This is a genomic window from Streptomyces sp. NPDC102437 (assembly GCF_044765565.1).
Taxonomy (GTDB): Bacteria; Actinomycetota; Actinomycetes; order Streptomycetales; family Streptomycetaceae; genus Streptomyces.
Genome location: NZ_JBIWKI010000028.1, coordinates 1 through 111657, shown reverse-complemented (window position 1 = coordinate 111657; position 111657 = coordinate 1). Strand labels below are relative to the sequence as shown.

Sequence of the window (111657 nt, the reverse complement as noted above, 5' to 3'; positions counted from 1 at the left end):
ACTGGAAGGTGCCGCACATGCGGCGCCAGCTGGGCACCGTGTTCCAGGACTTCAGGCTCCTGCCCAACAAGACCGTCGCGGAGAACGTGGCGTTCGCGCAGGAGGTCATCGGCAAGCCGCGCGGAGAGATCCGCAAGGCGGTGCCCCAGGTTCTCGACCTGGTTGGCCTCGGCGGCAAGGAGGACCGGATGCCCGGTGAGCTCTCCGGTGGTGAGCAGCAGCGCGTGGCGATCGCGCGGGCGTTCGTGAACCGCCCCATGCTGCTGATCGCGGACGAGCCGACCGGCAACCTCGACCCGCAGACCTCCGTCGGCATCATGAAGCTGCTGGACCGGATCAACCGGACCGGCACCACCGTGATCATGGCGACCCACGACCAGAACATCGTCGACCAGATGCGCAAGCGCGTCATCGAGCTGGAGAAGGGCCGTCTCGTACGCGACCAGGCCCGTGGCGTCTACGGCTACCAGCACTGAGCACCGAGCACTGAAAGGACGCCATGCGCGCCCAGTTCGTCCTGTCGGAGATCGGCGTCGGCCTCCGTCGCAACCTCACGATGACCTTCGCCGTCGTCGTCTCCGTCGCCCTCTCGCTCGCCCTGTTCGGCGGCGCGCTGCTCATGCGCGAGCAGGTCAGCACGATGAAGGACTACTGGTACGACAAGGTCAACGTCTCGATCTTCCTCTGCAGCAAGAGCGATGTGACCTCGACTCCCAAGTGCGCCAAGGGCGCTGTCACCGCGGAGCAGAAGAAGCAGATCCAGACCGACCTCGAGAAGATGGACGTCGTCGACACGGTCACGTACGAGTCCGCCGACCAGGCGTACAAGCACTACCAGGACCAGTTCGGCGACTCGCCCATGGCGAGCAACATCACGCCGGACCAGATGCAGGAGTCCTACCGGGTCAAGCTCCACGACCCGAAGAAGTACAAGGTCGTCGCCACCGCCTTCGCCGGCCGTGACGGGGTGCAGTCCGTCCAGGACCAGAGAAGCATCCTGGACAACCTCTTCCAGCTGATGAACGGCATGAACGTGGCCGCCCTCTTCGTCATGGCGCTGATGCTGGTCATCGCGTTGATGCTGATCGTGAACACCGTCCGGGTGTCCGCGTTCAGCCGACGGCGCGAGACAGGCATCATGCGGCTCGTCGGGGCCTCCGGCTTCTACATCCAGATGCCGTTCATCATGGAGGCCGCGTTCGCCGGTCTCATCGGCGGTGTCCTGGCCTGTGTGATGCTGCTGGCGGGCCGTTACTTCCTGATCGACGGCGGTCTGGCGCTCCAGAGCAAGCTGAATCTGATCGACTTCATCGGCTGGGACGCGGTCTTCACCAAGCTGCCCCTGGTTCTGGCAATCGGCCTGCTGATGCCCGCCGTTGCCGCGCTCTTCGCGCTCCGCAAGTACCTCAAGGTGTGACAAGCGCCCCCTCGGCGCACGGCCAACCGGCCGTGCGCCGAGGGGGCGTTGTCCTAGACTCGGCGGCATGTCGGGCCCCACGCAGTGTTTCGGGCCCCGCGGCGTGCGCCGCGGGGCTGCTCTGACATTGGTCTTCGCGGGCGTGCTGGCCACCGGGGCGGTCACCGGCTCGCTTCCCCGCTGCGCGAAGTCCGAGGCCCTGGCGAGCCGTTCCGTCGCCTCCACCGTCGACCAGGAGGAGGTGGCCGACGCCGCCGCGCGGGCCGTGGCCGACGGCAAGTCCGGCAAGGAGGCGGCCGAGGAGGTCGTCAGCCGCAGCGGCGACCGCTGGGGCGCGGTGTACGACGAGCGACAGTACGAGGAGTTCGAGCAGGCCCTGGACGGCTCGTACACCGGTGTCGGGATCGCCGCGAAGCGCTCCGCCGACGGGCAGGTCGAGGTGGCCCGGGTGCAGCCCGGCGGCCCCGCCGACCGGGCCGGCATCGAGCCCGGGGACCTGCTCCGTACGATCGACGGCCACCGGGTCGACAGGCGCCCCGTCGCCGAGGTCGTCGCCCTGCTGCGCGGAGACCGTACGGAGGCCCCCGCGGGCTCCACCGTCGTCCTGGGCATCGGGCGCGGCGCCCGCCTGCGGACCGAGACGCTGCGCCGGGCCAGGCTCACCACCGACCCCGTGACCGTGCGCCGCATCGGACCGCCCCGTTCCGCCGCCTCCGCCGCCTCCGCCTCCGCCTCTTCCCCCTCCTCCGGGGCCGTGATGATCGAGGTCGACTCGTTCACCAGGGGCTCGGGCGCCAAGGTCCGTGACGCGGTCCGGGACGCGCCGTCGGATGCCGGGGTGCTCCTGGACCTGCGCGGAAACTCCGGCGGCCTGGTCACCGAGGCCGTCACCGCGGCCTCCGCCTTCCTGGACGGCGGCCTGGTCGCCACGTACGACGTGCACGGCGAGCAGCGCGCCCTGTACGCGCAGCCGGGCGGCGACACCGACCGCCCCCTCGTCGTCCTGGTCGACGGCGGCACGATGAGCGCCGCCGAACTCCTCACCGGCGCGCTCCAGGACCGGGGCCGCGCCGTCACCGTCGGCTCACGGACCTTCGGCAAGGGCTCGGTCCAGATGCCGAGCAAGCTCCCGGGCGGCTCGGTGGCCGAGCTGACCGTGGGCCACTACCGCACTCCGGCCGGGCGCAGCGTCGACGAACACGGCATCACCCCGGACCTCGCGGTCGGCTCGAAGGCCGAGCAGCGGGCCGAGACGGTATTGAGTGGCCTCGGGGGTGGGTCGTAGTGCGAAAATGGCCGCACTATGGCTAAGGAAAAGGACACAGGGCGCAAGCTCATCGCGCAGAACAAGAAGGCGCGGCACGACTACCACATCCTCGACACCTACGAGTGCGGCCTCGTGCTCATGGGCACCGAGGTCAAGTCACTGCGGCTGGGCCGGGCCTCCCTGGTGGACGGCTTCGTCCAGATCGACGGCGGCGAGGCATGGCTGCACAACATCCACGTGCCCGAGTACGTGCAGGGGACCTGGACCAATCACTCGGCCAAGCGGAAGCGCAAGCTGCTGATGCACCGGGCCGAGATCGACAAGCTGGAGTCGAAGTCGGGCGAGACGGGCCACACGATCGTGCCGCTCGCGCTGTACTTCAAGGACGGCCGGGTCAAGGTCGAGATCGCGCTCGCCAAGGGCAAGAAGGAGTTCGACAAGCGCCAGACCCTCCGCGAGAAGCAGGACACGAGGGAGACCAACCGCGCGATCGCGGCGGCGCGCAGGCGCCAGCGGAGCGCCTAGCACCGGCTCGGGCGGCCCGTGGCAGGAATAGGCTGGCATCGTCGCGCGTTGGTCACGTACGATGGCACTGCACCTCACAGCAGGTGCACGCATTGAAAACAAAACATGGGGATGATCGGTTTCGACAGCGGATGTCGAAGCAGGGGAAGCGTGTCGAGGAAGCGGCAATGATCTCGTAAACCATATGTCGCAACCAATAATCGCCAACACCAAGCGCGATTCCTTCGCCCTCGCTGCCTAAGTAGCGACTTGCGAAGTGTCAGCCCGGGGGTGATCCCGACCCGGATCCTGGCATCATCAAGGGATCTAAACTTCTAGACCTGGTCACGGGGCCTAGAAGGAAATCAAACAGTGACTGAGCCCGTCGGAGACTTGTTCGCGTGATTTCCGGGGCTGAGAAAAGCGCAGCGAACTGCACACGGAGAAGCCCTGATTCTGCACCGTTGGACGCGGGTTCGATTCCCGCCATCTCCACAATTCCCATGTGAACGAGGACCCCGCTGCCCACAGGCAGCGGGGTCCTCGTTCTTGTGCCGGTCACCGTCCCCGGGGCGCCCGGACCCCGGCTGCCGTGACGGCCAGTGCCAGGCCCGCTGCGCAGACCGGTACGACGTAGCCCGTCACGCGGCCCGTGTGCTCGACCATCCAGCCGCCGGTCGCCGATCCCGCGGCGATTCCGCCCAGCAGTGCGGTCACGGCCAGCGTCATGCCCTCGTTCAACTGGCTTGCCGGGGTGAGGCGTTGCACCAGGGTCATCCCGGTGACCATGGTCGGTGCCGTTGCCGCGCCGGCCAGCAGCAGCGCGCCGGCGAGGGCGAGCAGCGAGCCGGTCGAGGCGGCGGCGAGCAGCGGCAGGGACATCAGGGCCGTCATTGCGGCCAGGCAGATCAGCAGCCGGCGCCGGATGTCGGCGGCCGGGCGCAGCGAGCCGTACAGCAGGCCCGCCACGCACGAGCCGGCCGCTTGGAGCGCCAGGATCGCGCCTCCGGCGTGGGCGATCGTGACGACCTCCATCGCGCCGAAGACCGCGCCGGTGGCGAGGAAGGCGGCGAGCAGCGCGGGCATGCCCCGGGTGCGGAGCGGGGAGCCGGCATGGGTGCGGGGCGCCACCGGTGGTTCGGTGGCGCGCTGGGCGGCGAATATCAGTACGCCGGTCATCAGCAGGATCGCCCCGACGAGCGTTCCGGCCTCCGGGAAGAGCGCCGCGCACAGCAGTGCGGCGAGGGCCGGGCCGAGCATGAAGCAGAGTTCGTCGGCGGCCTGTTCGAAGGAGTTCGCGGTGTGCAGGGCGGCCGGGTCGCCCCGGTGCAGATGGGCCCAGCGAGCCCGGGACATCCCGCCGGTGTTGGGGGTGGTGGCGGTCGCGGCGTAGGAGGCGAAGAGAGTCCAGGCCGGGGCGCCGTAGTGGACGCAGAGCAGCAGGGCGAGCGAGCCGAGCGCGGCGATCGCGGTGGCGGGCACCGCGACCCTGGCCTGCCCGTACCGGTCGACGAGCCGGGCCGTCCAGGGGGCGACCACCGCCGTGGCGGCGAGGCCGGTCGCGGTGACGGCTCCGGCCAGGGCGTACGAGCCGCGCGACCCGGCGATCATGATGACCGCGCTGACGCTGAACATCCCCATGGGCAGCCTGGCGATCAGATTGCCCACGGTGAAGGCGCGGGCGCCCGGGGTGGCGAGCAGCCTGCGGTACGGGTTGGTGGAGGCCCGCCGGACGGGGGCGGTGCGCTGGGCGATGACCAGCAGGTCACCGGAGACGGTGAGCAGGGGCTCGGTGGCGGGGTTTCTCTCGTACGGCATGGAGCAAGCCTCCGGGCGGGCGGTCCCCGGGGTCCAACACCTTCTCCGCGCCGATTGACGCATCTGTGTTGTAAATTCTGGTGTGGCCTCCTCCGCCGACGATACGAGCACCCGGACGCGTACCGCCCATGCCCCTACCGACCCCCGGCTGCTCCGGGCCTTCGTCGTGGTGGCCGAGGAGTTGCACTTCACTCGCGCCGCCACCCGGCTCTACATCGCCCAGCAGGCACTGAGCCGCGACATCCGCCGGCTGGAGCGCGAACTGGGCGCGGAACTGTTCGTACGGACCACCCGGCAGGTCGCCCTCACCCCCGACGGCGAGCGGCTGCTCCCGTACGCGCGACGGGTGCTGGACGCGCACGCCGATCTCGCCGCCGCCTTCGCCGACCCGGCGGCCCGGCCGCTCTTCGTCGACCTCAACACCGACGGCATGGCGGCCGCCAGGGTACTCGCCCGCGCCCGCGAACTGGCTCCGGAGTGCGAGCTCATGGCCCGGTTCGAGAGCGGTCTGACCTGGGCCGCGGACGAGATCCTCGCCGGGCGGCTCGATGTCTCCTTCGGCCGCGCCGCCGGTCTCGACCCCGCGGTACGAGCCCGGCTGGCCACACAGCCGGTGCGGTACGAGCCGATGGCCGTGCTGCTCCCCGGCGACCACCCGCTCGCCGCGCGCGAGACCGTCGCGCTCGACGACCTGGCCGGTGAGACCGTCTACGCGGGCGCCGGGAACCCGCGTACGAAGGAGTGGACGGACTTCGCCCGGCTGCTCTTCGCCGAGCGGGGCATCGAACTGGCGCCGCCCGCCCCGCTCGCCATAGGCGTGGCCGAGTTCCAGCGGGTCATGGCCAAGTCCCGGCAACCGGTGCTCGCCGTGGTCGACTTCCCCCCGGTGCCGGGCACCGTGGTGCGTCCGCTGGTCCGGCCGGTGCCGCTCTCGCCGCTTCTGCTGGTCTGGCGCAAGGGGCTGCGCCACCCCGGCCTCGACGCCCTGCGCGAGGCCGCGGCCCGGCTGGGTTCCGAGGAGGGCTGGCTGGTGCGCCCCGCCGACACCTGGCTTCCCGGGCCGGACGAGGCACTGATGCTGTCCGGCTGAGCCTGCTCGTACGCGCTGTGCGCGGCTGACCTGCTCGTACGTGCCGTGTGCGCTGCGTGCGGTATACCTTCGGCGTGCCGGGTACGGGTACGGCCGTTCGGTGCCGGGTGACGTAACCGGCGGGAAATACGGGTGAACCAGCCCTGTCACGCGTCATTGGCAGGCTCGCCCCTCGGCATCATCGGGCAGCAGCGGGACGAGAGCCGGGAAGACCACATGCGCGAGGACGAACAGCACGGCCCCCTCACGGGCTTCACCGTCGGGGTCACCGCCGCACGGCGCGCGGAGGAGTTCGGCGCGCTGCTGGAACGCCGGGGCGCCGTGGTCCTGCACGCGCCCGCCCTGCGGATCGTGCCCCTCGCCGACGACGGAGAACTCCTCGCCGCCACCCGCGCAATCGTCGACGCCGCCCCCGACGTGGTCGTCGTCACCACCGCGGTCGGCTTCCGCGGCTGGGTCGAGGCCGCCGGGGGCTGGGGCCTGGGCGAACGGCTGTCGGCGGCCCTGGGCCGCGCCGAACTGCTGGCCCGGGGCCCCAAGGTCAAGGGCGCCGTCCGGTCCGCCGGGCTGACCGAGACGTGGTCACCCGCCTCCGAGTCCATGGCCGAGGTACTGGACCGGCTCCTGGCCGAGGGCGTGGCGGGCCGCCGCATCGCCCTCCAGTTGCACGGCGAACCCCTTCCCGGCTTCATCGAGTCGCTGCGCGCCGCGGGCGCCGAGGTCCTCGCCGTACCCGTCTACCGCTGGACGGACCCCGAGGACATCGCCCCGCTCGACCGGCTGCTCGACACCACCCTCGCCCGCGGCCTGGACGCCCTCACCTTCACCAGCGCCCCGGCCGCCGCCTCCCTGCTCGGCCGGGCCGAGAAGCGCGGGCTGCTCCCGGAGCTCCTGAGCGCACTGCGCGAAGACGTCCTCGTTGCCTGCGTCGGACCGGTCACCGCCCAGCCCCTGCAGGCCCGGGGCATCGGCACCGTCCAGCCGGAACGCTTCCGGATCGCCCCGCTCGTCCAGCTGCTCTGCCAGGAACTTCCCGCCAGGGCCCCGGCGTTGCCGGTGGCCGGGCACCGGGTCGAGATCCGGGGCCATGCCGTGACGGTCGACGGGGAGCCGTGCCCGGTTCAGCCCGCCGGCATGGCCCTGCTGCACGCCCTGGCCCGCCGGCCGGGCTGGGTGGTGTCCCGCGCCGATCTGCTGCGCGCGCTGCCCGGAGGCGGCACCGACGAGCACGCGGTGGAGACGGCCATGACGCGGCTGCGCACGGCACTGGGTGCTCCCCGGATCGTCCAGACGGTCGTAAAGCGCGGCTACCGGCTGGCGCTGGACCCGGCGGTTGGCGGCGAGGACCGCCGCTGAGGCTGCCCCTGAGCCCGCCCCTCAGACCGCTGCCGCCGGTGCTCCGTTGTCAGTGGCGCTTGGTAGAACGGGGGCAGGCAGGAAAGACCGGCGGAAGGGGGCCCCGTGGGTACCTGGGGCAGCGGGAATTTCGACAGTGACGCGGCGGCGGACCATCTGTCGGGCATCACAGGACGGCTCGTCTCGGAGATCGAGGAGGCGATGGCCGGTGACCCGGTCGGCCTGGAGCCCGACGAGTACGACGGCGTCGCCGTGCCGTGCAACGTCGAGCTGCTGTGCCTGATGGCGGAGCAGAACCACGTCGGCGCGAGCGTGCCGGAGCAGACGGTGGCCGAGGGCTGGAAGAAGACGTTCATGGACGTGTGGGAGCGGACCATCGACGACCTGGAGCCCGAGCCGGAGTACAAGGAGGACAGGCGCGCGGAGCTGATCCGCACCTTCGACCGGCTGATAGCCCTGGCCGAGCAGGCGCACCCGGCGCAGTGAGGGGGCGCGGGGCGGGATCGCACCGGGATAGCGTGCCGGGATGACCCAAGACATCCACCGGCTCGACGCGGAGGTACGACTCCGCCCCGCCGCCCTGGCCGACGCCGCCTCCCTCGCCGTCTCGCTGATCCGCAGCCGTGCGTACATGGCGCGCTGGGAGCCCGTGCGGCCCGACTTCTTCTACACCGAGCAGGGGCAGTCGGAGCGGCTGGCCGCGCTGTTCGCGGACCGCGACGCGGGGCGGGTGATGCCCTGGGTGCTCGCCGACGAGGAGGACCGCGCGATCGGCGCGTTCAACCTGAACGGCATCGTGCTCGGGCCCCTGTGCAGCGGGACGCTCGGGTACTGGGTCGACGTCGAATACGCGGGCCGCGGTCTCGCCACGGCCGCCGTGGAGCGGATCTGCGAGCTGGCCAGGGACGAGCTGCACCTGCACCGGGTGGAGGCGGGGACGGTACTGGACAACTTCGCCTCGCAGCGGGTGCTCGCCAAGTGCGGCTTCGAGCAGTTCGGGATGGCCTCGCGCTACCTCCACATCAACGGCGAATGGCGTGACCACTGCCTGTTCCAGCGGATCCTGCACGACGGTCCGCCCACGGGCTGAGCGACGGGCCGGCCGGTCGGCCGGGGACGGACGGCTACGGGCGGACGTCCCGGGTATGCCGCGCTTCGCCGGCAGGCAGCCGCACATCCCCGCCGGTACGCGGCCGCGGTTCCCCGGTACCCAGCTGCACGTTTCCGGTACGCAGCCGCGAGTGCCGGTGCCCGTCCACCGGCCAGGGCGGCCGCGCCGGAAGTACCTCCACGAAGCCGTACCCGCTCTTCTCCGCGACCTGGCAGGACGCCTCGTTGTCCAGTCGGTGCATCAGGTCCAGGCGCGTCAGTTCCTCCCCTGCGAACGCCTCGAACGCCCAGTCGCCGAGCGCCCCGAGCGCCAGCGGAGCGACCCCCCGGCCACGTGCGGGCGCCGCCGTCCAGTAGCCGACCTCCGCGCTGCCGGTGTCCGGTGCCGGGTACTTGAGCGCCACATTGCCGACCAGTTCGCCGTCGCGATCGCGGTCCACCACCGCGAAGCTGAAGTATCTGCCGGACTCCCAGCCCTCCTGCCGCACCCGCAGCCACTGCTCCGCCTCCGCCGCGTTCGTGACCTGGGACCGCAGCATGGCGCGCATCGCGGGATCGCGGTACGCCTCGATCAGGGCCGGGAGGTCCGCGGCCAGCCAGGGCCTGAGCAGGAGCGGGCCGGCCGAGAGGGCGTCGATGGCGGTGTGATCGTCGTTCATTCGGCAACCGTACGGCCCATGTCCCCGGACACCGCGCGACGGCAGGGGTTCCGGGCTCGCCCCGCGAGGAGCACTCTGGGGGAGACCCCACCGGTGACCCCGAGGCGGTGACATGCGCATGGCGGCCAAGAGCTCGTGCGACTGGCGGTTCGACTCCGGTCGGCCCTGCCTCGACCTGGTGGCGACCGGGGTCGGAACCACCGGCGCGTGCGAACTGCTCGACTGCGCCGAGCGGTTGGCCGACTGGCTGCTCGCCGCAGGACTCGTACCGGACGGCACGTGCCTCGATGCCGTGGACGAGAGCTGGGTGGTGCGTTTCCGGCAGCTGCGGACCGGCGTCGAACGGCTGTTGACCGCAGAGTTGGGCGGCCGTGGCGGCGGGAGCGCCCTGGACCGGGTCAACGCGCTCGCCGCCGAGGCGCCACCGGGCCTGCGGGCCGTGCGCGGCAGGAGCGGAAAGCTGGTACGGACACTGAGCGCCGACCCCGAGTGCGGGGAGCTGCTGGCCGCCGTGGCCCGTGACGCCGTCGAACTCCTCACCGACCCCGTGGCCCGAGCCGGGCTGCGCCGCTGCGAGGCGGACAACTGCCGCCGCCTCTACCTGGACACCTCGCGCGGCCGGCGGCGCCGCTGGTGCTCCGGCGAGGTCTGCGGGAACCGTGAGCGGGTGGCCCGGCACCGGCGTCGGGCGGCGGCCGTGGCGGTGCCGGACGCGGCGGTCCCGTAAGGAAACCCGAGCCAGGTTTGAACGGATCGCGGTCCGCCTTCGTATTCGATGACCTAGGAGCTCCACAAGGTCTCGACCGGGAGGTTCGGGTGCGCAAGGATGCGGCCGTGGCCGGTGATCGTCCGCACAGGGCTCGGCACCGTGGCGGACAGGCGCAGCCGCCACCGCCCCAGCCTTCCGCGCCCGCGCCTCCGCCTCCGGCCTCGTCACCTTCCGCCGTCCCGGACGAGGAGCTGATGCGGGCGCTCTACCGGGAGCACGCCGGGCCCCTGTTCGCGTACGTGCTCCGGCTGGTCGCCGGTGACCGGCAGCGCGCCGAGGACGTGGTGCAGGAGACGCTCATCCGCGCCTGGAAGAACGCCGGACGGCTGGGCAGCGCCACCGGATCGGTCCGGCCCTGGCTGGTGACGGTCGCCCGGCGCATCGTCATCGACGGCCACCGCAGCCGGCAGGCCCGGCCGCCCGAGGTCGATCCGTCGCCGCTGGAGGCCGTTCCGGCGGAGGACGAGATGGAGAAGGCGCTGTGGCTGATGACACTGTCCGAGGCGCTCGACGATCTGACCGCCGCGCACCGGGAAGCCCTGATCGAGACCTACTTCAAGGGCCGCACGGTCGGTGAGGCGGCCGAGGTGCTGGGCGTTCCGAGCGGGACGGTACGGTCGCGGGTCTTCTACGCACTGCGCTCGATGAAGCTCGCGCTGGAGGAGAGGGGGGTCACGGCATGAACGACGACCACGAGTGGGAGCCCTTCGGACCCGGTCCGGCCGGGCCCTGCGGCCACCCCGGTCCCGTTGGTCACGCGGCCGACGCCGCGCACGACGCCGCCGGCGCGTACCTCCTCGGTGTTCTCGACGACGCCGAGGCGTCCGCCTTCGAGGCGCACCTCGCCGACTGCGAGCTGTGCGCCGCCCGGCTCGACGAGCTCGTCGGCCTGGGGCCCGTGCTCGCGAGGGTCTCCGTGTCCCCGGGCGCCCCCGCCGCCCGCTACGTACCGGGGCAGCCCGGCCCCCGCGTGCTGGAGCGGCTGCTCGACGAGGTGAGCGCCGGGCGGGCCCGGCGCAGGCGCCGCTCCGTCTGGCTGGTGGCGGCGGCGGTGGCGCTGATCATCGGCGGCCCGGTGGCCGTGGTCCTGGCGAGCGGCGACGACGGCCCGACGACACGGGCGGCCGAACCGTACCCCACCAGCCCCACCAGCCCCACGAGCCCCGTCGACCCCACCGGGGACGCCTCCGTCGACCGCATGCCTGAGAAGGTGCGGGCCGCCGACCCCGTCACCCGGGTCGACGCCACGATCGGCATGGCGAGGAAGCCCTGGGGCACCAGCACCGTGCTGGAGCTCAGGAACGTCAAGGGCCCGCAGAAATGCCGGCTGATCGCGGTGTCGAAGACCGGTGAGGAGGAGGTCGTCTCCTCCTGGTCCGTGCCGGAGTGGGGATATGGCATCGAGGACTCCTCGTACCCGGGAGCGCGATATCCGCTCCAGGTGTCCGGCGGTGCCGCCATGGGCCGGGGTGACATCGACCATTTCGAGGTGCGTACGTTCGACGGCAGGCGGCTGGTCGAGGTCGATGCGTGACCGAGATCCCGGGCAGACCATTTCGAGACGCGCGGCAGGTGCGCGGCGGGTCCCCCTTCGCATAAGGTTGACGGCTGCCCAATGCACGTCAGAAGGGGGCCTCGGTGGCCGCGCAGGATGCCGCTGTCGATTCGTTGCGGGACCGGGAAATCGGTGTCGAGCAGGAACATCTCGACCGTGTGTACCACCGCCTTGAGGAGAAGATCCACGAGGCGGAATTTCTCATGAATGACGCCGTCAAGCGCGGCCAGGTCGGTACGCCGGGGGCGCTCGCCGAGCGCGACGCCCAGGTGTTCCGGGCCGGAATCCACCTGAACCGGCTGAACAGCGAGTTCGAGGACTTCCTCTTCGGCAGGATCGACCTGCTGCTCGGCAAGGACGGCGTACGCGGTCCGGACGGCGCGTACACCTCCGTCGAACCGGCCGAGGACGCGGTACGCGAGGACCTGTCGGCCGATATCGCGGAGACGCTGCACATCGGCCGGATCGGGGTCCTCGACTCCGACTACGCGCCGCTGGTCATCGACTGGCGCGCGCCGGCCGCCGCACCGTTCTACCGGTCGACGCCGAAGGAACCCGGCAGGGTCGTGCGCCGCCGGGTCATCCGCTCCAAGGGCCGCAAGGTCCTCGGGGTCGAGGACGACCTGATGCGCCCCGAGCTGACCGCGTCCCTGGACGGCGACAAGCTGCCCGTCATCGGCGACGGCGCCCTGATGGCGGCGCTCGGCCAGGCCCGCAGCCACACCATGCGCGACATCGTCTCCTCCATCCAGGCCGAACAGGACCTGGTGATCCGGGCCCCCGCCGCCTCGGTCACCGAGGTCTCCGGCGGCCCCGGCACCGGCAAGACGGCCGTCGCCCTGCACCGCGCCGCGTACCTCCTCTACCAGGACCGGCGGCGTTACGCGGGCGGCATCCTCGTCGTCTCGCCGACCCCGCTCCTGGTCGCGTACACCGAGGGTGTGCTGCCCTCGCTGGGTGAGGAGGGGCAGGTCGCGATCCGTGCCGTCGGCTCGCTCTCCGACGAGGCGGCCGGCGTCGAGGGCGCCACCACCTACGACGAACCCGCCGTCGCCCGGATCAAGGGCTCCTCCCGGATGCTCCAGGTACTGCGCCGGGCGTCCCGGGGCGCGCTGGAACAGCCCGGCACCTCCCGCAAGGCGGCGGACCGGGACGGCCAGCTGTCCTTCGGCGACGACGAGACGGATGGGGCCGACGCGACCCCCGCCACCCCCACCCGGCTGCGGGTCGTCGCGTTCGGCGCCCGCGTCGAGCTGAACGCCGACGAGCTCCACCGCGTCCGGCAGTCCGTCCTCGGCGGCACCGCACCGGTCAACCTGCTGCGCCCGCGCGCCCGCAGGCTGCTGCTGGACGCCCTGTGGAACAAGTCCTCGGGCCGGGGCCGCTACACCGACCCCGAGCTCGCCGCCGAACTGCGTTCCTCCTTCGACGAGGACGTCTCCACCGAGACGGACTTCCTCGACTTCCTGAACGCCTGGTGGCCCGAACTCACCCCGCGCGGGGTGCTCGCGGCGATGGCCGACGAGAAGCGGCTCGGCCGCTGGGCCCGCCGGGTGCTCAACCAGGGCGAGGTGCGCCGTTTCGCTCGCTCCCTGAAGCGGCTCGACAGCGCGGGGAACGGGCCGCTGTCGGTGCACGACGTGGCCATCCTCGACGAGCTCCAGACGCTGCTGGGCACCCCGCACCGGCCGAAGAAGAAGCGCGAACCCGACCCGCTGGACCAGCTCTCCGGTCTGGAGGAGCTGATGCCGCAGCGCGAGGAGACGCAGCGCGAGCGCGCCGAGCGGCTGGCGGCGGAGCGTACGGAGTACGCGCACGTCATCGTCGACGAGGCGCAGGACCTGACGCCCATGCAGTGGCGGATGGTCGGCCGTCGCGGCAGGCACGCCACCTGGACGATCGTCGGGGACCCGGCGCAGTCCTCCTGGTCCGACCCGGACGAGGCCGCCCACGCGCGCGACGAGGCGCTCGGCAACCGGCCGCGCCGCCGCTTCACCCTCACGGTCAACTACCGCAACCCGGCGGAGATCGCCGAGCTGGCCTCGAAGGTCCTGGCGCTGGCGATGCCCGGGATGGAGTCCCCGTCCGCGGTCCGCTCCACCGGTGTGAAGCCCCGCTTCGAGGCGGTACGCGACGGCGACCTGGCCGCCTCGGTGCGCGAGGAGGCGCGGCGGCTGCTCGGCGAGGTCGACGGCACGGTGGGTGTGGTCGTCGCGATGAACCGCCGGGCCCAGGCCCGCTCCTGGCTCGCCGAGCTCGGCGAGCGGGTGGTGGCGCTGGGCAGCCTGGAGGCGAAGGGCCTGGAGTACGACGCCACGGTGGTCGTCTCGCCCGCGGAGATCGCGGACGAGTCCCCCGCGGGCCTGCGGGTGCTGTACGTGGCGCTGACGCGTGCGACGCAGCAGCTCACGGTGGTCTCGGGGGAGCGGGACCTGCCCGACGAGGACGGCGTCCCGGACCTGCTGAGGGACTGATCGCCTGTTTTCCGGGTCAACCTGTGCCGCGGGGAATCACTTCTTCGGGGTCTTTGTTAGCCTGGTGTCGGCACCGGCTCGATCCAAGCCCCCGGGCCCAACCTTCGTCGCTACGAGCGACCACTTGCCGCGAGGCGAGCATGGCGGGTCGGTGCCGCTCGATCCGTACGACAGACCCCCGTCACCTCTTGGTGGCGCGGGTCTGTTCTTGTTTTCCGGTGCTTCCACCGGAGTTCTGGGAGTTCCGCCGGAGATTCGGGGCTTCCACAGGGGCCCCCATATCTCGTATGGTGGAAATTACTTTCCGAAGAGTGGCAGTCATTACCGGCTACCGGCTAGTAGGTGCGACGATCGGGAAGCGTGTCCGAGGCGAGCGCCCCGGCCGCGCGGCAAAGAAGCTAGGGAAAGCGAAGGACTCGGCCATGGCAACGGCGCCCAGCGTCTCGTACTCGATGACGGTCAGGCTGGAGGTGCCCGCGAGCGGCACAGCGGTCTCCCAGCTCACCACGGCCGTGGAGTCCTCCGGCGGTTCGGTCACCGGCCTCGACGTGACCGCTTCCGGTCACGAGAAGCTCCGGATCGACGTCACCATCGCGGCCACCTCCACCTCGCACGCCGACGAGATCGTCGAGGGCCTGCGCGGCATCGAGGGTGTCGTCCTCGGCAAGGTCTCCGACCGTACGTTCCTGATGCACCTCGGCGGCAAGATCGAGATGGCGTCCAAGCACCCCATCCGCAACCGTGACGACCTCTCGATGATCTACACCCCGGGCGTGGCCCGGGTCTGCATGGCGATCGCCGAGAACCCCGAGGACGCCCGCCGCCTCACCATCAAGCGCAACACCGTTGCGGTCGTGACGGACGGCTCCGCCGTGCTCGGCCTCGGCAACATCGGCCCGATGGCCGCCATGCCGGTCATGGAGGGCAAGGCGGCCCTCTTCAAGCGGTTCGCCGACATCGACGCCTGGCCGATCTGCCTGGACACCCAGGACACCGACGCCATCGTCGAGATCGTCAAGGCGATCGCCCCCGGTTTCGCGGGCATCAACCTGGAGGACATCTCCGCACCCCGCTGCTTCGAGATCGAGGCACGGCTGCGCGAGGCCCTGGACATCCCGGTCTTCCACGACGACCAGCACGGCACCGCGATCGTCGTGCTGGCCGCGCTGACCAACGCGCTTCGCGTGGTGGGCAAGGGAATCGGGGACGTACGGGTCGTCATGTCCGGCGCCGGAGCGGCCGGTACGGCCATCCTGAAGCTCCTCATCGCCGCGGGCGTCAAGCACGCCGTCGTCGCCGACATCCACGGCGTGGTGCACGCCGGCCGCGAGGACCTCGTCTCCGCCGATGCCGATTCGCCGCTGCGCTGGATCGCCGACAACACCAACCCGGAGTCCGTCACCGGCACCCTCAAGCAGGCCGTCGTGGGCGCCGACGTCTTCATCGGCGTCTCCGCCCCGAACGTGCTGGACGGCGACGACGTCGCGGCCATGGCCGAGGGCGCGATCGTGTTCGCTCTCGCGAACCCGGACCCCGAGGTGGAACCGGCAATCGCTCGCCAGACGGCAGCAGTTGTCGCCACCGGCCGCTCCGACTTCCCGAACCAGATCAACAACGTGCTGGTCTTCCCGGGTGTCTTCCGCGGTCTGCTGGACGCCCAGTCCCGCACCGTCAACACGGAGATGATGCTCGCCGCGGCGGGTGCCCTCGCCGACGTGGTCGCCGAGGACGAGCTGAACGCGAACTACATCATCCCGTCGGTCTTCAACGACCGGGTCGCGGGCGCGGTCGCCGGCGCCGTCCGGGAGGCCGCGAAGGCCGCCGCCGGGGTGGCCCCGGGCAACCTCGTCTGACCCGGATCCACCCGCACGCCCCGGCGCGACCCCTGTCGTCGCCGTGCGTGCCCGCGGCGCCCCACGCCGGTCCGGCCCACGTCGGCCCGGCCTACGGCGCGTCGCGGGTCGCGACGCCCCAAACGCCCCTTTAGGGTGGGCGGGCGGCGCGTCCCGCCCGCCAGGGATTACGGGGCAGTCCTGAGCCCCGCATCCACTGCGGAACGCTTTCGGGGAGTCGACGGAACGTCACCACGAGGAGGCCGTGGCGCTTTTCGTGTGACTCCGGAGGGTGCCGGATTGGCGTTACCGCCGCAGGTGGGGGCAGGATGCGTAATCGGGCGCGAGGGTCTGACGACAGACCCGGGTCCGGGGACTGTCCGAGGGCCCTGGCAGCATCGGCTTCGATCTCACGCCTCACAGGCAAGAAGAACACGGGAGTAACAACATGAACCGCAGTGAGCTGGTGGCCGCCCTGGCCGACCGCGCCGAGGTGACTCGCAAGGACGCCGACGCCGTTCTGGCCGCCCTCGCCGAGACCGTCGGTGAGATCGTCGCCAAGGGCGACGAGAAGGTCACCATCCCCGGCTTCCTGACCTTCGAGCGCACCCACCGTGCCGCTCGCACCGCTCGTAACCCGCAGACCGGCGACCCGATCAACATCCCGGCCGGCTACAGCGTGAAGGTCTCCGCGGGCTCCAAGCTCAAGGAAGCCGCCAAGGGCAAGTAAGCCCCACAGGCGCGACGAAGGGCGGTCACCCCACCAGGGTGACCGCCCTTCGGCGTACCGGCCCGAGAGGCCCCGTTCTGTGCCTCTGAGGCCCGGTATCGAGGCCCCGGGGGCCCGGCCGACGGGGAACAGGGGCCCGGAAACGGGCAACGGGGGTCCGGGGCAGTGCCCCGAACCCCCGTCAGCAGCCGTCCGGCGCCCGGTCTCAGACCAGCGCCCCGCCCGGCAGCTCGACCTTCGCGCCCAGCTTCTCCAGCTTGTCCATGAAGTTCTCGTAGCCGCGGTTGATCAGGTCGATCCCGTGCACCCGCGACGTGCCCTGCGCCGCCAGCGCGGCGATCAGATACGAGAAACCGCCGCGCAGGTCCGGGATGACCAGGTCCGCGCCCTGCAGCCGGGTCGGCCCGGACACGACCGCCGAGTGCAGGAAGTTGCGCTGGCCGAAGCGGCAGTCGGAGCCGCCCAGGCACTCGCGGTAGAGCTGGATGTGCGCGCCCATCTGGTTGAGCGCGGAGGTGAAGCCGAGCCGCGACTCGTACACCGTCTCGTGGACGATGGACAGGCCCGTGGCCTGCGTCAGGGCCACCACCAGCGGCTGCTGCCAGTCGGTCTGGAAGCCGGGGTGCACGTCCGTCTCCAGGGCGATGGCGTTCAGCGCGCCGCCCGGGTGCCAGAAGCGGATGCCCTCGTCGTCGATCTCGAAGGCGCCGCCGACCCGGCGGAAGGTGTTGAGGAACGTCATCATCGAGCGCTGCTGTGCGCCCCGTACGTAGATGTTGCCCTCGGTGGCCAGCGCCGCGGACGCCCAGGAGGCCGCCTCCAGGCGGTCCGGGATGGCCCGGTGGGTATAGCCGTCCAGCCGGTCGACACCGGTGATCCGGATCGTCCGGTCGGTGTCCATCGAGATGATCGCGCCCATCTTCTGCAGTACGCAGATGAGGTCCTCGATCTCCGGCTCCACGGCCGCGTTGGACAGTTCGGTGACGCCCTCGGCGAGGACCGCCGTCAGCAGCACCTGCTCGGTGGAGCCCACCGACGGGTACGGCAGCCGGATCTTCGTGCCGCGCAGCCGCTGCGGGGCCTCCAGGTACTGCCCGTCCGCCCGCTTCTCGATGGTCGCGCCGAACTGCCGCAGCACGTCGAAGTGGAAGTCGATCGGCCGGCCGCCGATGTCGCAGCCGCCGAGCCCGGGGATGAACGCGTGGCCGAGCCGGTGCAGCAGCGGGCCGCAGAACAGGATCGGGATGCGCGAGGAGCCCGCGTGGGCGTCGATGTCGGCGACGTTGGCGCTCTCCACATGGGTCGGGTCCAGGATCAGCTCACCCGGTTCGTCACCGGGCCGGACCGTCACCCCGTGCAACTGGAGCAGCCCCCGGACCACCCGCACGTCGCGGATGTCGGGCACGTTGCGCAGCCGGCTGGGCCCGCTGCCGAGCAGCGCGGCGACCATCGCCTTCGGCACCAGGTTCTTGGCGCCTCTGACGCGGATCTCGCCCTCCAGCGGGGTTCCGCCGTGGACAAGCAGGACATCGTCTGTGCCGGTCATGAATCTCGCGTTCCGGAGTGGTCGGGCAGGGGGCCAAACGAAAGAGTAATGGCCGACCACCCCCATTCCGTAAGAGCACCGGGGGCGTACGAACGTCATGAATCCGCCACAACACGCTCTGCTCCCCGGGTCTTGCGGAGGGTTACCGTCCGCTAGGCTCTCCGGATCGCGCGCTCCCCCTGCATCCGTGCGCCCTGAGCTGCGCTCCGGCCCGGCCGGTGACCGGGCCGTCCGCTTGGCCCCCGCGGCGGGCGAAGATGCGGGATCATTTCTGCCATGACGGAGGTGTCCTCGCTCACAGGGCGACTGCTCGTGGCCACACCCGCGCTCGCGGACCCGAATTTCGACCGTGCGGTGGTGCTCCTCCTCGACCACGACGAGGAGGGCTCACTCGGCGTGGTCCTGAACCGCCCGACCCCGGTCGGCGTCGTCGACATCCTCACGCCCTGGGCCGGCCTGACCGGCGAGCCGGACGTCGTCTTCCAGGGCGGCCCGGTCTCGCTCGACTCGGCGCTCGGCGTGGCCGTGATCCCCGGCGACGAGGGCCCGCTCGGCTGGCGCCGGGTGTACGGGGCGATCGGGCTGGTGGACCTGGAGGCGCCGCCGGAGCTGTTGGCCGCGGCGCTCGGCTCGCTGCGGATCTTCGCCGGGTACGCGGGCTGGGGCCCCGGACAGCTGGAGACCGAACTGACCGAGGGTGCCTGGTACGTGGTCGAGTCCGAACCCGGGGACGTCTCCTCCCCACGCCCGGAGCACCTCTGGCGCGCGGTCCTGCGCCGTCAGCGCAGCGAACTGGCGATGATCGCCACGTACCCGGACGACCCTTCGCTGAACTGAAGCTCCGGGTGGTCGGTACCCTTGGCGGTTATGAGCACTCTCGAGCCCGAGCGCGGGGCAGGTACCGGAACCCTCGTGGAACCGACGCCGCAGGTGTCGAACGGCGACGGCGACCACGAGCGCTACGCCCATTACGTCCAGAAGGACAAGATCATGGCGAGTGCCCTGGAGGGCACCCCCGTGGTCGCACTGTGCGGGAAGGTCTGGGTGCCGGGGCGTGACCCCAAGAAGTACCCGGTCTGTCCGATGTGCAAGGAGATCTACGAGTCCATGGGCGCCGGTGGCGACAAGGACAAGGGCAAGGGCGGCAAGGACAAGAAGTAGCGAGAAGCGGGCCGGAGCCGTCCGGCGACCTCCGCTTCGGGCCCCCGGGGCACGCGTACGACGCGTGCCCCGGGGGCCCTTTGCGTTGCCCGGACGTGTGCCCCGGGGTGCCCTTGGCGTTGCACGGGCTGCTTCGCCGGGTCACAGAGTGGTAGAGACCACTTGTCGGCGCCTGCGTGCGCACCTACTCTCCTGCCAGTTGTGCATAACGAAACGCCCGTCGCGTATGTTGCAACGCCGATCGGTAGGGGTTCCCGGATGAAGCTGTCTGCCCGAATTGCCGCCCCGGCCGCAGCCCTTGTGCTGGCGGGTCTCACCGCCACCGCATGCGCGCCGCAGACCTCCGGCACCGGAGCCAAGCGGGACGAGAAGACCGGCACACTGCGTGTCTGGCTCTTCCAGGAAGTCGGCAACAAGCCCAAGGAACAGGTCGTCGACGCGGCGGTCGCCGACTTCAGGAAGGCCCACAAGGACGCGGAGGTCGAGATCGAGTACATACCGGTCGACACCCGCGCCCAGCGCGTCAAGGCGGCGTTCAACGACCCCAAAAGCGCCCCGGACCTCATCGAGTACGGCAACACCGACACCGCCGGATACGTCAAGGACGGCGGACTCGCCGATGTGAGCGCCGAGTTCGCCGCCTGGGACGAGGCCAAGGACACCGACCCGACCGCCAAGCAGTCCGTGACGGTGGACGGCAAGATCTACGGCGCCCCGCTCGTTCATCTCCACCTGGAACGACTTCCTGTTCGCGAAGTCGTTCATCATCAGCGACACCTCCCAGTCGACGCTCCCCATGGCGCTGCTGGTCTTCTTCAAACCCGATGAGAACGACTGGGGAGGGATCATGGCCGCCTCGACGGTGATGACCGTTCCCGTACTGGTCTTCTTCGTACTCGTACAGCGCCGCCTGGTCTCGGGACTCGGCGGAGCGGTAAAGGACTGACGCCATGGACACCGACAACGACACGAACCCGGCACCGGCGCCCGCGGATATCGTCCCGGCGCCCGCGCACATCGTCCCGGCACCCGTGCGCGCCGGCGGTGAAGGGCGCTGCGGCTTCCTGTTCGATCCGTCCACCACCATCACGGCGGCCCCAGGCACGGAGAGCACCGAACGCTGGCTGCGCTCCACGCTCGGCGCCGCCTTCGGCCTGCCGCTCGCCCCGCGGCCGGCCGCCGAGGGCGACGAGCACGCCACGAACACCGTCCGGCTGGGCATCGACCCGGCGCTCGAACCGGAGGGCTACCGGCTGAGCACCGGGACCGGCACATGCGTCGAGATCACCGGCGGCAGCCCCGCCGGGGTCTTCTGGGGCGCGCAGACCCTCCGTCAGCTCCTGGGCCCCGAGGCCTTCCGCCGCGCGCCCATTGCCCACGGCACCCGGCGCGCCATCCCCTTCGCGGACATCGAGGACAGCCCCCGGTTCCCCTGGCGCGGAATGATGCTCGACGTGGCACGGCACTTCCTGCCCAAGGACGACGTGCTGCGCTACCTCGACCTCCTCGCCGCACACAAGCTGAACGTCTTCCACTTCCACCTCACCGACGACCAGGGCTGGCGCATCGAGATCAGGCGCTTCCCCCGGCTCACCGAGGTCGGCTCCTGGCGCTCCCGCACGAAGCACGGACACCGGGCGTCCGAGCTGTGGGACGAGACCCCGCACGGCGGTTACTACACACAGGACGACATCCGCGAGATCGTCGCGTACGCCGCCGAGCGGCACATCCGGGTCGTCCCCGAGATCGACATCCCCGGCCACTCGCAGGCCGCCATCGCCGCCTACCCCGAACTGGGCAACACCGACGTCGTCGACACCACCGCCCTCTCCGTCTGGGACACCTGGGGCATCAACTCGAACGTACTCGCCCCCACCGACGACACCCTGCGCTTCTTCGAAGGCGTCCTCGAAGAGGTCCTCGACCTCTTCCCCGCCGCCACCTCGCCGTTCATCCACATCGGCGGCGACGAATGCCGCAAGGAGCAGTGGAAGAACTCGCCGGTCGCCCAGGCCCGGATCGAGGAATTCGGCCTGGCCGACGAGGACGAGCTGCAGTCCTGGATCATCCGGCACTTCGACACCTGGCTCACCGCGCGCGGACGCCGGCTGATCGGCTGGGACGAGATCCTGGAGGGCGGCCTCCCGGCGGGCGCCGCCGTGTCGTCCTGGCGGGGTTACGGCGGAGGCATCGCCGCCGCCGAGGCCGGCCACGACGTCGTCATGTGCCCCGAGCAGCACGTGTACCTGGACCACCGTCAGGACGGCGGCCCCGACGAGCCGATGCCCATCGGCTTCGTCCGCACCCTGGAGGACGTGTACCGCTTCGAGCCCGTACCGGCGGGCCTCTCCGAGGAGGCGGCCCGTCACATCCTGGGCACCCAGGCCAATGTCTGGACCGAGGTGATGCAGAACCGGGACCGCGTCGACTACCAGGTCTTCCCGCGCCTCGCGGCGTTCGCGGAGGTCGCCTGGTCGCCGCTGCCCGCCCCCGCCGAGCGGGACTTCGCCGGCTTCGAGAGCCGAATGACCACGCATTACGCCCGACTCGACGCCCTCGGCGTCGACTACCGGCCGCCGGGCGGCCCGTTGCCCCGGCAGCAGCGCCCAGGCGTGCTGGGCCGGCCCATCGACGGGGTGCCCCCGAACGTGTGATCCCGGCCGTACCCGGTCGCCGGCCGGCCCGCTCCGAAAGGGCGGGCCGGCCGCGCTTTTTTGTCCGGAACTCGCTCTGTCGGAACGGGACGCGGCAACGAAGCGCCAGAACGGAACAATCAGTCATGAGCCATGCCGAAGAGCTGCAATTCACACTCTGCGCCGAAGCGGGGTGAAACGGGAACATTCCCCTGATCAAGGATGGATACGCCCTTCGCGGACCCTCGCGTCGGACCGATCCGAAGATGTGCCAGAGTTGCCACGTCCAGGCCTTGAGCACGTACCGTACGGCAAAACAGCCGGACAGCCGGGACACCGGGAAGGGGCAGCTGGGTTGACCACGCACGCACCGCAGGCGACGCAGTCCGTGACGCTGCCGGCCTCGCTCGACGAGGCCGTGGCGGCGCTCGGCGCCATGCCCGCCGCCGTTCCCGTGGCGGGCGGCACAGACCTGATGGCGGCCGTCAACAAGGGGCTGCTGCGCCCCTCGGGCCTGGTCGGCCTCGGCCGGATCAGCGAGCTGCGCGGCTGGCACTACCAGGACGGCCACGCCCTGCTCGGCGCCGGCCTCACCCACGCACGCATGGGACGGCCCGACTTCGCGGCCCTGATCCCCGCACTGGCCGCGTCGGCGCGCGCCGCCGGCCCGCCCCAGATCCGTAACGCCGGAACGCTCGGCGGCAACATCGCCACCGCGGCCCCGACCGGCGACGCCCTGCCGGTGCTCGCCGCACTGGAGGCCGAGCTGGTCATCGCGGGTCCGGGCGGCGCCCGGCGCGAGATCCCCGTCTCGCACCTGCTGGCCGGCCGCGACATGCTCGAACCCGCCGAGCTCATCGGCTTCGTCCGGGTGCCGCTGCTGCACGCCCCCCAGGTCTTCCTGAAGGCCACCGGCCGTACCGGCCCCGGCCGCGCCACCGCGTCCGTCGCGATCGTTCTCGACCCGGCGCGGCGCGGGGTGCGCTGCGCGGTCGGCGCCATCGCCCCGATGCCGCTGCGGCCGCTGGAGGCCGAACGCTGGATCGCCTCGCTGATCGACTGGGACGGCGAACGGGGCCTGGCCCCCGACGCGCTGGCCGCGTTCGGCGAGTACGTCGCCGCGGCCTGCATCCCGGACCAGGAATCACCCGCCGACGGGGGAGAGGCGCAGCCGCTGCCCCCCGCCGTACTGCACCTGCGGCGGACCGTCGCCGCGCTGGCCCGACGCGCGCTGGGGAGGGCACTGTCGTGACCAACGAGGACCGCAACGAACAGCACGGGCAGCAGGAGCACCTGCAGCACGGGGGCTGGCAGCCGACGCCGCAGGGCGGCGAGTACGACGCGGAGGCGACCGCCTTCGTCCACCTGCCGCCGGAGGACCTGGCGAACATCCCGCTGGCCGCACCCGGCCACGGCTACGTACCGCCGATGATCGTTCCACTGACCCCCGCGGCCGGGCTCGACCCGTCGGCCACGGGCAGCTGGGTCGTGCAGACGCAGAGCCAGCAGGAGCGTGGTACGGGGGCGGAGCAGCAGGCATCCGAGACGGTGCACTGGCCGGACCCCAACCAGCAGCAGGGCCCGTACGACTACGAGTACCCGCAGCAGGCTCCCCACGCCCCACAGGTCTCCCACACCCCGCAGCTCCCGCACGATCCGTATGCGCAGGAGCAGTACCAGCAGAGCCCGGCGGCCACGGGCCAGTGGAACTTCACCGAGTCCACGGAGTTCGGCGTCCACACGGGCCAGGCCGGCCAGGCAGGGCTCGCCGAGCACGTCGACCACACCGGTCAGCACGGCGACAGCACCGGCCACACGGGCCACACCGGCCACACGGGTCAGTGGACGATTCCGGTCGCCGACGGTGATCTCCCGGAGGAATCCGGCGAGTTCGCGGCCTCGGCCCTGGCCGCCCAGTGGTACGGGGACCGGACCCCGCCGGCCACGCTGCCGGGCGGTGCGCCCGCTCCGTGGGCGACGCAGGAGCCGGCCCCGGAGCCCGTCCACGAGGAGCCCGAGGCCGAGTTCGCGGCGGAGCCCGCACTTCTGGCGGACATGGAGCCGGAGCACGCGCCGGAAGCCGGGTTCGAGCAGCAGCAGCCGTCGGCCGAGGCGTCGTCCGTGACGTACGAGGACGTCCTGCGCGTCCCCGAGGCCGCTGCCCCCGTGGAGACGGAGGCTGCCCCCGTACCCGACGGAGGCGCCCCGCACCCCGTCGACGCGGCCCCCGAGTCGGCGAAGCCCGCGGGAGCCCCCCTCGAAACCGCTTCGGAAACCGCTCCGGAAGCTGCCCCCGAAACAGCCCCTGACACCACTCCCGAACCCGACGCGAACAACGTCGCCTCCGAGCAGCAGGCGGAGGCCGCGTCCGAGGACCCGGAGCAGGCAGCGGCTTCGCCGACCGCACAGGCCGGGGCGACCGATCCCGAATCCCCTCCCGAGGAATCCCGGCCCCTCGATCCCCAGCCGGTCGACTCCCAGCCGGTCGACCCCGCCCCGCTCGGCGTTCCCGACGACCGCCCGGCCGCCTCCTACGTCCTGCACGTGAACGGCGCCGACCGCCCCGTCACCGACGCCTGGATCGGCGAGTCGCTCCTCTACGTGCTGCGCGAGCGCCTCGGCCTCGCGGGCGCCAAGGACGGCTGCTCGCAGGGCGAGTGCGGCGCGTGCAACGTCCAGGTGGACGGCAGGCTGGTCGCCTCCTGCCTGGTCCCCGCGGCCACCGCGGCCGGCAGCGAGGTCCGTACGGTCGAGGGCCTCGCCGCGGACGGCGAACCGTCCGACGTCCAGCGCGCCCTCGCCAAGTGCGGTGCCGTCCAGTGCGGCTTCTGCATCCCCGGTATGGCCATGACCGTCCACGACCTGTTGGAGGGCAACCACGCCCCCAGCGAGCTGGAGACGCGTCAGGCGCTCTGCGGAAACCTCTGCCGCTGTTCCGGCTACCGCGGTGTCCTCGACGCCGTCAACGAGGTCATCGCGGGCCGCGAGGCCGACACCGGCACCGACCCCGCCTCGTCGGACTCCACGTCCCCGGAGCCCGACGAGGCCCGTATCCCGCACCAGGCGGCCCCCGGCGCCGGTAGCGTCCAGTCGCACCCGCAGGACGGAGGCATGGCGTGAGCAACGACGCAGCCACCGCTGCCAACGCGACCAGCACACGGATCACCACCCCGGCGGGCACCGTCCCGACGGCCGAGGGCCCCGGCACCGAGCCGCCCGCACTCGGCCTCGGCGTCTCGCTGCCGCCCGCCGACGCGCGCGCCAAGACCGAGGGCACCTTCCCGTACGCCGCCGACCTCTGGGCCGAGGGCCTGCTCTGGGCAGCCGTCCTGCGCTCCCCGCACCCGCACGCCCGTATCCTGTCCATCGACACCTCGGCCGCCGTCGAGATGACGGGGGTGCAGGCCGTCATCACGCACGAGGACATCCCGGGCGAGAGCGCGTACGGGCGCCGGGTCGTCGACCGCCCGGTCTTCGCCTCCGACCTGGTCCGCCACCACGGCGAGCCGATCGCCGCGGTCGCCGCCGACCACCCCGACACGGCCAGGCTCGCCGCCGCGGCCATCGCCGTCCAGTACGAGGTCCTCGACCCGGTCACCGACCCGGAGAAGGCCTTCACCGCCGAACCGCTGCACCCCGACGGCAACCTGATCCGCCACATCCCGCTGCGCTACGGAGACCCCGACGCCACCGGCGAGGTCGTCGTCGAGGGCCTGTACCGCATCGGCCGCCAGGACCCGGCACCCATCGGCGCCGAGGCCGGGCTCGCCGTGCCCCGCCCCGACGGCGGTGTGGAGATCTACACCGCCTCCACCGACCCGCACACCGACCGCGACCTCGCCGCCGCCTGCTTCGGCCTGGAACCGGAGCGGGTGAAGGTCGTCGTCACGGGCGTCCCCGGCGCGACCGGCGACCGCGAGGAACCCGGCTTCCAGCTCCCGCTCGGCCTGCTCGCACTGCGCACCGGCTGCCCGGTGAAGCTGGCCGCCACCCGCGAGGAGTCCTTCCTCGGCCACTCCCACCGGCACCCGACGCTGCTGCGCTACCGCCACCACGCGGACGCCGACGGCCGGCTGGTGAAGGTCGAGGCGCAGATCCTGCTCGACGCGGGTGCCTACGCCGACTCCTCGTCCGAGTCGCTGGCCGCCGCGGTCGCGTTCGCCTGCGGCCCGTACGTCGTCCCGCACGCGTTCATCGAGGGCTGGGCGGTCCGTACGAACAACCCGCCGTCGGGCCACGTCCGGGGCGAGGGCGCGATGCAGGTCTGCGCCGCGTACGAGGGCCAGATGGACAAGCTGGCCGCCAAGCTCGGCATCGACCCGGTCGAACTGCGCCTGCGCAACGCACTGTCCACCGGCGACATCCTGCCCACCGGCCAGACGGTGACCTGCCCCGCGCCCGTCGCCGAACTCCTCGCCTCCGTACAGGACTTCCCCCTTCCCGCGCTCCCCAAGGACGCCCCGGAGGACGACTGGCTGCTCCCCGGCGGCCCCGAGGGCGCGGGCGAACCCGGTGCGGTGCGCCGGGGGGTCGGCTACGCGCTGGGCATGGTCCACATGCTCGGCGCGGAGGGCGCCGACGAGGTCTCCACGGCCACGGTCAGGGTCCACGACGGCATCGCCACGGTCATCTGCGCGGCGGTCGAGACGGGGCAGGGCTTCTCGACCCTCGCCCGCCAGGTCGTCCAGGAGACCCTGGGCATCGAAGAGGTCCACGTGGCCTCCGTCGACACCGACCAGCCCCCGGCCGGCCCGGCGACGCACGGCCGCCACACCTGGGTCTCGGCCGGGGCGGTGGAACGCGCCGCCAAGATGGTCCGCACCCAGCTCCTCCAGCCCCTGGCCCACAAGTTCGGCATGTCCACGGAGCTGCTGCAGATCGCCGACGGCAAGATCACCTCGTACGACGGTGTGCTGTCCACGACGGTCACCGAAGCCATGGACGGCAAGGAACTCTGGGCCACCGCCCAGTGCCGACCCCACCCGACCGAACCCCTCGACGAATCCGGCCAGGGCGACGCCTTCGTCGGCCTCGCCTTCTGCGCGATCCGCGCGGTGGTGGACGTCGACATCGAGCTCGGCGCCGTCCGGGTCGTGGAGATGGCGGTCGCCCAGGACGTCGGCCGGGTCCTCAACCCGTCCCAGCTCGCGACCCGCATCGAGGCCGGCATCACCCAGGGCATCGGCGCCGCCCTCACCGAGAACCTCCGCAGCGCCCGGGGCCTGATCCGCCACCCCGACCTCACCGGCTACTGCCTCCCGACCGCCCTGGACGCCCCCGAGATCCGCATCGTCAAACTCATCGAGGAACGAGACGTGGTGGCCCCCTTCGGCGCCAAGCCCGCCTCGGCGGTCCCCGTGGTGACGTCCCCGGCAGCAGTGGCCGCAGCCGTACGCGCCGCCACCGGCCGTCCGATAAACCGCCTCCCCATCAGGCCTCAGGCAGCGGTGGCGGCCCCCAACTCCTGAGCTCCGCACGGATGTCGCACTCCGGGTTGCAGGCGCGGCCCGGAGATACGCGGTGTCAGCACGGTTCGTCGTTCGAGTTACAGGTGCAACCCGGCGTCGGCGTCGGCCCCGGTGGGTGGCGGGTGCAGGCGCTCACCCCCTGGAAGCCTGCGGAGATCATCGAAACGAAGGCGAGGCAACTGTGACCAACGGGCCCGAGCTCTCCTGGTTCAAGTCCAGCTACAGCAACAACGAGGGCGAAGCCTGCGTAGAGGTGGCTACCTGCGCCCACACCGTCCACGTCCGCGACTCCAAGGTCGTCGACGGCCCCACCTTCGCCGTCGCCCCCGCCGCCTGGACCGCTTTCCTGGCCGGCGCCGTCGAGGGCTGACCGTGAGCGTGTCGCGAGCTGCTGATCCCGGCCCTGCCGTCGTCCTCATCACCGGTGTGATGGCCTCCGGGAAATCCACCGTTGCCCAGGCCCTCGCCGAGCGGCTGCCGAAGGCCGTTCACGTGCGCGGGGACGTGTTCCGGCGGATGGTGGTGTCCGGGCGGGCCGAGATGGTGCCGGGGGCGTACGAGGATGCTGTCGCCCAACTCCGGCTCCGGTACCGGTTGTCCGCGATGACGGCCGACGCGTACGCGGGTGAGGGCTGGAGTGCTGTGGTGCAGGACGTGGTGCTGGGGGAGGAGTTGTCCGCGTACGTCGGTCTCGTACGGACACGGCCGCTGTACGTCGTCGTGCTCGCCCCCGAGCCGCGGGCCGTTGCCGAGCGGGAGGCCGGGCGGGGCAAGAGCGGTTACGGGGCCGGCTGGACGGTCGAATCGCTGGACCGGGTGCTGCGCGAGGAGACGCCGCGGATCGGGCTCTGGCTGGACACGACCGGGCAGACCGTGGAGCAGACGGTCGACGCGGTCCTTGCGGGGCTTGAGCGGGCGCGGGTAGCGGGAGGGCCGGAGGGCTGAGGCGGCAGGAGGTTCGACCACCCGCTTCGCCTCCGCCGACGCGCGCATCGACCCCACCGGCCACGATCGCGGCGGCACCCCGGTTACCGGGATTCATTCGCAGTGCTCCGGCCTCCAGGCCGGGGGTGAAGCGAATCAGGCCCGCGCCGCGCGCAGGGTGGTCGCCTTTCGTACGCGGGGACCCGGTGCAGATCGGGGTTCCTCGCGGAAGTACGCCGTCCTTCGAACGCGGCGAATTGAAGCCGGCACCCGAGGACGTCGACGATCGCCGCAAAGCGCTGAAGGAATTCATCAACGGTTTCGCACGTCCGCGCTCAGGACCCAGGGGGGTTCCCGAAAATGCTGAGGCCCGCCCGGCGTGGCGTATGACGCGTGCTGGGCGGGCGTACTGCGTGGAGGCCGTGACCGGATTCGAACCGGTGTAACTCGAGTTGCAGTCGAGCCCCTGAACCACTCGGGCACACGGCCGTGTGTTCCTCGTCGTGATCCGACCGTAGGGCCGGGCGTCCCGGCCGCTCAAGAGTGCGGGGCGGGGCGCAATGCGACTGCCATGGCGCGTTCACATTCGGTGCCGTGGTCCTACGACCAACGGAGGACCGGAGGACCGTCCCGCGACAGGGCTCAAATGAGATCTTGGCCCTTACTCTTGGGCTCATGAGTGCCCTGGAACCACGAGACGCCGGTGTCGAGACCGGCACCGCCGGCGACGCGGAGGTGCGCGGCGGGACCGAGTCGCCCGTCGAATCCGGAGGGGTGCTGGGGCGGACCTACCGGGCGCTCAGCGTCGGCATCGTCTCCGTCGTCTTCCTGATCGCCTTCGAGGCGACCGCCGTGGGGACCGCGATGCCGGTCGCCGCGCGTGAGCTGCACGGTATTGCGCTGTACGCGTTCGCGTTCTCCGCGTACTTCACGACCAGCCTCTTCGCCATGGTGCTCTCCGGGCAGTGGGCGGACCGGCGCGGGCCGCTGGGGCCGCTCGCCACCGGGATCAGCGCGTTCGCGGCGGGGCTGCTGCTCTGCGGGACCGCCGGGAGCATGTGGATCTTCGTCGCGGGGCGGGCCGTCCAGGGGCTCGGCGGCGGGCTGGTGATCGTCGCCTTGTACGTGGTGATCAGCCGGGCCTACCCGAAGCGGCTGCAGCCGTCGATCCTGGCCGCGTTCGCCGCGAGCTGGGTGATCCCGTCGGTCGTCGGGCCGCTCGCCTCCGGGAGCGTGACCGAGCACCTGGGGTGGCGCTGGGTCTTCACGGGCATCCCGGTCCTCGTGGTGTTCCCGCTGGCGCTCGCGCTGCCCGCGATCCGGCGGCGGGCTTCGGGACCGGCCGATCCCACGGCGCCCGTCGAGCCGTACGACCGGCGGCGCATCCTGCTCGCGCTCGGGATCTCGCTGGGCGCGGCGCTGCTCCAGTACGCCGGGCAGGAACTGAACTGGTTCGCGCTGCTCCCGGCCGCCGTGGGCGTCGCGCTGCTCGTGCCCGCCGTGCGGGGGCTGCTGCCCCCGGGGACCGGCCGGGCCGCGCGCGGGCTGCCCTCGGTGGTGCTGCTGCGCGGGGTGGCGGCCGGGTCGTTCATCGCCGCCGAGTCCTTCGTACCGCTGATGCTGGTGACCCAGCGCGGCCTCAGCCCCACGATGGCCGGGTTCTCGCTCGCGGCCGGCGGCGGGACCTGGGCGCTCGGTTCGTACGTACAGTCCCGGCCGCGCCTGGAGCCGTACCGGGAGCGCCTGATGGTGGGCGGCATGGTGCTGGTCGCCGCGGCGATCGCGGCCGCGCCGTCCGTGCTGATCGAGGCGGTGCCGGTCTGGACCGTGGCCGTGGCCTGGGCCTTCGGGTGCTTCGGGATGGGCGTGGTGATCGCGTCGACGAGCGTGCTGCTGCTGAAGCTGTCGGCGCCGGAGGAGGCGGGGGCGAACTCGGCCGCCCTCCAGATCTCCGACGGGCTCTCGAACGTGCTGCTGCTCGCCGCGGGCGGAGCGGCCTTCGCGGCGCTCGGCGGCGGGGCCGTGGGGGCCGTGCACGACGCGGCGGGGGCGGGGGCCGCGGGGTCCCGTCCGGGGGCGTTCGCGGCGGTCTTCCTGCCGATGGCGGGGGTGGCGCTGGTGGGGGCGTGGGTGGCGGCGCGGGTGCGGACCAGGGCTTAGGGCCTGTCCGGCGGATCATGGCCGGGGTCGCCGGACAGGCCCTGGTGCCACGTGGTACCGCGCGGTACCATCCACGCATGGCTGGTCTGAATCTGCGGTTCACCGAAGAAGAGCTGGACGCACTGCGTGCGCGCGCCGAGTCGGAGGGGCGGAGTATGCAGTCGTTCGCCCACGACGCGGTGATCACCGCCATAAACGAGCACTCGCGCCTCTTCAACGAGGCTGCGGACCACGTGCTGAAGGTGAGTGAGGAGCTCAACCGGAGGCTCGCCTGATGCAGTACCTGACACTTCCCGAGCTGCTCAACCTCGCCGAGCGCCTCGGGGCTGCCGAGGTGCGGGACTACGGGCTGCTCGATTCGGCACTCGCCCGCCCGCAGGCGAGCGTGTTTGGCCAGGACGCCTATCCGGACGTGTGGCAGAAGGCCGCAGCACTCATGGAGTCCCTGGCGCGCAATCATGCGCTCGTCGACGGGAACAAGCGCATCGCCTGGTATGCCACCTGGGTCTTCCTGCACATCAACGGGCATCGCCTGAGTGCGGACTTCGATGTCGACGCGGCCGAGAAGTTCGTGCTGGACGTGTGCCAGGGCGTCCTCGACATGCCCAGGATCGCTGAACGGCTTCCCGGATTCGCTGCGTGAAGTCGATCTGTGAAGAGGGTCTCAGCGGCGCCGAACCGCCGTTCGTCCGTACGAGGTTCCGCGCCGCCCCCCGGTAAGGTGGCCCGGTTGTCGTATCGCGTGCGGGTCCGTCCCGGCCGTGCGGACAGCACCCCACGTACCCGAGAGACCCGAACCGGAGACCGTGACTACTACCGCCTCCCACCACCTCTCACCCGCCTTCCCCGGCCGCGCCCCCTGGGGCACGGCCGGCAAGCTGCGAGCCTGGCAGCAGGGCGCCATGGAGAAGTACATCCAGGAGCAGCCGCGCGACTTCCTCGCGGTCGCCACCCCCGGCGCGGGGAAGACCACCTTCGCGCTGACCCTCGCGTCATGGCTGCTGCACCACCACGTGGTACAGCAGGTCACCGTCGTCGCGCCGACCGAGCACCTGAAGAAGCAGTGGGCCGAGGCAGCGGCCCGGATAGGGATCAAGCTCGACCCCGACTACAGCGCGGGCCCGCTCAGCAAGGAGTACGACGGCGTCGCGGTCACCTACGCGGGCGTCGGCGTGCGGCCGATGCTGCACCGCAACCGCTGCGAGCAGCGCAAGACCCTCGTCATCCTCGACGAGATCCACCACGCCGGTGACTCGAAGTCCTGGGGCGAGGCGTGCCAGGAGGCGTTCGACCCGGCCACCCGGCGGCTCGCGCTCACCGGTACGCCGTTCCGGTCGGACACCAACCCGATCCCCTTCGTCGTGTACGAGGAGGGCAACGACGGCATCCGGCGCTCCTCGGCCGACTACACCTACGGCTACGGCAACGCGCTCGCCGACGGCGTCGTCCGGCCCGTGATCTTCCTCAGCTACAGCGGCAACATGCGCTGGCGCACCAAGGCCGGTGACGAGATCGCCGCCCGGCTCGGCGAGCCGATGACCAAGGACGCCATCGGGCAGGCCTGGCGCACCGCCCTGTCGCCCACCGGCGAGTGGATCCCCAATGTGCTGAGCGCCGCCGACAAGCGGCTGACCGAGGTCCGCAAGGGCATTCCGGACGCGGGCGGGCTGGTCATCGCCACCGACCAGGAGTCGGCGCGCGAGTACGCCAAGATCCTCAAGCGGGTCACCGGTGAGAAGGCCACCGTGGTCCTCTCCGACGAGAAGGCCGCCTCGAAGAGGATCGACCAGTTCAGCGGGGACGGCTCGCGCTGGATGGTCGCGGTGCGCATGGTGTCGGAGGGCGTCGACGTGCCGCGCCTGGCCGTCGGCGTGTACGCCACCACCATCTCCACGCCGCTGTTCTTCGCGCAGGCTGTCGGCCGTTTCGTGCGTTCGCGCAGGCGCGGCGAGACCGCCTCGGTCTTCGTGCCGACCATCCCGATGCTGCTCGACTTCGCCAACGAGATGGAGGTCGAGCGGGACCACGTCCTCGACAAGCCCAAGAAGGGCAGCGACGAGGAGAACCCGTTCGCGGAGGAGGACAAGCTCCTCGCCGACGCCGAGAAGCTGGAGGACGAGGAGACCGAGGAGCAGCTGCCCTTCGAGGCCCTCGAATCGGACGCGGTCTTCGACCGGGTGCTGTACGACGGTGCCGAGTTCGGCATGCAGGCGCACCCCGGCAGCGAGGAGGAGCAGGACTACCTGGGGATTCCGGGGCTGCTGGAGCCGGACCAGGTGCAGTTGCTGCTCCAGAAGCGGCAGTCCCGGCAGATCGCGCACAGCCGCCAGCGGCCGGCCGAGGAGGCCGACCTGCTGGAGAAGCCGGCCGACGCGCGGCCGGTGGTCACGCACAAGCAGCTGCTCGGGCTGCGCAAGCAGCTCAACACGATGGTTTCGGCCTACACCCACCAGAGCGGCAAGCCGCACGGGGTGATCCACACCGAGCTGCGGCGGGTGTGCGGCGGACCGCCGAGCGCGGAGGCCACGGCCGGGCAGATCCAGCAGCGGATCAAGAAGGTCCAGGAGTGGGCCACTCGTATGACGTGAGACCACGCAGGCGTGCTGGTGCCGGCCCGGGGCGGGGACAGCGGTCCTCGCCCCGGGCCGGCGTCGTGCGTGCGGATGACGGTGCGGACGCGGGTGCGCCAAGCGGGTGCGGATGGGGTGGCGCGACTACCGGACGGACAGCCCGGCTACCGGACGCACGGCCCGGCTACCAGACGAACGGCGCCGACTGGTTCGACGTCGCCACACACGGAACCGTGGCCGACGTCGGGGACGAGGCCACGATCTGCAGCGACCAGTTGGTGGCGCTCGGGGGAGGGGGCAGCACCACGGAGTTCGTGCTGTCACCCGCCGCCAGGGTGCCGGAGGTGAGCTTCAGCGGGCCCAGGGTGATCGGGCTGCCGCCGCTCATGCCGGGGTTGGTCTTTCCGGAGAACTGCACCTGACTGGTGACGCCGCCCGAGGTCTTGGTGAGCTTGAGCGTCGTCGTGATGCTGTTCGGGTCGGCACTGGTACCGGCTGGCATCGTGATCGCGGTGGACGTGATCTTGATGGTCTTGGACGTGCCCGAGTCGGCGGCTGTCAGGGTGGCGAGACCGCTGCCCCAGGCGCCGCAGTTGTACGTGGCCGTCGCGGTGAGCGGAGCCACGGCCTGGGCCGTCGGAGCCAGCGCGAGCGCGCCGGCCACCGAACAGGCCGCGGCCAGTACCAGCGGGATGTGTCTTCGATTCGACGACATGACGGGGGGAACTCCTTCCGGTTCTGAATTCCGCAGATTCACCGAAGAGCTGAGAAGTGGATCTGCGTGCCGGGCCCGGCATGTCGGCAGCAGTGAAACTGTGATCTTCAGAGAAGTCAATAGATGTCCACAGAGGCACTTGAAATTCCCATGGAAATGCTTTTCGGGCATTTCAGATAAGGATCAATCAATTCTCTCTTGACTTCTTGGCACCCGACCTCCTCAATGTGCGCAATCAATGGGCCATGGAGGGGTGTCTGGTGATACGACGACGAAGACCCGGCGTGACCGGTCTGCTCGCTGCCTGCTTCGTGCTGTCCCTGAGCTGCGCCGGGGCCACCGCCCAGGCCGTGCCGCAGGACGCGCCGGCAGCCGGATCGCGGGCCGCCGGTACGGTCACCCCGACCGTGCACTGCACCCTGCCCGCAGGGCAGGGCGAGGCGACGGGGCCGCAGCAGATGACCGTCGAGCTGTCGCCCGCGGTCGTCGCCCCGGGCGGGAAGGTGCACGCCAAGGTCACGCTGGGACCGTCCCCCGCCACCAGCGCGCTGCCGCTGGAGGACGTGCCGACCATCCCCAGCCTCGACCTCGCCATGTCCGGCGGGGCCAGTGGCACCGTCACGGTGCGGGGTGCCGAGTTCACGATGGACATCCCGTCCGGGACGCCCATCGAACTCCCGCCCTACGAAGGTGACTTCCTGGTCCCGGCGAACGCCTCCGGGGACGTCTCGTTCGCCCCGATCCGTACGCTGACGCAGACCAAGGTGCTCGGCTCGGTCTTCGAGACGCCCTGCGATGTCGTCGACGGCGGCGGAAGCGTCGGCAGCGTCACGGTGGAGGGCACCGGCTCCGAGCCCGCCACGCTGACCGCCCCCGCCGATCCCGTACGCCCCAACACCGAGGTGGCACTGGGTGGTTCGGGGTGGACTCCGGGCGGTGCGCCCGTGCCCTCGCTCTGTGCGGTGGGCGGTGGCGGCTGCGACCCGCTGAAGTTCAGGAGCAACACGCTCGCCATCGGCGGTGACGGGACGCTGACCGGCACGGCCACCCTCGCAGAGGCCGGTGCGGTGCCGGACGGAACGTACGAGGTGAAGGTCAACGACGGTACGAAGGAGGCCACGGCCCCCCTCACCGTCAAGGCCGTCGCGGCCGGTGACCGCGAGATCTCGCTGTCGCGGAGCAGCGGACCGGTCGGCAGCGTGATCACGGTCAGCGGCAAGAACTACAACCCGGACCGCTGGATCAACATCATCGGGCTCGACGCCTCGGGCACCGGGCTCGACGACAGCGCGGTGTACGTCAAGAGCGGCTCGGACGGCACGTTCGCCGTCGAGTTCACCGTGACCTCCGACGCCGTCGTCGCGGTCCAGGCCGACGAGGGCAACGATCCGGCGACCGTACGGACCGCGCCGTTCACCGTCTTTGACGGCGGGGGAGGGGGCGGCGGCAGCGCCGACCAGCGGCTGAGCACCTCGGTCAGGGCCGGGACGCTCTCCATGGTCCAGGACGGTGACACCGTCGACTTCGGTACGACGGTCCTGGGCACCGGCAGCGGTGTGCAGCGCTCCCGGCTCAACCGGGTCGAGGTGGAGGACGGCCGTGGTGTCGACAGCGGCTGGTCGCTGACCGCCACCCTCTCCGGCTTCACCAGCAGCGGCGGCGGCACCATCCCGGCCGGCGCCGTCCGGTGGACGCCCAAGTGCACGGCGCAGAACGGCAGCGTGGGGGTGCCGGTGGCCGGTTCGCCCGCCGCGCTCGGGAGCGAGGCGGCGAGCCTCTGCCGGATGGATCCGGACGGTTCCCGTCCGTTCACCGGCGGCCGGTTCGACGCGGACGCCGGTCTCGTCCTCACCGTTCCCGGATTCACCCGGCCGGGAGATTACAGCGCCACTCTCACCCTCACCCTTCTCTGAATTCTCCGGGAACCGTAAGAGGAAGTTCCGGAGGCGCCCGTCCGCTCCGTATCGCATCGGAGCGGGCGGGCGCCGCCATTCCGAATCCGATCCAAATCCGTTCCGGATCCGGGGAATTCCCGCAGCCGGTACCTCAGCCAGCACCTCAGCCATGGAGGAGACGCATGTCCGTGTCCGTCAGACCGAGTAGAACAGACCGGCCGAGAAGGGCCCACGGTCCGGGTTCGGGGTTACGCCGTGCCGTGGCCCTCACCGCCGGGGCCGTGCTCGTCTGGACCGGTGGCACCGTCGCGCTCGCGCCCGTCGCCGAGGCCGGCACCGTCACCCCGACCGTGCACTGTTCCCTGCCCGCGGGGCAGGGCGAGGCGACGGGCCCGCAGCAGATGAGCGTCGACCTGTCGCCGTCGATCGTCGACCCGGGCGGCAAGGTCCACGCCAAGGTCACCCTCGGCCCGTCCCCCGCCACCAGCGGCCTCAGCCTGAGCGACGTACCCACCACCCCCAGCATCGACTTCGCGATGTCCGGCGGTGCCACCGGCACGGTCACCGTCACCGGCCCCCAGATCAACCTCGACATCCCGTCCGGCAAGCCCATCGAAATTCCGCCGTACGAAGGGGACTTCCTCATCCCCGCCAGTGCGAGCGGCCCGATCACCTTCATCCCCATACGCAATCTGACGCGTACGAAGGTGCTCGGCTCCACCTACGAGACCCCGTGCGACGTGGTGAGCGGCGGCGGCTCCATCGGCACGGTGACCGCGGAGGGCACCGCGGGCCACCCGGCCACCCTGACCGCGCCCGGCACGGCCGTCCGGCCGTCCACCGCCGTCGCCCTGTCCGGCAGCCTCTGGACCGCGGGCGCCACTCCCGTACCGTCGCTCTGCTCGGCGGACGGCGGCGGCTGCGACACCGGCAAGTTCGCCTCCAGCACCCTCGCGATCAGTGCTTCGGGGGAGCTGAGCGGAAGCGCGGTGCTCGCCGCCGCGGGCGCCGTGCCCGACGGCTCGTACCTGGTGAAGGTCGGCGACGGTACGAAGGAGGCGACCGCGCCCCTGACGGTCAGGGCCTTCGCCCCCGCCGGGCCACGGGCCATCGCGCTCTCCCGCTCCGGCGCACCGCTCGGCAGCGTCGTCTCCGTCACCGGCAGCAACTACTTCCAGGACCGGTGGATCAACACCGTGGGCCTGGACGCGAGCGGGGCGACGCTCGACGACACCGCCGTCTATGTGAAGAGCACCCCCGACGGCACGTTCAGGGCCGAGTTCACCGTCTCCGACCCGGCCATCGCCGCCATCCAGGTCGACGAGGGCAACGATCCGGCCACTGTGCTCACCACACCGTTCACCGTGACCGACGCCTCCGCGACGCTCTCCGCAGGCGCGGCGAAGGTCAAGCCGGGCGGAACGATCGCCCTCTTTGGCGGCGACTGGCCGTCCGGCACCACGCCCACCGCCGCGCTCTGCAACGCCGACGGCAGCTCCTGCGACAGCGCCCGGATCAGCGGCTCCACTCTCCGGATCGGCGCCGACGGCACCCTCGCCGGCACGGTCACCGTGGCCGGGTCCACCCCGCGTGCCGTGTACGCGATCCAGGTCACCGCCGGGGGAGTGCAGGCCCTCACCCCGCTGACCGTCGCCCCGTCCTTCGTGGTCCTCACCCCCTCGGCCGGTCCCAAGGGCACCACCGTCACCGTCATCGGGCAGGGCTTCGCGAAGGTCGCGACCGTGTCCATCGTCGGGCTGCGCGCCGACGGCTCGCAGACGTCCGACCCGGCGAAGACCAAGGTGGTGGGGCTGGACGGGGCGTTCTCGCAGACCTTCGAGGTCAACGCCGCCGACACCGTCGCCATCCGGGTGCGGGAGGTTCTCGTCAACCCGCGCACCGAGACGGCGGCGTTCACCGTCCAGGACGCAACCGTGCCCGCCGGACCGTCCTTCGCGCTCTCGCCGCCCGAGGGGCCCGTCGGCACGGCGGTCCAGGTGACCGGACGGGGCTTCGCCCCCGTCGCCACGGTCTCGGTGACCGGCCGCACCGCGGACGGGAAGCAGACCGCCGACCCGTACGTCACCCGGGTCATCGGCCTCGACGGCACTTTTGCCCTCGACTTCACCGTCCGTGACCCGGCGACGAAGTCGATCCGGGCCTGCGAAGTACTCGTGAACGGAAAAATTGTGCAGCAGTCATTCACCGTGAGTTAACGGCAGTTCACTTCTGGTGCGTGAAGTGCCGTGAAGGCGTCGGCCGACCTGGACGCGCGTAGACCTCCAGAACCCGGCCGACGCCGCGCTGACCGGCGCTTATGCTGCTTCAAGCCAACTCCCGCTCCGACGACGCCCGGATTCTGGACGAGGTCTTCCGCTGAGCGGACTCGCTCGCTACTGTCCCAAAAAATGAACGCCCCGTGGCAGAGCCGCAGCGGGGCGCAGCCGGTGCCTGGCCAGGCCGGCGGCCTCTCCGTGCGTCGCCGCTGGGACCGGCGGCGCACATTCCGTGGGAATCAGCCGCTGCCGCTCATCAAAGAGGAGAGGGCGTCGTGACAGCGGAAACCTCCCAGACGCTCGACAGGGGACTCAGGGTCCTCAAACTGCTTGCCGACACCGACCACGGTCTGACCGTCACCGAGTTGTCCAACAAACTCGGGGTCAACCGGACCGTGGTCTACCGTCTGCTCGCCACCCTGGAACAACACGCCCTGGTCCGCCGCGACTTGGGCGGGCGGGCCAGAGTGGGCCTGGGCGTGCTGCGCCTGGGCCGCCAGGTGCATCCGCTCGTGCGCGAGGCCGCGCTGCCCGCGCTGCGATCGCTCGCCGAGGACATCGGGGCCACCGCCCATCTCACGCTGGTCGACGGCAGCGACGCGCTGGCCGTCGCGGTCGTCGAGCCGACCTGGACCGATTACCACGTGGCCTACCGGGCCGGCTTCCGCCACCCGCTGGACCGGGGTGCCGCGGGCCGGGCGATTCTCGCCGCCCGTCAGAAACCGGTCGGCGAAACCGCCTTCACCCTCACCCACGGCGAGTTGGAGGCCGGGGCGAGCGGGGCGGCGGCGGCGTTGGTGGGGGTGACCGGGGTCGAGGGCAGCGTGGGCGTGGTGATGCTCGCGGACTCCGTACCCGAGCGCGTGGGGCCCCGCGTGGTGGACGCGGCCCGGGAAGTGGCGGACGCGCTCCGGTAGGGGGACGCGTTCCGGTGGGACACGTAGGACATGTAGGGCGTGTGCAGGGCGTGCAGGACAGGACGGGGCCCGGGGCGATTTCTGGCCGGTTCCGGTCTTCGCAGGCACCCGGTCGAACCGTATGGTTTCGGAGCTCACGCCTTGACCGAAGCGCGTGGCCGTTCCGGGGGTTCTGATGGATGGTTCCGTATTCCTGCTTCTCGCCATCGTGGGTATCGCGGTGTACTTCCTGCCCTTCTTCATCGCCGCGGGGCGCGGGGTGAACACCGGCTCGGTGTTCGTGATCAATCTGTTCCTCGGCTGGACGTTCATCGGCTGGGTGGTCGCCCTGGCCATGTCGATGGGAACCCGGCGGACACCGTAAGGAACGACCCCGGGGGCCGCTCCCCCGGCCGCGTACGGGGCTCCCGGGCCGTGTCCCCGGGGCCCGGCGGTTAGATTGGGCGGGTGCTCCCTCGTCTCTCGCGGCCCCGTGCCCTCGCCCTGTGCGCCCTGCCCGTCCTCGCCCTGTTCGGTGTGGCCGCCTTCGCGCCGCTGCCGTTCACCCTGGCGCAGCCCGGCTCGACCGCGAACGTGCTCGGGGACGATCACGGCACGCCGGTGATCAGCATCAAGGGCGCGCCGACCCGGACCACCGACGGCCAGCTGCGGATGACGACGATCGTCGCGACCGGGCCCACCGCCGAGGTCGGCATCGGTGATGTGATCGACAGCTGGTTCCGTACGGACCGGGCGGTGCTGCCCCGCAACTCCGTCTACCCGAGCGGTGGCTCCGAGAAGGAGATCGAGAAGCACAACCTCCAAGACATGCGGAAGTCGCAGGACTCCGCGGTCGACGCCGCCCTGAACTACCTCGGGAAGAAGCCCGGATCGGTCGACGTGACCCTGCATCTCGCCGACGTGGGGGGCCCCAGCGCCGGCCTGTTCTTCGCCCTCGGCATCGTCGACAAGCTCGACGGGGACGGGGCCGGCGGCGATCTCACCGGTGGCCGCAACGTCGCGGGCACCGGCACGATCGAGGCGAACGGTGAGGTCGGGGCGGTCGGCGGGGTGTCGTTGAAGACTCAGGCCGCCCGCCGCGACGGGGCGACCGTCTTCCTCGTGCCGAAGGCGGAGTGCCGGGAGGCGGGAGCCGAGCTGCCCAAAGGGTTGCGGCTGATTCCGGTCACGACTCTGAAGGGCGCGGTGTCCTCGCTCCGGGCACTGGAGCAGGGGCACAAGGTCCCGAGCTGCTGACCTCGCCGGCCGGTGCCGGTGCCGGTGCGGGGGAGTCGCCCGACTCCGCTCCCGCGCCGTCCCCGCCCGTGCCGTCCACCTCCGTGTCGTCCATCGTGCGCCACACCGGGAAGACCAGCGGGCTCAGCGTCGCCAGCAGGTAGACCCCGCCCATCGCCAGCAGCGCCCCCTTCACGCCCGCGCTCTCCACCAGCAGCCCGGCCGCGAGACCGCCCACCGGCATGGCCAGCTCGCAGCCCGCCGTGATGACACCGGAGACCCGGCTGCGCAGCTCGTCGGGGATCGTTCCGTAGATCACCGTCGTCAGGATCGGGTTCAGCACCCCGCCCGCGAGACCGCTCAGCGCCATGGTCACGGCGAGCGGCAGCGTCGTCCCCGTCAGCGCCGCGACCACGTACCTGGGCGCGCCGCACAGCAGCACGCACACCGTGAACACGGCCCACCGCGAGAAGCGGTGCCCGACCGCCCCGGACAGCAGCGCCCCGGCGAGCCCGCCCGCGCCGAACAGCGCGGTGAGCAGCCCGATGTCCCCGGCCCCGCCCAGCTCGGTGGAGGCGTGCACCGGGAGCAGGACGGCGTACCAGCCCTGGTCGGTGCCGTTCATGAACAGGACCATCACCACGACCGCCAGCAGCAGCGGGGTGCCCAGCAAGTAGGCGAAACCCTCGCGCATCTCGGTGCGGTACGCCCGCAGCGAGACCGGCGCCTCGGCCTTGCGGGGCTCGGCCGCGCGCACCCCCCGTACGCCTGCCGCGATCAGCAGCGCGGACGTCAGGAACGTCGCCGCGTCCAGCAGCAGTACGGTCTCCGCGCCGACGAGCGCGATCAGCAGGCCGGCCAGCGCCGCCCCGACCATCCGGGCGCCGCGCGAGACGGCGTCGAAGAGGCTGGCGGCGCGGGCGAGGGTGGTGCCGGCGTGCTCGGCGAGGTCCGGCACCAGGACGTAGCGGGCGGTGTCGCCCGGGGTGTGCATGAGCCCGCCGACCGCCATCAGCGCGCACAGCATCCAGAAGTCCAGGGCGTCCGCGAAGTGCAGCAGTGGGATGGCGGCGACGGAGAGGCCGCACACCAGGTCGGAGACGACGGAGACCCGGCGTCGTCCGATCCGGTCGATGACGGGTCCGCCGATCAGGGCGGAGACGACGATCGGCAGGGTCGCGCAGAAGGCCACGACACCGGCCCGGCCGGCGCTTCCCGTGGTCTCCAGCACGAACCACGGAACGCCGATCAGGGTGAGTGAACTGCCGGCCCTGGATATGGAGTTGGCGGACAGTACGGCGGCGAGCGGTATGCGGCCGCGGTCCCCCCGGCCGGTCATGCCGGACCGGCTGCGACGGGGGAGGGGCGGCCGGGGTGGCGGGGCAGGACGCGCAGTCCCAGGTCGACGAGGGCCCAGCCCAGCCGGGTGCGCAGACCGGTGCCCGGCGAGGCCGGTGCGGGGCCGGACCGCACGGCCCGCCGCCGCAGGTCGGCGGAGCGCAGGTCGTGCAGCAGCAGATGGGTGTCGGAGTGCATGACGATGTCCTTCCGGTGAGGAGGGGCCGGCTACTCCGCGGGGCGCGGGAAGAGGTGTACATGGCTGCGGACGTTGGCCGATCCCTCGGTGCCCTCCGGGACCTGGCCCCGGTAGCTCTCGATGAGTTCGTGGATCTTCCCGATCAGCTCCTCGGCGAGATCGGGGGTGAGGCGCACCTGGAAGTCGCTGATGTCCCAGCCCTCGCGCCATTCCTCGGGCCATTCGCGCATGGTGCCGATCCAGGTGTTCAGCTCCTGGGCGTGCGTGGTGGCGATCTCGTGGAGCACGACGTCGACCGCGCCGCGCACCTCCGGGTCCGGGTGGCTCAGGAACCGGCCACTGTCGAAGACGGTGCCCCGGTGCGCGGCACGCCACCAGCGCTCGCGGCCCTTGCCGCGCTCCGGGTCGTCCTCGACGAAGCCGTACGCCGCCAGTTGCCGCAGGTGGTAGCTGGTGGCGCCACTGGACTCGCCGAGCCGGTCGGCGAGGCCGGAGGCGGTGGCGGGGCCGTACTCCCGCAGCGCGGCCAGCAGGCGCAGCCGCAGGGGGTGGGCCAGCCCGCGCAGGGTGCGGGCATCGACCTTGTGGATGTTCTCGGCTTCGGCGGGGGTCTCGGCGCCGTCCTCTGGTTCGGGCATGGGTAAACCGTAGAGTTGCAAAGTCATCTTTGCAACAGGTTCTTTGCATCGATTTCTTTGCAAGAAAATCTTTGCGACGGTCTCCGGGCTCAGCCCTGCTTGATGAACCCCTCCTGGATCAGCCAGTCCTTCGCCACCTCGTGCGGGTCCTGCCCGTCCACGTCCACCTTGGCGTTGAGTACCTGGGCGACCTCGGTGGTCAGCTTCTTGCTGACCGGGTCGAGCAGCCCGGCGATCTGCGGGTACTTCTCGAAGGTCTTGGTGTGGATCACCGGCGCCGCGTTGTAGTTGGGGAAGAAGTGCTTGTTGTCGACGAGCACTTCGAGGTTCATCGCCTTGATCCGGCCGTCCGTGGTGAACACCTCGCCCAGCAGGCAGGAGTCGGACTTGGAGACCTGGGTGTAGATGATCCCGGCGTCCATCTTCTTGATGTTGGCGGCCGGAAGCGACATCCCGTACGCCTTCTCCATGCCCGGCAGCCCGTCGTCGCGCGAGGCGAACTCGTTCTCCACGCAGATCGTCACCGCCGACGGGTCCATCTTCGCCAGCGCCGCGACATCGGAGAGCGTCTTCAGGTGGTACTTCGCGTTGTTCTGCCGGCTGATGGCGAGCGCGTAGGTGTTGTTGAGCGTGGACGGCGTCAGCCAGGTCACCCCCGTGCGGCGGTCCTCGTAGCGGACCGCCTCCCACTGCTTCACCGGGTCGGGGATCGGCTTCGCATGGCCGAGGTACGTGATCCAGCCGGTGCCTGTGTACTCGTACATCGCGTCCGCGCCGCCCTTGACGATCGCCTCGCGCGCACTGATCGAGCCGGGCAGGTTCGTCCGGTCCAGGACCTCCGCTCCGGCGGCCTTGAAGACCAGGCCGATCATCTGGCCCAGGATGATGTTCTCGCTGAAGTTCTTCGAGGTGACGGTCAGCGAGGCACCGTCCACCGGCCGCCCCTGGCCGACCGAGCCCGGCTCCACCTCGTCCACCATCGGCGAACCGCTCTTCAGCCCGCACCCGGAGAGCAGCAGCGCCAGCGCCGCCACCCCCGCCAGGCCCACGCGCACCTTCCGCGGACCCATCACCCCACCTCCAGTCCGCGCGGTGTCAGTGCCACCTCGACCAGTGAGGCCAGCCAGTCCACCAGTAGCGCCAGCACCACCGTCAGCACGGAACCGAGCACCAGCACCGGCATCCGCTGGGTCTGGATGCCCGAGGTGATCAGGTCCCCGAGGCCGCCGCCGCCGACGAAGGTGGCCAGCGTCGCCGTACCCACGTTGAGCACCAGCGCCGTACGCACACCCGCCAGGATCAGCGGGACGGCGAGCGGCAGTTCGACCTTGGTGAGCGTCCCCGTCGCCGACATGCCGATGCCGCGCGAGGCCTCGATCAGGTTCGGCTCGATCGCCCTGAGGCCGGCCACCGTGTTGGAGAAGACCGGCAGCACCGCGTAGATCACCATGCCGATGATCGCCGTCGAAGGACCGATGCCCAGCCAGATCACCAGCAGCGCCAGCAGACCGATCGCCGGTGTCGCCTGCCCGATGTTGGCGACCGCCGTGACCACCGGGGCACCCTTGCGCAGCCGGCGACGGGTCAGCGCGATCCCCAGCGGAATGGCGATGATCAGCACCCAGAACGTCGAGATCGCGGTCAGCCGCACATGCTGCCACCAGCGCAACTGCACATTGCCGCCGGTCAGCGAGTTCCGCGCGATCGAGTCGAGATGCACATTGGTGATCCACAGGTACGTGATGGCCAGCACGACCACCAGCGCGAGCGGCATCAGCACCAGCTTGCGCCAGGTGAACCGGCGCGGCGGGCCGGCCGGCGGCGCAGCCGGCTCCTCCTCCTCGTCCCGGAAGGCATGGCCCTTGACGTCGTGCTCGCCGGGCGGGCGGTCTTTGCCGGAGGAGGGCACGGGCGGCTCGGGGCGCGGCCGGCGGGGTTCGTGGTTCAGCGGTGGATTGCGAGTCATGCGCCCGGACCGCCCTCCAGCTCCGTCTCGGTCTGGTGGCTGCGCAACTCCTCCAGGTCGTGCTGGTGCTCGATGGCGGCGAGCCGGTCGGCCTCCAGCAGCTCATGGACGGAGTTCATCAGGGTCTGCATGTCGACGACCCCGATGAACTCCCCGCGCCGCCCGGTCACCGCGGCCCGCCCACCGCTGTCGGTCAGCACCGCCTCCAGCGCGTCGTGCAGTGTCGCGTCACGCGTCACCGTGTCGTGGACGAGCTGCCCGGCCCGTGCCAGCGAACCCCGGGCCCGCATCAGGTCACCGCGCCGCAGCCACTTGTACGGGCGGTTCCTGCGGTCCAGCATCAACAGCTCGTTGTGCGGGCCGCTGCGCAGCTTGTTGAAGATCGACTGGAGCGGGTCGTCGACCGTCACCGTCGGGAACGCGGCCATCTCCACATCCCGTACGCGGGTGAGGTTGAGCCGCTTCAGCGCCGCACCGGCCCCGACGAAGCCCGAGACGAAGTCGTCCGTCGGATTGGTGAGGATGGCCTCAGGGGTGTCGAACTGAGCGATGTGCGAATGCTCCCGCAGCACCGCGATCCGGTCGCCCAGCTTGATCGCCTCGTCGAAGTCGTGGGTGACGAAGACGATCGTCTTGTGCAGTTCGTGCTGGAGCCGGATCAGCTCGTCCTGGAGGTGGTCGCGGGTGATCGGGTCGACCGCGCCGAACGGCTCGTCCATCAGCAGCACCGGCGGATCGGCCGCCAACGCCCGTGCCACGCCGACCCGTTGCTGCTGACCACCGGAGAGCGCGCGGGGATAGCGCCCGTGGAACTCCCGCGGATCCAGCCCCACCAGATCGAGCATCTCCTCGACCCGGTCCTTCACCTTCGACTTCGACCAGCCGACCATCTTCGGTACCAGGGCGATGTTCTCGGCGACCGTCATGTGCGGGAAGAGCCCGGACGACTGGATCGCGTAGCCGATCTTGCGGCGCAGCTTCACCGGGTCGATGTCGGTGACGTCCTCGTCGTTGATCCTGATCCGCCCGGACGACGGCTCGATCAGCCGGTTGATCATCTTCAGGGTGGTGGACTTCCCGCAGCCGGACGGGCCGACGAAGATCACCGTCTCGCCGGCCCTGATCTCCATCGAGACGCTGTCCACCGCCGGGTTCGGATTGCCCGGATAGCGCTTGGTCAGGTCCTCCAGCTGGATGGTGGCGCCGGACGTGGTCCTCTGCGGCCCGGCGCTGTCGTCGGCGGTGCTCCCGGTGGCGGTCTCAGGCACGGATCCCCCTCGGGATGGTGAGCCGCCCGAGCAGTACGTACGCGGCGTCGAAGAGCAGGGCGAGGATGACGATGCCGAGCGTGCCCGCGAGCACCTGATTGAGCGCGTTGGCGCTGCCCAGCGAGGCGATGCCGCGGAAGATCTCGTTGCCCAGGCCGGGGCCCGAGGCGTATGCGGCGATGGCGGCGATACCCATCAGCATCTGGGTGGAGACCCGGATGCCGGTGAGGATCGGCGGCCAGGCGAGCGGCAGTTCCACCCGGCACAGCCGGGCCAGCCGCGACATCCCGATGCCCTTCGCCGCGTCGACCAGTGCCGGGTCCACGCCGCGCAGCCCCACGATGGAGTTGCGGACGACGGGCAGCAGCCCGTACAGCGTCAGAGTGATCACGGTGGGCGCGACCCCGAGGCCGACGAGCGGGATGAGCAGACCGATCGCGGCGAGGGAGGGGATGGTGAGGATCGTCGCCGTCGAGGTGATGGCCAGTGACCCCGCCCAGCCGCTGCGGTAGGTGACGACCCCGATCAGGATGCCCAGCGCGGTGGCGATGACCATGCACTGGAACACGGCGCTGACGTGCTGGTACGCGTCGGTGAGCAGCTGTTGGTGCCGGTTGCCCAGGTACTCCCAGAAGCTCACACGTCACTCCTCGGCTCAGTCGGTGTCCTTCGCGGCCTGCTCGACGAGCGGGATGATCCGCAACGGGACCGGGTTCTCCATGACGATGGCTGTGGAGGCCCGGACAATGCCATCAAAACCGACAACCCGGTCGATCACCCGCTGGAGATCGGCGTTGGAACGCGCGACGAGACGGCAGAGCATGTCGCCGTGGCCGGTGGTGGTGTGCAGCTCCAGCACCTCCGGTACGCCGGTCAAGTGGGCCCGTACGTCGGCTCCTTGGCCCTGCTTGATCTCCAGGGTGGCGAACGCGGTGACGGGGTAGCCGAGCGCCGCCGGATCGACCGCCGGACCGAATCCGCGGATGACGCCATTGGACTGAAGCCGGTCGAGTCGCGCCTGCACCGTCCCGCGCGCCACGCCGAGCCTGCGCGATGCCTCCAGTACGCCGATGCGGGGCTCGCGGGCCAGCAGCACGATCAGCCGCCCGTCCAGATGATCGATCGCCATGATCAGCTCCGCAAGGTCGACGTGATGGTCATCATGTACAGATAGCCTGCCCGCCATCCCTGTCCGCTGTACAGATTGCCCAGTGAATTCGCAAACTATTGCGCACCTTGCGAAGCGGCGAGAGCCTTCGGACATGACTGAGACTCTGCACACCACCCCCGAAACAGCCCGGCAGGCCGACCCCTTCCCGGTCAAGGGAATGGACGCGGTCGTCTTCGCCGTCGGCAACGCCAAGCAGGCCGCGCACTACTACTCGACGGCGTTCGGCATGAAGCTGGTCGCCTACTCCGGACCGGAGAACGGCAGCCGCGAGACGGCGAGTTACGTACTGACCAACGGATCGGCCCGTTTCGTCTTCACCTCCGTCATCAAAGCCGCCACGGACCACGGCCGCTTCCTCGCCGCCCATGTGGCCGAGCACGGCGACGGTGTCGTCGACCTGGCCATCGAGGTCCCGGACGCCCGCGCCGCCTACGCGTACGCGGTCGAGCACGGCGCCCTCGGCCTCACCGAGCCGCACGAGGTCAAGGACGAGAACGGCACCGTCGTCCTCGCCGCGATCGCCACGTACGGCAAGACCCGCCACACCCTTGTCGAGCGCACCGGCTACGAGGGCCCGTACCTGCCCGGCTACGTCGCCGCCGCGCCGATCGTCGAGCCGCCCGCCAAGCGCACCTTCCAGGCCGTCGACCACTGCGTCGGCAACGTGGAGCTCGGCCGGATGAACGAGTGGGTCGGCTTCTACAACAAGGTCATGGGCTTCACCAACATGAAGGAGTTCGTGGGCGACGACATCGCCACCGAGTACTCCGCGCTCATGTCGAAGGTCGTCGCCGACGGCACCCTCAAGGTCAAGTTCCCGATCAACGAACCGGCGATCGCCAAGAAGAAGTCGCAGATCGACGAGTACCTGGAGTTCTACGGCGGCGCCGGCGTCCAGCACATCGCGCTCGCCACGAACGACATCGTCGCCTCGGTACGAACGATGCGGGCGGCGGGCGTCCAGTTCCTGGACACTCCCGACTCCTACTACGACACCCTCGGCGAGTGGGCGGGCGAGACCCGCGTGCCGGTGGAGACCCTGCGCGAGCTGAAGATCCTCGTCGACCGCGACGAGGACGGCTACCTGCTGCAGATCTTCACCAAGCCGGTCCAGGACCGCCCCACCGTCTTCTTCGAGATGATCGAACGCCACGGCTCGATGGGCTTCGGCAAGGGCAACTTCAAGGCCCTGTTCGAGGCGATCGAGCGCGAGCAGGAGAAGCGCGGCAACCTCTGACCGCCCGGCCCGGCGGCCGGCCGCCCGCCGGCCGGACTGGTGCGTCGGCCTGTCCGACGGGGCATCCGCATGCCGGCGGCCGGGGAGGAACCCCATCGTGCGAACGTGACACTTCACGCCCCAGGTGTCACGTTCGCTCTTCCTGCCAGGCCATGGTCCCGGCGAGCGTGATCCTCAGCAGCCGGCCGTGGGCTGCCGCAGTGGTCCGGAACCGCGTTGTTACGCGGCCGGATTCTGCCGGGGAACGACCGGGGCCGGGGCCGGGGCGGGCTGCGGGTGCTGCGGGCCGCCCGGCGAAGAAGGGGCCAGGTCGTCCAGGGCCTCCTGGGCGGCGGGTCCGGCCAGGGGCGAGAACCGCGAGTTGGTGCGCAGGGCCTTCTCCAGATTCCGGCGCGCCGGACCGTGATCCCGCAGCGCCTTCTGGATCGCGCCCAGGTGGAACGCGTACGAGGCGTTCCGCCCACCCGCGTCGACCGCGCGGGCCGCGTACTCCAGGGCGGTGGCCGAGTGGCCGGAGCGGTGCAGGGCCCAGCCCAGCGCGTCCGCCACCGCGGCACTGCGGTGCGAGCGTGCCCACTCGGCGTCCAGCAGCTCGACCGCCGTGTCCGGGTCCCCGTGATCGGCCTCGAAACGGCCGCGCAGCAGCGCCTCGTCCACGCCCTGGGCCTCGTCCCGGGCGAGCGCCTCACGCAGCCGCGCGTACTGGCCGTCGGCCTCCTCGTCCAGTCCCAGCGACTCGTACAACTCACCCAGCTCCAGCATGTATTCGGGCCGGGGCAGATGCTCCAGCGCTGCCCGGTAGTCGCGCCGGGCCTCGTCCGTGCGGCCGAGCGACACCAGTGCTCTGGCCCGGCCGGCGAGCGACGGGTGGTGGGCGCGGTCGGCCCGCAGCGCCGCGCCGTACCGCTCGACCGCCTCCGCCGGCTCGCCCCGCTCCCAGGCCAGTTCGCCCAGCAGAGCCAGGCACTCCGCCTTCTGCTCGGGCGTGGCCGCCTGGTCCGCCGCGTCCTGCGCGTTGGCCAGCGCGTCCTCGGGCCGGCCGCGGTCCAGGTGCATCCGTGCCGTCCGCACGAGCGCCGGAACCCCCGCGCGCAGTGCCGTGAACCGCTCCACCGCCGTGCTCACGCCCTTGCGGTCCCCGAGACCGCTGTACGCGTCGATCAGCGCCGGATAAGCGGCCCACTGCTTCGGCTGCCGCGCCCGTACCGTCTCGCCCCACTTCTTCGCCGTGACGAAGTCATGCCGGGCATCGGCGAGCTCCGCGAGCCCCACCCAGGCCGCCGTGTTCCCGTTCTCACCCGGCTGGATGTCCAGCGAGCGCTTCAGCGCCTGCTCGGCCCGGCCGTAGTACGCCGCGTCCGCGGAACGCCGCCCCCACTCCACGTAGGCCGTCCCCAGCACCGCCCAGGACCCCGCGTCCGACGGATGCGTGTCCACCCACTGCTGCCGGTCCCCGATCAGCGCCGTCAGATCGGAGAGCGAGGCCGGCGAACCGGCCGCCGTCGCCGCCAGCGCACGCGAGACCGGGCCGGGTACGGGCGGCCGCGACGCCTTCTTCCCGTCCTCCGGAACCGCCACCACCGCACCCGTCACCAGCACCGCACCCGCCACCACACCCAGGGCCGCCCTGCGCAGCGTCGCACGCAGCGAGAGCGGCGGGGGCTCGGCCAGCGACGCCGGATCGGCGAGCGCGGAGAGCGCGGAGGCGCCGGAGAAACGGGAGACGTCAAGGGGAGGTCGGCTGCTCGGATCGGGGGCCTGCGGAGGCTGCTGCGGCATGACATCCATGCCGATCACTCTGCGTCAGTAATAAGAGCACACCGCGCCTTGCGGAGGCCGTCGCAGACGGGTTCACACCAATGGGCCCGGGTGTCACTCTTGGATCATGGACGGTCTTCTCGAACAACTGCGTGCCGGTCTGCCCGCCGAGGCGCTGATCACGGATCCCGACGTCACCGCCTCGTACGCCCACGACATGGCGAGCTTCTGCGAGGCGGGCACACCCGCGGTCGTCGTGCTCCCGCGCACGGTCGAGCAGGTCCAGCACGTCATGCGCACCGCCACCGCGCTGCGCGTCCCGGTCGTCCCGCAGGGGGCCCGCACCGGGCTGTCGGGCGCGGCCAACGCCTCCGACGGCTGCATCGTGCTGTCCCTGGTGAAGATGGACCGGATCCTGGAGATCAGCCCCGTCGACCGGATCGCCGTCGTCGAGCCCGGCGTCATCAACGCGGTGCTGTCCCGTGCGGTCGACGAACACGGCCTGTACTACCCGCCGGACCCCTCCAGCTGGGAGATGTGCACCATCGGCGGCAACATCGGCACCGCGTCCGGCGGCCTGTGCTGCGTGAAGTACGGGGTCACGGCCGAATACGTACTCGGCCTGGAGGTCGTCCTCGCCGACGGGCGGCTGCTCACCACCGGCCGCCGCACCGCGAAGGGCGTCGCCGGGTACGACCTCACCCGGCTCTTCGTCGGCTCGGAGGGCAGTCTCGGCATCGTCGTCAAGGCCGTGCTCGCGCTGAAGCCCCGGCCGCCGCAGCAGCTGGTCCTGGCCGCGGAGTTCCCGAGCGCGGCGAGCGCCTGCGACGCGATCTGCCGGATCATGGAGTGTGGTCACACTCCGTCACTCCTCGAACTGATGGACCGTACTACGGTCCGGGCCGTCAACCAGATGGCCAACATGGGACTCCCCGACACCACCGAGGCGCTCCTGCTCGCCGCCTTCGACACCGCGGACCCGTCGGCCGATCTGGCGGCCGTCGCCGAGCTGTGCACCGCCGCGGGCGCCACCGAGGTGGTCCCCGCCGAGGACGCCGCCGAGTCCGAGATGCTGCTCCAGGCCCGGCGGATGTCGCTCACCGCGCTGGAGACCGTCAAGTCGGCCACGATGATCGACGACGTCTGCGTACCCCGCTCGAAGCTCGCCGCCATGCTGGACGGCACCGCGGCTGTCGCCGACAAGTACGGCCTCACCATCGGCGTATGCGTGCACGCGGGCGACGGCAACACCCACCCCGTCGTCTGCTTCGACCACACCGACGCCGACGAGTCCCGGCGGGCCCGCGAATCGTTCGACGAGATCATGACGCTCGGCCTGGAGCTGGGCGGCACGATCACCGGCGAGCACGGCGTCGGCCTCCTGAAGAAGGAGTGGCTCGCGCGCGAGCTCGGCGAGGTGAGCGTCGAACTGCACCAGGGCATCAAGCAGGCGTTCGACCCGCTGGGGCTCCTCAACCCCGGCAAGGTGTTCTGACGGCGGGCGCGGGAGGGGCCGGTGCTGCGACGGGGGCCGGTGTTTCGACGACGGCCGGTGCTCCGGCGGTCGGTGCTTCGACGGTCGGGCGGAGCCGTGCCCGCTCATGCCTCGCCGTCCTGCGACTCGTCCGACGGCCACGGGTCGCGCAGCCACAGGTCGTCGGCCGGCAGCGGTGCGAGCAGCTCGGCGAGGCCCTCGTCGATCCCGAGCCGCTCTGCCTCCGTACCGGGCGGGACCACCCGCAACGTCCGCTCCACCCAGGCGGCCACCGCGGCGGACGGCACCTCCAGGAGCGCGTTCCCGTCGGGCGAGGTCAGCGCGACGAAGATGACGTTGCGCTGGTCGACCTTGGTCGGCCAGATCCGGACGTCCCCGTGACCGCACGGCCGGAACACGCCCTCGACCAGCAGATCGCGGGCGAACGTCCAGTGCACCGGGAAGTCGGAGCCGATGTGGAAGGCCATGTGCACGGCGTACGGGTCCTGAGTGTGGTACGTCAGACGGGCGGGGACGGGGATGCTGCGCTCGGGCGACAGGACCAGCTTGAGTTCCAGCTCGCGTTCCACGGTGGTGTGCATGAGTGTGTCCTTCCGGTGCCTGTGGACCGGCCTGATGACCGGTCCGCACAAGGAGAGAGCGACCTCCACGCCATCTATTACGCGACTTCCGAGAAAAATTTCCGAGCGACGGGAAAGTGGCCCAAACCCCTGGAGTGGCCCAGGGGTACGCGGGCGTCTGGTAGATGTGGACCCGTTGTATTCAGGCCTCGAAGAGATGCGGGACCACGGTGATGAGCGCCCCAACCCCGGCACCCGGTGACGAAAGCCCCCGCGAGGGGTACTACCCCGACCCGTCCATTCCCGGATATGTCCGGTACTGGAACGGCGCTTCGTGGGTGCCAGGCACGAGCCGCCCCGCCCCTGAGCAGGGTGAGTCGACGCCTGTGACCCCCTCCGGAACAGCGCCCTCCGCAGCGGCGCCCGAGCCGCAACCGCAGTCCGGGCAGCAGCCGTCGGCCCCCGCGCCGGTGGACGAGACCGGCCCGGTCTTCCTGGACGACGAGCCGAACGCGGGCAACCGCCCCGAACCGGCCACCGCCTGGCAGGCCGACGCCTCCCGGCAGACCGGCTTCGGCGGGGAACTCGACCGGCGGGTCTCCTGGGGAGGCGGCCCCGGGCAGCCCGGGGAGCAGGGCGGACAACCCGGCGGACAGGGCGATCCGCGTACGCCTGCGGACCGCGCCCCGGTCGGCCGGGTGCCGGACGATCGCGCCCCGGCGGTCCGTACCTCCGCCGACCGTGCCCCCGCCCCCGCACCGGACCCGCGGCAGCCCGCCGCTTCTTCTCCCTCTCCTTCTCCCACTGCGCCTACGCCTGCGCCTGCGCCGGAGAACACCGTCGCGATCCGGATCGGCCGACAGGGCCGCCCCGGTGGCGGCACGGATGCCGGTGCGGGCGACGCGGGGCGCCCGCCCACCGATGGAACGGTCACGATCCGGGCCGTGGGCCAGGGCGGCAGCCCGCCGGCCCGTCGGACGACCGAACCGGCGGCATCGGAAGGGACGATGGCGATCCGCGCGATTGCCCCCGGCACGGGCGCACAGCCCTCCGCCCCGAGGCAGAACCCCGCCCAGGCGCCGGACCCCGCCCCCTGGGCGCAGCAGACCAATCAGCCCGCTCAGGCGGCCCAGCCGGCCCAGCAGCCCCAACTCCTGCCCCAGCCCCGGCAGCTCCAGCCCCAGCAGCCCCAGCAGCCCCAACTCCAGCCCCAGCCCCAGCAGCCACCGCCCCAGCCCCAGCAGCCCCGCCCGCAGTTCGGCGCGCAGGGCGCTCAGGGTGCTCAGCCGGATCAGCCCGTCGTGCCCTGGAAGCCCCCGGTCGACGACCCATTCCAGCAGCTCGCGCAGGCCCAGGCGGCGGCCAGGCCCGCCGGGCTCGGAAAGCGGTTCGCCGCCCGGCTGATCGACAGCGTCGTGCTGATGGCTCTCGTGGGTGCGATCGGCTTTCCGCTGGTCTCGAAGGCGCTGGATCACATCGACGAGAAGATCGATGCGGCGAAACTGTCCGGTGAGACGGTCACCGTCTGGTTGGTGGACTCCACCACGGCCGGCCTGTTCGGCGCGGTGCTCGGCGCGTTCCTCGTGCTCGGTGTCCTGCTGGAGGCGCTGCCGATGGTCAAGTGGGGACGTACGCTCGGCAAGAAGCTCTGTGGACTCGAAGTGCGGGACATCGAGTCCCACGGCGCCCCGTCCTTCGGCGCCGCACTGCGCCGGTGGCTGGTCTACGGCGTGCTGGGCATCCTCGTGATCGGGGTGTTCAACGTCCTGTGGTGCCTGATCGACCGGCCGTGGCGCCAGTGCTGGCACGACAAGGCGGCGCACACCTTCGTGGCGGGCTGACCCCGCCCGCTCGGCCGACGGCCCATCGGGTGAGGGTCCGTCGGCCCGACCGTTCCCCCGAGCGTACCCAGAGCCTGTCGGGTGACCTCCGATCGGCCGGTCACGCCCTGCACGCGACCGCGCCCGCTACCCGATCGAAGGTCACCCGACAGGCTCTGAGCCGTTGCGGGCACCTCCGGGCCGGGGTGCACTGCCCCCATGAGCAACGATCAGCCGACGTCCGGTCAGCCGCCCGAGGACGACCCGTTCCTCAAGAAGCCGCATGAGCCGCCACCGTCGTCGGGTTCGCCGTACGACAGCGCTCCGCCGCCCCCGCCCCCGCCCCGGCCGCCGTACGATCAGGGCCCCTACGGCGGCGGCGGGCCGTACGGCGGTCCGGACCCGCTGGCCGGCATGCCGCCGCTCGGGGAGCCGGGCAAGCGCATCCTGGCCCGGCTGATCGACTTCCTGATCATCTCGATCCCGCTCTATCTGATCTCGCTGCCGTGGGGCGGCGCGGTCGAGGTATCGAACAACAACAACGGCAGCAGCAACGACTTCGGCGACGTCTTCAACCAGACGTACAGCGGGCACCAGATGATCTGGTCGCTGATCGGTCTGGTCGTGTACGTCGCCTACGACACGTACTTCACGCACAAGGACGGCCGGACCATCGGCAAGCGGCTGCTGAAGCTGCGCGTCGCGATGCTCAACGACGGCCGGGTGCCGGACACCGGGGCCGCGTTCCTGCGGGCCGTGGTGCTCTGGCTGCCCGCGCTGCTGTGCTGCCCGTGCCTGTGGTGGCTGATCAACATCGTGCTCATGTTCACGGACAAGCCGTACCGGCAGGGCCTGCAGGACAAGGCCGCGAAGACGGTGGTCGTCCAGACCAACTGAGCCGGGCGGGCCCAGTTGATCCAAACGCGAGGCCCTAGTGGCGTACGGAGTGCCGGCCCACGCGCTCGTCCGCGGGGGTCGCGGGGCGCGGTGCGGCCTCGCGGGGCGCGACCGTGCCCTCGGCACCGTCGCGGGCGAGGCCCTCGGCCTCGACGGCTGCGGAGACCGCGTCCTGGTTCACGCGGACCGCGGAGCGGGCACCGGCCCGGTTCGCGGTCTTCGCGCGTGACGGCTGGGGTACGGTCACGGCCACCAGCAGACCGAGCGCGAGTGCCGCTGTCCCGATGACGGCGATGCCGAGGCCCGACTCCGTACGGGAGAGCAGCAGCATGGCAAGGGTCGAGAAGATGACGGTGACCGAACCGTAGGAGAGCTGTGCGGCAGTGGGATGCGGCATGGCGGTATCCGTCCTCGGGGCATCGGATGGGCAGTCTCTCAACACGGTCGCACTGTCAAGCGACTCTACGACGGTGGATGCCCGAGCGGGGACATCGGTAAGCGTGGCCTAACCCACGGTGCCGGTGCACAGGGGGCGCACGGAGTCATTTGCCGCTCCGACCGTGGTCGATGACGCGCCGGTTGGTCGATTGTTGAACGTCCGGATAACGGAAGCGCTCTCCTGCATAGTGCACTTGGCCTGTTCAAGTCAAGATCTGTCTTTTCTCGCGTAACTCCGGTCGAATGTCGTCACTTGTGACGCGTATTCGCGCGCGGCCCCTCCACACCACTCAAGGCCGCAGCCGCGGGTGCCGGGGAGGACTGCATCAAGTGACCAAAAACAGACGGGCGCTTCGCACCGCTGCGGTTGTCGTGGCCATGGCCGCCACTGCCGCCACGGCGTCAGCTTTCGCCACGGCCCAGGCAGATGACAAGGCGCCGGGAGCCAAGAGCACCAGCGTCGACCGCCGTGACCCGGGGTCGGCCAAGGGCAATGAGCACGACCTGAAGGGCCCGTTCAGCGAGCAGCAGGACGCGCAGCGTCAGGCCGCCCTCGAGCAGGTCATATCGGGCGACAAGAAGATCTCGAAGCGGGGCGGCTCCCAGGTCGTCAAGCTCGACGACAAGAAGTACGTCGAGCTCGGCCGGGAGAAGACCGACAAGATCTTCACGGTCCTGGTGGAGTTCGGCGACAAGGTCGACAACACCACCATGTTCGACCCGGACGGCGACGGCCCGAAGCCGGCCGTCCCGAAGTACGGGGGCACGCCCGGCCCGCTGCACAACAAGATAGCCAAGCCGGACCCCAAGAAGGACAACAGCACCGCCTGGCAGGCCGATTACAACCAGGCACACTTCCAGGACCTCTACTTCGGTGAGGGTGCCGGCAAGGACTCGCTGAAGACGTACTACGAGAAGACGTCCTCCGGGCGCTACTCGGTCGACGGCGAGGTCTCCGACTGGGTCAAGGTGCCGTACAACGAGGCCCGTTACGGCTCGAACTACTGCGGCTCGACCAACTGCGCCAACGCCTGGGACATGATCCGGGACGGCGTGAACGCCTGGGCCGCCGACCAGAAGGCGCAGGGCCGTACGCCCGAGCAGATCAAGACGGACCTCGCGAAGTACGACCAGTGGGACCGTTACGACTACGACGCCGACGGCAACTTCAACGAGCCCGACGGCTACATCGACCACTTCCAGATCGTCCACGCCGGTGAGGACGAGTCCGCGGGTGGCGGCGCCGAGGGCAAGAACGCCATCTGGGCCCACCGCTGGTACGCCTACGGCACGGACGCCGGCGCGACCGGCCCGGCCGAGAACAAGGCGGGCGGCACCCAGATCGGTGACACCGGCATCTGGGTCGGCGACTACACCGCGCAGCCCGAGAACGGCGGCCTGGGTGTCTTCGCCCACGAGTACGGCCACGACCTCGGCCTGCCGGACCTCTACGACACCACCAACACCGCCGAGAACTCGGTCGGCTTCTGGTCCCTGATGTCCGCCGGTTCCTGGCTCGGCACCGGCAAGGACTCGATCGGTGACCTGCCCGGCGACATGACCGCCTGGGACAAGCTCCAGCTGGGCTGGCTCGACTACGCCGAGGCCAAGGCCGCGACGAAGTCCACCCACAAGCTCGGTGTCTCGGAGTACAACACCAAGAACAAGCAGGCGCTCGTCGTCACGCTGCCCGAGAAGCCCGTCACCACCGACGTCACCAAGCCGGCGGAGGGCTCCAAGCAGTGGTGGAGCGACATGGGCGACGACCTGAACAACACCCTGACCCGCTCGGTCGACCTCACCGGCAAGTCCAAGGCATCCCTGGACCTTTCGGGCTGGTGGGACATCGAGAAGGACTACGACTACCTCTACACCGAGGTGTCGGACAACGGCGGCACCAGCTGGACCGCGATCGACGGCACGGCTAACGGCAAGGCGATCCCGCGCGACGCCAGTGACAAGCCGGCCCTGACCGACGTCTCCGGCAAGTACCAGCAGCTCTCCTTCCCGCTGGACGCCTACGCGGGCAAGAAGATCGACGTCCGCTTCCGCTACACCACCGACGGTGGCGCGGGCGGCATCGGCTTCGCGGCCGACACCATCTCGGTGACCGCCGACGGTGCCGCGCTCTTCACGGACAACGCCGAGGGCGACGACAACGGCTGGACCGCCAAGGGCTTCTCCCGCGTCGGCGAGTCGTTCACCAAGGACTACCCGCAGTACTACATCGCGGAGAACCGTCAGTACGTCAGCTACGACAAGACCCTCGCGGTCGGCCCGTACAACTTCGGCTTCTCCAAGACCCGTCCGGACTGGGTCGAGCACTACCCGTACCAGAACGGTCTGCTCGTCTGGCTCTGGGACAAGTCCCAGAAGGACAACAACGTGTCGCAGCACCCCGGCCAGGGCCTGATCCTGCCGGTCGACGCGCACGCCAAGCCCCTGAAGTGGGCCGACGGCACGGTCATCCGCAACAAGATCCAGCCGTTCGACGCGCCCTTCAGCTGGTACGCGACCGACGCCTTCACGCTGCACAACGCGGACGTACCGGTCCGGGTGAAGTCGCAGCGCGGCATCCCGGCCTTCGACGACCACAAGGGCACGTACTGGTACGAGGAGAACCCGACCGGAAGTGTTCAGGTCACTGACACGAACACCCGGATCTCGATCGTCAAGGAGCCGCGCAGCGGCCAGACGATCACCGTCAAGGTCGGTCCTTCGCACAAGTAGTTCCGCATAACCGCAGGTCAGAGCATGATCGGCCGTCGCCCTCTAGCGGGGCGGCGGCCGATCGTGTTTAGGTGCGTCTTGTTCAGATACTTATTGACACGACGTCTCACGGGGGAGCGCGGAGCATGGCAGGCGGAGGATTCTGCAAGTTGCCGAACGGGAGTGTGGTGGTGGCGATCACCCTGCCCAGTCCGGCCGACGGAGCCGGTTCGGGCACCCCGGTCCGGGTCCTGGTGCACGCGCCCAACCGGGCCCGCGCCCTGACCCGGCTGCGCAACGCCGGCCTGCGCGCGGTCTACCTCCGCGGCAACGCGGAGCCGCCCACCCCCGACGAGATCACCGCCGTGCTGCACCATCCCGACGGGGTGCTCTGGCGCGCGAGGCCGGAGCAGGCACAGGAGCTCTGGCATCCGATCCGGGCCCTGCTCCGCCCGGCCATACCCGTCCGCCGGCCGGCCTGAGCGGCACGCGGGCCGGATCAGGGCCGCGACGCGCCACAGGGCCGTGGCGGCGCCCTACACCACCGGCTTGCCGGAGAGCTTCACGCCCGCCCTGCGGAGCTCCTCCAGCGCCCGCTCCGTGGTCGTCTCGGCGACTCCGGCGGTCAGGTCGAGCAGTACATGCGTGGTGAAGCCTGCCCGGACCGCGTCCAGCGCCGTCGCCCGCACACAGTGGTCGGTCGCGATGCCGACCACGTCGACCTCGGTGATCCGGTGCTGCCGCAGCCAGTCGGCCAGCCCCACGCCGTTCTCGTCGAGGCCCTCGAAGCCGCTGTACGCCGCCGCGTAGTCGCCCTTGTCGAACACCGCGTCGATCGCCCCCGAGGCGACCGCCGGTGCGAAATTGGGGTGGAAGCCGACGCCCTCCGTGCCGGCCACGCAGTGCGCGGGCCAGGAGTTCTCGAAGTCCGGGAGGCCGGAGAAGTGGCTGCCCGGGTCGATGTGGTGGTCACGGGTGGCCACCACATGGTCGTACCCGGCCTGGGCCTCGCCGATCAGGTCGGTGACGGCGGCGGCGACATCGGCGCCGCCCGTCACGGCGAGGCTGCCGCCCTCGCAGAAGTCGTTCTGGACATCGACGACGATCAACGCGCGGTGCATGACGGGTGTCCTTCGGTGGGGGACGGTCGGCGTACATGGGGGTGGGGGCGAGTTCTGGCCTTATGGGGCGTATTCGAGCCTAGAGACTCCGGCTCCGGATAGGGAGGGGACGGAACGGAGCCCTTGCGGCGTCCGTGGCCGCGGGCGTGACCGGCGCGCCGGTCACCGCACCGCACGGCTCCCCCCGCCACACGTACTCGGCAGGGCTCACCGGCCTTTCCCTCATACGTACGCGGCGGGGCTCACCGGCTCTCCCCGTCACATGTACTCGGTGGGAATCACCGGCTCTCCGCGCGACAGCTGCACCGCCGACATCGGCAGCCCCGCCCGTGCCGCGATGTGCCGCTCGCGCGCCGCGTCCAGCGGCTCGCGGGCGATCGCCTCGCCGCCCTTGACCAGCTCGACCAGCAACTGCCGGTCGGCCAGCTCCGGCGGCACGGCACCGGTGCCTATCACCTCGGCCTCGGCGGCCCCGTGCGCGTCCAGTCGGCGCGCGGCCCACTTGCGACCGCCCACCGACGACTTCGCGCCGAGCGACTTCTTGGCCACCGGGCACAGCGGCTCCGAGGGATCGGCGGATCCGGCACGGGCGACGAGCTTGTAGACCATCGAGCAGGTGGGCTGCCCGCTGCCGGTCACCAGCTGCGTGCCCACCCCGTACGCGTCGACCGGCGCCGCGGCCAGCGAGGCGATGGCGTACTCGTCCAGGTCCGAGGTCACCACGATCTTCGTCTTGGTGGCGCCCAGCTCGTCCAGCTGCTGCCGCACCCGGTGCGCGACAAGCAGCAGGTCCCCGGAGTCGATCCTCACCGCCCCCAGCTCGGTCCCGGCGATCTCGACGGCCGTACGGACCGCCTCGGCGACGTCGTACGTGTCGACCAGCAGCGTCGTGCCCCGGCCCAGCGAGTCGACCTGGGCCCGGAACGCGTCGCGCTCGGTGTCGTGGAGCAGCGTGAAGGCGTGGGCGCTCGTCCCGACGGTCGGGATGTTGTAGCGGAAGCCCGCGGCCAGGTCGGACGTGGCGTTGAAGCCGCCGATGTACGCGGCGCGCGCCGAGGCCACCGCAGACAGTTCATGGGTGCGTCGTGCACCCATCTCGATCAGGCCACGCCCGCCGGCCGCGGCGGACATCCGCGACGCCGCGGCGGCGATCGCCGAGTCGTGGTTGAGGATCGACAGGATCACCGTCTCCAGCAGCACGCACTCGGCGAAGGAGCTCTCGACCCGCAGGATCGGGGAGCCGGGGAAGTAGACCTCGCCCTCCGGGTAGCCCCAGATGTCGCCGCTGAAGCGGTAATCGGCCAGCCAGTCGAGCGTCGGCGCGTCCACGACGCGCTGTTCGCGCAGGAAGGTGAGCATCTCGTCGTCGAAGGAGAAGTTCTCCACCGCGTCGAGCACCCGTCCGATGCCCGCGACGACGCCGTAGCGCCGCCCCTCGGGCAGCCGGCGCGTGAACGCCTCGAAGACCGAGCGCCGATCGGCCGTGCCGGCTTTCAGCGCGGCCTGCACCATCGTGAGCTCGTACTGGTCGGTGAAGAGCGCGGTCGACGGCACACCGACCCGACGCCCAAGGTCCGCAGAGTTCATGTTCCGGATGCTACCCCTATTTCGTCAGAGTGACGAGATCTCGGGTCGTTTGTGCGATGCACCCTCCCGAGTGGCAGCATGGGGTGGGTGAGCGTCGCACCCACAGAGATCGAGCGTCCCGAATCGGCCGAGGAGAGTGTTGTCGTCCCCGAGCCGGACGTCCCCTGGGTGACGCTGGTCCACAACGACCCCGTCAACCTCATGAGCTACGTGACCTATGTCTTCCAGGCCTACTTCGGCTACCCCAAGGACAAGGCGCACAAGCTGATGCTGGACGTCCACCAGAAGGGGCGCGCCGTCGTCTCCAGCGGCAGCCGTGAGGAGATGGAGCGCGACGTCCAGGCCATGCACGGCTACGGACTGTGGGCCACCCTCACGCAGGACCGCAACTAGCCCGGCCCCCTCCGCCGCGCCCGACCCCCTCCCTGCCCCGCCCGACCCACCATCGGAGAAAACCCATGGCCGGCCACTTCGAGGCCACCCCCGGCGGCGGCGCGGCCGTCGCGCTCGACGAGGTGGAGATCGCGATCCTGCGCTCCCTCGCCGTCCAGCTGCTGGAACTGATCGGTCCCGGCGACGAGCCCGAAGAGGGCGCGGACCCGCTCGCCGCCCTCTTCGCGGAAGGGCCCAGCGAACCGCCCACCGATCCCGCCCTGGCCCGCCTCTTCCCCGAGGCGTACGGCGACGAGGACAGCGAACTGCGCGCCGCCTCCGCCGAGTTCCGCCGCTTCACCGAGAACGACCTGCGCGCCCGCAAGCGCACCGACGCCCTCGCCGTCGTACGCACCCTGGACGCGCTCACGATCGACGGTGACGGCGGCGCCGTGCTCGAACTCACCAGCGACGAATGCCGCAACTGGCTCGGCGCCCTCAACGACCTCCGGCTCACCATCGGCACCCGCCTGGAGGTCTCCGACCAGGACGAGGGCGAGGCCGACTCGCTCTACCGGCTCCCGGACAGTGACCCGCGCAAGCCGATGGTCATGGCCTATCTCTGGCTCGGCGGGCTCCAGGAAACGCTCGTGGAAACGCTGATGCCGTAGCCGTTCTGTGGTGATGCCGTAGCGGTCCGGTGCGACGCCCCGGACGAGCATCCGGTGTTCGCTCAACGGATGCTCAAATCCGAATAACGATCCCGTCACCTGAATGGTCTTATTTGCTGCGGCAGGAAACTCTTGTCCGCTTTTAACTGTGTTGTACGCCACAGAACGTCCGGTGGGTCGCCCGGGTGGCCGTGATAAATCTTCACGACCACTCGGGAACGCCACCCCTGTTCCCGAGGGCGCCATGGGCCGGCCACCACCGGCGGCACTCCATCCATATCCGGGGGGATCGGGACCTGATCCGCGGCCTCAACGGCGCGGCTCGGCGTGGAGAAAGGCGCAGCACATGAAATCGGCGCAGGTCGACAACGGGAACAGCGGCGAGCAGACCGTAGAGGTCGCGGACGCCGAAGTGGCCGGTGAGGGATACCAGCGGGCCCTCGGCGCCCGTCAGATCCAGATGATCGCCATCGGCGGAGCCATCGGCACCGGACTCTTCCTCGGTGCGGGCAAGGCGATATCCAAGGCCGGGCCCAGCCTCGTCCTGGCCTATGCCATCGCGGGCCTGGTGATCTTCTTCATCATGCGGGCGCTGGGTGAGCTCCTCATGTACCGGCCGGTCTCGGGCTCCTTCTCCGAGTACGCCCGCGAATTCATCGGCCCCTTCGCAGGATTCGTCACCGGCTGGACCTACTGGCTGTTCTGGGTCGTCACCGGAATCACCGAAGTCACCGCAGCGGCCCAGTACATGACGTTCTGGTTCGCAATTCCGCAATGGATCTCCGCATTGATCTTCACGGTCATCCTGTACGGAGTGAACCTGATCTCCGTGAAACTCTTCGGTGAACTCGAATTCTGGTTCTCGATGGTCAAGGTCACCGCCATCGTCGGCATGATCCTCATCTGCGCCGGAATCCTCACCCTCGGCTTCTCCGACGCCGGGGACACCGCCTCCGTCACCCACCTCTGGTCCGACGGCGGATTCTTCCCGCACGGCATCACGGGCACCCTGATGACCCTGCAGATCGTGATGTTCGCCTTCCTCGCCGTCGAACTCGTCGGCGTCACCGCTGGCGAGTCCAAGGACCCGAAGACCGTCCTGCCCAAGGCCATCAACACCGTGCCGTGGCGCATCGCCGTCTTCTACGTCGGCGCGCTCATCATGATCCTCTCCGTGGTCCCGTGGACCGAGTTCGAGCCCGGTGTCTCGCCGTTCGTCGCCGCCTTCAAGAAGATGGGCCTCGGCCTCGGCGCCGGTATCGTCAACTTCGTCGTGCTGACCGCGGCACTCTCCTCCTGCAACTCCGGCATGTACTCCACCGGTCGCATGCTGCGCGACCTCGCCCTCAACGGACAGGGCCCGAAGTTCTTCACCCGGCTCACCAGGAGCGGCACCCCGCTCGTCGGCACCACCTTCTCCGCCGCCCTGATGCTCGTCGGCGTCTGGATCAACTACCAGTGGCCCGGTGACGCCTTCACCTACGTCGTCTCGTTCGCCACCATCTCCGGCATGTGGGCCTGGATCATGATCCTGATCTGCCAGATCCGCTACTGGTTCCTCGCCCGCCGCGGTGTGCTCCCGCAGTCCACCTTCCGGGCCCCCGGCGCCCCGTTCACCAGCCTCTTCGCACTTGCGTTCATCGCCATGGTCATCGTGATGATGGGCATCGACGAGGACGCCAGGATCTCGCTGTACTGCGCCCCGCTCTGGGCCGCGCTCCTCGCCGTCTCGTACGTGGTCCTCAAGGCCCGCAACCCCGAGAACAAGGCCTTCGCGAAGAACTGAGCCGCCGGCCTGCGGCTTCAGCGGTCATGTCCACGATGCGGGCCCTCTCGTACCACGCCTCGGTACGACGGGGCCCGCATGCACAGGCGGGCCGGTGACCGGGGAGCGGCGTCGCGGGGCCTGGCACGCGCGCTCGCGGCGTTGCCGTCGGTCGGCACGGCTCCGCCGTGACTTCCTCCTCCGCCTTGCGATCGCACGCACCAGGCCCCGCTCCTTCCTCCGCTGCCCGGTCACCGGCCCGCCTATCCTGGCGAAATGCTGACCATCACCCAGGCGCTCTACGACCAGATCGTCGCGCACTCCCGAGCCGACCACCCCGACGAGGCGTGCGGCGTGGTCGCGGGCCCGGCCGGGACCGGTCGCCCCGAGCGGTTCATCCCGATGCTCAACGCCGCCCGCTCGCCCACCTTCTACGAGTTCGACTCGGCCGACCTCCTCAAGCTCTACCGCGAGATGGACGACCGCGACGAGGACCCGGTGATCGTCTACCACTCCCACACCGCGACCGAGGCCTATCCCTCCCGCACCGACGTCACCTACGCCAACGAACCCGGCGCCCACTACGTCCTCGTCTCCACCGCGGACACCGACGACGCGGGCCCCTTCCAGTTCCGCTCGTACCGCATCGTGGACGGCGAGATCACCGAGGAGGACGTCGAGGTCGTCGAGGCGTACGAACCCGCCTGACCCCGTCTGACCTCGCCCCGACCCCGGCCGGTGACCGGACGGGACCGCGCTCACCACGGTCCCGTCCACCTGTCGAACATCGAGCATCCATCAGGTGAGATCACACTCGGGATTACGGACCGGGAATCGATACGATGAGCGCATGGTTCCCCATGACGTGAGCGACAAGACGCCGGGCATGCTGCTCGTCGCGCGGCTGCACGTCGACCTGTGCAGGCTCTCCAGCGCGATCTGTCCGTGCCGCCTGCCCGCCGGCCGCAAGGCCTGAGCAGGGCACGCGGCCCGAGAACACCTCACGTACGCACCGACCCCCGCGCGGGGGCAGAGCCGCGCGCCCCACGCCCCCCCTCCGCTTCCGACAGGAGCCCACGCCATGGCCATCGAGGTCCGCATCCCGACCATCCTCCGCACCTACACCGACGGCGCCAAGGCCGTCGAGGGCAACGGAGCGACCCTCGCCGACCTCCTCACGGACCTGGAGAGCCGCCACAACGGCATCCGCGAGCGCATCGTCGACGGCGACCAACTCCGCCGCTTCGTGAACGTCTACCTCAACGACGAGGACGTCCGCTTCCTCGACGGCATCTCCACCAAGCTCAGCGACGGCGACAACGTCACCATCCTCCCGGCCGTCGCCGGCGGCATGAACTGATGAGGTACGACAGCCCGCTCGCCGCGGTGGGCAACACCCCGCTCGTCCGCCTGCCGCGGCTGTCACCCTCGGACGACGTCCGCGTCTGGGCCAAGCTGGAGGACCGCAACCCCACCGGCTCGATCAAGGACCGCCCCGCGCTCCACATGGTCGAACAGGCGGAGAAGGACGGCCGGTTGACCCCCGGCTGCACCATCCTGGAACCCACCAGCGGCAACACCGGCATCTCACTCGCCATGGCGGCCAAGCTCAAGGGCTACCGCATCGTGTGCGTCATGCCCGAGAACACCTCCCGGGAACGGCGCGACCTGCTCGCCATGTGGGGCGCCGAGATCATCTCCTCCCCGGCGGCGGGCGGCTCCAACACCGCGGTCCGCGTCGCCAAGGAGCTGGCCGCCGAACACCCCGACTGGGTCATGCTCTACCAGTACGGAAACCCGGACAACGCGGGCGCCCACTACGCGAGCACCGGCCCGGAGATCCTCACCGACCTCCCGTCCATCACCCACTTCGTGGCCGGCCTCGGCACCACCGGGACGCTCATGGGTGTCGGCCGCTACCTGCGCGAACACAAGCCGGACGTCAAGATCGTCGCCGCCGAGCCGCGCTACGACGACCTGGTCTACGGGCTCCGCAACCTCGACGAGGGCTTCGTCCCCGAGCTTTACGACGCCTCCGTCCTCACCACCCGCTTCTCCGTCGGCTCGGCGGACGCGGTCACCCGCACCCGCGAACTCCTCCAGCAGGAGGGCATCTTCGCGGGCGTATCCACCGGCGCCGCACTCCACGCGGCGATCGGCGTGGGGAACAAGGCCGTCAAGGCGGGGGAGCCGGCCGACATCGTCTTCGTCGTCGCGGACGGCGGCTGGAAGTACCTGTCGACCGGCGTCTACACGGCCCCGACGACGGAAGCGGCCATCGAGACACTCCACGGCCAGCTCTGGGCATAGGCCCCGGCAGCCCCGGTCGGGGTGCGCCCGGAACAGGGCGCACCCCACCTCACCCCAGCCCCCGCACCCGCTCCCACACCCCCGCGTCCACGACACCCACCCGCCGCCGGAACCCGCGCACGGCCACCTCCCGCAGCTCGTCCGTCTCCAGGAAGCTCGCCCGGGCCCGCGCGTCACCCACCGTTCCCGCAGGCAGCGCGATCACCCCGGGCCGCTCCTCGTGGTACTTGCTGGTGATCTTCGCGACGAGCACCGAGTCACCCCGCACCGACAGCACCAGACACGGCCGGTCCTTCGCCCCCGGTCCGTCCTCGTACGGCACCTCGGCCCACCAGATCTCACCCGGCCGCGGCCGGTGCTCCGGCCCCGGCCCACGGCCGGGCCCCGCCGGCGGACGCGTCCGACCACCCGGACGCCCACCGGAACGCGTCCCCGCCCCCGCCGACCTGCGGGAACTCCCACGGGGCCGACGCCCGCCCCGCCCCCGCCCATCGGCGACCGCCGCGACGAGCGCGAGCAGCACGACAAGAACGAGCGCGATCCACCACCAGGACATGTCCATGTCCCGACCGTACCGGCGTCACCACCGCTTCCATCGAACCGGTGACAGAGCAGGTGAGTTCCCCCACAACGGGCGGCCGTGGAGGAGCGACCGACTGTTTCGCGCCTTACGCTCGACGAACCGCTCAACAGACCGCACGAACCCTCCCCGTTCCCACGTCTCGGAGGTTCAAGCTCCATGAAGCTCACCGTCGTCGGCTGCTCCGGCTCGTTCCCGTCCGCGGGATCAGCATGTTCGAGCTACCTCGTAGAGGCCGACGGCTTCAGGCTGCTCCTCGACATGGGCAACGGCGCCCTCGGCGAGCTGCAGCGCCATGTCGGTCTCTACGACCTCGACGCCATTTTCCTCAGTCACCTCCATTCCGACCACTGCATCGACATGTGCGCGTACTTCGTCGTCCGCTACTACCGGCACGACGGCGGACGCCCCGCACCCCTCCCGGTCTACGGACCAGAAGGCACCGAACAGCGGCTGACCACCGCGCACGCCGACACCCCGTCCGAGCACGCGATGAGCGAGGTCTTCGATTTCCACACGCTGAAGCCGGGATCGTTCGAGATCGGCCCCTTCTCGGTCCGCACGGAGAAGCTCTGCCACCCCGTCGACACCTTCGGGATCCGCATCGAGCACGGCGGCAGCTCGCTGGCATACTCCGGCGACACGGGGGCCTGCGAGGCCCTGGACGAACTTGCCGAGGGCGTCGACCTGTTCCTGTGCGAAGCATCGTTCATCCACGGCAAGGAAGACATTCCGGACCTCCACCTCAACGGCCGCGAGGCGGGCGAGATCGCGGCCCGCGCCGGCGTGGGCCGCCTCGTCCTGACCCACATCCCGCCGTGGACCGACGCCGACCGCAACCTGTCCGACGCCCGCGTGGTCTTCGACGGACCGGCCGAGGTCGCGGTGCCGGGGGCGGTGTACGAGATCTAGGGCCTCTCGTTTGGATCACGCCGGGCTCGCCTGCCCCGGTGCCTGATCCGGCCTGATCCAAACGAAAGACCCTGGGCCCCGCCCCGTGTGCGGCGCCGCGGACACGACGAAGCCCTCACCTCCCGCCGTGGGAGGTGAGGGCTTCGTCGTGCTCGTGCGGCGGGAGGTGAGGGTTACTTCGCCTCTGCCTTCAGGAGCTCGGCGAGCTCCTCGTCCGACTCACGACCCGGAGTCGGCAGGTTGAACTTGGTGATCGCGAAGCGGAAGACCGCGTAGTAGACCACCGCGAAGCAGAGGCCGACCAGCACCAGCATCCAGGGCTTGCTCGCGATGCCGAGGTTCAGGAAGAAGTCGACGGCGCCCGCGGAGAAGCCGAAGCCGTCCTTCATGCCGAGCCCCCAGGTGAGGGCCATGGAGACACCGGTGAGCACCGCGTGGATCGCGTACAGCACCGGGGCGATGAACATGAAGGTGAACTCGATCGGCTCGGTGACACCGGTCACGAACGCGGTGAGCGCGAGCGAGAACATCATGCCGCCGACGACCTTGCGGCGCTCCGGGCGGGCGCAGTGCACGATGGCGAGGCACGCGGCCGGGAGGGCGAACATCATGATCGGGAAGAAGCCGGTCATGAACTGTCCGGCAGTCGGGTCACCGGCCAGGAAGCGGTTGATGTCGCCGCTCTTGCCGTGGAACTCACCGGCCTGGAACCACGGGAACGAGTTCAGCAGGTGGTGCATGCCGACCGGGATCAGCGCACGGTTGGCAACCCCGAAGATGCCCGCGCCGACCGCGCCGGAACCGACCAGCCACTCGCCGAAGTTGTGCAGCCCGGTGCCCAGGACGGGCCAGATGTAACCGAAGACGATGCCGATGACCAGACCCGCGAAGGCGGAGAGGATCGGGACCAGGCGGCGGCCGCCGAAGAACCCGGCCCAGGCGGGCAGCTTCGTCCGGTAGAACTTCTGGTAGAGCAGTGCGACGACGATGCCCATCACCACACCGCCGAGGACCTTGGCGTCCACGGGGGCGTCCGTCATGACCACCTTGCCGTCGACCACCGTCGCGACCTGGGGAAGGTTGCTGTCGGTGAAGGTGGCGAGCACCTTCTGGAAGACCAGGTAGCCGGTGACGGCGGCGAGCGCGGTCGAACCGTCCGACTTCTTGGCGAAGCCGATCGCGATGCCGACGGCGAACAGCAGCGCCATGTTGTCGAGGATCGCGTTGCCGCCCGCGGCCATGAAGCTCGCGATCTTGGTGACGAAGTTGGGGAACGAGGCCCTGCCGAGCATGTCGTTGTTGCCGAGACGCACCAGCAGCGCGGCTGCGGGCAGCACCGCGACCGGCAGCATGAGGCTGCGGCCGATGCGCTGCATGACCGACATCACGCCGGCACCCTTCTTCTGGGTGACCGCGGGTGCGGTGTCTGCCGTGGACATCAACTTCCTCCATTGGACAAGGCGCCGCCCAGGTCGTTGACGGGGGGAGGCGGCGACTCGAGAAACGCGGCAGAACGCCGCGTGGTCTGGACCACTCAGTGGTGTAGACCAGTTGTAGCACGGTGAGGGTCAGATAAGGAACCTGCAAATTCCGACTACTTCGCACGAGCTATCACCCACGCTCCGTGACATGGCGAAGACCCCCGGACCGCATGGGTCCGAGGGCCTGCTCCGATCAGGATAAAAGCCCGCCCGAACTGCTACTTCGTGAGGTTCCTCTCGATCTCCGCCTCCAGCTCGTCGGGCTCGCGGCCCGGTGTCTGGAGGTTGAACCTGGTGATCGCGATCCGGAAGATCGCGTAATACACGGCGGCGAACGCCAGCCCGATCGGAATGATCAGCCATGGTTTCGTCGCCAGACTCCAGTTGATGACGTAGTCGATCAGACCCGCCGAGAAGCTGAAGCCGTCCTTCACGCCGAGCGCCCACGTCACCGCCATCGAGACACCGGTGAGCACCGCGTGGATCCCGTACAGCAGCGGTGCGACGAAGAGGAACGAGTACTCGATCGGCTCGGTGATGCCCGTCACGAACGACGTCAGGCCGACCGAGAGCATCATGCCGCCGACCGCCTTCCGGCGGTGCGGCTTGGCGCAGTGGTAGATCGCCAGCGCCGCCGCGGGCAGGGCGAACATCATGATCGGGAAGAAGCCCGAGGTGAACTGGCCGGCCGTCGGGTCGCCCGCCAGGAACCGGTTGATGTCACCGTGCACGACCGTGCCGTCCGGCTTGGTGTAGTCGCCGAACTGGAACCAGACGAAGGTGTTCAGGAACTGGTGGAGGCCGATGACCAGCAATGCCCGGTTGGCGAGACCGAAGATGCCGGAACCCACCCAGTCCAGGTCCACCAGCCACTTGGAGAAGCTGGTCAGACCGTCACCGATCGGCTGCCACAGCCAGGCGCACAGGCCCGCGAAGAGCAGGCCGACGAACGCCATGATGATCGGGACGAGCCGCCGGCCGTTGAAGAAGCCCAGCCAGTCCACCAGCTTGACCCGGTGGTACCGCTGCCAGAACCAGGCGGACAGCAGCCCCATCACGATGCCGCCGAACACCCCGGGGTTCTGGTACGCGGCCGCCGTGACCTTGGCATCGCCGGTCACACAGGTGCCGAACCAGGTACCGCCCGAAGTGAACGTCGAACCAGGGGCGCAGTCCACCGGGAAGGCGTGCAGCACCGCGTAGTAGACGAGGAAGCCGGCCACCGCGGCGAGCGCGGTCGAACCGTCCGACTTCTTCGCCATGCCGATCGCGACACCGACGCAGAACAGCAGCGGAAGGCCGAGCCCCGAGTCGAGCAGTGCTCCGCCCGCCGCCGCGAACACCTTGGCGATGTTGGTCCAGCCCAGACCCTCGTCGCCGAATACGTCCGGCTGGCCCAACCGGTTGAGGATGCCGGCCGCGGGCAGGACGGCGATCGGCAGCTGGAGGCTGCGGCCCATCTTCTGGAGGCCCTGGAAGAAGCCGTTCCACCACGTCTTCTGTGGCACCGCGGCGCTGCTCGAACTCATCGGCATCCTCCCGGAACAAGGCGCGGTCGGCGGTCGTTGCAGACTGGTGTAGACCAGTTGAGGTACGGTGCGTAACCCGCCTGGAAGACAGGGCACCGGTGATCGTCATCATTGGGGACGGTCCAGCCACCCGCTCGCGAAGCTGGGCCAAACGTGCGTTACGGTGACGAAACGGACCCAGGGTGGGCCGTCGCACGCACGTGAAGAACCAGGGAGAAGGCCATGGCCAGCAAGGCTGAGAAGATCGTCGCCGGGCTCGGCGGTATCGAGAACATCGACGAGATCGAAGGCTGCATCACCCGCCTCCGCACCGAGGTCCACGACCCGAGCAAGGTCGACGAAGTCGCCCTCAAGGCCGCCGGAGCCCACGGCGTCGTCAAGATGGGCACCGCGATCCAGGTCGTCATCGGCACCGACGCCGACCCCATCGCCGCCGACATCGAAGACATGATGTGACCGGCCGCCCAGCCCTGCGCTGAGCCCGCCGCCCGGCCGTTTCCGGCCCTCCGCCGAGCCCGCCGCCCGGCCGTTTCCGGCCCCCGCCGACCCGGCCGCCCGGCACCGCACAGGCCCCGCCCATCCGGGACGGGGCCTGTGGCGCACCTGATCGGCCCCGCGACGCACTCGAACGGACGCCACCGCCGCACCCGATAAAGTCGACGCCATGTCTCGTATCGACGGCCGCACCCCCGAACAGCTCCGCCCCGTCACCATCGAACGCGGATGGAGCAAGCACGCCGAAGGATCCGTCCTCATCTCCTTCGGCGACACCAAGGTCTTCTGCACCGCCTCCGTCACCGAAGGCGTCCCGCGCTGGCGCAAGGGCAGCGGCGAAGGCTGGGTCACCGCCGAATACTCCATGCTGCCCCGCTCCACCAACACCCGCGGCGACCGCGAATCCGTACGCGGCAAGATCGGCGGCCGAACCCACGAGATCAGCCGCCTCATCGGCCGCTCCCTGCGCGCCGTCATCGACTACAAGGCCCTCGGCGAGAACACCATCGTCCTGGACTGCGACGTCCTCCAGGCCGACGGCGGCACCCGCACCGCCGCCATCACCGGCGCCTACGTCGCCCTCGCCGACGCCGTCACCTGGGCCCAGCACAAGAAGATCGTCAAGCACGGCCGCAAGCCGCTGACCGACACCGTCTCCGCGATCAGCGTCGGCATCGTCGACGGCACCCCCCTCCTCGACCTCTGCTACGAGGAGGACGTCCGCGCCGAGACCGACATGAACGTCGTCTGCACCGGCGACGGCCGCTTCGTCGAGGTCCAGGGCACCGCCGAGGCCACCCCCTTCGACCGCAAGGAGCTCGGCGCCCTCCTCGACCTCGCCACGGCCGGCTGCGCGGACCTCACCGTCATCCAGCACGAGGCCCTCGCCCGCACCCTGGGCGAGTAAAGAAGCAACCAAGTACGCACCACAGAGCGTCGTTACGAACAACGGGCGCACGGGTCGAACCGTGCGCCCGTCCGCGTATCCGCACCCGGGGAGGAACCGCACCATGGCCAAGGCCACCCGCCACCGCCGCATCACCGTCGCGCTGACCCTGACCGCCCTCGCCCTCACCGCCGCGTCCGGCTGCGGCGCCGTCGACAAGGCACTGGACTGCGTTCGTACCGCCGACGCCATCGCCACCAGCGTCGACAACCTCCAGCAGGCCGTCTCCAACGCCACCAGCGACCCCACCCAGGCCTCCGAGGCCCTCGACGAGATCGAGAAGGAACTCGGCAACCTCGGCGACAAGACCGACAACGCCGACCTCGGCAAGGCCGTCGACGACCTCCAGGCGGGTGTCGGCAACGTCCGGGACTCCATCGACAAGGGCGACGCCACCCCCGACATCACCCCGGTCACCGACGCGGCCACGGAGATCGGCAAGGTCTGCACTCCCTGACCACCCCCGATACTGGGTGACATGACCCGCCTCATCCTCGCCACCCGCAACGCCGGGAAGATCACCGAACTCCACGCGATCCTCGCCGACGCCGGCCTCACCCATGAGCTCGTCGGCGCGGACGCGTACCCGCACATCCCCGACGTCAAGGAAACCGGCGTCACCTTCGCCGAGAACGCCCTGCTCAAGGCCCACGCCCTGGCCAAGGCCACCGGCCACCCGGCCATCGCCGACGACTCCGGCCTCTGCGTGGACGTCCTCGGCGGCGCCCCCGGTATCTTCTCCGCCCGCTGGGCCGGCACCCACGGCGACGACAAGGCCAACCTGGACCTGCTCCTGGCCCAGCTCTCCGACATCGACGAGGCCCACCGCGCCGCCCACTTCGCCTGCGCGGCCGCCCTCGCCCTCCCCGACGGCACGGAACGCGTGGTCGAGGGCCGCCTGCCGGGCACCCTGCGCCACACCCCGTCCGGCACCAACGGCTTCGGCTACGACCCGATCCTCCAGCCCGAGGGCGACACCCGCACCTGCGCGGAACTGACCCCGGCGGAGAAGAACGCGATCAGCCACCGGGGCAAGGCGTTCCGGGCGTTGGTGCCGGTGGTGCGGGAGTTGGTGGGGGCCTGACGCGCCGCGGTACGAGAACGGCCTGTGAATCAACTCCGTTGATTCACAGGCCGTTTTACAACTGTGCGGCGGAAGGGATTCGAACCCTCAAGCCGTTTCACGGGCCACAGATCCTAAGTCTGCTGCGTCGCCATTGCGCCACCGCCGCTCAACTGTCTGCCATCGTACCGGGCGCTGCCCTGGCACCAGGTAGCGGTGGTCGCGTGGCAGTTGGGGCGCAACAGTCGCAGATTCTCGCGCCGGTCCTCGCTCCGGTCCCCGCTGATGTGATCAATCTCCAGCGTCATGGACATGCCGCGCCACGGGGGCGGGCGGAAACCCGGCTCAGATGCCGAGGTCCCTGATGATCTTGGCGACGTGGCCGGTGGCCTTGACGTTGTAGAGGGCGCGTTCGACCTTGCCCTCCTCGTCCACGACGATCGTGGAGCGGATGACGCCCGTCACCGTCTTGCCGTAGAGCTTCTTCTCGCCGAAGGCGCCGTACGCCTCAAGGGTCTCCTTGGACGGGTCGCCGACCAGGGTGACCCCGAGGTTCTCCTTCTCGCGGAACTTGGCGAGCTTCTCGGGCTTGTCGGGGGAGACGCCGATGACGTCGTACCCGGCGCCGGTGAGCAGCTCCAGGTTGTCGGTGAAGTCGCAGGCCTGCTTGGTGCAGCCGGGGGTGAGGGCGGCCGGGTAGAAGTAGACGATGACCTTGCGGCCCTTGTGGTCGGCGAGCGAGATCTCGTTGCCGTCGGCGTCGGGCAGGGTGAAGGCGGGGGCGATGTCGCCGGGCTGGAGTCGCTCGCTCATGGTTCTCCTCGGGTGGCACGTGGGGTGTACGGGAGCGAGCGTAATAGGGGTGCCGCCGGGTGCGCGGACGGTCGAGCTGACAGACTGGCGATGAAGGTTTCGATGAAGGTTTACCGGACGACGACCACGGAGGCGGCGCAGTGTCGGATGCCAGGACCCCTGCGCAGATCGAGGCGGACATCATCAGCAGGCGTGAGCAGCTTGCGGTGGTGCTCGATGAGATCGGGGTGCGGGTGCACCCGGATACGATCATGGGTGAGATGAAGGCGAAGGCCGCCGAGGCCGTGGACCGGACGGCCGGGCGGGCGTTCGTCGCGGTGAACCGGGCGGTGTCGGACGTGAAGGCACAGTTCGTGTCCGAGGATGGGGCCCCGCGTCCGGAGCGGGTGATTCCGGTGGCGCTGCTCGCGGTGGGTGTCGTGGGTCTGGTCGTGGCGTCGAAGCGGCGTCGCAAGAGGTGACGCGCGGTCCGTGCACCCCGGAGGGGCGTGCGGGCGCGGCGGGCAGGTAGGTTGCGGGGCGTGAGCGAGAACACCGACGACAAGCTGCCCATTCGCATGCTGCACGACCGTGTGCTGGTCCGGTCCGATACGCCCGAGGGCGAGCGGCGTTCCGGTGGCGGCATCCTGATTCCGGCGACGGCGGCGGTCGGCCGTCGGCTGGCCTGGGCCGTGGTGGTCGCGGTGGGCCAGAACGTGCGGACGGTGGAGCCGGGTGACCGGGTGCTGTACGACCCCGAGGACCGTGCGGAGGTCGAGGTGCGCGGGGTGGCGTACGTGCTGATGCGTGAGCGGGATCTGCATGCGGTGGCGGCGGACCGGTTCGAGGGGTCGGTGGATTCGACCGGGCTCTATCTGTAGCCCCTGTCCATAGCTGTGTGCTTGGCCTGGTGACCGGTGTCACCAGGCCTTTTGCATGTTCTTTGCTACGGTGGGGTGACCCCCGACGAGACGCGCCGTACCGGGCTTCGAAAAGACGACGCACCCGTGTTGTTCGCGTGTTCTGTCTTGTCGGAGGTGCTGTCATGGCCTGGGTTCTGCTTGTTGTCGCCGGTCTGCTCGAAGTGGCCTGGTCGATCGGGATGAAGTACACCGAGGGGTTCACCCGGCTCTGGCCGAGCGTGTTCACGGGTCTCGGGATCGTGGCGAGCATGGTGTTGCTGTCCCATGCGGCCAGGACGCTGCCGATCGGTACGGCGTACGGCGTGTGGGTCGGGATCGGTGCGGCCGGTGCTGCGGTGCTGGGCATGGTGGTGCTGAACGAGCCGGTGACCGCGGCCCGGATCTTCTTCGTCTGTCTGCTGCTGGTCGCCGTCGTGGGGCTGAAGGCGACCTCGGGTCACTGACGCGGGGCCGGTGTGCCCCGGGTGCCGGGGAGGAGTTCGTCGCCGCCCCTGGCACCGTTGTACCCGTCCGGGCCCTCGCCGTCGTCGTACCCGCCCGGACCTCCGCCGCCGTTGTCTTCGCCGCGTGGGCCACCGTTGTCGCCGCGGCCGTTGCCCGTGGTGCCCTCGGTCGGGCTGCCGGTGTCGGTGCCTGCGGTGCCGGTGCCGCCGGTGGCCGGTTCGCTGCTGCCGGGGATCGACGGGCTGGTGGGCGGGGCGGTGCCGGGGGTGCCCGGTGGGGTGCTGGAGGTGCTCTCGGAGGGTGTTCCGGTGCTTTCGGGGCTGGTTTCCTCGGCGGTGGGCGGGGCGGATTCCTCGGCGCCGCTTTCGAGCTGGAGGTCGAAGTCCGTGGCCGTGGTGCCCCGCAGGGCGGCCTCGGTGTACTGGGCCCAGGCCTGGGCGGGGGCGCCGCCGCCGTTGATGCGGGCGAGTCCGAGTGCCCCGTACAGCGGTTTCTGTACGCCGGTCTTGGGGTCCTGGCCCATGACGGCGATGACGGTGGTGAGGTCGGGGGTGTAGCCGGCGAACCAGGCCGCCTTGTCCTCCTCGGCGGTGCCGGTCTTGCCGGCGGCGGGGCGGCCGGCGGCCTGGGCGGCGGTGCCGCTGCCGCTCTCGACGACGCTCCGGAGGATCGAGGTCGTGGTGTCGGCGGCTTCGCGGCTGACCGCCTGCTCGGTGTGTCCGCCGTCGGGGAGGTCGAGGGCCTCGCCGTCCTTGGTGATCCGGTCGACGAGGACGTACGCGCCGTGCCGGCCGTGGTTGGCGAGGGTGGCGTACGCCTCGGCCATGTCGAGGACGCCGGCGGTGGAGACGCCGAGCGCGATGGACGGGTACGGGGTGAGGTCGGGGGTGTTCTCCGGGAGGCCGAGGTCGATGGCGGTCTGCTTGACCTTGGCGGGGCCGACGTCCTCGGCCATCTGGGCGTAGACGGCGTTGACGGACTTGTCGGTGGCGGTGGAGACGGTGATGGGCCCGTAGCTGACGTCGTCCTCGTTGGCTGGGGCGTAGCCGGTGGGTCCGGTGGGGCCCTGGACCATGCGTTTGTTGGTGCCGTCGTAGACGGTGTCGGGGGTGATGCGCCGGCCGTCCTGGGTGGTGGAGTTGTTGGCGACGGCGGAGGTGAAGACGAAGGGTTTGAAGGTGGAGCCGACCTGGTAGTCGCGGCGGGTCGCGTTGTTCACGTACTGCTTGGTGTAGTCGACGCCGCCGTACATGGCGACGACGCGGCCGGTGGCGGGGTCGATGGAGGCACCGCCGACGCGGACGTTGCGGTCGGCCTGGCGGTCGGGGCTGGTTTGGGACATGACGTTGTCGTCGACGGCTTTGACGAGGGCGTTCTGTTTCTTCTTCTCCAGGGTGGTGGTGATCCGGTAGCCGCCGGTGGCGAGGGTGTCCTCGTCGATGACGTGGTTGCCGGTGAGGTAGTCGTCGACGGCCTGGACGATGTAGCCGCGCTGTCCGGAGAGGCCGGTGGAGGGCTTGACCTTGCCGGGTACGGGGAATCTCATGGCGGCGCGTTCGGCCGGGCCGAGCCATTTCTCCTTGACCATGCCGTCGAGTACGTAGTTCCAGCGGGCGAGGGCGGCGGCCTTGTTCTGGGGGTGGACGACGATGTCGTACGCGCTGGGGGCGTTGAGCAGGGAGGCGAGGTAGGCGCCCTCGGCGGTGGTGATCTCGCCGATGTCCTTGGAGTAGTAGGCCTGGGCGGCGGCCTGGATGCCGTAGGCGTTGCGGCCGAAGTAGCTGGTGTTGAGGTAGCCCTCGAAGATCTGTCCCTTGGACTCCTCGCGGTTGAGCTTGACCGCGATGAAGAACTCCTTGGCCTTGCGGACGATGGTCTGTTCCTGGCCCAGGTAGTAGTTCTTGACGTACTGCTGGGTGATCGTCGAGCCGCCCTGCTTGCCCTTGCCGGTGAGGGTGTTGAAGGCGGCGCGGGCCATGGCCTTGAGGTCGATGGCCCGTTCGGAGTAGAAGTCGCGGTCTTCGGCGGCGAGGACGGCGCGCTGGACGGTGAGCGGGACCTGGGCGAGCTGGATGTTCTCCCGGTTGACCTCGCCGGAGCGGGCGATGACGCTGCCGTCCTTGTAGAGGTAGACGTTGGACTGGAGTGTGGCGCTGGCGTTGGCGGGCGGGATGTCGACGAGTTGGTAGCCGGCGATGAAGCCGCCGATCAGGAGCAGGGCGACGAAGAGGACGGCGCCGAGGACCATGCGCCAGGTGGGGATGGCGCGGCGCCATCCGGTGCGCTTGGGGCGTTTGGGCTGCTTGGGTCGCTCGGGTTGTCCGGACGTCTGGGGGTTGTGGGCGGCCGGGTCCCTGGGAGCCCAGCCCCGGGGGTCGTTCTCCCCGCTCGGCTGCTGTGGGTCGTCGCTCATGTCCGTGCAGACTCCTCGGCCGCGGTCAGTTCCCCCATAGTGCCCTTTTCTAGGGAATAAGCACCGGATCGACCCTGGTTCGACCCCGGATCGACCCCCGTAAAGCGGTCGCGGCGGCCGTCCCCGCTGGACTAGGGTCTTGCGCTTTGGTGTCCAAAGCCGTTGGGCACCCGGCGATGGGGGGTGTGTGCGGTGCGGCTTTACGCGGTGGTGGCAGCGGGACAGTTCCGGCGCTTCGCCACCTACCGGACCGCCACGGCGGCCGGAGTCTTCACCAACACCGTCTTCGGGTTCATCCTCGCGTACACCTATGTGGCGTTGTGGGACGAGCGGCCGCAGCTCGGTGGTTACGACATGTCCCAGGCGCTCAGCTATGTATGGCTGGGGCAGGCGCTGCTGATGACCTGTTCCATGATGGGCGGCGGCTTCGAGAACGAGCTGATCGAGCGGATCAGGACCGGCGACGTGGCGGTCGACCTCTACCGGCCCGTCGATCTCCAACTGTGGTGGCTGGCAGGTGATCTGGGCCGGGCCGCGTTCCATCTGCTGGGGCGGGGCATCGTGCCGATGCTGGTGGGATCGCTCGCCTTCGATCTGGCGCTGCCGGCCTCGCCGGGGGTCTGGGTGGCCTTTCTGGTGTCGGTGGGGCTCGGCGTCGTGGTGAGTTTCGCGATCCGCTATCTGGTGGCGCTCTGCGCGTTCTGGCTGCTGGACGGGGCGGGGATGGCGCAGATGTCCTGGCTGGCCGGGATGTTCTTCTCCGGGATGCTGCTTCCGCTGACGCTGTTCCCCGGGGTGCTGGGGGACGTCGCACGGGCGCTGCCGTGGTCGTCGATGCTCCAGGTGCCGGCCGATGTGTTCCTGGGCAAGTACCCGGGCTGGGAGCTGGTGGGGGCGTACACCTTCCAGGCCGGCTGGGCGCTGGCGCTGCTGCTGGTGGGGCGGATGGTGCAGTCGGTGGCGACGAGGAGGGTGGTGGTCCAGGGTGGCTGACGCGACCGGTGCGGTGGAGGCGGCCGGGGCGGCGGACGGGCCCGGCGGTCGTTCCGCGGACGGGCTGGGCGGCCGTTCCGAGGACTGGCCCGATGCGGTGTTCGCCGAGCGGTCCCGGTTCGTCGAGGGGGTCAGGGCGTACGGGCTGATCGCGATGATGTGGCTGCGCTCGACGATGGCGTACCGCGCCTCGTTCGCCATGATGGCGTTCGGGAACTTCGCGGCGACCGCCTTCGACTTCGTCTCGATCCTGCTGATGTTCTCGCACGTGGACCGGCTGGGCGGCTACACGCTGCCCGAGATCGCCCTGCTGTACGGGGTGGCGGGCACCGCGTTCGGTCTCGCCGATCTGTTGCTGGGCTCGATGGACCGGCTGGGCGCGCGGGTGCGCGACGGCACGCTGGACACGTTGCTGGTGCGGCCGGTCCCGGTGCTCGCCCAGGTGGCGGCGGACCAGTTCGCGCTGCGCAGGCTGGGGCGGGTGATCCAGGGCGTGCTGGTGCTGGCGTACGCGCTGGTGGCGTTGGACATCGAGTGGACGCCGCTGAAGGTGGCCATGATGCCGATGATGCTGCTGAGCGGGGCGGCGGTCTTCGGGGCGCTGTTCGTGGCGGGGGCGGCGTTCCAGTTCGTCGCGCAGGACGCCTCGCAGGTGCAGAACGCCTTCACGTACGGCGGGAACACACTGCTGCAGTACCCGCCGTCGGTCTTCGCGAAGGACCTGGTGCGCGGGGTGACGTTCGTGGTGCCGCTGGCCTTCGTGAACTGGCTGCCCGCGCTGTACGTGCTGGGCCGGGACTACCCGCTGGATCTGCCGGTCTGGGTGGCGTTCCTGCCGCCGGTGGTGGCGTGTCTGTGCTGGCTGCCGGCCGGTCTGGGCTGGCGATCGGGGCTGCGCGCGTACCGCAGTACAGGAAGTTGAACCACGACTACGAACGGGACAGGGCATCGGACATGGACACGGAAACCCCCTCCGGCTTCATCGAGCTCGACCAGGTGGAGAAGGTCTTCGACGTGCGTCGCAAGACCGGATTCATGCGCAGTGAACGCCGGCAGGTACGGGCGGTCGACTCGATCAGTTTCCGCGTCGCGCGCGGCGAGATGGTCGGGTACATCGGTCCGAACGGTGCCGGGAAGTCGACCACGATCAAGATGCTGACCGGCATCCTCACCCCGAGCGGTGGCCGGCTGCGGGTGGCGGGCATCGACCCTTCGCGGGAGCGTACGAGGCTGGCGCACCGGATCGGTGTGGTGTTCGGCCAGCGCACCACGTTGTGGTGGGATCTGCCGCTGCGCGACTCGTACCGGCTGATGCACCGGATGTACCGGATTCCCGACGCGCGGTACCGGCAGAACCTGGACCGCTGTATCGAACTCCTCGATCTGGGCGAGCTGTTGGACACTCCGGTACGGCAGTTGTCGTTGGGGCAGCGGATGCGCGGTGACATCGCGGCGGCGCTGCTGCACGATCCCGAGGTGTTGTATCTGGACGAGCCGACGATCGGGCTGGATGTGGTCTCCAAGTCCAAGGTCCGTGGCTTCCTGCGGGATCTGAACGCCGAACGCGGTACGACGGTGCTGCTCACGACCCATGATCTGACGGACATCGAGCAGCTCTGCAAGCGTGTGATGGTGATCGACCACGGCCGTCTGATGTACGACGGGGCCCTCGCCGGTCTGCACGAGGTGGGCGAGAGCGAGCGGACGCTGGTGGTCGATCTGGAGCATCAACTGCCGCCGATCCGGCTGGAGTCGGCGCCGTCGGTCCGTACGGTGAAGGTGGAGGGGCCGCGGCAGTGGCTGGCCTTCCCGGCGTCGGATTCGGCCGCTCCGCTGGTCGCGCGGATCGCCGCGGACTACCCGTTGGTCGACCTGTCGGTGCGGGAGCCGGACATCGAGGCGGTGATCGCGAAGATGTATGAGTCGGCCACCGGCATGTAGGACTGGGACGGGGGCGGGGACGTTCAATAGGCTCCGCGGTATGACAAGTGACCTTCCGGAAATGCGTGCTTCCGATTCCGAGCGTGAGCGTGTCGCCGAGACCCTGCGCGAGGCGGTTGCCGAGGGCCGGCTGGAGATGGCGGAGTTCGAGCAGCGGCTCGAAGCGGCTTACAAGGCCCGTACGCATGGGGAGTTGGAGCCGTTGGTGCGGGATCTTCCCGCGCCGGGCGCCGCGGTGGCCCCGGTGGGGGCGGCTCCGGCACGGACCACCGGATCGCAGAAGCGGTGGGCGGACCGGATCGGCAAGCCCGCCACGTCGAGCGGCGCGTTCGCGATCTGGGGCGGGTTCGGTCGCCGGGGGAACTGGACGGTGGGCCGGAAGTTCACCGCGTTCGCGATGTGGGGCGGCGGTGAGATCGATCTGCGGGAGGCGAACTTCGAGGACCGCGAGGTGGTCATCCGCTGTTTCGCGGTCATGGGCGGCATGCAGGTGACGGTTCCGCCGGAGCTGAACGTCGAGGTCCGGGGGATCGGCATCCTGGGCGGCTTCGGGGAGCGGTCGAAGGACGACGGGGTCCCGTCGCCGGACTCCCCGCGGGTGCGGATCACCGGGCTCGCGCTGCTGGGCGGCGTCGGTGTGGAGCGCAAGCGGAGCAAGGCGGAGAAGCAGCGGCTGAGGGACGCGGAGCTGGCGCGGCTGCGGGACCGGCAGCGGGAGCTGGACGCGGAGCGCGGGAGCGGACGCGGCCGGCTGGAGAAGGGTCCGTCGGACTGAGAGGGGCGGAGTCCCGGGGTGCTTGTGGAGCTCCCGGGTGCTCCTGGAGCCCGGGGTGCTCCCGGGGTGCCGTTCGTCGACGCGAAACTGCCCGTCAGAGCTGGTCGGACGTGGGCTGCTCGTGCACCAGCGTCGTCAGGTCCACCATCGAGCCCAGCTGCCGGTACCCCGCGTCGTTCAGGTGGAGGTGGTCGCCGCTGTCGTAGGCCGGCAGGAGTCGCGTCGGGCGGTAGGGGTCACGGGCCGCCGCGTCGAAGTCGATGACGGAGTCGAAGATCCCGCCCGCCCGGATCAGCGCGTTGACCCGTTCCCGTACGTCGTTGCTCCCGGGGGTCCAGGTGGCGTACCCCTCGTACGGCATCAGCGTCGCCCCGACGACCTGGAGCCCGCGTGCGTGGGCGCGCAGGGTCATGGAGCGCAGGCCGTCCGCGATGCGCTGCGGGTCGGTCTCCTGCGGGGACTGCTGCACGTCGTTGATGCCGAGTGCGATGACGACCGTCTTCACTCCGGCGACGTCCAGTACGTCGCGGTCGAAGCGGGCGCTCGCCCGTACGCCGTGTCCGCCGCGTCCGTCGCGCAGGACGCGGTTGCCCGCGATGCCCGCGTTGGCCACCCCGTACCGGCCGCCGAGCCGGTCGGCGAGCACGTCGGGCCAGCGGCTGTTCGTGTCGAGGGAGGAGCCGGTGCCCGCGGTGAGGGAGTCGCCGATCACGGCGATCGTTCCGGCGGCGGTCCGGGTGTGCACGTCGACGGCGGTGAGGTAGCGCCAGCCGTCGGTCCGCCGGGTGCCCCACACGGTGTCCACGTACGAGGTCTGGTGGCCGCGCTCGTGGACGGTGACGGGCCCCTGGGCGGTGGGGGTGCGCAGGGTGACGACGAGGTCGGAGTCGGCGGGGACCGGGACGGTGACGGGGTCGCTGACGATCTGCTCGCCGGCCGCCACGGTCACGGTGGCGGCGCCGGCGAAGGTCACCGGGCGGGTGTTCACGGTGACGCGGTCCATGACCAGCGGACGGGTGCCGAAGGCATTGGAGAGGGTGATGCGGGCCGCGTCGCCGCCGATGCTGGTGTGCACGACGTTACGGACGGTGCGGCGGTTGAGGGCGCTGCTGTTGTACGAGTCGCTCACCCCGGTGACGGGGGCCGCGGTCCAGGTGGCGGCCCAGAGGCCGGTGGAATGCGCGGGTGCGGCGGGCGTACGGGCCACGGACCGCGGGTCGGGTACGGCTCCTTGCTTCGGCCGAGTGCCGGTGCCGGTGCCGGAGAACAGCAGGGAGCCGGCGAACGCCACGGCGGCGGCGAGCACGGCGGTGCCCGCCACGAGGGCGATGAGCAGGGCGTACCCCTGGCGCCTGGGCATGGGCGGTGTGTCTCCTCATGATCAATCGGACTGGTCCCATGATGGGGCAGGGCGTCGGGAACTCGACATGCGGCCCGGGAGTAGGTCAGGTAGGGACAATGCGTACGGGACACCGGGGGCGAGGCGTACGCGGACGGGTGGAGCGGATGGAACGGATCGACCGGACCGGAGCCGGGGAAGAGGCCGCGCGGCAGCAGGAGCGTGCCGGGGGACGGGCGGCGGATGCGGCGCGACCGGGGCCGGGTGGCCGTCCGGCCCCGCTGGCCTCGTTCGCGTACACCGCGGCCGACGAGGAGAAGCGGCGCGGTGTGCGCCGGATGAAGACCACGGCCACGGGCCTCCTTCTGCTGGTCGCGCTGGTGTACGTACTGGCCACCTGGGCGAAGAACGCGGGTGTGGGCGGCTGGCCGGGCTTCGTCGCCGCGGCCGCCGAGGCGGGGATGGTCGGTGCGCTGGCCGACTGGTTCGCCGTCACGGCGCTGTTCAAGCGTCCGCTCGGCCTGCCGATCCCGCACACCGCGATCATCCCCACCAAGAAGGACCAGCTCGGGGCGTCCCTGGGTTCCTTCGTCGGCGAGAATTTTCTCTCCGGTGATGTCGTGCGGGGTCGTATCCACGCGCTCGGTGTCGGCCGCCGCGTCGGTGCCTGGCTGGCCGAGCCGGAGCACGCGGACCGGGTCACCGCCGAGCTGTCGACCGCGTTGCGCGGGGCGCTGAAGGTGCTGCGGGATGCGGATGTGCAGGCCGTGGTGGGGGAGGCGATCACCCGGCGGGCCGACGCGGCGGAGATCGGTCCCGGCCTCGGCAAGATGCTGGAGAGGATCGTCGCCGACGGCGGCCACCGCAGGGTGGTGGACCTGATCTGCGTGCGCGCCCACGACTGGCTGGTGCTGCACGGTGACTCGGTGATGGACGCGGTGCAGGGCGGGGCCCCGGGCTGGACGCCGCGGTTCGTCGACAAGCGGGTCGGGGAGCGGGTCTACAAGGAGCTGCTGCGGTTCGTCACGGAGATGCGGGACATGCCGGGGCACCCGGCGCGCGCCTCGATCGACACGTTCCTGACGGACTTCGCGGCGGACCTCCAGACGGACTCGGACACCCGGGCCCGGGTGGAGCGGCTGAAGTCGGAGATCCTGGGACGTGGTGAGGTTCAGGACGTCATCGCCTCGGCCTGGTCGTCGGTGCGCACGATGATCATCGCGGCGGCGGAGGACGAGCAGAGCGAGCTGCGGCTGCGGGCGCGGGCCTCACTGATGTCGTTGGGGGCGCGGCTGGCGACGGACGGCCGGCTGCAGGGGAAGCTGGACGGCTGGCTGGAGGACGCCGCGGTCTATGTCGTCACGACCTACCGCGCGGAGATCACCTCGCTGATCAGTGACACGGTCGCGAGCTGGGACGCGGACCAGACGTCGAAGAAGATCGAGGCGCACATCGGCCGCGACCTCCAGTTCATCCGGATCAACGGCACGGTGGTGGGTGCGCTGGCGGGCCTGCTGATCTACACGGTGTCCTGGGCGCTGGGCGCGTAGCGGAGTCCGGGCAGCAGCAGGGGCGGGGGCTCTTGGGAGGGCCCCCGCCCCTGCTGCTGTGCTTCCGTCTTCCGTACGCGCTTCAGGCGGTCCGGCGGGTGACCGCCCAGGACGCGGCGGCCATGCTGCCCGCCACGGCGAAGACGGCCGGCCAGGCGCCGACCTTCTTGGCCAGCGGGTGCGAACCGGCGAACGCGGCGACGTACGCCGCGGTCAGCCCGGCGGCCGCGCGCGGTCCGGCCTGCCGGTTCCACTCGTACGCGGCGACCGTGCCCGCGGCGGCGAGGGCGACCCCGCCCAGCGGCCGCTTCCTGGTCCACCGCGCGACGGCGTACCCGCCGACCAGCCCGCTCGCCGCCACCGCCGCTGCCGGAACCTTCGCCATCGCTGCCACCTTCGCCTTCTCATCCGTGTGATCCGGGCCCCAGGAGGGTTGTGGCCCAGGTCTCCGAGGCTAACGCGACGCCGCTCCGAGACCGACGCGGCGCCCGGATTTCCGGTCGCGGAGGGGGTGCACAAGCGTTTACCCTGGGGGTGAACGTATGTGCACCCCCGCGTCGCGCTCCCGCGCCCCGCACGACGCCCTCGCCGCCGAGCACCGTACGGAGAGCCATGCCCGCGGACACACCCGCCCCGACCACCGCCACCGCCGAGGCGCCGCGTGAGGCGCCGCACCCCCGCTTCGCCGTCGGTGTGCTGGCGTTCTGCGGTGTCGTGGTCGCGGTGATGCAGACGATCGTCGTCCCGCTGCTCCCGCACATCCCGGCGCTCACCGGCGCGACCCCGGCCGCCGCGAGCTGGCTGGTCACCGTCACCCTGCTCACCGGCGCCGTCTTCACGCCGGTCCTGGGCCGGGTCGGTGACATGTACGGCAAGCGGCGGGTGCTCGTCGCCTCGCTCCTGGTGCTGGTGGTGGGTTCGGTCCTGTGCGCGGTCAGTTCCCACATCGGGGTACTGATCACCGGCCGCGCCCTGCAGGGTGCGGCGCTCGCCGTCCTGCCGCTGGGCATCAGCATCCTGCGGGACGAACTCCCGCCCGAGCGGGTGCTGTCCGCCGTGGCGCTGATGAGTTCGACGCTCGGCATCGGCGCGGCGATCGGGCTGCCGGTCGCCGCCCTCGTCGTCGAGAACTTCGACTGGCACACGATGTTCTGGGTCTCGGGTGCGATCGGCGTCATCGACATCGCGCTGGTGCTGTGGTGCGTGCCGGAATCCCCGCTCCGTACCCATGGCCGCTTCGACGCCCTCGGTGCGCTGGGGCTGTCCGGGGCCCTGGTCTGCCTGCTGCTCGCGGTCACCCAGGGCGCCGGTTGGGGCTGGACCTCGGCCCGGACGGTCGGCCTGCTGGTGGCGGCCGTCGTCGTGGCGCTGATCTGGGGCGCGTACGAACTCCGGGCGGCGTCGCCCATGGTCGACCTGCGGGTCTCGGCCCGCCCGGCGGTCCTGCTCACCAACATCGCGGCCCTGCTGATCGGCTTCGCCTTCTACGCGAACTCCCTGGTCACCGCGCAGATGGTGCAGGAACCGAAGGAGACCGGGTACGGGCTGGGCGCCTCGCTCGTCGTCAGCGGCCTCTGCCTGCTGCCGGGCGGCGTGATGATGGTGGTGCTCTCACCGGTCTCGGCGCGGATCTCCGCGAAGTACGGCCCGAAGGTCAGCCTGGCGCTGGCGGCCGGGGTGATGGGCACCGGTTACGTGGTGCGGTACTTCACCAGCCACAACCTCTGGCTGATCATCGCCGGCGCGACGGTCGTCGCCTCGGGCACGGCCATCGCGTACTCGGCACTTCCCGCGCTGGTCATGCGGGGCGTCCCGGTGAGCGAGACCGGTGCGGCCAACGGCCTCAACACCCTGATGCGGTCGATCGGGCAGGCGTTCTGCAGTGCGACGGTGGCGGCGGTCCTGGCCAACATCACGTTCCGGGTGGGCGGCAGAACGGCCCCGACGCTCCACGCGTACCAGCTGGTCTTCCTGATCGCGGGGGGCGCGGCGCTGGCGGCGCTGCTGGTCACCCTGTGCCTGCCGGGCGGCCGGAGGCCCGCGACGGGTACGGTCGAAGAGCACCGTGACGTCCCCGCCGACCGGAAGGGCGGTGCGCGGACGACGCCGATCCAGGAGGGCGCATGACCAGCGGCCAGGCCACCGCACCGGCCCCGACCTCGTCTTCGGGTCCTTCTTCTGCCCGGCCCGCCGGCGACCCGGGCAGCGGCCGGGACGCGATCCTGCGTGCCGCCCGCCGGGCGTTCACGCAGCGCCCGTACGCCGAGGTCACCATCAGAGGGATCGCGGCCGATGCCGGAGTGAGCCCTTCCCTGGTGGTCAAGCACTTCGGCCGCAAGGAAGAACTCTTCAACACCGTCGCCGACTTCGGCCCCGCCGCCGCCGAACTCTTCGACGCGCCACTCGCCGCACTGGGCCGCCACATGGTCGTGACACTGGTGAACCGCCGCCGCGAACTGCAGTCCGACCCACTGCTGCGCGTCGTCTTCTCGCTCGGCAACCGCGACGAACGCTCCCTGCTCCGCGACCGCTTCCACGAACAGGTCACCGACGCCCTGACCGCCCGCCTGCCCGGCCGTGAACGCGCCCTGCGCGCCGAACTGATCGCCGGCCACCTCCTCGGCCTCGGCGCCACCCTCAGCCTCCACCGCGAAGGCGCCGGAGCGGACGCCACCGCCGGACACATCGCGGACCTGTACGCCCCCGCGCTGCAGTCCTTGATCGACCGTCGTTGATCCGCAGACCCTGATCGGCGGTTCCCGGTGGGGACCAGGCCGTGGAACCGGGCGGGAAGGTATGGTCTGGGCCACCTGACGAGGGGGCCTCATGCCGATCCGCTCCATCCGCTCCGTCCGTTACAGCGGTTCCACCCGTTCCGATACGCGTGGCGCGGCAACGGCCGTGGTCACGGCGGCGGTTCTCGGAGCGTTCCTGGTGGGCTGCTCGGGCGCGGAGACCTCGCAGGGGCCGGGCGGTGACGTTCCCTATGTGGCGCCGTCCGCGAACGCCGCAGCCGCGTCCAAGGCCGCCGACGACGCCGCGGCGGCGAAGGACGCCAAGGACGAGGCGAAGGCGAACGCGGAGGCGGCTGAGGCGGCCGAGGCGGCGCGCAACAGGCCGGTGGCCGTACGCGACGCCTTCGCGGGCCTCCAGGCCACGCTGAACGACAACTGCACCCCGGGATCGTCGAACTGCGCCTACTTCCTGGGCCGGGTCCACGACGAACTGGCCGGCCTGGACAAGGCCATGAAGGCGGACGCGCAGGACCCCGGCCACTTCAAGGAGCCGATCGCCTGGATCGCCGCCCTGCGCAAGACGTTGAACGGTGACACCTCCACGGACAACCTGGAGAAGCACCGTTCCGAACTGATCGGCACCCGCGACCGCATCAACACCTGGATGCAGGGCCACCCCGAGGACTACCGCTGACCGGCCGCCACGGTCACGGCCGGTAGAGCGCCCGGCACCGGTCCGGGTCGGCGGCCCCGCCGTCCGGGACCGGCAGGAAGTGCTCCGCCTGCCACTCCTGCGTACGGCCGGCCTGGCGACTGGTCGTCGCCACCCACGGCGGGTAAACGCGGAACGCGCGCTTCCCGCCGGCCCCGTCCGTCGACACGATGTCCCGCTCGCGGAGCACGGCTCGCGGGAACACGAACTGTCCGAAGCCACCGGTGTCGCGGGTGCTGATGACGAAGAGGTCGACGGGGTCCCCGGAGTCGTAGGGCCGGATCGGTCCGCCACCGGCGGACCGCTTCCACACCGTCACGAACTGACCGGCCTTGGCCGGGGTGGTCCGGGCCACCCGGAACCGGACGGCGGAGCCGTCCACGGTGAACTCGTGCGCCCCGTACTCGGCGCTCTCCGCCTCGGGCACCGGCCGCGTGCACACGAGCCCGCTCGGGTCGTAGACGAGTGCCTTCGCCGCGAGGAGCTCGGCGTGGAGGAACGCGCCGTCCTGCCAGGGCCCGGGGGGCCGGGCGTCGGGCGGAGGTGCGGAGAGTGCTGCCATTCACCCCATTCTGTCAGTAGCTGATGACGGCGGCGCGGCGCGGCGCCGCGCAGGCCGCGCCTTGGCCCTCCGAGTTCCCCGGCGATCCCCGCGCCTCATTCCCGCACTTGCCCCGCACCCGCCCCCGCGAACGACACCACCCCGGTACGGGCGCGGGGCGGCTCGTACCGGGGTTGGGGTCGGGCGGTGCGGCTTGCGGTGCGGTGGGTTCAGCTGAAGACGACCGAGCGGAGCTTCAGCCGGCTGCTGGCGTGGCCGCCGTCGGGCCGGAGGGTGAAGTAGTCGCCCTCACAGTCGGGGCCGCTGAAGACCGTAGCGCTGGAGTTGGTGAAGTTCCACGGAGTGTGGGCGGGGTTCGACGAGCTGGGGTCGGCGACCTCGGGAAGCGTGATGCACATGCGGCTCGGCGGGTCCAGGAGGAAGCCGAGCTGCGGTGAGCCGTCGAGGCCGGTGTACGTGTACGTGAAGTCTCCGGTGGCCGCGTCGGCCGAGGCCGGCACGGCGACGATGAGCGCGAGCGCGCCGAAGGCGGCAGCGACGGTGGAACGAAGACGCATGGGGGAACTCCTTGTGCGGTGATCAGAGACGGCCGAAGACGGCCCAAGTCTGTGCCGCTGACCTGCGATTACGGTCGAACGAGGAATTCCGTCACTCGGACGTGAGCTGCTGAATCGGTTCTGCCGACGGCCATGCGGGTCATGAGCCGACCCCACCGTGTTGACCACCGTGATTGACCACCGTGTTTGACCACGGTGCCGATCACAGAGGGCCGGTCCGTTCGGTGGCGAGGCCTTCATCCGTCGTGCCGGCAGGTCATAGTGTGGTCCGGTGAAGACACAGGTGATCGTGCTCAACGGTGGCTCCAGCTCGGGAAAGTCCAGCATTGCAAGGTGCCTTCAGACGGTGTTGCCGGACCCGTGGCTGACCTTCGGGGTCGACACACTGATCGAGGCGATGCCCGCGTCCATGAGTGAGTCGGACACGGGCATCGATTTCGCTCCGGACGGCGAGGTGGTCGTGGGACCCGAGTTCCGTGCGCTGGAGGCGGCCTGGATCGAGGGGATCGCCGCGATGGCCAGGGCCGGTGCCGCGGTCATCGTGGACGAGGTGTTCCTCGGTGGTCCGGCGTCCCAGCAGCGGTGGCAGAAGGCGCTCGGTGGACTCCGGGTGCTCTGGGTCGGAGTCCGGTGCGACAGCGCCGTCGCCGCTGCCCGTGAGGCCGCGCGGGGCGACCGCGTACCCGGCATGGCGGCCTTGCAGGCGGACGTGGTCCACCAGGGCGTGACCTACGACCTGGAGGTGGACACCACGCGGAGCGGAGCGATGGAGAGCGCGCGAATCATCGCAGCTCACACCAAGTGACGGGCCCCGGCCCACCACCCCCACTGATCGTTTCCGGCCACAGCCCCACGCGTCACAGCGCCGCCCGTCACAGCGCCGCCCGTCACGATGGGCACTGCTGCGTGGCGGGCACTACGCGTCGCCGAGCTCCAGCTCACCGACGACCTCGTCCTCGGCCTTCTCCCCGGTCAGCCGGAACCCGAGCCTGAAGTAGAACTGCTCGGGGCCGTGTTCACCGGGAACCCAGGTCACGGTCGCACGCCTCTGCCCGCGCCGCCGGATCTCCTCGCACACCGCTTCCACGGCGAAACGTCCGTACCCACGGCCCTGTTGACCGGCGGCGATGTTCAGCCGCCAGAGTCCGGAGCGCAGCCTGGTGTCGTTCGGATCGTCCGGGTAGAACCGGACGTCGAAGAAGGCCATGACGAAGCCGACGAGCTGCTCGCCGTCGAAGATCAACCGGGGCCAGGCGAGGTCGGGGGTGGTGTAGGCCTGAGCCAGCGACCAGGCGACCGGCTTCACGAGCCCGTCCTGGTCCGGACGTACTTTCAGTTGGCAGGCCGCCTCGACGTTGTCCGCCGTGACCCTTTCGAGCCGCAGTGATGAAGACATGCGGGCAACTTATAGACCGATGTTCAGCCGCATCGAACGAATAACCGCCCCGATGCCTTCGCCGCGTTCCCGCCACCTCGCGATTCACAACGTCGGGATGCCCGGTGCCGCCGAGGTGGCGGTACCGGGCATCCAGCGAACTCCCCTGAGGGCAGGGTCAGTTCGCGGGGGCCTGGTAGAGGCCCCGGCCGGCGCGGTGGGCCCGGGAGGTGGCGACGAGCCGGTCCAGGGTGCTGCGAACGGTGTTGATGCCGTTGGGGGTGAGCTCACGCCCCAGGGCCTTCGTCACGTCACGGGCGCGGACGGGGGTGTCGCCGGACTCGGCGAGCACCTTCATGGTCAGCTCGGTGAGGCTGCCGCTGTCGTCGGCGGCCGGTGCTGCGGTCGCGGCGGTCGCGGCGGTCGCGGCCCTCTTCGGTGCGACGGCCTTCGCGGGCTTGGCGGCCTTGGCCGCCTTCGTTTCCTTGGCCGGTGCGGCGGGCTTGGTGGCCTTGACCGGCCTGGCGGTCTTGGTCGCCTTGGCGGGTGCGGCGGACTCCGCGTCCTCGGCGGGCTTGCTGCTCTTGGCGTCCTTGACCTCCTCGACGGGCTTGGCGGCGGCCTTCTTGGTCTGGCCGCGCTGAGCCCTCGGCTTGGTGGCCGCCTGCTTGCGGCCCTTGGGCGCGGCGGGCGCCTTGCGGGCGGTGCGGCGCGCGGGGGTGGTCGCCGCCTGCTCCTGCGGGGCTTCCGCCTGGACGACGGAGTCCACGGAATCCTGCGCCTGCTGCGGAATCCGGGCAGCGGGAACGCTCACAACCCCGGCGTCGGCGGCCTCGGTGGTGCCGGCGGTCGCGGCGTCAGCGGCCTTGACGTCCTCGGACGCGTCGGCACCCGCGGTGGGCGCAGGGGTGGTGACGGGGGTGCCCGACAGGGCGCGCAGTGCGGTCAGCGCGGTACGCACCGACTCCAGGCGTTCGGTGACGGTCGCGAGTTCCTTCTCCAGACTCTGCTGGTGCTGCTCCAGGCGCGGAAGTTCCGCCTCCAGCAAGGTAGTTGTGGCATCGATGGTGACCAGTGTGCTGGTCTCGGAGGTCATGGTGTCGCCCTTCTGTCCCGGCCGACCGTTGGTGACCGATGTATCGCAGGGTAAGGGGTGTTGTGTTGTGGCCGGAAATCGCCTCTCGATATGAACTGTTCAAGAGGCACCACCGCACTGACTCTCAGTCTCCCGAAAGTCCTGGCCCCGCGCCCAGGAGATGGTGCGGGAGGCACTCGTTTGGCGGCACCCACTGCAGGGTCCACAAGCGCCCTCGTCCCCCGCTCCCAGTGGGGGCGGGGGACGAGGTGCGGCGGAACGAGGGGGCGAGGGCTGAGGAGTGGGAGGCGGGCCGGTCAGCCGTTCTGGCTCACCGGTGCGGAGCCGGTGGGGAAACTCGTTCCGGTCTCCCGGGTGTTGGGGATTTCGCGGCCGAGCCTCAACCGCAAGGCCATGACGACCAGCGCGGCGACAGCGAACCCGGCACCTGCCCAGGGGAGTTGCCGCGCACCGTGGTCGGCCAGCACCCAGCCGCCGACCGCCGTCCCGACGGTGATGCCGAGGTTGGAGAACGAGATGAAGAGGCTGTTGCCGAACTCGGGCGCATCGCTCGCGTCCCGCCCGAGCCAGCTCTGGCTCACGATGAGCCCGCCCGAATGCACGGCACCCCAGATCAGGACCGCCGGAACCATCGCGGCGAACAGCGGCCCGGCGGCGTACAGAAGGATATAGACCAGCAGGCACAGCACCGGGTATGCGACGACGGTGCGGACGGGACCGCGACGCAGCAGGCTGCCGAAGGCGAAGTTCCCGAGGATCATCACGATGCCGAACGCCATCAGCATGGCGCTGACCCACGTACCGTCCATGTGCGTGACCTGACCCAGGTACTCGGCGAAGTAGCCGTACACCGAGAACATCGCAGCGAAGACGAGGACGACCGACGCGATGGTCAGCCACATCCGGGGCCGCTTGAGGACGCTCAGCTGGGCACCGTAGGAGACCCGCTGTCCTCGCCCGACCGGCATCGGCGGAACGAATCGCAGGATGCCCAGGAAGGCGATCAGGTTGACGAGCGCCCCGAACCAGAAGGCCGATGCCAGGGACAGGTGCTCGGCGAGGTACGACGTCAGCGGCACGCCGAACGCGAAGCCGACGGTGACACCGGCGAACACGGTCGTCGTGGCCCGGGTCGCGTCCTTCGCCGGTACCAGCCGAGCGGCGGTGGCGAGTGCGACCGCGAAGAACACGGGATGGAACAGGGCGGGGACGATCCGGAAGGCGAGCATCACCTCGTACTGAGTGGTGAGCGCGTAGACGGCGTTGGAGACGGCGAACACCGCGATCGCGGCGGCGAGCACCTTCTTGCGGTCGATGCCGGAGGCGAGCAGCGTGGTGAACGGCCCGGACACCGCGATGACCAGGGCGAACACCCCGACGAGCCAGCCGGCGGTGGACGGTGTGACGCCGAGCTCGGCCGACACCTGGGGGAGTACACCGACCATGCCCATCTCGGTGGTGATGATCCCGAACACGCCGAGGGCGAGTACGAGGACGGTGAGGGAGGTCTTTCTCATCGGAAGGATCCGAACCTTTCATTAAATCTAGAAAAGTAGATGCATTGCATCATGGGGGAGGGAAGGGAGTGGTTGCCCGCACGGCAACACCTCGGACGGTCCGAGGCGGACGGTCCGGCTCAGGCGGTTTGGCTCAGACGGTCCGCCCCTGTTCCCACCTCGGGAACACCGAGGTCAGGAATGCCTCGCCGCGGGACACGCTTCCCGTGGAGTCGTTGCAGGAGAACGAGTTCGGCCAGCTCGGGTTGAACTTGAGCAGCATGACCGTGGCGTTGCTCTTCGCGGTGTCGGTATCGACGCCCAGTTTCTCGGTCATCCAGGTGAAGACCGCATCGCGGCGCAGTTGCTCGCGGACGAACGCGTCGCCGCCGCGCTTCACCCGGCCCTCGGCGTTGATGATGCCCTTGCGTTGCATGTCCTCTTTGAAGGAGGTGCCCATCAGCCGCCAGTTCTCCTCCCACATGGCGCGATTGGCCGCGGCCTGCTGCTTCAGCTCGTCGGCCTCCTCGGCCGTGAGGGGTGCGGCATTGTCGTTGGCCAGCCGCATGCCGGCGGTGACGGTGGGGTCGAGGGACAGGTAGACGGACTCGCCGAACTGCGGGAACAGGGCGCCCCAGCTGGTCTTGTTCAGGACGTGGCCCTCGCTGGCGGTGGCGGTGATGTCCACGGCCCCGATGGGTCGCCCCTGCGAGTACAGGACGTAGTCGGGCCGGGTGGTACCGAACGTCACCTGCGTTGAGTAGCGCGTCCCCGGGGGGAGCGAAGGCCGTCCTTCGCCCTTCAGGCGGGCCTCGGTGACGGATTCGACCGCGTACCCGAATTCCTTGGAGATTCCCCCGCTCCTGCCGTTGGCGTTGAACTCCTGCCAGACCTCGACCCAACGTTTCGTGTAGCCGTCGTAGTCGCTGAGCGGGCCCAGGCGCGGGGCGGTGGTGACGTAGTCGTAGGCCCACTGCACCGCACTGTCCACGGCGGCGAAGAAGCCCTCGAACAGGACCGTTTCAGCGGTCCCCGGGGCGCCGTTCTTGATCCTCACGATGCGACGCTGCAGCGCGGCGTCATCATCGGCGTGCGCCTTTCCGGCCTCCTGTTCCGAGGCGTGCCGGGCGGACGGTACCGGGCCCGCGAGCGCGCGGGTGGCGTTGGCCTCAGCCTCGCGTTCGAAGCGGTCACCGGGGTCGGAGACCCGGAGCCCGGCCCCGTTGTCGGTACCCGAGACCGGCCCCTGGCGCTGCTGAATCACGTGCGTCAACTCGTGCGCCAGGGTGTGCCGGTCGCCGCCGCCGTCCCCGAGCACGATGTGGCTGCCCGAGGTGTACGCGTGGGCGCCCACCTCCGCGGCGGATGCGCGGGCGGCGCTGTCCGTGTGCACACGTACGTCGCCGAAGTCGGCGCCGAGCCGGCTCTCCATCTCCTGCCGCACCGACCCGTCCAGGGGCCTGCCGGGCCTCCGCAGGACGTCGTGGACCGAGGAACGCTGAACGGACGCCTCGCTTGCCCGCCCCTGTTCCTTGTCCTGCTGAAGCATGCGCAGGACGACCGAGTTGCCGACGGTGCGCTGCAGCGGCGAGAGCTCGGGGACTCCGGCGCCGTCGACATGCGCCGACGCCGCAGCCTCGGACTTCCGGCTCTCGCTCTTCTGGCTCTTCCGGCTCTCAAGGTCCGAGGCCGAGACACGGGATCGCAAGCTCGCTCCTTCCGGCGTTACTCGTCGACAGCGTTACGGGTCAGGGGCGGAAGCGGGAACGGAGGCAGAAGCAGAGACATCGGCACGGACACGACACAACACCGCCCCGCCCAGAATGTCAGCCCGCGCGGTCACGGCGAGAGACCCGGGAGGGAAGACCCCGGGGCACTCTTCGTGCCCTCTCGCTGCACGCGCGGCGGGGCGACCTACAACTCGTCACGCACGTACTCGGCGAACTCGGCGATCACCGGCTCGTTGCGCCGGTAGTACGTCCATTTGCCGATGCGCTCCGAGACGAGCAGCCCCGCGTCCTTCAGGGTCTGGAGGTAGCCGGAGACCACCGACTGCGCCAGCCCGGCCCGCTTCTGGATGTCACCGACGCACACCCCGATGTGGAAGCCGAGCCCCTGCTGCCGGTAGGAGTCCTCGTCGAAGTACTTCTCCGGCTCCCTCAGCCACTGCATGAACTGCAGGCGCGCGGGATTGGCGAGCGCCTTGTGTACGGCCAGCGGGTCCATCGCTCCACGTCTCGACATGCATCTAGTTTTCTAGATACGTAGCGTCAAGTCAAATCGCGCAATCGACCGGGCGTCCCGCCCCCCTCGCCCTCAATCGTTATGTGAGAGCAGTGGGGCGAATGATGCGTTAGCCGACATAGGTGCATCGATGTGCCTTGACGGACTCATTGAGGTCGCAGGAGGCTGAGGAGCCCCCCACGGAAGCCCATCTCTCTCACCGTTGGATAACTATGCGCACACTTGCTTCCGCAGGCACGCTCACAGCTGCCGTTGCAGCGGCGATAATGCTCGCCCCTGCCGCCCATGCCACTGCCCCCGGGGACAACGGCACCGTGAAGATTCACGATGCCAAGACCGGCGAAGAGCTCCGCAAGAACGAGCCGCACGTGTGCACCTTCTACCTCGACGCCTTCGGGTTCGACGGAACCCAGAAGGTCGACTGGCGCATCGAGGCATGGGCCCCGACCGCCCACGTCAAGGGCGAAACCGTGAAGTCCGGTTCGCTGACGCTCGACGCCGAGGGTCATGGCCGTACGCCGGACCAGTCCCTGCCCGACGGTCACTACAAGCTGTTCTGGAACTTCGACGGCGAACACGGCCGGGCCAAGCAGAAGGTCTTCTGGACCGACTGCGGCGACGAGAAGCCCGGTGGCGGCAAGCCGACGCCTTCCTCCAAGCCGACGCCCTCCACCTCCGAGTCGACCCCGACCACCCCCGAGTCGACTCCCGCCACTCCGTCCGGCCCGGGGCAGCCGCCCGTCGAGCCCACGTCCTCCGCCCCCGCAGGCACCGTCCCCACCCCGCAGGCTTCGGCCTCCTCGCCCGCCGCGTCGTCGTCGCCGTCCGCGCACAGTGAAGGCGACCTCGCCGAGACCGGCACCGGCGCACCGGTCGGCCTGCTGTCCGCAGCCGCCGCCGCACTCGTCGCGGCAGGCGCCTTCCTGGCGATCCGCCGCCGCAAGACACAGCAGCACTGATCCGCATCGGAGCACCCGTGCTCCGTGATCGGTGAGCCCGTTGTTCTACCTCTGCCCGTGGTCAGCCCCTTGCTGACCACGGGTTTTGAGGTTCTTGGGGCGGCCGGGCGCCGCAGAAGTGATCAGCGGCCACGTGCGGGCCGGGTGCGGCGTCCCAGGGTGCGTCGGTAGTCCTGGAAGCGGGCCTTGGCGATCACAGAACGGTCGCTGTTACGGAGCACGATGCCCTCGGGGTGGCCGCCCGCGCCCTCGTCCAGGGTCACGCGGCTCGTCGGCAGGTGACCGGCGAGGAAAGTCTGCATTTCGGCGATGCCGTTCGGCAGGTCGCCTGCGCGCACCGTGGCCAGCCGCGGGACCAGCTCGATGCCTTCCGCCGTGGCGGACCGGGTCAGTTCGCCCTCGTCGAGGAACTGCTGCCCGCCGTCCTCGCGCCAGCTGGAGATCCGGGCGCGCGGCTGCTCCAGGACATCGAGCGGGATGTCGGCCGCGTCGAACAGCCGGTAGCCGACGGTCCGGCTACCGGTGTATTCGCGGCTGGCCGCGGTGACCTTGCCGCCATACACCTCCAGGTACAGGACCCGGATGCCGCTGGTGGGCGGGGTGACGCGGTCGGCGAGGGGGCGCAGCGCGTCGGCGATGCCGAGGGCGGGGTTCCCGATCAGGTCGCCGCGGGCGTAGAGGAGTTCCTCGCGGCTGCCGAGGACGTAATCACCGCCAGGGAAGCTGACGATCCGGCCGTTGGTGCCGTCGACCTTCTCGGTGAGGTACACGTCACCGTCGAACGCGGCCGCGTCCTCGATGAGGCCGCCGTTCTTCGGGTCGAGCCCGTGGTACGTAGGGATCGACGGGTACTTGGTCGCGGTGTTGAGGGCGGCGAGGTCGATGGCGCGGAGCATGCTGTGCTGTCCTTCCTGGCATCTGAACGGAGGTGTGCTGACGAACCCGCCGTACAACCCGAGGAGTAGGGGGTGTCCGCCTTGCGGCGGGCGCAGGACGGAGCCGGTGACGGCGGCCCGTTGGGCGAGCATGTAGGGCAGCGCGGTGTCCGGGCAACGTGTTTTGTTCCCCGACGTGTTTCTCGACGCCCGCGCGGGCCAGGGCGGCTGCACCACTCAAGCCGAAGCCGATGCGAAGGCCCGTACACGTGGCGGCAGATGAAGAACGTGCTGTACGGTGACCGAGTCATCACGCTCCGTGTGCTAACGCGCACATGGAGCGGCCCCCGGCGGTGCGCCAACACCATTTCCGAGGGCCTACACCACCAGTGGAGCTGAGAGGCCACCGGAAATGCTGCGTCATGCTATCGCGCCCTCCGCGCGCTATACGAAGGCATCGAACGATGTCATCCGCCACCCGCGTCTGAACAGCGACGCCAAGCTCCTGCTCCTGTACGTGCAGAGCCTCCCCGACAACACCACCTTCAGGCCCTTGAGCGAACTGGCCCAGAAGATGGGCATCAAGGGCCGCGCGTACCAGAAGGCGAAGCAACAGCTGGTCGAGAACGGCTACGTACACGAGTGGCGCAGCCAGAGCGACGGTGGCCGCTGGATCACCGAGCAACTGGTAGCGAACAACCCCCTGACGACCGCCCAGGCGTGCCGCTTACGCGAAGGCACCCCACCACTCCCGCTGCCCGCCCCCCGGCCACCGAGTACGCACTATCCGACGGTCGGTGCACCGGCTCCCCGGACGGCCGGTGGCTATGAACCGGTAGAAGACCACAGTGATAAAACCACTCCCCACCCACCCCCCAAAGCCCCCGAACTCCCCGAACCCTCCGAGCGCTCCGAAGCCCCCGAGCCTTCCGCGCCCTCCGCGCCCTCCGAACCGAGGCGTCCGACCTCCACGGCCGACGCCGCCCAACTGGCCCGCGCCGAACGCGTCCTGCTCTCCCTGCGCCACTCCCGCCGCGAACTGCACCTGGGCGTACGCGAGGCCGCGAAGCTGGCCGTCGAGGCGGTCAAGTGGCTGGAGCGCGGCCTGAGCGAATCCGACCTGCGCCACGCCCTGCTCGCCGAACGCCCGGCAGAAGGCGTGCGCTCGGCAGTCGGCTTCCTCCGCTACCGCCTCGTCCAAAAGCTCCCCGAGCCCCGCACGCCCATCGAGTCCTACGAACCCGCCCGCCCCCGCGATCTGATCGAATGCCAGGCCCCGGGCAACAAACACACCTTCCGCCCCCTGCTGGACGAGACGGAATGCACCCCGTGCCGCCTGGCCGCAGCGAACGCCACGTACTCCGAAGCCCCCTCACCGGAGCCCGACCACCTCCCATGGCGAGAACGCTTCGCAAGGATCAACGCAACACCGACGGCCCTGCCGGGCGAAGCCTGACGGCACGCACGTCTGCGATCGGCCTCGGCCTATGCTGAGCAGATGTCCGACAACGGCGCACCACCGAGCGGCTCTGACACTGAAGAGACTGGTGCCGGCGCGGAGCTACCCGCAGTCCTGCATGTCACAGGGCTCGCGCTGAGCCGAGTGGAAAGCCCTCCGTCGCTGGCCTGCTGGACCGGCTACTTCCCTGATCCAGCGCGCACGGACCCAGTCGCGACAAGCCTGCTGATCGAGCCGGCCGCCCCGCCGGACGAGGCCACCCTCCAACTCGCTCACGACGTCGTGAGCAGTTTCGACGTCTTCGTCGACCAGGCCCTGGAGTACTGCCGCACCCGGCTCCGGGAACGACACTTCGAACTCACAACAGAGGAACTGAACTGGCTGGACCTCCCGGAGCTGCCGCTGGGAGCTCCCGAAGCAACGGTGTGGGCCGACCAGACCTGGGCAATCCGCTTCACCGAGAGCCGACTCCGCCTGGCAGACCCCCACGGAATCCTCGTGACCTTCAACGGAACGGAGCCCGCCGACATCCAGGGCCTCGACGACGAGCAATGAACCGCCCGTCAGGTGATGGGCTGTCGACTCACCCTCGTACCAAGGGGGTGTGAAGTGTGTTGCAGGGTGAAGCCGGAGAACTGACGTCTCCCGCACTGACCGAGCAATGTCTGATCTGGGATCCTTACCCGTCATCGCCCAGGCGCCTCGGAGAATCGACGGTCGCTGACGTGCCTGATGGCTACGAGTGCTCCGAGAGCTCTTGGTGCGCAGAACTTCGCAGGCTTCGTACGAACTCGGTCCAGGCGCTTCGTTGCACAGTCAGTCGAACTCCGCGGGGCCGCTTCGAGTCACGCACCCCGATGACCGAGTCCAGGTCGGCGACTTCGACGCACTCCGTGCCACTTCCGCCGCTGTGCGACGACTTGAACCAGTGCGCTTGTTCGCGATCCATCAGAGCTCTCCGCAGACTCGATCCAGGAGCGTGGCAGACAGCTCGATATCCAACGCCTGCGCACGCAGGTACTCGAACGCCAATTTATAGCGCGCAAGTTCCTGCGTCTTCTCCATGAAGAGACCACCGCCAAGGATGTCCACGTACACGACGTCAAGTTCGGGTGAGGGGCCGCCGAGGACGACGAAGCTGCCCACTGCTGCCGCATGGGCGCCTGTTTCGAACGGCAGGATCTGCAGCGTGATGTGCGGCCGAGTGGCCTGTTCACACAGATGCTTCAACTGATCGCGCATGACCTCGCGGCCACCCACGATGCGTCGGATGACTGCTTCATCAATCACTGCCCAGATGTGCGGTGGCTCGGTCCGGTTGAGGAGTTCCTGCCGCTTCATGCGGATGTCCACCATGTGGTGGATCTCCTGGTCATGGCAGCGCCGTTCCGAGGCGCGGTGCACCGCTTCTGCGTACTCGCGCGTCTGGAGTAGGCCAGGCACGTACATGCAGGCGTAGTGATCCTCGCTGATCACCTCGTCTTCGAGGGTCAGCATGAGGTTCATCGACTCGGGAATCGGGTCGGCCAATGAGCGCCACCAGCCCTGAATCTTGGCTCCCTTGGCCAGTTCGACCAGCGATGCCCGCTCCTGGTCCGAAGCGCCGTACTCGCGGCACAGGGCGTCGACGGCCGGCCACTTGACCGCGCCCTCTTTCTTCTCGTAGCGACTCAAGGTTGCTTTGGAGATGCCAACCCGAGCTCCAGCCTCTTCCAGGGTGAGGCCTTTGTTTACGCGGAGGCGGCGCAAGTCTGCGCCGAGTTGGCGTCTGCGGGTGGTTGGTCCGACTGGCATGGCTGAGATCCTCCACGTTGATCCTCAAGAGCGTGCATCGCGTGGAGCACATTGAGCAAGGCAGCGCACTCCGGGGGCGTGCACTGAGTGGCGTGCTCCCAGAGGCGCGTCGTGAGAGTTCCATTTTGAGAGTTTCACTGCCACTGTATGAGACGCATGGGTTACATAGGGTGACCGTCAAGCGATGTAAGGGTGATCGGCTTGGGTGAGTGTCGCTTTGCGATGGACAGGAAGGCGTGGGACCTGGCGTTCCTGGCTGAGGCTGAAGAGCTCGCCGGCTTGCGGCGAGTGATGCGCTTGCACCTGGAGCTCTGGGGTTTGCCAGGGGTTGTCTACGCGGCGCAGATCTGCGTTACGGAACTGGTTGCAAACGTGCTCACGCACGTGGGCCCCGGGACGCCGTGTTGCTTGGCCGTTTCTATGAACGGCGATCGCCTCCGAGTTGAAGTGAGTGATCCTGACCTGCGGGGAATCCCAAGGCTCGTCGCGGCAGCGGATGGAAGCGAGACGGGGAGGGGGATGGCCCTTGTGGACGGCGTGGCGGATCGCTGGGGTGTCATCCTTCGAGGCGACTCCAAGGTCACCTGGTGTGAGCTGTCCACCGGCCTTCGATCATCAAGCGATCACGTCGATAGCCCGCAAGTCGACAAAGCCGAGACCTTGTTGAGCCTTTGTGGGCTCGGCAGTGTCGGGGTGGGAGGCCGCCGTGACCGGCTGGGTCTGGCGTTGGGGAGGGAGCTGGCAATCGACCTGATTGTGGATCTCCTTCATTGGCTCCGTGCCCACGGCTGCGATCCAGACGACGCCCTCGACTGTGCGCAAACGCACTTCGAAGCCGCGGTGGTTGAGTGAGCAGTCAAGGCTGGTCCCCCACCTCTCCCCGGCCGCGCGTGCCTATGGCCTCGATGAAGTGCCGGATCGGGCTTGATCGGTGATTTGTTTTAGGTCAAGTGGCGTCGAAATTAAGCCACTTGTCGCAGCAGGGTGGCAGGAGTGATTGAAAATGTTCGAATGGTCGGAAGCATGTTCGCATGGCTGCGTACAGAGCTTTCTTCGGACATGTGGATGGGTTTCTTCCGGGCGCCCACTTTGATTCTCGGCAGGCTGTCAAGGATGCCAAGCTTCACAAGGAGCGTGAGGCAGGGATTTCGTGGGGCCTTGATGACGAGAGGGAAAGGGCTGCCGACGCGATCGTGCTGAATCAGGGCTATGAAGACGATCTCGATCAGTGGGATGAGGTCGTTTATACAGGTGCTGGGGGCCGGGATCGGAATACTGGTCGGCAGATAGAGGATCAGACTTGGGAGAACCGTGGGAACGCAGGTCTGCGGAGAAGTCGGATATCGATCAACCCTATACGTGTCATACGAGGAAGCGACGGGGAGCGAGACTATTCGCCTGCGAGTGGTTACCGGTACGACGGTCTCTACGAGATTGTCGAGGAGTGGACCGAAGTCGGCAAGGCAGGATTTCAGATCTGTCGGTTTAGGCTGCGTCGCCTCCCAGCTGAGAAACAGGAACTGACGCCCGTTGAGCAGCAGGTCCGAGACATCCTCGACCAGCAAGGACAGGGGACGGTCGATCAGAGCGGCGCTGACACGTCTGAGGCGGCCACGCAGCGACGGACGACCACGGTTGAACGCATCGTCCGAGACACGGCTGTTGTCCGCCGGGTCAAGCAGTGGCATGAGTACACGTGTCAGATTTGCGGCCTAGCTCTGACAGTTGGGGCGGACGGCAAGAGCTACGCCGAGGGCGCGCATATACAGGCACTCGGGGGCTCTGCCGGTGGTCCCGATGTCGAAGGAAACGTGCTGTGCCTATGCCCCAACTGTCATGTGCGACTTGATCGCGGCGCTCTCTACCTGACCGATGATTTTTGCGTTGTGGATCGCTATGCAGCAGGTCTGACTTCGCGGTCGGTTCCGCTGAGGATGGTGGAACAGCATCGTGTCAGGAGGCGATTCCTGCGAGCACACCGCCGCTTCTGGCGCATAGGTGACCTGGACGGCTAACCCGCAGCGATTGCTGAGTAGGTCCACACGTCGGCTGGCATCTCGTGACGGAGGTTCCAGACGATGCCCATAGGCTTGCTGCCCTTGTGCTCGACGTACTCGGCAGGGCCAAGGAGCATCCACGGCTGCGGCCCGCCGATGTCCGTCTTCTTGTAGCGGCGGACGAAGAGGAGGACGTGGGTGCCCTTCTCCTTGTGGGTCTGGTAGCGGATTCCGGTGGGGGACGTCTCCGAGGTCTGGTTTTGAGACTCCCAGTGAAACAGGTGCTCGTTCCGGGCGTAGTCCTTGTAGCGAGTCTCTGGAGAGAAGTCCTTCTCGTCCTTTTCGAGGGTGATGAGCAGTGCGTCGGTCTGGATTTTCTCGCACCACTTCACGCCCTCGCGGAAGTGCCCCGGCATGAAGCCACCTAGGTAGGACTGTCCGAGGGCGGGGAGGATCTCTTCGCGGCTATACGAGGCGTGGACCGACAGCGGCAGGCTCGCATGCTCGCCGAGCAGGGGGACGGGTACGTGGTCAGCCTGGTCCAGGACGTGAGCGAGGACCTGGCGGAGTTCGTCGCGGAAGGCGTGCTGAGGGCGAAGAGTGTCGAAGCCCTCCTGGTAACTGCTGAAGCCGCCGCCCAGTGGCCACAGCGAGAAGAAGAACATGCGAGCGAAAGCCTGCTCCTGTTCGCTGAGCTCGCTGTACGAGCGGGCATCGTCGATGAGCAGCTTGCTGTAGGCGGCGACTCGGAGTGGGTCATCAACATGGAGGAAGGCTGAGATGCGCTTGAGTAGCGGGGACTCGCCGCCTGGCGCGGGCTCGGGGAGAAGCTTCGCCCGACGCAGCAGGCTTGTCCATGAGTTTCCGTTGCGGTACAGCTCCTTGAGCTCTCGACGGCTCTCCCGGAGGTAGCTGGCGAGTTGCGGCTCGGCGTAGTCGGCGACCTCGCGGGCGAGTTGAGTGACGTTGACACTGATCTGGCTGCGGATGTTGTCAATGATCAGATCCTTGGCCTTCGACTCAAGGATGATCTGGCAGCCAGATGGCAGCTGTGGGAAGTCGTGCTCGATGTTGGTGAGCAGACGATTGCGGGTGAGGTTGGTCAGCGCGCGGAACTGCTCCTCGAAGCGGAACTCCTTGCGGTGCTGACCGATGAAGTCCAGGACGGTGAGAACGGCCTTGTCCTCGGTCCGACGCAGGCCACGGCCCAGCTGCTGGAGGAACACTGTGGCGCTGGAAGTGGGGCGCAGGAGAAGCAAGGTGTCGACGTCGGGAATGTCGAGTCCCTCGTTGAACAGGTCGACAGAGAAGATGACTTGGAGCGTTCCGGCTTTGAGCCGATCCAGGGCGTCCTTGCGCTCATGGCGCGGGGTCTCGCCGGACAGCGCGACCGCGTTGAGGCCGGCTCGGCGGAAGAAGTCGGCCATGAAGAGTGCGTGTGCGACTGACACGCAGAAGCCCAAGGCACGCATCGAGCCCGGGTCGGCAACCTTATCCCTCACGGCCTGCACTACGAGCCTGGCGCGTGCGTCATTGCCAGTGAAGAGGTTGCTGAGGTCCCCGGCGTCGTACGATCCACGCTTCCAGGCGATGGCGCTCATGTCGGTGTTGTCGGTGACACCGAAGTAGTGGAAGGGGCTGAGGAGGTCGTTCTCTAGAGCTTCCCAGAGGCGCATCTCAGCGGCGATCCGACCGTCAAAGAACTCGTCTTGGATGTTCAGTCCATCCATGCGTTCCGGGGTTGCAGTGAGCCCGAGGAGCTCCTGCGGCTTGAAGTGATCCAGGATCCGCCGGTACGTCGGAGACGTACCGTGGTGAAACTCGTCGATCACGATGACATCGAAGTGGTCTGGGGCGAGGCGGTCCAGCGCACGTGAGTTGAGCGATTGGACGCTGCCGAAGACGTGCGTCCAATCGTCAGGGATCTCCCCTCCGGCGAAGAGTTCGCCGAAGTTCGCGTCCACCAATACGTTCTGGTAGACGCGCAGCGACTGTTCCAAGATCTCCTTGCGATGAGCGACGAAGAGCAGCCGCGGATGGCGGCCTAGCGTCTGCCGCAGGCGCTTGAAGTCCAAGGCCGCCATCACGGTCTTGCCCGTCCCGGTCGCGGCAACGAGGAGGTTGCGGTGCCTGTCGTGGACGATGCGTTCCACTTCGAGACGTTCGAGCATGTCGCGCTGGTGAGGGTAAGGACGAACCTCAAGTCCGGAGAGTGTGATGGCGGGGCTTCCGTTCCGGCTGGACCCGCCAGCCTGGGCGAGCGCTTCATCGAGTCGTGATGCGTCGCTGTCGGGGTCGTACGGTTCGAAGGAGCGCTCGCTCCAGTAGGCATCGAATGTTGCCTCGAACTTGCGGATGACAGGCGGGGTGGCCACCGACGACAGTCGCACGTTCCATTCGAGCCCATCGAGCAGTGCCGCCTTGGAGAGGTTCGAGCTACCTACGTACGCAGTATCGAAGCCGCTGTCGCGACGGAAGAGCCACGCCTTGGCATGCAGGCGTGTGGAGCGGAGCTCGTAGTTGACCCTCACCTCAGCACCGAATTCGTGGACCAGGCGGTCCAGCGCACGACGCTCGGTGGCTCCGATGTAGGTGGTGGTCAGCACGCGGATGGGGACGCCGCGATCGCGCGCGGAGGAGAGCGACTGCTCAAGGACTCGGAGTCCATGCCACTTCACGAAGGCACAGAGGAGGTCGACGCGGTCTGCCGTAGCCAACTCGGCTCGCAGCTCAAATCCCAGGCTCGGGTCTTCGGGGGAATTGGTGATGAGCGCTGTCTCGGAGAGGGGAGTCGCCGGGCGAACTGCGTAGACGCCGGGCTCCTTTTGCTCTGCGACTGCGAGCAGTTGGCGCGGGCCTTCGAGGACGAGGTCGACCCACTCGGTCGCGCCTTCGATGGTGCTGAGCGAATCCAGGATGTGGTTTGCGGCGACTACCTGCTCCGCAAGCGAGAGGCCCTGGAGGACTCTTCGCACGACGTTCGCAATGTGGCGGGTCAGTACGGCTGGTGCAGATTCAACGCCAACCACTTCGTCGATGGAGCGCCATCCCGCGGAGTCGAACTGCTTCATACGATCTTCGAGGCGCTGGGTGATCAGCGTCTCATACAGCCCAGCGACCGGAGCTGCGTTGCCTGCTACCTCGTTGGGCATGGCGGAATCCCCTCGTCTCGCCAGCTACGTATGCAGTTGTATCAAGTGGCACTGACAAGCCACCGGTTGCCTGCGCCTTTGCGTTGGGACGGCGGCTACTGGGCCCCGTCTTCGGGCCCTCCGCGCGAGCCCCGCACGTAGGCCAAGCCTGGCTGGCCGCCCAGCTGGACCTCTTCTCCCGTGGGGGCGAAGCCCGCGCGGGTCAGGACGGTTCGGGAGGCCGTGTTGTCGAGGGCGGCTGATGCGCGGAGGGTGGTCAGGCCGTATTCCGTGGCCGCCAGGGTGCAGAGGTGGAGGACGGTGGCCGTGGCCAGGCCTCGGCGGGTGGCCTTCTCGGCCATGCGGAAGCCCAGCTCGGCCGAGCCGTCCGCGACGTCGACCAGGTTGAAGCGGCCCAGTACTTCGCCGTCCGGGGCGACCAGGACGTGGAAGTGGCAGAGGCCGGCGTCCTGTTCGGTGAGCAGGGCGGTGAGGCGGGCGGCGAAGTCGGTGAAGTAGGCGTCGCCCCGGTCCGGTACGGATGCGGCGAAGTACGTGCGGTTCTCCTGCTCGAAAGTGAGCAGGGCGGGCGCGTGGTCGGGGCGGAGACGCTGGAGTTCGGGCATGGCAGAACCATATGGATTCCGGACTGCTCGGTGGATTTGTTTTGCTGGCGAGGTTCCGGGAGGGGTGGTGGCCGCGTGGCCTTCGGGGGTGTGCGCTTCCGTGTTCCCGTTCGCGCAGTGAGGGTGCCCGTTGGGGCAAGTCCGGTGGCAGATAACGGAGTTGGTCTTCCGTAGGGCCTTCCGGGCTTCGTATGTTTCTCCTTGGTGTGTTGGCCGAAACGGTGGGGTACGCGGCAGCGACGGGCCGGGAGGGCGGATGAAGGCGGTTCCGGGGAACGGCCCCGCCTCCGAACCCGGCCGCAGGGTTACCCCCCTTCAGGAGAACGTGACACTTAAGCCCGAAGTGTCACGTTCGCAAGCGCCCCCACCCCACCGCCCGTCGGCCGACCGTCCGGCCCCCGATTCCCGCAGCGTGCAGCGCCTGCAACGCGCGGCGGGCAACAGGGCCGTCTCCCGTCTGGTCGCGCAGCGCTATACGGCCCCGGTGAAACCGTCTCCCGCCCAGGCCCCCGGCTTCCGCAAGGTCAAGGCGGACGTGGCGGCCAAGAAGGTCCGCCTGGCCGCGCACGTCCCCGCCGCCGCCGAGTCCAAGTCCGCGCAGGACGCGGCCGTCGCACCCCCCGACGACAAGGAGGCCCAGGGCAAGGCGGCGAACGCCGAGAAGATGAACGCGGCGAAGCCCGGCGAGTTCAACAAGCAGGCGTTCATCGACGCGGTGAACAAGGCGATCGACGCGCAGGCGCCGAAGAACCTCGACGACGCCGACAAGTTCTCCAAGTCCGGCAAGGCCGACCAGATCAAGGGCGAGGTCGACGGGAAGGTCAAGGACGGGAAGGACTCCTCCGCCAAGGACATCGACACCGCTACGAAGGCTCCGCCGGACACGGCTGCGGCGAAGGACAAGCCGGTCACCCCGATGACCCCGGATCAGGCGCCGGGCAACCCCGGCGCTCCGTCCGCGGCGGATGCCGTGCCCGCCCAGCAGCCCGCGCCCGTGACGGACTTCTCCGAGGGGCCGGCCGCCAACGACCAGGCGATGGCGGACGCGGAGGTCACCGAGGACCAGCTCGTCAAGGGCAACGAGCCGGAATTCGATCAGGCTCTCTCGGCCAAGAAGACCGCCGAGACCGATTCCGCGAAGGCTCCCGCAAAGGGCAGGGCTGCCGAGGCTCAGCAGCTGAGTACCGCGAAGGCCGGGGCGGCGGCCTCCGGGGCGCAGGCCATGAACGCGTTGACCGCGACCCGCGCCTCCGCGGGCAAGCAGGTCGACGGCGGCAAGGGTGAGACGAAGTCGAAGGACGAGAAGAAGCGCGCCGAGGTCACGGCGAAGCTCCAGAAGGTCTACGACGGGACGAAGAAGGACGTCGAGACCACTCTGTCCGGCCTCGACAAGAAGGTCGACGAGGCATTCACCTCGGGCGAGAAGGCGGCCCGCGACGCGTTCACCGCCGACCACAAACGCCGGATGAAGGCGTACAAGGACAAGCGGTATTCGGGGTGGACGGGCAAGGCGCGGTGGGTCAAGGACAAGTTCGCGGGCCTGCCCAAGGAGGCCAACAACCTCTACCAGGAGGCCCGCAAGCTCTACGTCGCGAAGATGCAGACGGTCATCTCGTCGGTGGCCGACATCATCGGCGCGGAGCTCGGCAGGGCGAAGGCCCGTATCGCGAAGGGGCGGGCGGAGCTGAAGGCCGAGGTCGACAAGCTCCCCGCAGACCTGAAGCAGTTCGGCGAGGACGCGGCGAAGGACTTCGCGGGGAAGTTCGACGACCTCGAAGCCACCGTCAACGAGAAGTCCGAGCAGCTCGTCCAGGACCTCGCCCAGAAGTACACCGCCGCGCTGAACAAGGTCGACGAGGAGATCAAGAAGCTCCAGGAAGCCAACAAGGGGCTGATCGACAAGGCGAAGGACGCGATCGTCGGCGTCATCAAGACGATCAACGAGCTGAAGAACCTTCTCCTCGGCATCCTGGCCAAGGCCGCCTCCGCGATCATGAAGATCATCAAGGACCCCATCGGTTTCCTGGGCAACCTGGTCAAGGCAGTCGGTGCCGGGCTTCAGCTCTTCGTCACCAACATCGCCACCCACCTCAAGACCGGGGTCGTGTCCTGGCTGCTGGGCACCGCGGTCAAGGCGGGTCTCGAACTCCCGCAGAAGTTCGACCTCAAGGGCATCATCCAGCTCATCGGCTCCCTCCTCGGCCTCACCTGGGCCAACATCCGCGCCCGCATCACGCGCAAGGGCATCCCCGACCAGGCGATGACCGCCGTCGAGTCCTCCGTCCCCGTCGCGAAGAAACTCGCCACCGAGGGCCCCGCGGGCGCCGTCAAGGAGATCGAGTCCGAGGCCGGCGACCTCAAGGCCACCATCCTCGAAAAACTCACCAGCTACCTGATCCCCACCGTCATCATCGCCGGGATCACCTGGATCATCTCCCTCCTCAACCCCGCCTCCGCCTTCGTCCGCGCGGTCAAGGGAATCATCGACATCGTCACGTTCATCGTGAACCAGGGCGCCCAGATCGTGGAGTTCGTCAACGCCGTCCTGGATGCGGTGATCGCCATCGCCAACGGGGGTTCGGCGGGCGTCCCGAAGATGGTCGAGGCCGCCCTCGCGGCCAGTGTGCCGCTACTGATCGGCTTTCTTGCCTCACTCCTCGGCATCGGATCCCTCGCCAACAAAGTCAAATCCGTCTTCCACGCCGTCGCTCGCCCGGTGAACAGGGCCATCGACAAAATCGTGAGCTTCATCGTCAAGAAAGGTAAAGCCCTCTGGAGCAAACTCAAAGAAAGAACTGGGACCAGCAGAGGGTATTCGGGTAAAAAAAGCACCGACGTCAAGAATGAAAATGGTAAATCGAAGACAGTTCGCATTCCCTTTCAAATGCAGGGGCGACGGCACCACCTCATCTTTGTGCCGCCGAAACGAATCCTCATGGCGTCTACGCCAGAGAAGATCCACTCCAAGGCGAGCGACACTATTGCCGCACTGAGAAAGATTGATGATCCATCCGGAAGGACAGCTGGAAAAATAGCCGAGCTTGAGTACATAGTTGCACTCGCCGATAACGCCATGGTCGCACTTGAACTATTCGGCGGAAATGAGAAGGACGAAGACGTCAAGCGCGAGCTGGACGCTCTTCGAGTCGAGTGCGAGGCGTACGCACGCCGCCACGACGTCAAAGACATCGACCCAGATGAAGAATCAAAGGAGAACGCAGAGAAGCGCTGGCGTGAGACGATTGACCGAGCCAGGCACGTCGCCCCCCGCAACTATTCAGACGCAAAGCATTGGAAGGGAAAGAACGCCGACCAGAGGCGCGAAGCGAGCAAGAATGACGGCCCCGGACAATTCCTCTTTTCGCTTACAGAAGCCCAAGTGGTGGAGCTGGAGCGTGATACTTTACTAAACGGCGAACGAGACCCCCAGGGAGGCGGAACTTTCCACGCTTTCAAGAAATTTGATAATCAAATCGGATGGGCCAATGATAAGGAGGCTTATTGGATGCGGGCGGAAATAACCGACCTGGATCCGGAGCACCCTACCGAATCAACGAAACCAGGATCTGTTCATTCACACCCAAGAATGACAAGGAATGGCTAGCCGATCCATGCGTAAACTGATGCCTCTGCGCTTCCCCGCCGGCTGGGCCGTCATCTTTAATATCTTCGTGGAGTTCCCTCCAGAGGAACCACCGACACCCGCCGAAATCGAGGCGTACTTCAGTGAAGACATTCTCTCTGCTCAGCGAATTGCCTATACGGGCGACGGGTGGGCGGTTGACATGTCTGCCGACGTGATCGACTTGGGCTGGTATCCCAGCGGGAACCCCGACGGTACGTACAGGCTGTGCCTCGTCCGAGACGGCTGGGACGATGTCCCCGTACGGTTCGAGCACCGCGACTGCTACATCGTCCAGAAGGCTCTGGACACGCTCATGCGCATGCTGTCCGAAGGGAAAAGGGCAACATTGATTGCACGCGTACTCGCTGATCCACGTTTTCTGAACGCTCCGTCTCGGTCTCCCTTGCCTCCGGCGACCACCTGAAGTCTGCCGCGTGGTCTTCCATTCAATGTGGGCGTGGAGGGCATTCCCCCGAATTGGATTTCAGACCTCACCCACCTGCACCGGAAGCGATTTCACCCCGTTGGTGAAGTTCGACACCAGGCGGCGTGGCAGGCCCGCGAGTTCGAGTCGGCCCGGCGGCAGGGTTCGGCACACCACCTCATGCAGCACCCGCAGCCGCAGCCGCGCGAAGCGCGCGCCCAGGCAGACGTGCGGGCCGTCGCCGAAGGAAGCGTGGGGGTTCGGGTGAATTCGCCTGATGGGGCGGGGGCTCACCGCATGGAGACGGGCACATCCGAGGCGGGCCCTCAGTGCCGGTGAGGAGCGTGGCCGGCCGAGGCATGCCCGGACCCGACCCCGCCCCTCCGCACCGCCGACATTCAGTCCGCCCCGTGGCACTCCCGGTAAGCCCGCCCCGAGCCGCACCAGCAGGCCGCGCTGCGGGCCGGGGGCCAGGGGATCGCGCGGCCGCGGGCGGCGAGGGTGGTGGCGTACTGGGGGAGGAGGCCCGGGTCGGACGGGGACGCGGCCTCCGAGGCGGCGAACGCCTCGTACGAGGGGACCGTGCCGGTCACGATGCCCAGGTTCGGGGTACCGGCCTGGTGGAGGTCGCGGAGGGCGGACTCCAGGCGGGCCAGGTGCTCGGGGTGGGAGGGGTACTCCTCGCGCAGGTCCGGGTAGGCGGCGAGGAGTTCGGTGAGTTCGGTGGCCGGCCAGTGCAGCACCGCGACGGGGAACGGCCGGGACAGCGCGGTGCGGTACGTGCCCAACTCGGCGCGGAGGCGGGTGATCTCGGCCCGGAGCTCGCCCGGGTCCGAGGAGCCCAGCGACCACAGGCGCTTCGGGTCGTGGAGCTCGTCCAGCGGGACGGCGGCGGTGTGCAGGGTGTCGGCCAGCTCGTCCCAGGAGTCGTGGTCGACGCCCATCAGCCTGCGTACCCGGTGGCGGCCGAAAATCAGCGACTGGACGGCGTACGGGACCTCCTCGCCCGGCGTCAGGAGCAGCGTCAGCGCGGTCGAGAAGTAGTCGTGGGCCGCTTCGAGTTCGTCGTGGGCTTCGAGGGTCTCGGCCACGATCTCCCAGGGGCCCGGGTCGAGCGGGCCCGCGGCGCGGATGCCTTCGATGATCGCGCGGGCCTCCGCCTCGTGGCCGTACTCCCACAGGTTGGCCGCGTTGAGGGCCTTGACCAGGTGCGGGTGGTCGAGATCGAGGTCGGGGGAGCCGAGGAGTTCGTCGTAGAGGGTGGTGGCGCGGGCGCGGTCGCCGGCGAGTTCCAGATGGGCCGCGGCCTGGAGGAGCAGCGGCTCACGGTCCTCGGGGTACCGCGCCGCGGCGCGCAGCAGGCGCTCGGCTTCGGTGGTGTGGTCGGCAGGCGTGTCGGGGCGCATGGACCACACCGTACTGCTGTACGGCTCCGGGGCGGAGAGTTGTTCCAGGCCTGGTGAGTTACGGGCCGGGGGCCTATCGTGCGGCCGTGCGGGAGCGGATACCGGTGGTGGTGCAGCGCAACTCGCGAGGGCGCAGGGTCGCCGCGCGCGGGCTCTGGACGGGTGCCGAGCTGGTGGTGACCCTCGGCGTCGTCCTGTTGTTGCTCGTTGTTCATCAGCTGTGGTGGACCAACCGGCAGGCCCGCTCCGGGGCCGAGCACCAGGTGCGGGCTCTTCAGCGGGAGTGGGGGGAGGAGCGCGGGGGAGCCGGGGTGGTGCCCGGCGTTGATCCCGGGGGCGGGGGAGCGGCCGGGGAACCGGGCGGGCCCGGCGGGTCCGGTGGGGCGTCGGGCGGGGGACGTGCCGCCCGTTCCGCGCCCCGGTGGGACCAGGCGTACGCCGTCATCCGCATCCCACGGATCGGGCTCGTCGCGCCCGTCGCCCAGGGCATCAGCAAGAGCGGCGTCCTCGACAAGGGGTACGTCGGGCACTACCCGCGCACCGCGCAGCCCGGCCGGCCCGGGAACTTCGCGCTCGCCGGGCACCGCAACACGCACGGCGAACCCTTCAGGTACATCAACCGGCTGCGGCGCGGGGACCGGATCACCGTCGAGACCCGGGACGCCGTGTACACGTACACCGTCGACCGGACGCTCGCGCGGACGAGCCCGCGCGACGGCGGTGTCATCGCCGCGATCCCGCGCAGCAACGTGAAGCCGTACACCGGGTACACCGAGGCCGGTACCTATGTGACGCTCACTACCTGCACGCCCGAATTCACCTCCCGGTACCGGCTTGTCGTATGGGGAAAACTCGTGGATGTCCGGTCGCGGTAGCGGCGTCGCACTAAGAAGCCGTTGTCTTTCCGGCTGTGATAGCTGGGTTTCCGCTGGTCAGGCGTGAAGGAGCTTCTTCCGCAGTAGAGATGACACGTCGTGTCTTCTCTACGGTGGAGGTGCCGGATGCCGTCTGTGATGGGGCTGATCGA

Annotated in this window: 106 protein-coding genes, 2 tRNA genes, 1 other RNA gene, 3 pseudogenes and 1 riboswitch (1 of these 113 only partly in view); of the genes and pseudogenes, 72 read left to right on the top strand and 40 right to left on the bottom strand. The window is 69.7% G+C overall.

Features of this window, described 5'->3' with window-relative positions:
* From ftsE to ssrA, 5 genes are all read left to right on the top strand, one after another.
* Positions 1-476, top strand: partial view of a cell division ATP-binding protein FtsE gene (ftsE, locus tag ACIRJP_RS30005; protein ID WP_030922922.1) — the 3' portion only. Its footprint begins 214 nt before the window's first position; only the last 476 of its 690 coding nucleotides appear in the window; its start codon lies beyond the left edge, outside the window; it ends in the stop codon at positions 474-476.
* Positions 477-499: 23 nt separating this feature from the next.
* The gene (gene ftsX, locus ACIRJP_RS30000) at positions 500-1417 is read left to right on the top strand and encodes a permease-like cell division protein FtsX (protein ID WP_404180682.1); all 918 of its coding nucleotides are present in this window, start codon (positions 500-502) and stop codon (positions 1415-1417) included.
* A gap of 67 nt (positions 1418-1484) precedes the next feature.
* Positions 1485-2702, top strand: a complete 1218-nt coding sequence (locus ACIRJP_RS29995; protein ID WP_404180679.1) for a S41 family peptidase — start codon at positions 1485-1487, stop codon at positions 2700-2702.
* Positions 2703-2720: 18 nt separating this feature from the next.
* Positions 2721-3209: an SsrA-binding protein SmpB gene (gene smpB / locus ACIRJP_RS29990; protein WP_356087135.1), complete on the top strand. Its 489-nt coding sequence runs from the start codon at positions 2721-2723 to the stop codon at positions 3207-3209.
* 107 nt (positions 3210-3316) lie between these two features.
* Positions 3317-3686, top strand: a transfer-messenger RNA (tmRNA) gene (gene ssrA, locus ACIRJP_RS29985).
* A 60-nt stretch (positions 3687-3746) separates the two neighbouring features.
* On the opposite strand, the gene ACIRJP_RS29980 is transcribed toward ssrA, so the two are convergent.
* The gene (locus ACIRJP_RS29980) at positions 3747-5006 is read right to left on the bottom strand and encodes an MFS transporter (RefSeq protein ID WP_404180676.1); all 1260 of its coding nucleotides are present in this window, start codon (positions 5004-5006) and stop codon (positions 3747-3749) included.
* A gap of 82 nt (positions 5007-5088) precedes the next feature.
* Here ACIRJP_RS29980 and ACIRJP_RS29975 point away from each other — a divergent pair, with 82 nt between their 5' ends.
* From ACIRJP_RS29975 to ACIRJP_RS29960, 4 genes are all read left to right on the top strand, one after another.
* Positions 5089-6096, top strand: coding sequence for a LysR family transcriptional regulator (locus tag ACIRJP_RS29975; RefSeq protein WP_404180672.1), 1008 nt, complete (start codon positions 5089-5091; stop codon positions 6094-6096).
* A gap of 216 nt (positions 6097-6312) precedes the next feature.
* Complete coding sequence (locus ACIRJP_RS29970) at positions 6313-7452, top strand: uroporphyrinogen-III synthase (RefSeq protein WP_404180691.1); 1140 nt, start codon at positions 6313-6315, stop codon at positions 7450-7452.
* A 105-nt stretch (positions 7453-7557) separates the two neighbouring features.
* Positions 7558-7938: a DUF4259 domain-containing protein gene (locus ACIRJP_RS29965; RefSeq protein WP_404180669.1), complete on the top strand. Its 381-nt coding sequence runs from the start codon at positions 7558-7560 to the stop codon at positions 7936-7938.
* Positions 7939-7978: 40 nt separating this feature from the next.
* Positions 7979-8542, top strand: a complete 564-nt coding sequence (locus ACIRJP_RS29960) for a GNAT family N-acetyltransferase (RefSeq protein ID WP_404180666.1) — start codon at positions 7979-7981, stop codon at positions 8540-8542.
* 34 nt (positions 8543-8576) lie between these two features.
* Here the strand turns inward: ACIRJP_RS29960 and ACIRJP_RS29955 are convergent, their stop codons facing one another.
* A complete protein-coding gene (locus tag ACIRJP_RS29955; RefSeq protein WP_404180663.1) occupies positions 8577-9221 on the bottom strand; it encodes a GNAT family N-acetyltransferase in 645 nt (214 codons plus the stop codon).
* A gap of 118 nt (positions 9222-9339) precedes the next feature.
* Here ACIRJP_RS29955 and ACIRJP_RS29950 point away from each other — a divergent pair, with 118 nt between their 5' ends.
* The 6 genes from ACIRJP_RS29950 to ACIRJP_RS29925 all read left to right on the top strand — a co-directional run bounded on the left by ACIRJP_RS29950 (position 9340) and on the right by ACIRJP_RS29925 (position 16581).
* Positions 9340-9948, top strand: coding sequence for a CGNR zinc finger domain-containing protein (locus ACIRJP_RS29950; protein WP_404180660.1), 609 nt, complete (start codon positions 9340-9342; stop codon positions 9946-9948).
* Between the two features lie 89 nt (positions 9949-10037).
* Entirely contained in the window at positions 10038-10673 is a 636-nt protein-coding gene (locus tag ACIRJP_RS29945; RefSeq protein ID WP_404180657.1) for a sigma-70 family RNA polymerase sigma factor, read from the top strand.
* Positions 10670-11524 carry an anti-sigma factor family protein gene (locus ACIRJP_RS29940; protein WP_404180654.1) on the top strand — a complete coding sequence of 285 codons (855 nt, stop codon included), beginning with the start codon at positions 10670-10672 and terminating at the stop codon, positions 11522-11524. Before ACIRJP_RS29945 ends, ACIRJP_RS29940 begins: the two co-directional genes overlap by 4 nt.
* Before the next feature lie 104 nt (positions 11525-11628).
* Positions 11629-14019, top strand: a complete 2391-nt coding sequence (locus ACIRJP_RS29935; RefSeq protein ID WP_404180651.1) for a HelD family protein — start codon at positions 11629-11631, stop codon at positions 14017-14019.
* A gap of 422 nt (positions 14020-14441) precedes the next feature.
* Complete coding sequence (locus ACIRJP_RS29930; RefSeq protein WP_404180648.1) at positions 14442-15872, top strand: NAD-dependent malic enzyme; 1431 nt, start codon at positions 14442-14444, stop codon at positions 15870-15872.
* 427 nt (positions 15873-16299) lie between these two features.
* Positions 16300-16581, top strand: coding sequence for an HU family DNA-binding protein (locus ACIRJP_RS29925; RefSeq protein ID WP_003968811.1), 282 nt, complete (start codon positions 16300-16302; stop codon positions 16579-16581).
* A gap of 205 nt (positions 16582-16786) precedes the next feature.
* On the opposite strand, the gene murA is transcribed toward ACIRJP_RS29925, so the two are convergent.
* Positions 16787-18127 (bottom strand): UDP-N-acetylglucosamine 1-carboxyvinyltransferase, encoded by a 1341-nt coding sequence (gene murA, locus ACIRJP_RS29920; protein WP_124723249.1) that lies wholly within the window; start codon positions 18125-18127, stop codon positions 16787-16789.
* Positions 18128-18403: 276 nt separating this feature from the next.
* On the opposite strand from murA, the gene ACIRJP_RS29915 reads away from it, so the two are divergent.
* The 10 genes and pseudogenes from ACIRJP_RS29915 to ACIRJP_RS29870 all read left to right on the top strand — a co-directional run bounded on the left by ACIRJP_RS29915 (position 18404) and on the right by ACIRJP_RS29870 (position 28334).
* A complete protein-coding gene (locus ACIRJP_RS29915; protein ID WP_266418587.1) occupies positions 18404-18964 on the top strand; it encodes a YqgE/AlgH family protein in 561 nt (186 codons plus the stop codon).
* A gap of 30 nt (positions 18965-18994) precedes the next feature.
* Positions 18995-19288, top strand: coding sequence for a DUF3039 domain-containing protein (locus ACIRJP_RS29910; RefSeq protein ID WP_072484142.1), 294 nt, complete (start codon positions 18995-18997; stop codon positions 19286-19288).
* 258 nt (positions 19289-19546) lie between these two features.
* Positions 19547-20008 (top strand): annotated as a pseudogene (locus tag ACIRJP_RS29905) (extracellular solute-binding protein); the annotation flags it as partial.
* Positions 19992-20234 (top strand): annotated as a pseudogene (locus ACIRJP_RS29900) (carbohydrate ABC transporter permease); the annotation flags it as partial. The pseudogenes ACIRJP_RS29905 and ACIRJP_RS29900, both read left to right, overlap by 17 nt.
* Positions 20235-20238: 4 nt before the next feature.
* Positions 20239-21942 (top strand): beta-N-acetylhexosaminidase, encoded by a 1704-nt coding sequence (locus ACIRJP_RS29895; protein WP_404180644.1) that lies wholly within the window; start codon positions 20239-20241, stop codon positions 21940-21942.
* Positions 21943-22276: 334 nt separating this feature from the next.
* Positions 22277-23173: an FAD binding domain-containing protein gene (locus tag ACIRJP_RS29890; RefSeq protein ID WP_404180641.1), complete on the top strand. Its 897-nt coding sequence runs from the start codon at positions 22277-22279 to the stop codon at positions 23171-23173.
* Complete coding sequence (locus ACIRJP_RS29885) at positions 23170-25041, top strand: 2Fe-2S iron-sulfur cluster-binding protein (RefSeq protein WP_404180638.1); 1872 nt, start codon at positions 23170-23172, stop codon at positions 25039-25041. The genes ACIRJP_RS29890 and ACIRJP_RS29885 overlap by 4 nt, the downstream gene beginning before the upstream one ends.
* Entirely contained in the window at positions 25038-27389 is a 2352-nt protein-coding gene (locus ACIRJP_RS29880; protein ID WP_404180635.1) for a xanthine dehydrogenase family protein molybdopterin-binding subunit, read from the top strand. The genes ACIRJP_RS29885 and ACIRJP_RS29880 overlap by 4 nt, the downstream gene beginning before the upstream one ends.
* Positions 27390-27570: 181 nt before the next feature.
* A complete protein-coding gene (locus ACIRJP_RS29875; RefSeq protein ID WP_404180632.1) occupies positions 27571-27759 on the top strand; it encodes a DUF397 domain-containing protein in 189 nt (62 codons plus the stop codon).
* Positions 27760-27761: 2 nt separating this feature from the next.
* Complete coding sequence (locus tag ACIRJP_RS29870) at positions 27762-28334, top strand: AAA family ATPase (protein WP_404180629.1); 573 nt, start codon at positions 27762-27764, stop codon at positions 28332-28334.
* 393 nt (positions 28335-28727) lie between these two features.
* Here the strand turns inward: ACIRJP_RS29870 and ACIRJP_RS29865 are convergent.
* A tRNA-Cys gene (locus ACIRJP_RS29865) sits at positions 28728-28802 on the bottom strand.
* Between the two features lie 186 nt (positions 28803-28988).
* On the opposite strand from ACIRJP_RS29865, the gene ACIRJP_RS29860 reads away from it, so the two are divergent.
* From ACIRJP_RS29860 to ACIRJP_RS29845, 4 genes are all read left to right on the top strand, one after another.
* Positions 28989-30473, top strand: coding sequence for an MFS transporter (locus tag ACIRJP_RS29860; protein ID WP_404180626.1), 1485 nt, complete (start codon positions 28989-28991; stop codon positions 30471-30473).
* Between the two features lie 77 nt (positions 30474-30550).
* The gene (locus tag ACIRJP_RS29855; RefSeq protein ID WP_114249050.1) at positions 30551-30748 is read left to right on the top strand and encodes an Arc family DNA-binding protein; all 198 of its coding nucleotides are present in this window, start codon (positions 30551-30553) and stop codon (positions 30746-30748) included.
* On the top strand, positions 30748-31116 hold the full coding sequence (locus ACIRJP_RS29850) for a Fic family protein (protein ID WP_360934112.1): 369 nt from the start codon (positions 30748-30750) through the stop codon (positions 31114-31116). Before ACIRJP_RS29855 ends, ACIRJP_RS29850 begins: the two co-directional genes overlap by 1 nt.
* A 163-nt stretch (positions 31117-31279) precedes the next feature.
* Positions 31280-33061 carry a DEAD/DEAH box helicase gene (locus ACIRJP_RS29845; protein ID WP_356087097.1) on the top strand — a complete coding sequence of 594 codons (1782 nt, stop codon included), beginning with the start codon at positions 31280-31282 and terminating at the stop codon, positions 33059-33061.
* A 166-nt stretch (positions 33062-33227) separates the two neighbouring features.
* On the opposite strand, the gene ACIRJP_RS29840 is transcribed toward ACIRJP_RS29845, so the two are convergent.
* The gene (locus tag ACIRJP_RS29840; protein ID WP_404180622.1) at positions 33228-33758 is read right to left on the bottom strand and encodes a hypothetical protein; all 531 of its coding nucleotides are present in this window, start codon (positions 33756-33758) and stop codon (positions 33228-33230) included.
* A 284-nt stretch (positions 33759-34042) separates the two neighbouring features.
* Here ACIRJP_RS29840 and ACIRJP_RS29835 point away from each other — a divergent pair, with 284 nt between their 5' ends.
* The 5 genes from ACIRJP_RS29835 (at position 34043) to ACIRJP_RS29815 (ending at position 40082) form a co-directional block, all read left to right on the top strand.
* Positions 34043-35671 carry a hypothetical protein gene (locus ACIRJP_RS29835; RefSeq protein ID WP_404180619.1) on the top strand — a complete coding sequence of 543 codons (1629 nt, stop codon included), beginning with the start codon at positions 34043-34045 and terminating at the stop codon, positions 35669-35671.
* Between the two features lie 242 nt (positions 35672-35913).
* On the top strand, positions 35914-37869 hold the full coding sequence (locus tag ACIRJP_RS29830) for a hypothetical protein (protein ID WP_404180617.1): 1956 nt from the start codon (positions 35914-35916) through the stop codon (positions 37867-37869).
* A 335-nt stretch (positions 37870-38204) separates the two neighbouring features.
* Positions 38205-38846 (top strand): IclR family transcriptional regulator, encoded by a 642-nt coding sequence (locus ACIRJP_RS29825; RefSeq protein ID WP_124723277.1) that lies wholly within the window; start codon positions 38205-38207, stop codon positions 38844-38846.
* A 175-nt stretch (positions 38847-39021) separates the two neighbouring features.
* Positions 39022-39210, top strand: coding sequence for a superinfection immunity protein (locus tag ACIRJP_RS29820; protein ID WP_376632931.1), 189 nt, complete (start codon positions 39022-39024; stop codon positions 39208-39210).
* 83 nt (positions 39211-39293) lie between these two features.
* Positions 39294-40082 (top strand): S16 family serine protease, encoded by a 789-nt coding sequence (locus tag ACIRJP_RS29815; protein ID WP_404180612.1) that lies wholly within the window; start codon positions 39294-39296, stop codon positions 40080-40082.
* Here the strand turns inward: ACIRJP_RS29815 and ACIRJP_RS29810 are convergent.
* From ACIRJP_RS29810 to ACIRJP_RS29775, 8 genes are all read right to left on the bottom strand, one after another.
* Entirely contained in the window at positions 40012-41400 is a 1389-nt protein-coding gene (locus ACIRJP_RS29810; RefSeq protein ID WP_404180609.1) for an MFS transporter, read from the bottom strand. The genes ACIRJP_RS29815 and ACIRJP_RS29810 overlap by 71 nt on opposite strands.
* Positions 41397-41597 (bottom strand): hypothetical protein, encoded by a 201-nt coding sequence (locus ACIRJP_RS29805; RefSeq protein WP_404180606.1) that lies wholly within the window; start codon positions 41595-41597, stop codon positions 41397-41399. Before ACIRJP_RS29805 ends, ACIRJP_RS29810 begins: the two co-directional genes overlap by 4 nt.
* Before the next feature lie 30 nt (positions 41598-41627).
* Positions 41628-42236, bottom strand: a complete 609-nt coding sequence (locus tag ACIRJP_RS29800) for a winged helix-turn-helix domain-containing protein (protein ID WP_404180603.1) — start codon at positions 42234-42236, stop codon at positions 41628-41630.
* A gap of 89 nt (positions 42237-42325) precedes the next feature.
* A complete protein-coding gene (locus tag ACIRJP_RS29795) occupies positions 42326-43306 on the bottom strand; it encodes a glycine betaine ABC transporter substrate-binding protein (RefSeq protein WP_404180600.1) in 981 nt (326 codons plus the stop codon).
* Entirely contained in the window at positions 43306-44202 is an 897-nt protein-coding gene (locus ACIRJP_RS29790) for an ABC transporter permease (RefSeq protein WP_404180597.1), read from the bottom strand. Before ACIRJP_RS29790 ends, ACIRJP_RS29795 begins: the two co-directional genes overlap by 1 nt.
* The gene (locus ACIRJP_RS29785; RefSeq protein WP_404180594.1) at positions 44199-45470 is read right to left on the bottom strand and encodes an ABC transporter ATP-binding protein; all 1272 of its coding nucleotides are present in this window, start codon (positions 45468-45470) and stop codon (positions 44199-44201) included. The genes ACIRJP_RS29790 and ACIRJP_RS29785 overlap by 4 nt, the downstream gene beginning before the upstream one ends.
* Positions 45463-46110, bottom strand: coding sequence for an ABC transporter permease (locus ACIRJP_RS29780; RefSeq protein WP_388578794.1), 648 nt, complete (start codon positions 46108-46110; stop codon positions 45463-45465). The genes ACIRJP_RS29785 and ACIRJP_RS29780 overlap by 8 nt, the downstream gene beginning before the upstream one ends.
* Positions 46111-46125: 15 nt before the next feature.
* The gene (locus tag ACIRJP_RS29775) at positions 46126-46599 is read right to left on the bottom strand and encodes an Lrp/AsnC family transcriptional regulator (RefSeq protein ID WP_404180591.1); all 474 of its coding nucleotides are present in this window, start codon (positions 46597-46599) and stop codon (positions 46126-46128) included.
* Positions 46600-46732: 133 nt separating this feature from the next.
* Here ACIRJP_RS29775 and hppD point away from each other — a divergent pair, with 133 nt between their 5' ends.
* Positions 46733-47878, top strand: coding sequence for a 4-hydroxyphenylpyruvate dioxygenase (gene hppD, locus ACIRJP_RS29770; protein ID WP_404180588.1), 1146 nt, complete (start codon positions 46733-46735; stop codon positions 47876-47878).
* A 219-nt stretch (positions 47879-48097) separates the two neighbouring features.
* Here hppD and ACIRJP_RS29765 read toward each other — a convergent pair whose 3' ends face one another.
* Positions 48098-49666: a tetratricopeptide repeat protein gene (locus ACIRJP_RS29765; RefSeq protein WP_404180585.1), complete on the bottom strand. Its 1569-nt coding sequence runs from the start codon at positions 49664-49666 to the stop codon at positions 48098-48100.
* Between the two features lie 97 nt (positions 49667-49763).
* On the opposite strand from ACIRJP_RS29765, the gene ACIRJP_RS29760 reads away from it, so the two are divergent.
* On the top strand, positions 49764-51131 hold the full coding sequence (locus tag ACIRJP_RS29760) for an FAD-binding oxidoreductase (RefSeq protein WP_404180582.1): 1368 nt from the start codon (positions 49764-49766) through the stop codon (positions 51129-51131).
* Between the two features lie 104 nt (positions 51132-51235).
* Here the strand turns inward: ACIRJP_RS29760 and ACIRJP_RS29755 are convergent, their stop codons facing one another.
* Positions 51236-51712: an SsgA family sporulation/cell division regulator gene (locus tag ACIRJP_RS29755; protein WP_404180579.1), complete on the bottom strand. Its 477-nt coding sequence runs from the start codon at positions 51710-51712 to the stop codon at positions 51236-51238.
* A 212-nt stretch (positions 51713-51924) separates the two neighbouring features.
* Between ACIRJP_RS29755 and ACIRJP_RS29750 the strand changes: the two genes are divergently transcribed.
* Positions 51925-53532, top strand: coding sequence for an RDD family protein (locus ACIRJP_RS29750; RefSeq protein ID WP_404180576.1), 1608 nt, complete (start codon positions 51925-51927; stop codon positions 53530-53532).
* 198 nt (positions 53533-53730) lie between these two features.
* Positions 53731-54408: an RDD family protein gene (locus ACIRJP_RS29745; RefSeq protein ID WP_404180573.1), complete on the top strand. Its 678-nt coding sequence runs from the start codon at positions 53731-53733 to the stop codon at positions 54406-54408.
* Between the two features lie 34 nt (positions 54409-54442).
* Here ACIRJP_RS29745 and ACIRJP_RS29740 read toward each other — a convergent pair whose 3' ends face one another.
* Positions 54443-54805: a hypothetical protein gene (locus tag ACIRJP_RS29740; protein WP_404180570.1), complete on the bottom strand. Its 363-nt coding sequence runs from the start codon at positions 54803-54805 to the stop codon at positions 54443-54445.
* A 371-nt stretch (positions 54806-55176) separates the two neighbouring features.
* Between ACIRJP_RS29740 and ACIRJP_RS29735 the strand changes: the two genes are divergently transcribed.
* Positions 55177-57576: an immune inhibitor A domain-containing protein gene (locus ACIRJP_RS29735; protein WP_404180567.1), complete on the top strand. Its 2400-nt coding sequence runs from the start codon at positions 55177-55179 to the stop codon at positions 57574-57576.
* A gap of 125 nt (positions 57577-57701) precedes the next feature.
* A complete protein-coding gene (locus tag ACIRJP_RS29730) occupies positions 57702-58037 on the top strand; it encodes a hypothetical protein (protein ID WP_376632966.1) in 336 nt (111 codons plus the stop codon).
* Between the two features lie 54 nt (positions 58038-58091).
* Here the strand turns inward: ACIRJP_RS29730 and ACIRJP_RS29725 are convergent, their stop codons facing one another.
* Together ACIRJP_RS29725 and ACIRJP_RS29720 are read right to left on the bottom strand one after the other, a co-directional pair.
* Positions 58092-58676 (bottom strand): isochorismatase family protein, encoded by a 585-nt coding sequence (locus ACIRJP_RS29725; RefSeq protein WP_404180564.1) that lies wholly within the window; start codon positions 58674-58676, stop codon positions 58092-58094.
* A gap of 258 nt (positions 58677-58934) precedes the next feature.
* Positions 58935-60263, bottom strand: coding sequence for a nicotinate phosphoribosyltransferase (locus tag ACIRJP_RS29720; protein ID WP_404180561.1), 1329 nt, complete (start codon positions 60261-60263; stop codon positions 58935-58937).
* A gap of 78 nt (positions 60264-60341) precedes the next feature.
* Here ACIRJP_RS29720 and clpS point away from each other — a divergent pair, with 78 nt between their 5' ends.
* The 7 genes from clpS (at position 60342) to ACIRJP_RS29685 (ending at position 65381) form a co-directional block, all read left to right on the top strand.
* Positions 60342-60656, top strand: a complete 315-nt coding sequence (gene clpS, locus ACIRJP_RS29715) for an ATP-dependent Clp protease adapter ClpS (protein WP_266732620.1) — start codon at positions 60342-60344, stop codon at positions 60654-60656.
* Positions 60657-60721: 65 nt separating this feature from the next.
* Positions 60722-61306 carry a DUF2017 domain-containing protein gene (locus tag ACIRJP_RS29710; protein WP_404180557.1) on the top strand — a complete coding sequence of 195 codons (585 nt, stop codon included), beginning with the start codon at positions 60722-60724 and terminating at the stop codon, positions 61304-61306.
* Positions 61307-61652: 346 nt separating this feature from the next.
* Positions 61653-63092 carry an amino acid permease gene (locus ACIRJP_RS29705; protein ID WP_404180554.1) on the top strand — a complete coding sequence of 480 codons (1440 nt, stop codon included), beginning with the start codon at positions 61653-61655 and terminating at the stop codon, positions 63090-63092.
* Between the two features lie 255 nt (positions 63093-63347).
* Complete coding sequence (locus ACIRJP_RS29700) at positions 63348-63779, top strand: Mov34/MPN/PAD-1 family protein (protein WP_404180551.1); 432 nt, start codon at positions 63348-63350, stop codon at positions 63777-63779.
* Between the two features lie 142 nt (positions 63780-63921).
* Complete coding sequence (locus tag ACIRJP_RS29695; protein WP_404180548.1) at positions 63922-64047, top strand: putative leader peptide; 126 nt, start codon at positions 63922-63924, stop codon at positions 64045-64047.
* Positions 64048-64152: 105 nt separating this feature from the next.
* A complete protein-coding gene (locus tag ACIRJP_RS29690) occupies positions 64153-64431 on the top strand; it encodes a MoaD family protein (protein ID WP_404180545.1) in 279 nt (92 codons plus the stop codon).
* On the top strand, positions 64431-65381 hold the full coding sequence (locus ACIRJP_RS29685; RefSeq protein ID WP_404180542.1) for a PLP-dependent cysteine synthase family protein: 951 nt from the start codon (positions 64431-64433) through the stop codon (positions 65379-65381). The genes ACIRJP_RS29690 and ACIRJP_RS29685 overlap by 1 nt, the downstream gene beginning before the upstream one ends.
* A gap of 49 nt (positions 65382-65430) precedes the next feature.
* Here ACIRJP_RS29685 and ACIRJP_RS29680 read toward each other — a convergent pair whose 3' ends face one another.
* Positions 65431-65943, bottom strand: a complete 513-nt coding sequence (locus ACIRJP_RS29680) for a type II toxin-antitoxin system PemK/MazF family toxin (RefSeq protein ID WP_404180539.1) — start codon at positions 65941-65943, stop codon at positions 65431-65433.
* Positions 65944-66120: 177 nt separating this feature from the next.
* Between ACIRJP_RS29680 and ACIRJP_RS29675 the strand changes: the two genes are divergently transcribed.
* Positions 66121-66873 (top strand): MBL fold metallo-hydrolase, encoded by a 753-nt coding sequence (locus ACIRJP_RS29675; RefSeq protein WP_383722102.1) that lies wholly within the window; start codon positions 66121-66123, stop codon positions 66871-66873.
* A gap of 173 nt (positions 66874-67046) precedes the next feature.
* Here the strand turns inward: ACIRJP_RS29675 and ACIRJP_RS29670 are convergent, their stop codons facing one another.
* Together ACIRJP_RS29670 and ACIRJP_RS29665 are read right to left on the bottom strand one after the other, a co-directional pair.
* The gene (locus ACIRJP_RS29670; protein WP_404180536.1) at positions 67047-68312 is read right to left on the bottom strand and encodes a PTS transporter subunit EIIC; all 1266 of its coding nucleotides are present in this window, start codon (positions 68310-68312) and stop codon (positions 67047-67049) included.
* Positions 68313-68572: 260 nt separating this feature from the next.
* Positions 68573-69883: a PTS transporter subunit EIIC gene (locus tag ACIRJP_RS29665; RefSeq protein WP_404180533.1), complete on the bottom strand. Its 1311-nt coding sequence runs from the start codon at positions 69881-69883 to the stop codon at positions 68573-68575.
* 222 nt (positions 69884-70105) lie between these two features.
* Between ACIRJP_RS29665 and ACIRJP_RS29660 the strand changes: the two genes are divergently transcribed.
* From ACIRJP_RS29660 to rdgB, 4 genes are all read left to right on the top strand, one after another.
* Entirely contained in the window at positions 70106-70339 is a 234-nt protein-coding gene (locus ACIRJP_RS29660) for a glucose PTS transporter subunit EIIB (protein WP_205020067.1), read from the top strand.
* A gap of 208 nt (positions 70340-70547) precedes the next feature.
* Positions 70548-71285: a ribonuclease PH gene (gene rph, locus ACIRJP_RS29655; protein ID WP_072484102.1), complete on the top strand. Its 738-nt coding sequence runs from the start codon at positions 70548-70550 to the stop codon at positions 71283-71285.
* Positions 71286-71388: 103 nt separating this feature from the next.
* Positions 71389-71781: a hypothetical protein gene (locus ACIRJP_RS29650; RefSeq protein ID WP_404180529.1), complete on the top strand. Its 393-nt coding sequence runs from the start codon at positions 71389-71391 to the stop codon at positions 71779-71781.
* A gap of 21 nt (positions 71782-71802) precedes the next feature.
* Positions 71803-72408: an RdgB/HAM1 family non-canonical purine NTP pyrophosphatase gene (gene rdgB / locus ACIRJP_RS29645; RefSeq protein ID WP_404180526.1), complete on the top strand. Its 606-nt coding sequence runs from the start codon at positions 71803-71805 to the stop codon at positions 72406-72408.
* 64 nt (positions 72409-72472) lie between these two features.
* Here the strand turns inward: rdgB and ACIRJP_RS29640 are convergent.
* A tRNA-Leu gene (locus ACIRJP_RS29640) sits at positions 72473-72556 on the bottom strand.
* A 176-nt stretch (positions 72557-72732) separates the two neighbouring features.
* Positions 72733-73200 (bottom strand): thioredoxin-dependent thiol peroxidase, encoded by a 468-nt coding sequence (gene bcp, locus ACIRJP_RS29635; protein ID WP_404180523.1) that lies wholly within the window; start codon positions 73198-73200, stop codon positions 72733-72735.
* A 140-nt stretch (positions 73201-73340) separates the two neighbouring features.
* Here bcp and ACIRJP_RS29630 point away from each other — a divergent pair, with 140 nt between their 5' ends.
* The 3 genes from ACIRJP_RS29630 (at position 73341) to ACIRJP_RS29620 (ending at position 74545) form a co-directional block, all read left to right on the top strand.
* A complete protein-coding gene (locus tag ACIRJP_RS29630; protein ID WP_404180520.1) occupies positions 73341-73661 on the top strand; it encodes a DUF3618 domain-containing protein in 321 nt (106 codons plus the stop codon).
* Positions 73662-73721: 60 nt separating this feature from the next.
* On the top strand, positions 73722-74060 hold the full coding sequence (locus ACIRJP_RS29625; protein ID WP_030923137.1) for a co-chaperone GroES: 339 nt from the start codon (positions 73722-73724) through the stop codon (positions 74058-74060).
* Between the two features lie 59 nt (positions 74061-74119).
* Positions 74120-74185, top strand: a riboswitch (guanidine-III (ykkC-III) riboswitch).
* A gap of 39 nt (positions 74186-74224) precedes the next feature.
* A complete protein-coding gene (locus ACIRJP_RS29620; protein ID WP_124723313.1) occupies positions 74225-74545 on the top strand; it encodes a multidrug efflux SMR transporter in 321 nt (106 codons plus the stop codon).
* Here ACIRJP_RS29620 and ACIRJP_RS29615 read toward each other — a convergent pair.
* Positions 74539-76959: a transglycosylase domain-containing protein gene (locus ACIRJP_RS29615; protein WP_404180516.1), complete on the bottom strand. Its 2421-nt coding sequence runs from the start codon at positions 76957-76959 to the stop codon at positions 74539-74541. The two genes, ACIRJP_RS29620 and ACIRJP_RS29615, sit on opposite strands and share 7 nt — an antisense overlap.
* Positions 76960-77151: 192 nt before the next feature.
* Here ACIRJP_RS29615 and ACIRJP_RS29610 point away from each other — a divergent pair, with 192 nt between their 5' ends.
* From ACIRJP_RS29610 to ACIRJP_RS29595, 4 genes are all read left to right on the top strand, one after another.
* Positions 77152-77952 carry an ABC transporter permease gene (locus tag ACIRJP_RS29610; protein ID WP_404180513.1) on the top strand — a complete coding sequence of 267 codons (801 nt, stop codon included), beginning with the start codon at positions 77152-77154 and terminating at the stop codon, positions 77950-77952.
* Positions 77945-78874, top strand: a complete 930-nt coding sequence (locus tag ACIRJP_RS29605) for an ABC transporter permease (protein ID WP_404180510.1) — start codon at positions 77945-77947, stop codon at positions 78872-78874. The genes ACIRJP_RS29610 and ACIRJP_RS29605 overlap by 8 nt, the downstream gene beginning before the upstream one ends.
* 32 nt (positions 78875-78906) lie before the next feature.
* Positions 78907-79893 (top strand): ATP-binding cassette domain-containing protein, encoded by a 987-nt coding sequence (locus ACIRJP_RS29600; RefSeq protein ID WP_404180507.1) that lies wholly within the window; start codon positions 78907-78909, stop codon positions 79891-79893.
* Positions 79894-79954: 61 nt separating this feature from the next.
* A complete protein-coding gene (locus tag ACIRJP_RS29595) occupies positions 79955-80668 on the top strand; it encodes a DUF1707 domain-containing protein (RefSeq protein ID WP_404180504.1) in 714 nt (237 codons plus the stop codon).
* 94 nt (positions 80669-80762) lie between these two features.
* On the opposite strand, the gene ACIRJP_RS29590 is transcribed toward ACIRJP_RS29595, so the two are convergent.
* Positions 80763-82028 (bottom strand): SGNH/GDSL hydrolase family protein, encoded by a 1266-nt coding sequence (locus ACIRJP_RS29590; RefSeq protein WP_404180501.1) that lies wholly within the window; start codon positions 82026-82028, stop codon positions 80763-80765.
* Positions 82029-82126: 98 nt separating this feature from the next.
* Here ACIRJP_RS29590 and ACIRJP_RS29585 point away from each other — a divergent pair, with 98 nt between their 5' ends.
* Positions 82127-83557 carry a DUF445 domain-containing protein gene (locus ACIRJP_RS29585; RefSeq protein ID WP_404180498.1) on the top strand — a complete coding sequence of 477 codons (1431 nt, stop codon included), beginning with the start codon at positions 82127-82129 and terminating at the stop codon, positions 83555-83557.
* An 82-nt stretch (positions 83558-83639) separates the two neighbouring features.
* Here ACIRJP_RS29585 and ACIRJP_RS29580 read toward each other — a convergent pair whose 3' ends face one another.
* The gene (locus tag ACIRJP_RS29580; protein WP_358942952.1) at positions 83640-83942 is read right to left on the bottom strand and encodes a hypothetical protein; all 303 of its coding nucleotides are present in this window, start codon (positions 83940-83942) and stop codon (positions 83640-83642) included.
* A 227-nt stretch (positions 83943-84169) separates the two neighbouring features.
* Between ACIRJP_RS29580 and ACIRJP_RS29575 the strand changes: the two genes are divergently transcribed.
* The 3 genes from ACIRJP_RS29575 (at position 84170) to ACIRJP_RS29565 (ending at position 86986) form a co-directional block, all read left to right on the top strand.
* A complete protein-coding gene (locus ACIRJP_RS29575; RefSeq protein ID WP_404180494.1) occupies positions 84170-85684 on the top strand; it encodes an MFS transporter in 1515 nt (504 codons plus the stop codon).
* A complete protein-coding gene (locus tag ACIRJP_RS29570) occupies positions 85681-86292 on the top strand; it encodes a TetR family transcriptional regulator (RefSeq protein WP_404180491.1) in 612 nt (203 codons plus the stop codon). Before ACIRJP_RS29575 ends, ACIRJP_RS29570 begins: the two co-directional genes overlap by 4 nt.
* A gap of 91 nt (positions 86293-86383) precedes the next feature.
* The gene (locus ACIRJP_RS29565; RefSeq protein WP_404180488.1) at positions 86384-86986 is read left to right on the top strand and encodes a hypothetical protein; all 603 of its coding nucleotides are present in this window, start codon (positions 86384-86386) and stop codon (positions 86984-86986) included.
* A 13-nt stretch (positions 86987-86999) separates the two neighbouring features.
* On the opposite strand, the gene ACIRJP_RS29560 is transcribed toward ACIRJP_RS29565, so the two are convergent.
* Together ACIRJP_RS29560 and ACIRJP_RS29555 are read right to left on the bottom strand one after the other, a co-directional pair.
* Positions 87000-87566 (bottom strand): MepB family protein, encoded by a 567-nt coding sequence (locus ACIRJP_RS29560; protein WP_404180485.1) that lies wholly within the window; start codon positions 87564-87566, stop codon positions 87000-87002.
* 209 nt (positions 87567-87775) lie between these two features.
* Positions 87776-88123 (bottom strand): hypothetical protein, encoded by a 348-nt coding sequence (locus ACIRJP_RS29555; protein ID WP_404180482.1) that lies wholly within the window; start codon positions 88121-88123, stop codon positions 87776-87778.
* Positions 88124-88394: 271 nt separating this feature from the next.
* Between ACIRJP_RS29555 and cpt the strand changes: the two genes are divergently transcribed.
* The gene (gene cpt / locus ACIRJP_RS29550; RefSeq protein WP_404180480.1) at positions 88395-88928 is read left to right on the top strand and encodes a chloramphenicol phosphotransferase CPT; all 534 of its coding nucleotides are present in this window, start codon (positions 88395-88397) and stop codon (positions 88926-88928) included.
* A 111-nt stretch (positions 88929-89039) separates the two neighbouring features.
* Here cpt and ACIRJP_RS29545 read toward each other — a convergent pair whose 3' ends face one another.
* The 5 genes from ACIRJP_RS29545 to ACIRJP_RS29525 all read right to left on the bottom strand — a co-directional run bounded on the left by ACIRJP_RS29545 (position 89040) and on the right by ACIRJP_RS29525 (position 94334).
* Entirely contained in the window at positions 89040-89519 is a 480-nt protein-coding gene (locus ACIRJP_RS29545; RefSeq protein WP_404180477.1) for a GNAT family N-acetyltransferase, read from the bottom strand.
* A gap of 157 nt (positions 89520-89676) precedes the next feature.
* Positions 89677-90594, bottom strand: a complete 918-nt coding sequence (locus ACIRJP_RS29540) for a hypothetical protein (protein ID WP_404180474.1) — start codon at positions 90592-90594, stop codon at positions 89677-89679.
* Positions 90595-90890: 296 nt separating this feature from the next.
* Entirely contained in the window at positions 90891-92111 is a 1221-nt protein-coding gene (locus tag ACIRJP_RS29535; protein WP_404180471.1) for an MFS transporter, read from the bottom strand.
* A gap of 133 nt (positions 92112-92244) precedes the next feature.
* Entirely contained in the window at positions 92245-93798 is a 1554-nt protein-coding gene (locus ACIRJP_RS29530; RefSeq protein WP_404180468.1) for a DUF4157 domain-containing protein, read from the bottom strand.
* Positions 93799-94004: 206 nt separating this feature from the next.
* Positions 94005-94334 (bottom strand): ArsR/SmtB family transcription factor, encoded by a 330-nt coding sequence (locus tag ACIRJP_RS29525; protein ID WP_404180465.1) that lies wholly within the window; start codon positions 94332-94334, stop codon positions 94005-94007.
* Between the two features lie 212 nt (positions 94335-94546).
* Here ACIRJP_RS29525 and ACIRJP_RS29520 point away from each other — a divergent pair, with 212 nt between their 5' ends.
* Positions 94547-95293 (top strand): LPXTG cell wall anchor domain-containing protein, encoded by a 747-nt coding sequence (locus ACIRJP_RS29520; RefSeq protein WP_404180462.1) that lies wholly within the window; start codon positions 94547-94549, stop codon positions 95291-95293.
* Positions 95294-95415: 122 nt separating this feature from the next.
* Here the strand turns inward: ACIRJP_RS29520 and ACIRJP_RS29515 are convergent, their stop codons facing one another.
* Complete coding sequence (locus tag ACIRJP_RS29515) at positions 95416-96189, bottom strand: RNA ligase family protein (protein ID WP_404180459.1); 774 nt, start codon at positions 96187-96189, stop codon at positions 95416-95418.
* A gap of 391 nt (positions 96190-96580) precedes the next feature.
* On the opposite strand from ACIRJP_RS29515, the gene ACIRJP_RS29510 reads away from it, so the two are divergent.
* Positions 96581-97624 (top strand): helix-turn-helix domain-containing protein, encoded by a 1044-nt coding sequence (locus ACIRJP_RS29510; protein WP_404180456.1) that lies wholly within the window; start codon positions 96581-96583, stop codon positions 97622-97624.
* 147 nt (positions 97625-97771) lie between these two features.
* Positions 97772-98182, top strand: a complete 411-nt coding sequence (locus ACIRJP_RS29505; protein ID WP_404180453.1) for a hypothetical protein — start codon at positions 97772-97774, stop codon at positions 98180-98182.
* Between the two features lie 181 nt (positions 98183-98363).
* Here ACIRJP_RS29505 and ACIRJP_RS29500 read toward each other — a convergent pair whose 3' ends face one another.
* Positions 98364-98576: a DUF397 domain-containing protein gene (locus ACIRJP_RS29500; RefSeq protein ID WP_404180450.1), complete on the bottom strand. Its 213-nt coding sequence runs from the start codon at positions 98574-98576 to the stop codon at positions 98364-98366.
* A complete protein-coding gene (locus ACIRJP_RS29495) occupies positions 98576-99421 on the bottom strand; it encodes a helix-turn-helix domain-containing protein (protein ID WP_404180447.1) in 846 nt (281 codons plus the stop codon). Before ACIRJP_RS29495 ends, ACIRJP_RS29500 begins: the two co-directional genes overlap by 1 nt.
* Positions 99422-99643: 222 nt before the next feature.
* On the opposite strand from ACIRJP_RS29495, the gene ACIRJP_RS29490 reads away from it, so the two are divergent.
* A complete protein-coding gene (locus ACIRJP_RS29490; RefSeq protein ID WP_404180444.1) occupies positions 99644-100273 on the top strand; it encodes an ATP-binding protein in 630 nt (209 codons plus the stop codon).
* Between the two features lie 179 nt (positions 100274-100452).
* The gene (locus tag ACIRJP_RS29485; RefSeq protein WP_404180441.1) at positions 100453-101436 is read left to right on the top strand and encodes a YDG/SRA domain-containing protein; all 984 of its coding nucleotides are present in this window, start codon (positions 100453-100455) and stop codon (positions 101434-101436) included.
* Here ACIRJP_RS29485 and ACIRJP_RS29480 read toward each other — a convergent pair.
* Positions 101433-104570 carry a DUF3427 domain-containing protein gene (locus tag ACIRJP_RS29480; protein ID WP_404180438.1) on the bottom strand — a complete coding sequence of 1046 codons (3138 nt, stop codon included), beginning with the start codon at positions 104568-104570 and terminating at the stop codon, positions 101433-101435. The genes ACIRJP_RS29485 and ACIRJP_RS29480 overlap by 4 nt on opposite strands.
* Positions 104571-104665: 95 nt before the next feature.
* Positions 104666-105175 carry a GNAT family N-acetyltransferase gene (locus tag ACIRJP_RS29475; RefSeq protein ID WP_404180435.1) on the bottom strand — a complete coding sequence of 170 codons (510 nt, stop codon included), beginning with the start codon at positions 105173-105175 and terminating at the stop codon, positions 104666-104668.
* Between the two features lie 130 nt (positions 105176-105305).
* On the opposite strand from ACIRJP_RS29475, the gene ACIRJP_RS29470 reads away from it, so the two are divergent.
* Together ACIRJP_RS29470 and ACIRJP_RS29465 are read left to right on the top strand one after the other, a co-directional pair.
* Positions 105306-108779 (top strand): hypothetical protein, encoded by a 3474-nt coding sequence (locus ACIRJP_RS29470; RefSeq protein WP_404180432.1) that lies wholly within the window; start codon positions 105306-105308, stop codon positions 108777-108779.
* Between the two features lie 7 nt (positions 108780-108786).
* Entirely contained in the window at positions 108787-109224 is a 438-nt protein-coding gene (locus tag ACIRJP_RS29465; RefSeq protein WP_404180429.1) for a hypothetical protein, read from the top strand.
* 60 nt (positions 109225-109284) lie between these two features.
* On the opposite strand, the pseudogene ACIRJP_RS29460 reads toward ACIRJP_RS29465, so the two are convergent.
* A pseudogene (locus ACIRJP_RS29460) lies at positions 109285-109488 on the bottom strand (cytochrome P450); the annotation flags it as partial.
* A 134-nt stretch (positions 109489-109622) separates the two neighbouring features.
* Positions 109623-110630, bottom strand: coding sequence for an SEC-C metal-binding domain-containing protein (locus ACIRJP_RS29455; RefSeq protein WP_404180426.1), 1008 nt, complete (start codon positions 110628-110630; stop codon positions 109623-109625).
* A gap of 86 nt (positions 110631-110716) precedes the next feature.
* Between ACIRJP_RS29455 and ACIRJP_RS29450 the strand changes: the two genes are divergently transcribed.
* A complete protein-coding gene (locus tag ACIRJP_RS29450; protein ID WP_404180423.1) occupies positions 110717-111505 on the top strand; it encodes a class E sortase in 789 nt (262 codons plus the stop codon).
* Positions 111506-111657: the final 152 nt, after the last annotated feature.

Bases quoted from the DNA above. Each gene is read 5' to 3' on its own strand.
- ACIRJP_RS29535 (WP_404180471.1), bottom strand. From the start codon at position 92,111: ATGAGAAAGACCTCCCTCACCGTCCTCGTACTCGCCCTCGGCGTGTTC.
- ACIRJP_RS29575 (WP_404180494.1), top strand. From the start codon at position 84,170: ATGCCCGCGGACACACCCGCCCCGACCACCGCCACCGCCGAGGCGCCG.
- ACIRJP_RS29840 (WP_404180622.1), bottom strand. From the start codon at position 33,758: ATGTCGTCGAATCGAAGACACATCCCGCTGGTACTGGCCGCGGCCTGT.
- ACIRJP_RS29475 (WP_404180435.1), bottom strand. From the start codon at position 105,175: ATGCCCGAACTCCAGCGTCTCCGCCCCGACCACGCGCCCGCCCTGCTC.
- ACIRJP_RS29510 (WP_404180456.1), top strand. From the start codon at position 96,581: ATGCTGCGTCATGCTATCGCGCCCTCCGCGCGCTATACGAAGGCATCG.
- ACIRJP_RS29760 (WP_404180582.1), top strand. From the start codon at position 49,764: ATGGACGGTCTTCTCGAACAACTGCGTGCCGGTCTGCCCGCCGAGGCG.
- ACIRJP_RS29695 (WP_404180548.1), top strand. From the start codon at position 63,922: ATGGTTCCCCATGACGTGAGCGACAAGACGCCGGGCATGCTGCTCGTC.
- ACIRJP_RS29775 (WP_404180591.1), bottom strand. From the start codon at position 46,599: ATGGCGATCGATCATCTGGACGGGCGGCTGATCGTGCTGCTGGCCCGC.
- ACIRJP_RS29675 (WP_383722102.1), top strand. From the start codon at position 66,121: ATGAAGCTCACCGTCGTCGGCTGCTCCGGCTCGTTCCCGTCCGCGGGA.
- ACIRJP_RS29490 (WP_404180444.1), top strand. From the start codon at position 99,644: ATGGACAGGAAGGCGTGGGACCTGGCGTTCCTGGCTGAGGCTGAAGAG.
- rph (WP_072484102.1), top strand. From the start codon at position 70,548: ATGTCTCGTATCGACGGCCGCACCCCCGAACAGCTCCGCCCCGTCACC.
- ACIRJP_RS29590 (WP_404180501.1), bottom strand. From the start codon at position 82,028: ATGCCCAGGCGCCAGGGGTACGCCCTGCTCATCGCCCTCGTGGCGGGC.
- ACIRJP_RS29495 (WP_404180447.1), bottom strand. From the start codon at position 99,421: ATGCCAGTCGGACCAACCACCCGCAGACGCCAACTCGGCGCAGACTTG.
- bcp (WP_404180523.1), bottom strand. From the start codon at position 73,200: ATGAGCGAGCGACTCCAGCCCGGCGACATCGCCCCCGCCTTCACCCTG.
- ACIRJP_RS29720 (WP_404180561.1), bottom strand. From the start codon at position 60,263: ATGAACTCTGCGGACCTTGGGCGTCGGGTCGGTGTGCCGTCGACCGCG.
- ACIRJP_RS29650 (WP_404180529.1), top strand. From the start codon at position 71,389: ATGGCCAAGGCCACCCGCCACCGCCGCATCACCGTCGCGCTGACCCTG.
- ACIRJP_RS29580 (WP_358942952.1), bottom strand. From the start codon at position 83,942: ATGGCGAAGGTTCCGGCAGCGGCGGTGGCGGCGAGCGGGCTGGTCGGC.
- ACIRJP_RS29620 (WP_124723313.1), top strand. From the start codon at position 74,225: ATGGCCTGGGTTCTGCTTGTTGTCGCCGGTCTGCTCGAAGTGGCCTGG.
- ACIRJP_RS29790 (WP_404180597.1), bottom strand. From the start codon at position 44,202: ATGACTCGCAATCCACCGCTGAACCACGAACCCCGCCGGCCGCGCCCC.
- ACIRJP_RS29480 (WP_404180438.1), bottom strand. From the start codon at position 104,570: ATGCCCAACGAGGTAGCAGGCAACGCAGCTCCGGTCGCTGGGCTGTAT.
- ACIRJP_RS29805 (WP_404180606.1), bottom strand. From the start codon at position 41,597: ATGCACTCCGACACCCATCTGCTGCTGCACGACCTGCGCTCCGCCGAC.
- ACIRJP_RS29500 (WP_404180450.1), bottom strand. From the start codon at position 98,576: ATGGATCGCGAACAAGCGCACTGGTTCAAGTCGTCGCACAGCGGCGGA.
- ACIRJP_RS29960 (WP_404180666.1), top strand. From the start codon at position 7,979: ATGACCCAAGACATCCACCGGCTCGACGCGGAGGTACGACTCCGCCCC.
- ACIRJP_RS29685 (WP_404180542.1), top strand. From the start codon at position 64,431: ATGAGGTACGACAGCCCGCTCGCCGCGGTGGGCAACACCCCGCTCGTC.
- ACIRJP_RS29915 (WP_266418587.1), top strand. From the start codon at position 18,404: ATGACGGAGGTGTCCTCGCTCACAGGGCGACTGCTCGTGGCCACACCC.
- ftsX (WP_404180682.1), top strand. From the start codon at position 500: ATGCGCGCCCAGTTCGTCCTGTCGGAGATCGGCGTCGGCCTCCGTCGC.
- ACIRJP_RS29585 (WP_404180498.1), top strand. From the start codon at position 82,127: ATGCGTACGGGACACCGGGGGCGAGGCGTACGCGGACGGGTGGAGCGG.
- ACIRJP_RS29745 (WP_404180573.1), top strand. From the start codon at position 53,731: ATGAGCAACGATCAGCCGACGTCCGGTCAGCCGCCCGAGGACGACCCG.
- ACIRJP_RS29765 (WP_404180585.1), bottom strand. From the start codon at position 49,666: ATGGATGTCATGCCGCAGCAGCCTCCGCAGGCCCCCGATCCGAGCAGC.
- ACIRJP_RS29730 (WP_376632966.1), top strand. From the start codon at position 57,702: ATGGCAGGCGGAGGATTCTGCAAGTTGCCGAACGGGAGTGTGGTGGTG.
- hppD (WP_404180588.1), top strand. From the start codon at position 46,733: ATGACTGAGACTCTGCACACCACCCCCGAAACAGCCCGGCAGGCCGAC.
- ACIRJP_RS29955 (WP_404180663.1), bottom strand. From the start codon at position 9,221: ATGAACGACGATCACACCGCCATCGACGCCCTCTCGGCCGGCCCGCTC.
- ACIRJP_RS29795 (WP_404180600.1), bottom strand. From the start codon at position 43,306: ATGGGTCCGCGGAAGGTGCGCGTGGGCCTGGCGGGGGTGGCGGCGCTG.
- ACIRJP_RS29680 (WP_404180539.1), bottom strand. From the start codon at position 65,943: ATGGACATGTCCTGGTGGTGGATCGCGCTCGTTCTTGTCGTGCTGCTC.
- ACIRJP_RS29800 (WP_404180603.1), bottom strand. From the start codon at position 42,236: ATGCCCGAACCAGAGGACGGCGCCGAGACCCCCGCCGAAGCCGAGAAC.
- ACIRJP_RS29855 (WP_114249050.1), top strand. From the start codon at position 30,551: ATGGCTGGTCTGAATCTGCGGTTCACCGAAGAAGAGCTGGACGCACTG.
- ACIRJP_RS29545 (WP_404180477.1), bottom strand. From the start codon at position 89,519: ATGTCTTCATCACTGCGGCTCGAAAGGGTCACGGCGGACAACGTCGAG.
- ACIRJP_RS29710 (WP_404180557.1), top strand. From the start codon at position 60,722: ATGGCCGGCCACTTCGAGGCCACCCCCGGCGGCGGCGCGGCCGTCGCG.
- ACIRJP_RS29740 (WP_404180570.1), bottom strand. From the start codon at position 54,805: ATGCCGCATCCCACTGCCGCACAGCTCTCCTACGGTTCGGTCACCGTC.
- ACIRJP_RS29485 (WP_404180441.1), top strand. From the start codon at position 100,453: ATGGCTGCGTACAGAGCTTTCTTCGGACATGTGGATGGGTTTCTTCCG.
- clpS (WP_266732620.1), top strand. From the start codon at position 60,342: ATGGGGTGGGTGAGCGTCGCACCCACAGAGATCGAGCGTCCCGAATCG.
- ACIRJP_RS29995 (WP_404180679.1), top strand. From the start codon at position 1,485: ATGTCGGGCCCCACGCAGTGTTTCGGGCCCCGCGGCGTGCGCCGCGGG.
- ACIRJP_RS29540 (WP_404180474.1), bottom strand. From the start codon at position 90,594: ATGACCTCCGAGACCAGCACACTGGTCACCATCGATGCCACAACTACC.
- ACIRJP_RS29750 (WP_404180576.1), top strand. From the start codon at position 51,925: ATGAGCGCCCCAACCCCGGCACCCGGTGACGAAAGCCCCCGCGAGGGG.
- smpB (WP_356087135.1), top strand. From the start codon at position 2,721: ATGGCTAAGGAAAAGGACACAGGGCGCAAGCTCATCGCGCAGAACAAG.
- ACIRJP_RS29560 (WP_404180485.1), bottom strand. From the start codon at position 87,566: ATGGCAGCACTCTCCGCACCTCCGCCCGACGCCCGGCCCCCCGGGCCC.
- ACIRJP_RS29515 (WP_404180459.1), bottom strand. From the start codon at position 96,189: ATGCTCCGCGCCATCGACCTCGCCGCCCTCAACACCGCGACCAAGTAC.
- ACIRJP_RS29465 (WP_404180429.1), top strand. From the start codon at position 108,787: ATGCGTAAACTGATGCCTCTGCGCTTCCCCGCCGGCTGGGCCGTCATC.
- ACIRJP_RS29895 (WP_404180644.1), top strand. From the start codon at position 20,239: ATGGACACCGACAACGACACGAACCCGGCACCGGCGCCCGCGGATATC.
- ACIRJP_RS29970 (WP_404180691.1), top strand. From the start codon at position 6,313: ATGCGCGAGGACGAACAGCACGGCCCCCTCACGGGCTTCACCGTCGGG.
- ACIRJP_RS29700 (WP_404180551.1), top strand. From the start codon at position 63,348: ATGCTGACCATCACCCAGGCGCTCTACGACCAGATCGTCGCGCACTCC.
- ACIRJP_RS29930 (WP_404180648.1), top strand. From the start codon at position 14,442: ATGGCAACGGCGCCCAGCGTCTCGTACTCGATGACGGTCAGGCTGGAG.
- ACIRJP_RS29910 (WP_072484142.1), top strand. From the start codon at position 18,995: ATGAGCACTCTCGAGCCCGAGCGCGGGGCAGGTACCGGAACCCTCGTG.
- ACIRJP_RS29980 (WP_404180676.1), bottom strand. From the start codon at position 5,006: ATGCCGTACGAGAGAAACCCCGCCACCGAGCCCCTGCTCACCGTCTCC.
- ACIRJP_RS29660 (WP_205020067.1), top strand. From the start codon at position 70,106: ATGGCCAGCAAGGCTGAGAAGATCGTCGCCGGGCTCGGCGGTATCGAG.
- ACIRJP_RS29555 (WP_404180482.1), bottom strand. From the start codon at position 88,123: ATGCGTCTTCGTTCCACCGTCGCTGCCGCCTTCGGCGCGCTCGCGCTC.
- ACIRJP_RS29755 (WP_404180579.1), bottom strand. From the start codon at position 51,712: ATGCACACCACCGTGGAACGCGAGCTGGAACTCAAGCTGGTCCTGTCG.
- ACIRJP_RS29690 (WP_404180545.1), top strand. From the start codon at position 64,153: ATGGCCATCGAGGTCCGCATCCCGACCATCCTCCGCACCTACACCGAC.
- ACIRJP_RS29950 (WP_404180660.1), top strand. From the start codon at position 9,340: ATGGCGGCCAAGAGCTCGTGCGACTGGCGGTTCGACTCCGGTCGGCCC.
- ACIRJP_RS29565 (WP_404180488.1), top strand. From the start codon at position 86,384: ATGCCGATCCGCTCCATCCGCTCCGTCCGTTACAGCGGTTCCACCCGT.
- ACIRJP_RS29940 (WP_404180654.1), top strand. From the start codon at position 10,670: ATGAACGACGACCACGAGTGGGAGCCCTTCGGACCCGGTCCGGCCGGG.
- ACIRJP_RS29670 (WP_404180536.1), bottom strand. From the start codon at position 68,312: ATGTCCACGGCAGACACCGCACCCGCGGTCACCCAGAAGAAGGGTGCC.
- ACIRJP_RS29570 (WP_404180491.1), top strand. From the start codon at position 85,681: ATGACCAGCGGCCAGGCCACCGCACCGGCCCCGACCTCGTCTTCGGGT.
- ACIRJP_RS29810 (WP_404180609.1), bottom strand. From the start codon at position 41,400: ATGACCGGCCGGGGGGACCGCGGCCGCATACCGCTCGCCGCCGTACTG.
- ACIRJP_RS29525 (WP_404180465.1), bottom strand. From the start codon at position 94,334: ATGTCGAGACGTGGAGCGATGGACCCGCTGGCCGTACACAAGGCGCTC.
- ACIRJP_RS29820 (WP_376632931.1), top strand. From the start codon at position 39,022: ATGGATGGTTCCGTATTCCTGCTTCTCGCCATCGTGGGTATCGCGGTG.
- ACIRJP_RS29860 (WP_404180626.1), top strand. From the start codon at position 28,989: ATGAGTGCCCTGGAACCACGAGACGCCGGTGTCGAGACCGGCACCGCC.
- rdgB (WP_404180526.1), top strand. From the start codon at position 71,803: ATGACCCGCCTCATCCTCGCCACCCGCAACGCCGGGAAGATCACCGAA.
- murA (WP_124723249.1), bottom strand. From the start codon at position 18,127: ATGACCGGCACAGACGATGTCCTGCTTGTCCACGGCGGAACCCCGCTG.
- ACIRJP_RS29600 (WP_404180507.1), top strand. From the start codon at position 78,907: ATGGACACGGAAACCCCCTCCGGCTTCATCGAGCTCGACCAGGTGGAG.
- ACIRJP_RS29665 (WP_404180533.1), bottom strand. From the start codon at position 69,883: ATGAGTTCGAGCAGCGCCGCGGTGCCACAGAAGACGTGGTGGAACGGC.
- ACIRJP_RS29455 (WP_404180426.1), bottom strand. From the start codon at position 110,630: ATGCGCCCCGACACGCCTGCCGACCACACCACCGAAGCCGAGCGCCTG.
- ACIRJP_RS29925 (WP_003968811.1), top strand. From the start codon at position 16,300: ATGAACCGCAGTGAGCTGGTGGCCGCCCTGGCCGACCGCGCCGAGGTG.
- ACIRJP_RS29595 (WP_404180504.1), top strand. From the start codon at position 79,955: ATGCGTGCTTCCGATTCCGAGCGTGAGCGTGTCGCCGAGACCCTGCGC.
- ACIRJP_RS29850 (WP_360934112.1), top strand. From the start codon at position 30,748: ATGCAGTACCTGACACTTCCCGAGCTGCTCAACCTCGCCGAGCGCCTC.
- ACIRJP_RS29725 (WP_404180564.1), bottom strand. From the start codon at position 58,676: ATGCACCGCGCGTTGATCGTCGTCGATGTCCAGAACGACTTCTGCGAG.
- ACIRJP_RS29520 (WP_404180462.1), top strand. From the start codon at position 94,547: ATGCGCACACTTGCTTCCGCAGGCACGCTCACAGCTGCCGTTGCAGCG.
- ACIRJP_RS29615 (WP_404180516.1), bottom strand. From the start codon at position 76,959: ATGAGCGACGACCCACAGCAGCCGAGCGGGGAGAACGACCCCCGGGGC.
- ACIRJP_RS29705 (WP_404180554.1), top strand. From the start codon at position 61,653: ATGAAATCGGCGCAGGTCGACAACGGGAACAGCGGCGAGCAGACCGTA.